The sequence below is a fragment of the Paenibacillus sp. UMB4589-SE434 genome, assembly GCF_030226685.1.
Taxonomy (GTDB): domain Bacteria; phylum Bacillota; class Bacilli; order Paenibacillales; family Paenibacillaceae; genus Paenibacillus_B.
On sequence record NZ_JASOYK010000001.1, the window covers coordinates 230,686 to 346,028 of the forward strand.

Genomic DNA, 115,343 nt, shown 5'->3' on the forward strand with positions numbered 1-115,343 from the left:
GGCACATCGAGAATAATTACAGTTTCTGATGCTTGTATAAGTCTGTGCGAGAAGGCTTTAAGAGAAAGTGAATATGAGAAGAAAAATGGAAACGCAAGTAAAGATATCAAGTCTCCTACTGCTGCCTTAGTTTCCAATGATTTTGTGGTGAAAACTGCCTTTACTCGAACAGAACATTTTCATGAGGCAGAGAAAAACATTGTGCATAGACGACTGTCCGTTATAGGCGAGGAAATCAATGAACCTAATTTTACACCGTTTAATATTTGTTACTCAGGAATGCTTGCATTAGCAAAGGATCTTTTTTTGCAGTCAGGTGAATTAGGTGATCATGAATATGAGGTTGTGTTTAGGCAATTTCAAGAGAAGTCTGATCAGTCCATTTATCGTATTAAAGCCGAATTTCTGAATCTGACTCAATTAAAAGAGTTATATAAAATATCCTAGTTCAAGCTAGGATATTTTATATTGACTATTAAAAATAAAATATGGTAGTATTGTGATTAAAATGGAAATGATATTTAATAACAAGGTGGATGACTTTTTATTGCAAATCATTACATATATGTAGGGGGAAATAAGTTTGGTAAGTGACAGCGAGATTAGCAAACAACAGCGATTTATAGCCTCAATCATGATAATTTGTGGATTGAATAAAAGCGATCCTTTAATTAAGAAGCTACAATTTTTAATTCGAGACGAACAAGATGTTCAACAATGGATTTTACTTTTTAATGGTAATATCGACGATGTCGTATCTACTACTGATGATTTTCGTGATTGGAAGTTAAGAAATGAGATGATTAGCTTAAAGGATTTTTTAGATTTAGCGCAGAATGATTTAAAAAATGCAATGGACGGATTATTTTATGAGGAAAATGAGGAATGGATTATGGAAAAACTTTATATTAAACTTGAAAATAACGAAATCAGTTTAGAAAAAATATACTACTTGCTAAATAATGATGCCTGGTATAACAGTTTGAGGAAAATAGTTAAAGCAAACTGGTTAATTGATATATAAAATATGAATAAATGATCAAATATAGTTTTAAAAAATTATAAGTTTAGTTTAAAACATAACTTTAAATTCGTGGTATGATCAATTTAGAAAATAAAGAATTTAAAGGTGATACATATATGAAGACAGTGGATGACATTTTGAACTATTACAAACAAAACGCAAATACTAAGTCTGAAGCAGAACATGAGGAGCCTAAATACAATATTGAAAAGAGTGATGAAATTGAGTGTACAACTGAAATGCGATATCACTGTAGAAGTAAAGTTTGATTTAGATGATACAATTGTATTGTACGAAATATTAAATAAATGTTTAGAGCATGTATACATGCCAGATTCTGATTTTAACTTAACTTCAGCTGAATATTTATTAATTACTACACTAAGTAATAAAATAAAAAATGAAAAAATAATAAGTTACATATAAATTATAGGAGGGTAACATGTCACAACATAAAATATACACGAAGATCAGAAATGAACAGAATGAGACCATTTTTTTAACTTTTAGAGATGAGAAATCACTTGATCAATATCTTTATAAAAATAAAAAATCAATTATATTATACAAATCTAATAATAGACCGATGAACAAAGATTTAATTCCCTCTTCCTCCTTGTACTTCAGCTTAGTTGATTATGTTGCTGGTCACTATGCTGGAAAGAGAGCATAATTTTTTTGGAATTGACTTGCAAAGTTAAGGTACATATAACTTAGATAATCAAGAGGGGGGATGGTCTTGATTTTTTGTTGACAGGGTGATAATCTCATAAAGTAAGCAATTTAATAGCAATAACTGTACAAACCTTCAGGGCAGGGTGCAATTCCCGACCGGCGGTGTTGAATAAGCATAGCTTATTCTCAGTCCGTGACCCGTAAGAGGATAACCTCAAGCGGTGGATCTGGTGAGACTCCAGAGCCGACAGTATAGTCTGGATGGGAGAAGGGAGTCAGGATGCAGTTTTATAATAGGGGACAGTCGTATTCTCTTCAAGCGAATACATCTGAGCAGCCTTTTATTTAGCTGTGCAACGTGTTTTTTTTCACAAAAAGAATAGAGGATGCTTCCCTATTTCATTTTGTATGGAAGTTTATATTGTTGTAACCTTTGTGTCGCTCTTTGTTAGGGATTAGAGCTTTCTTTTGTTCTATTCTCTAGGAGACAGATAAGGTGACATTAATCCTTATGTCCATGTTTTGAGGCTGGACTTCTTTATTGTGGGAGAGAATACGTGCCTGAGTCTATATATTTCCTATGCGCCCTTCGGAGGTTATCCGGAGGGCTTTTTGTTTTTCATTCTTTCGTGCAGTGTTAACAAGTGGATGGAGAGGGAGGTCGTACATGAATGCCACTGTTCATGGAATCCTAAGAGCTAACGGCTGATGTGGCGAGTTGGCAGATCTTAGTTTAGTGTCAGCTTAGTGTGATTCCATTCCAGATTCAATTCGATGAGCAACTCTAGTCAAGGAGGATGTTATGCACACCGTAATCAACGATGAATTTTATATGAAGCTTGCGATCGAGCTGGCGGAACGGGTAATCGGCCAGACCGGTATCAATCCTGCTGTGGGCTGCGTTATCGTTAATGACGGTCAGATTGTTGGTATGGGAGCGCATCTGAGGCGAGGAGAGGGCCATGCTGAAGTTCATGCCCTGCAGATGGCTGGATCACGTGCGGAGGGTGGTACTGCCTATGTGACACTTGAGCCATGCAGTCATTTCGGCAAGACTCCACCATGCAGCTTGCGTCTAATGGAGGCAGGTGTGAAGCGGGTAGTGGTCGCGTGTACAGATCCCAATCCTGTCGTCGCTGGCAGTGGCTTAACATTGCTGCGCCAACAAGCAATTGAGGTCAAGGTAGGGGTATTAGCACTAGAGGCGTACCGGATTATCGAGAAGTTTGCCAAATACATCACGACAGGATTACCTTATGTCACACTTAAAACGGCGCAGACATTGGACGGCAAGATTGCTACACATGAAGGGCACAGTCAATGGATTACGAATGAGCAGGCAAGGGAAGTAGTGCACACGCTGCGCCATCGCCATCAAGCCATTATGGTAGGCATCGGAACAGTTTTGCAGGATGATCCTTCATTGACGACTCGTTTGTCTGTACAAGGACTGAACCCCATCCGTATGATCGTGGACTCCAAGTTGAGATTGCCACTAAATGCTAAAGTAGTCAGCGACAAGTCGGCCCAGACCTGGGTACTTACCACGATCACAGCAGATCAGGATCGCGCGGCAGCACTTGAACGTAATGGAGTAACGGTTATTCGGATAAATGAAGGAGACCGTGTGGATGTACGTAAGGCGATAGAAGCTTGCGGTCAGCGCGAAATCAGCTCCATCTTATTGGAAGGCGGTGGCCACCTGAATGGTTCTATGTTGGAAGCAGGCTTGATCGATCAAGTGGTTCTTATGATTGCGCCCAAAATAGTAGGGCATAAGGATGCGCCTGGGAGCTTTATTTTCCCAGGACCCGCAAAGATGAGTGATGCTTACTGCTTGGAACAAATAAGCGTGGAGACGCTGGGTGATAATGTTATCATTAGCGGTCTGCCGGTTCGGCAAGAGCAAGAGGGAAGGGAGGAATAGCTGTGTTTACAGGATTGATTGAAGAAATTGGGATGATGCAATCTGTCACAAAGCGTGGAGAGGCGATGGTATTACGTATTAAAGCCTCCAAAGTGCTTGCAGGAATTGGGCTGGGAGATAGCATTGCGGTTAATGGCGTCTGTTTGACAGCTACTTCTTTTGACAACTCGTCGTTCTGCGTTGATGTGATGCCGCAAACTTTTCGACATACGAATCTGAAAGACTTAAGCCCTGGACAGCCCGTTAATTTGGAGCGGGCGATGGCTGCGAATGGGCGGTTCGGGGGTCACATCGTACAAGGACATGTGGATGGGGTTGCAGTCATTACACGACGGACACCGGATGCAAATGCGATTGTGTTTGATTTCCGAACAGAAGAGTCTGATTTGGAGCGGTATTTGATTCCAAAAGGCTCTATTACAATTGATGGCATCAGTCTGACGCTTGTTCGGGCAAACGAGGACGGCTTTGCGGTATCGATTATTCCGCATACATTAGCACAGACTGCTCTAGAGAAAAAGCAGCCTGGTGATACGGTGAATATCGAATGTGACATTCTTGGTAAATATGTGGAGCATCTGCTTCGTTATGGTTCAGGAATAGGGGGTCATAATACTTCTAATACATCTGTCGCCAAGCCATCTACTATTAGTACTGCTTTCTTAGCTGAAAATGGATTTATCTGATTCCATAATGAAAATACACAACACCCGTTATATAGGAAAGGGGCGGCTACTTATGGACGACCAAGTTCGTTTTGATTCCATTGAAGAAGCGATTAACGATTTAATAGAGGGGAAAGTCATCATTGTGGTGGACGATGAGGATCGGGAGAACGAAGGCGACTTTCTTGCATTAGCAGATAAGGCAACACCAGAAGTGATTAATTTTATGATAACCGAAGGTCGCGGACTAGTATGCGTGCCCATTTCACCTGAACGTGCCGATGAGCTCGAGCTGCCCCCTATGGTCACTCACAATACGGATAATCATGGTACGGCATTTACGGTATCGATTGATCATGTAGATACATCTACAGGAATATCTGCCCATGAGCGGTCCCAGACGATTTTGGCTTTAATTGATCCTGCCGCGAAAGCAGCAGATTTCAGAAGACCAGGTCATATTTTCCCATTGATTTCGAAAAAAGGCGGCGTGCTGAGACGCGCAGGTCATACAGAGGCAGCGGTTGATTTAGCTCGGATGTGTGGATCAGCACCTGCAGGTGTGATCTGTGAAATTATGAAAGAAGACGGATCGATGGCGCGCCTCCCAGATCTGGTGGAATTTAAGAAAGAGCACAATATGAAGCTGATCAGTATCCAAGATCTTATTCAATATCGCAACGAAACAGAAAATCTAGTTAAGCAAGAAGTAGAGGTTAACATGCCTACTGATTTTGGTCAATTCCGCGTAGTCGCTTTTACGAATGAGGTAGACAACAAAGAGCATGTTGCATTGGTAAAAGGAGAGATTGATTCCTCTCAGCCGATACTTGTTCGGGTACATTCGGAATGCTTGACAGGTGATGTGTTCCATTCTCATCGTTGTGATTGCGGACCACAGTTTGAAGCTGCGCTTCGTAATATCGAGCAGGAGGGTACAGGTGTCCTACTCTATATGCGTCAAGAAGGGCGCGGCATTGGTCTAATTAACAAGTTAAAAGCTTATAAGCTGCAAGAGCAAGGCTATGACACCGTCGATGCTAATTTGAAATTGGGATTTCCACCTGATCTGCGTGATTATGGAATAGGTGCACAAATGCTCAAACATCTTGGCGTGAGACAAATCAGGCTTATGACAAACAATCCGCGTAAAATTAAAGGACTGGAAGGTTATGGGCTAAAGATCGTGGAGCGAGTTCCTATTCAGATGGCAGCAAATGAAGACAACACAAAATATTTGCATACGAAGCAAGCTAAACTAGGTCACATGTTGACTTTTGATAACGTGGAGCAAGATGAAAGTGCTAACGTATAGATTTTGATTTTCCCATAATATCGAGCTAATTTTGAGGAGGATATAACATGCCACACATATTCGAAGGACATTTAGTATCAGAAGGATTAAAATATGGAATCGTTGCTGGTCGGTTTAATGAATTTATCGTATCGAAGCTTGTATCAGGTGCGTTGGATGCCTTAAAGCGACATGGAGTTAAAGATGAAGAAATTGACGTCGCTTGGGTGCCTGGTGCATTTGAAATACCATTAATTGCTCAAAAGATGGCTGAAAGTGGGAAATACGATGCTGTCATCACGCTGGGAGCGGTTATCCGAGGTGCGACGCCGCATTTTGACTTCGTATGCAACGAGGCAGCCAAGGGAGTTGCACAGATTGGCTTAAAGACAGGCGTGCCTACTGTGTTTGGTGTGTTAACGACGGATACGATCGAACAGGCCATTGAACGTGCTGGAACAAAAGCAGGAAATAAAGGTTGGGAATCTGCAGCGACCGCAATTGAGATGGCAAACTTGACGAAACAGTTAAAATAGTGCTTAGTTAATGTAGTACCCTTTTTAGGGTGCTACATTTGTTTTTTATTTCAGGAGGTTTTATCGGTTGTCCGTTACATATAAATTACAATCGTTCGAAGGGCCGCTCGACTTGCTGCTCCATTTGATCGATAAAGCTGAGATTAATATTCAGGATATCTCGATTAGTGAGATTACAGATCAATATCTCGAATACTTACACAGCATGCATGAGCTTGAGCTAGAGGTTACGAGCGAGTTCCTTGTCATGGCAGCAACGCTATTATCGATGAAGTCGAAGCAGCTGCTGCCCAAGCCTCCAGTCATGGACTGGGAAGACTTCCCTGAGTATGAGGAAGAAGAATATGATCCGCGTGAAGAGCTTATTCGAAAGCTGATTGAATATCGTAAGTACAAAGGAATTGCAGAACATTTGCGCGAAAAAGAGACGGAGCGGAGTTTAATCTTTTCAAAGGAAGCGGAGGACCTAACACCTTTTCTACCGAGCACTCCAAGCAATCCGGTGGAAGGTTTGCATGTGGACGATTTGATACAGGCCTTTCAGCGTGCGCTTCGTAAGGCGGTCAGAAGAACGCAAGTCGCTACTATTCATCGTGATGAGATATCGGTTAAAGATCGCATAAGGGACATCGTTACGATTTTAAAGCCTTCGGGTAAAGGCTCTAAAGTAATGTTTTCCAATTTATTGCATCAGGAGATGTCGCGGCATGAAATTGTAGTGACTTTTTTAGCTCTGTTGGAATTGATGAAGCTGAAACAAATTCGTTGTTACCAAGATCAATTATTTGAAGACATTGTGATTCAATGGCACGGGGAGTTGGAGTCGGATGGAATTTCAGACGTTGAAGTCGATTATTGAGGGCTTGCTATTTATGGTTGGTGAGGAAGGGCTAAGTTTAAAGCACTTGGCCGAAATTACCGAAATTCGCGCAGAAGTGGTTGAAGAGGCGTTGCATGATTTGAAAGGGGATCTGGAGCGTGCCAAGCGCGGGATTCAAGTGGTGGAAATCGCTGGTATGTTCCATTTTACGACTTTGCCTGAGCATGTCCCTTACTTTGAACGAATGGCCTATTCACCGTCTCGCTCGTCGTTGTCACAAGCTGCTCTTGAGACGCTGTCCATTGTGGCCTACCGTCAACCGATTACACGCGTAGAAATTGAAGAAGTGCGGGGTGTAAAATCAGATCGTGCCATTCAAACATTAGTGAATAAGGATCTAATCGAAGAGGTAGGTCGTGCTGAAGCTATAGGGCGGCCGATTCTATATGGAACTACAAAATCTTTCCTTGATTATTTTGGATTGTCTAACTTATCCGAGCTGCCGGAGGCATCTGAATTTGAACGAACGGAAGGTTTGGAGGAGGAAACCCAACTGCTGTTCGAGAAGTTAGAAGGCAGGCAGTTAACAATTGAAGATGTAGGAGGCGAAAAATAATGCGGTGTACATTCCACGGACATGCTTGTTTGGAAATTCAAAGCGACAAGCATCGTTTGATCATCGATCCTTTTTTGACGAGCAATCCATCGGCTACCGTTCAGGCAGTCGATATTAAAGTGGACACTATCCTGCTCACGCACGGACATGGCGATCATATTGAGGATGCCGCAGCAATTGCTAACCATAATGAAGCAACCGTTGTGGCAATTGTGGAATTAGCTGACTTTATGTCTAAGCAGGGTGTTCATTCGACCATCGGAATGAATCTTGGTGGTGGAGCAGAGTTGTCATTTGGCCATATCAAATGGGTTCCCGCGCTGCATAGCTCTTCTTACTCGGTTGATGGTCAAAATGTGTACATGGGCAATCCTGCTGGCATTGTACTGCAGATAGATGGGATGACTATATACCATGCAGGTGATACTGCCTTGTTTAGTGATATGAAGTTAATCGGTGAGCGATACAAGCCGGATATTGCATTTCTCCCAATCGGCAGCTTCTTTACGATGGACCCAATAGATGCGCTGCAAGCGGCTAAATGGGTACAGGCTAAGCATGTGGTACCCGTACATTACAATACGTTTCCACCTATTCAACAAGATGGTCGTGCTTTTGTGGAACAACTGGCTCATTCCTGTATTCAGGGCCACTACATGGCGCCTGGACAGACGTTAAATACGGCAGATTGGTCTGTGGAATAATTATGCCACATTAATGCACTTTATGACTTCATATAGATTTATTATTCCCAATGTATTTGGGGCTCTTAGGCCCTTTTTGCATTGGGTTTTTTGTGCTGTCAGGACACCATTGACGAATGTTGTACGCGATGGAAGGTCATAATACGGTTAGCATGGAAAAGGAAGGTGTTTTCGTGAATATGTGGGTGTTGATCTTGTTATTGTTTGTGTTCGTCCTTGCTTTGCTCGTGATAAGTATTTTGATGTCTAATATAGAAATTAAATTACTAATACATAAATCGGGTCGTTACGAGCGAATATGGATAGGCGTTCGGGTGTGGCATGGCATTATACGTTGGCGTTATGAGATTAAGTCCATCCAATTCAAAGGGATGGAGGAGGGATTTAATTTAGGCGTTCAGCATAAAGATAACTTTGGAACAGGTCATGCTGGCAGTTATCAGGATAATGTCAACAAACAGAAAATAAGACGAGCCGTAGATTGGGTGGAATTGTGGAAGAAGCATATTTACGGAATTTGGCAGTGGCTTAAAGAAACATTTTTCAAAATAAAGGTGACGCAGTTTATATGGGATACTGAGGTGGGAGCGGGACGGGCACCCGATACAGCCATTTTGTCTGGACTGACGTGGAGTGCGACCACAATGATTACGGGGATCATGACACGATATTTTCGATTTACGGACATGCCGCGATTAGAAGTGGTCCCGCATTTTAATATCCCTTATTTTTCCACTAGAGTCGTTTGTATAAGCCGTATTCGTGTGTCACAAGCTATAGGAGCAGTTCTTGTGCTTATATACCGCATGATGCGGGTAGAAGGAGGATTAAGGCCATGGCGGATCATCCAATCGAAGGCCTCATGAGGGCCGCTCTTGAAAATATAAAGGCTATGGTTGATGTTAATGCAATCGTTGGCGATCCCGTGCAGACACCAGACGGAAGCGTTATTCTACCAATAAGCCGTGTTGGAATAGGTTTCGCTGCTGGAGGTAGCGACTTCCGCGTGGAAAGTAAAGGGGATCATCGTGGTGAACATGCAGGCAACCAGAACCATACGAAGCCGTTTGGCGGTGGAAGTGGGGGCGGTGTGTACATTAATCCAATCGCTTTTTTAGTTGTAGGGAAGCACGGCGTACAAGTCGTATCTGTGGACAATCAGACGCATCTGCTAGAAAAATTAATTGACTCTGCACCACATGTCATTGATCGCATTGAAGCCATGTTTAAGCGTCAAAGTAAACAAGAGAAACCCGTATCGGATGATATCATCATTCCATGACGAATTAACAAGTTTAGCGTCAATTGCTGCACACACGCCGCACATGTCCGTTGCATTCAAGCGGGATGCCGCGCAGTGCGAATTGGCGCTTTTTGCCGATTGCTTGACGGAGAATCTGCGTTCAGTTAGAAGTATCACTTAACTGTTGGACATACCTGCCAGTTTGTCTGCATACATATGGAGTAACTTCGTATGGTTGTCTGGAAGATGAAGGAGGATTATATGTTGCGAAGAAATTACAAATGGAACAGTATTCTGCTTAGCTTAACTTTACTAAGCTTGACGATATGCCCTCTGTATATGGGTGAAAAAGTGTATGCAAACTCCTATACGTTAAGTGCTTTGCAGGAGCAGCAAGAGAAGCAGGAGAAGAACCCAGTAGCCAAGCCGGACACAAATGCGCGAGCTGCTGCTCTCATTGACGTAACTACAGGACGAATTCTCCATAGTGAAAACGGTGATATAGAGCTGCCAATGGCTAGTACGACGAAGGTAATGACGGCTATCATAGCGATTGAAGCAGGCAAACTGCAGGCTAAAGTGAAGACGAGCAAACAAGCATATGCTAAAGAGGGATCATCTATATATTTGCGACTAGGTGAGGAAATGTCACTTCATCACATGCTTTACGGATTAATGCTGAGATCTGGCAACGATGCGGCTACAGCAATTGCTGAGCACGTAGGGGGATCAGAGGAAGGTTTTGTTTATTTAATGAATCAAAAGGCAGAGGAATTAGGATTGGAACACACACAATTTCGTAATCCCCATGGTCTGGACGAGCCTGGTCACTACACGACTGCTAATGATTTGGCACGACTGAGCGCGTATGCACTACAAAACGCTACGTTTCGTGAAATCGTGAAGACCAAAGTGAAAGTCGCTCCTAATCCTAATGATCAATGGGATTACAAATGGGCTAACAAAAATAAAATGCTCCGATTGTATGAAGGTGCGGACGGAGTGAAGACAGGCTACACGAAAAAGGCTTTACGCTGCCTCGTAAGTTCTGCAACACGCAATGGCCAGCAGTTGGCTGCCGTGACGTTAAATGATGGATCAGATTGGGTGGATCACGAAAAGATGTTAGATTACGGATTTGCCACCTACCCGTTATATACAGTAGTAGATAAAGGTCAGAAAGTGAAAGGATATCCGCTGCAGACGGTTCGGGACTGGAGGTATCCTTTGTCGGATCAAGAGCGCGCACAGACAACGTTTAAAGTTGACTTGCATAAGCAGCACAGTCTCGATTATCAGCTAGGGTACCGGGGACATTTGAAAGTGTTTTTAGAAAATACAGAAGTAGGCAATGTACCGCTTGTAGACACGAAAAATCCATCACAATCGAGCAATCAGCCAAGTGAGGCGGAGCAAGTGACATCTATAGAACGTTCAAATCAACTGTCTCAAGATGCAGCTGAAATGCAAGGCTGGCTGCAGCAATTTCAAACTGTGGTCGTTGAATTGTTTCGACTGGGAGCATAGATTGAGGAGTTGCTGGGGGAGGAGATATTGATGATCAACGTAATCTGGATCTTTATGCTAGTAGTAGGCTTTGTAGCAGCGGCAGCGCAAGGGCGTGTTGAAGTCGTAACCGAAGCGGTATTTGATGGTGCAAAAACAGGGGTTAGCGTTAGTTTTGGCTTAATTAGCATTATGGTATTTTGGCTGGGAATGATGCGAATAGCTGAGGATGCAGGACTGCTGCAAAGACTGGCGAAGTTACTCGGCCCCATTGTGCGATATTTGTTTCCTGATGTACCCCGCAATCATCCGGCATTGGGTTTTATTATGTCAAACATGAGTGCTAATTTGCTGGGCCTTGGCAATGCAGCGACACCGATGGGCATTCGTGCTATGCAGGAGCTTCAAAAGATTAATCCGGATAAGTCTGTTGCCTCTCCTGCCATGTGCACGCTGCTAGCCATAAATACGTCCAGTATAACGTTAATACCGACAACATTGATTGCCATCAGAATGAATTTTGGTTCTGCTCATCCAGCCGAGATTGTTGGAACGACGTTAATTGCTACGATTATTGCAACGATAGCTGCTATTTTGGCGGATCGCTGGTACAGAAGCAGGCATAAACCGCCAATCATACCTTCACTACCTCAGCAAGATCAGGCAGCGGTTGGTTAGGACATAAGAGCGCCGACGATTTTCAAGAGAGGGAGGATATCCGTGTACGCGTTAATTTCTACGATATCGACGTGGGCGATACCTGCTATCATTGTATTTATTCCTTTATATGCTTACTTTCGAAGAGTTCCGGTATATGAGTCGTTTGTAGAAGGGGCAAAAGACGGGTTCCAGACCTCCATTAATATTATTCCTACTCTCGTTGGCATGATGGTTGCCATCAGTGTATTTCGGGCATCCGGTGCGATGGATTGGATCGTAGGCTTGATGAGACCGCTGCTTGATATGTTTGGGGTTCCTGGAGAAGTCATGCCGCTTGCATTCCTGCGTCCGATCACAGGTGCTGGCTCGCTAGCTTTTACAACGGATCTAATTAAGACATTCGGTGCTGACTCCTTAATTGGTCGCATTGCCTCCACGATACAAGGGAGTACAGATACCACGTTATATGTCTTAACCGTTTATTTTGGTGCCGTAGGCATACGCAAAGGGAGATACGCTTTAAAAGTAGGACTGTTTTCGGATATGGTTGGTTTTGTGGCAGCGATAGTGATATGTATGATTATATTTACATAAAATATAAAGAAGATTGTTTACGCACTTATAAGGTATTTTAGATCGGGCAGACTCCTAGTAAAGCAGGAGTTTGCCCTTTGTTTTGCATTTCGACAAGTTTTTGAACGATTAACTTGTGGTATCGTTCACAAACGGATATCATAGTTGTGAGGTGAATGACACAAATGGAAGAACGTCTACAGAAAATTATGGCAAACGCGGGTGTTGCGTCACGCCGCAAGTGTGAACAATATATTCTTGAAGGAAAGGTGCAGGTTAACGGCGAAACGGTAGAAACGCTTGGTATTAAAGCGAATCCTCGAAAGGATATCATTACCGTTAATGGACGTCCGATCAACAAATTGGCGCAGGCGGACAAAATCGTCGTTGCTCTTCATAAACCTAAGGGAGTTATTACGAGTATGTCAGACCCCGAAGGTCGCAAGACAGTAAAAGACTTTATTAAAGGCATCAAAACTCGTGTGTATCCGATTGGTCGGCTTGATTATGACACAGAGGGATTGCTGCTGTTTACCAATGACGGCGAGCTAGCTAACCGCTTGACGCACCCTCGTCATCACGTGGGCAAGATCTATTGGGCAACGGTCAAAGGTGTTCCCCATGGCGATGCACTTGAGAAGCTTAAACACGGCATTATGCTGGAAGATGGCATGACTCAGCCTGCGGAATTGGAATACCACGATGTAGATATAGAGAAGAATGAAGCCACGATCAGTATCATTATCTATGAAGGACGCAACCGACAGGTCCGCCGAATGTTTGAAGCAATCGGCCATAAAGTTATTCGATTAAGACGGGTTCAGTTTGGGAATATAACGCTGCATGGTTTAGCTCGTGGTAAACATCGCCTGCTGACGAAATCTGAAATAAATGAACTGAAACAGTCGATTAAGACAATATCTGGAGATAAATAGGAAGTTTCGTACAATCTATGACACATAATTTTCATATTGAGGAAGAAATGGCTGACTTGAATTGGATTATAATGGACGTTAATGGTGTAATCAAATTGTTGCAAGTTAACCGCCTAGATGTGAAAAAAGTCATAGAAAGGACGATGTGCTATGGGAAAAAGGAACAAAGTCGTCCAAATCGTCATTCTCGCATTTATACTTGTGCTTGGCGGTTCAGCGATCGGCTCTGCTTTATTCAAGTCTGAAGAAGTTCCTGTAGTTGGAAGTACTGTTCCCGATATTAAGCTTCAGCAGTTAAATGGTGAGGTACGCACCTTGTCGGACCTCAAAGGTAAAGCCGTTGTGCTGAACTTTTGGGGCTCTTGGTGCGAGCCGTGTAAGCGCGAGATGCCAGCTTTGCAGAGTGCTTATGACCAGTGGAAGAACAAAGGTGTAGAAATTATCGGTGTTAACTATGGAGAAGATTCGTTGGTCGTTAACAACTATGCCAGTCAAATGGGGGTTCATTTTCCGATGTGGCTGGACCGTAAGAAGACCGCCTCCAAAGCCTTTGGTATTCGCCCGCTGCCTACCACGTTTTTTGTGAATCCGGATGGTAAAGTTCATGCGATCAAGCTTGGTGAGGTAACCGCTAATGAGTTGGATACTTACATTAAGCAGATGATCGGATCTTAAGTTGCCAGGGAGGAGCGAATTGTGGTTCTTACATCATTTCAAAATACAAAATGTGAATGCGGCCATCAAAATGCGGTTGGTACTGTATTGTGTGAAGCGTGTGGCAAGCCATTGTATGACGATGACGCAAATAATTCGATACTGGAGATGAGGTATGACGGTGTAGCGAGAAAGTCGCAAAAAGCCAGTCCCGGCCTCATCGATTCAGTGTGGAATTTTTTCTCGTCTGTCAAGATTGCTGTTATATTGATTGTGATTACATTAGTTGGATCTTCGCTTGGGACAATTTATCCTCAAGAAAGCCAATTTGTCAATGTGGATGCTTCACAATATTACAAAACAACATACGGTACACTGGGTCATATTTACTATTTGTTAGGTTTGTCGCATACATACGAGTCATGGTGGTTTATTACATTGTTAGTAATGATTGGTTCCTCGCTAGTCATATGCAGTCTTGACAGGGTGCTTCCGCTTTATCGTGCTTTGCACAAGCAGAAAGTCAGGAAGCATGATCAATTTTTGAAACGTCAGCGTATCGTATATGAACACGAGTTAACCATAGATACAAAGCAATGGCTGCATGACACAGAGCAAGCTCTGCGCAAGAAGAGATACCGCATAACCAAAAATGATGGCGCTTTAATGGCTGAGAAAAATCGTTTTAGCCGATGGGGACCTTATATTAACCATATTGGTCTGATTATATTTTTGTTGGCGGTGCTTGCTCGGAGTATTCCTGGGTGGCATATGGAATATTATGCAGCTTTTCCGCAAGGAGAGCCGCGACCGATTCCGGACACACCTTATTATTTGCAAAATGATCAGTTTACAGTGGAATATTACAGCGATAAGGAAATGCCTGAGCAGTTTGTGAAAGAAGGCAGAGTGATGCCGAAGCTGTTTGAGACTAAGGCAACATTGTTTCGCTGCGTGAGCAATTGTGACGACCCTGTACTAGAACCGAAGCTGGAGCAAGTGACTAAATACGATATTCGCGTCAATGACCCACTTGAATATGACGGCATATTGGCGTATCAGTACGACTTCGACCTGACTCCTAAGCTGATTTCCGTCAAGCCAATGCTGAAAGACCAGAAGACCGGAGAAAATTTCGGTTCTTTTGATGTAAAGATGTCCAATACCGACACTCAGTATACAGTTGGTCCTTATACACTGGAATTGAGAGAAAAGTATTTGGATTTTGCGCTTGATGAGAAAGGGACACCGATGACGAAGACTCAAGAACCGAATGCTCCTGCCTTTGTATTTGTCATCAAGGGTCCCAATCTTCCGGAAAGCGGCGAACCGTATATGTACTTCCCGCTGCAGAAAGACAAAGTTCGCTTTCAGGAAGAGGCCATTAACCGCGACATCATGAAGAAGCTTCGTATTGAAGTAGCATCTATGAATGATGTATCCATCTCTGAATCGACCAGTTACTTGAATATTCGTAAAGATACAGCAATGCCGTTTGTCTGGATAGGAGCAACGATCAGCATGATAGGTCTTGTTATGGGCTTCTATTGGCAGCATCGTCGTATTTGGATCAGATTAGAAGATCAGCAGCTGCTCCTTGGAGCGCATACGAATAAGAACTGGTTTGGATTGCGTAATGAAGTAGCTCGGGTTTTGCAGGCTACACAATTGGAAGTGGACGCTAAGGCTATTGACCGTGGGGGGAATAAGGCGTGAAGTTGTTATTGGAAATTAGTCAGGACGCTTATCTAATCGCATTCTTCTTATTCTGTATTGCTTTTATTATGTTTGTATTTGCTATGGCTGGGAACAAGAAGAAATCGAATCCCGCAGTACATGAGCGCAGATGGGGAACGATCTCATTTGTTATTACACTGATTGGACTTGTAGCACAGATCGTATACTTCATAACACGCTGGATTGGCGGAGGACATATTCCGGTAAGTAATATGTACGAGTTTATGTCATTCCTGTCGATGATGATCATTGGTGCGTTTATTGTGATGTACCTTATTTACCGTTCACCTGTTCTAGGGGTATTTGCGGTTCCGCTTGCCTTTATTATTATGGCGTACGCTTCCGTATTTCCGAGTGAAGTACAGCCGTTAATTCCACAACTGGATTCGGTATGGCTCAAAATTCATGTAACGATGGTTGCGCTTGGATACGCTTTTTTTGGGATCGGATTTATTGCCGGCTTAATGCATTTGATCCGCTGCGTGAACTGGGCACCAGATGCACCTAAACGGCCGCAGGTGTGGCTGGAAATGATTATGGTGCTAATCGTTGTCATTATCGGCTTTACAGCAGTAGTATTCAGTTATCGTGGCGCTGGTTATGAAGTGACTATCAATCAACGTGTCGAAGAAGTTGACAAGCAGGGCCAAATTAATAGTAAAATAGAATCAACTGTGTATACAATGCCGCCGCTTATTGCACCACTGAACAGTGAACCAGCAGATATTAAGCCGCTGCTTGGCATCCCGCTGCCGTTAATGGAAGCGCCAGACTGGATGAAAGGTGTGCAAGCTGCCCGTAAGTTAAACACGACTGTCTGGTCTCTTATAGGCGGATTGCTGTTATACGGGATTATACGACTCCTTATTCGTAAGCCAATAGCAGAGAGAATTCAGCCGCTGCTGCGAGGGATGGACCCTGATGATCTTGATGAGATCAGCTATCGATCCAATGCGATTGGTTTTCCAATATTTACACTCGGCGGACTTGTATTTGCGATGATTTGGGCTCAGATTGCCTGGTCCCGATTCTGGGCTTGGGACCCGAAGGAAGTGTGGGCGCTGATTACTTGGTTATGTTATAGTGCTTATTTGCACCTTCGCTTATCTCGCGGTTTCCAAGGCACGAGGTCCTCGTGGTTGTCTGTTATTGGATTTATCATTGTGATGTTTACGCTGTTAGGGGTTAATCTTATTATTTCTGGTTTGCATTCTTATGCAGGTGTATAGAGTGACCTGACTTATACTTAGAAAATACAACAATACACATGTTTTCGATCTGGAAAGGGGAATCGCGCATGTCCGAACAAGTGAACCGCATCCTTGTGGTGGATGATGAGGAACGGATACGGCGTTTGCTAAAAATGTATCTGGAAAAAGAAGGGTTCGATATCGATGAGGCCGAAGATGGTGAGGAAGCGCTGCGTAAAGCAATCGGCGACGATTACGACCTGATACTTCTTGACTTGATGCTGCCTGGTATTGACGGGATGGAAGTATGCACCCGGCTGCGCCAGGTTAAGGCAACGCCAATCATCATGTTGACAGCCAAAGGGGAAGAGATGAACCGGGTTCAAGGATTTGAAGTCGGGGCAGATGACTATGTGGTGAAGCCATTTAGTCCTCGCGAGGTCATTTATCGTGTGAAAGCGGTTCTGCGTCGTTCATCAGCGACGGCTTTCTTGACCAATGATCCGAAGACAAGCAACAACATTGTGTTCCCGCATCTTATTATCGAGCACGATGCTCATCGGGTGTCTGCCGGAGGCCAAGAGATTAGCCTGACACCGAAGGAGTACGAATTGTTGCATTATCTTGCTGTGTCGCCTGATAAAGTCTTCTCGCGTGAGGAGCTGCTTAAAGACGTATGGAATTATGAATTTTTCGGTGACCTCCGTACAGTGGATACCCATGTGAAGCGCTTGCGTGAGAAACTGAACAAAGTATCCCCAGAAGCAGCTTCCATGATTACAACCGTCTGGGGTGTTGGCTACAAATTAGAGGTGCCTAAATAACGTGAAATTTTGGCGCAGTGTTGTTGGAAAGTTGTGGATGACCATCATTGGTCTTGTCGCGTGTATACTGCTTATTTTAGGTTTTTATTTACTGCCGTATATTGACAGTAATTTTACGCATCCGAATGATATTAAGCAGCTATTTGTCTATACGGGCATTATCGGATTTTCGTTAACGACGTTTTTTGCTTTTTTTCTGTTTACGAAAATTACACAACCGCTTCGACAATTGAAGCAAGCTGCGGATACGATCCGTCAAGGCAAGTATTCTTCACGGGTAACGATACGTTCCTCGGATGAGCTCGGCGAGTTGTCCAGCACATTTAATCATATGGCCGAGGAACTTAATTTTTTGATTCAGGATTTGCATCAGGAGAAAGAGCATCTGTTCAGTATTTTAAGAAGTATGACAGATGCTGTCATTACCTTTGATGCAGATGGGAATGTCCTGCTAGCCAATCCGCATGGTCAGGCGAACTTATCAACATGGAACGCAATCGAATGGGATGACTTTGAGGATGATCAGACTGCTTCGGCCGTACCAGGCCCGCTACGCAGGCTCTACCTTAAAGTATTATCCGAAGCAGTTGAAGTAACGGAGCGGGTACATGTCCAGAAGGAAGTCTGGTCTGTCGTGATGGGTCCGTTATACAATGCGAACCGTGTTCGTGGTGTTGTGGCGGTGCTGCGTAATGTGACTGAAGAGGTTCGCTTAGAGAAGCTGCGCAAAGATTTTGTAGCGAATGTGTCTCATGAGATCCGCACGCCGCTCTCTATGCTTCAAGGTTACAGCGAGGCATTGATGGATGATATTGCAGCGACACCGGAAGAACGTCAAGAATTGGTGCAGGTTATCCATGATGAGTCCTTACGAATGGGCAGATTGGTGAAAGATTTGCTTGACCTGGCCCGGATGGAAGCTGGACATATTCATTTGCATTGGGCTGAAGTGGATACAAACGAGCTGGTCCAGCGTGTTGTACGTAAATACGCGGTTATTGCCAAGGAACGTGGAATACCGATATCCGCTTTATGCGAAGCTGAACCTTCCTTTTTGCCTTCAGCAGATGAAGATCGGTTGGAGCAGGTACTCACGAACTTACTGGACAATGCGTTAAGGCACTCACAAGCGGATCAGGCTATTGTGATCCGGACAGTCCGGCTAAGCGAAGGCAAAGAAGAGCGACTTTGGATTCATGTGGAGGATCACGGTCAAGGTATACCACATGAAGATATACCGTACGTATTCGAACGATTTTATAAGGCTGATAAGGCAAGAACGAGGGCAGGGACAACGGGCACTGGTCTCGGCTTAGCTATTGTCAAAAATATCGTTGAAGCTCATGAAGGCACCATTCAGGTGAGTAGTTCATTTGGCTATGGAACGACCTTCTCAATTGGAATACCGGTTAGGCAGAGACCTATGCTGTTGGAACGCGATTAATGGTATTCATCATAATAGTGGCTGGCTGGAAAACGGATTATTCGTTTTCCAGCCAGCCATTTTGTTGTATGGAACGATACAAGGCAACAGGTTACAGAAGATTACGACATAATTATCAGCGCAAGCCATAAAGTGTGGAGGTCTGCGCAAAAGGACTTGTCTTCTGTCGAGGGTTAGATAGTCGGATCAGGTTGAGACGCAAAATGACGTCTGCCGTTGGCAGACGTCATAATATAAGTATAAATCTTGTTGTTCGTGAAACAATTGAGGTTTAGATATCTAAGCTACACAAAAAGTATTTCTTTTGCTTTGTTTATGTCAGCTATGCCTTTTAATTTCGCCATTACATCTTTAGGAACAACACGATCCACGGCCAGTACCATAATCGCCGAGCCGCCGACGATCTTGCGTCCAACCTGCATCGTAGCGATATTAATATCGTTTGTACCGAGCAAAGTTCCTACATAACCAATCATGCCTGGCTTGTCGTTATGTTTGATCAACAGCAGATGTCCTTCTGGCGCAACATCTACTGGGTATTTATCAATCTGAACGATCCGCTCGCCATAACCATTAAGCAGTGTTCCAGCTACAAGGCGTTCTTCCTCATTCGTACGAAGAGTAACGGTAAGCAGATTCGTAAATCCTTTTGCCACATGTGATTTCTGAACAATAATGTTAATATCGCGGACTTTAGCAAGATGCATCGAGTTAACGATATTAACTTCAGAACCAAGATGCTGCTGCAGCACGCCTTTTACAATATATCGTGTCAGAGGCTGTGTATCGACTTCGGCCAAGTCACCTGAGTAATTGACGACAATTTCCAGAAGGGCTCCCTTTGACATTTGAGCTGCAAATTGACCGAGTTTTAAACCGAGATTAAAATAAGGCTGAATTTTGTTCATGACTGTAGCAGGAACGGGCGGCATATTAACCGCATTCTTAAACGGTTGATCACGTAAAATATGCAGGACCTGCTCCGACACGTCAATGGCTACGTTTTCTTGTGCTTCAACAGTAGAAGCACCAAGGTGAGGTGTTACAACCACTTTCGGATGACTTAGGAATGGATGATCTGGTGCTGGTGGCTCTACCTCAAAGACGTCAAATGCCGCCCCAGCTACAATGCCCTCATCAATAGCTTCAACTAGTGCAAGCTCATCTATAATGCCGCCGCGTGCGCAGTTAATAATCCGCATCCCACGTTTCATAACCTCGAATTGCGGACGTGCAATCATGTGCTTGGTCTCAGGCGTGAGCGGTGTATGAACGGTAATAAAATCAGCTTGGCGAATAATCTCGTCGACGCTGCCGAGCTTTACGCCAAGCTTCTCAGCACGTTCGTCTGTCATAAAAGGATCATAACCTATGATTTCCATACCGAATGCTTTAGCTCGTTTAGCGACCTCGCTGCCGATTCTACCCATACCTAGTACCCCAAGCGTCTTATTGCGTAATTCTACACCTAAGAAACTTTTGCGGTCCCAGACTCCGTTGATTGTCTTGACGTAGGCTTGAGGGATATGTCGAGAGAGGGCCATCATCATCGCAAATGCATGCTCACATGTTGTGATCGTATTGCCGTCTGGGGCATTAATGACAATAATTCCGCGCTGTGTTGCCGCCTCCAGATTAATGTTATCTACACCAACGCCTGCACGACCAATGACTTTCAGTTTTTTTCCGGCTTCCATTATCCGCGGAGTTACTTTTGTTTGGCTGCGAACGAGCAGCGCATCGTAGTCGCCGATGATGTTAACCAGTTCATCCTCAGTCAAGCCGGGATTCTTGTCAACCTTGACGTCTGGTGCATCCATGAGCAGCTGAATCCCGAAATCGCTAATTGGGTCCGACACTAATACTTTAAACATGTGAATTCCTCCCTCAATCTCCATTAATAATAATGTTGTCTTTTACAGACAGTTAGATCAATCTCATAACGAGATTATTCACAAACAAAAGACCGCGTTAATGCGTTAAAACCAACGTTTGCAGCAGGTTTTGAGAAGACGACAATCGATGCACTTCTCTTGTGTATTCCTAAAATCTAAACAAAAAAACTCCCATCCACATACTACTGCCGTAGTAAGGGACGAGAGTTGGATTCGTGGTACCACCCTAATTCGCTGCGCATTCGCATGAACAGCCTTGTCATCTCCGGGGAGACGATAAACGTTAACGGGTTCTAACCGACTATGCCTACTACTAAGTTTCAGCATAATAACTCAGGAATGCTGGAACATAACTTTTCGCCGCCGATTCGCACCTAACATCGGCTCTCTGAAGACTCCAAGTCTGTTCTTTTCCTTCAATGTTGTTCGAGTCATGAAATTTTACTTAATGTAACACGGTTCTTAACAACTGTCAATACCTTTAAACACGAATAATATCAATTGGCTGTATGTTAAATGTTCATGTTTTGAGAGATAATGCTTTGGAATTGAGTTCGAACCTTCACAAAATATTAAAAAATACGTTTAATCAAGCTGCTGCATATTTATTAGAAATAGCCCTGAATTGTGGGAAGTCCCATTCGTTACAAGGGGTGTAGTTGAATACTGGTCAAAAGTTTTGTTAGGATAAGATAGGGTGTGCAATCGTCTTTATTCTACAAACATCGGGAGCATCGGGATGCTGTCGACTTTGTATAGAGCACCCTTTACTCGTTTGTAATCCTGTGCATGAACACCATTTGTTGACAGTAATTGCTTAATTATATGATCAACACTTTGGCTATTGACTGCTGTACTGGAACGTCCTGCCTGTCTAGTAATTTCATCTACTCTAGCCGTTAAGTCTTGTGGCAGAAAAGGTTTAATTACTCCTTGATGGAGCAGGTAATCAGCTATGTATTTATTTTTGGCAGAGAATGAACTTGTTTTCCATTGCTCGGTACTTGCTTTGCTTTTAAGACTAGGCTGCTTGATCGTATCATCCTGCGCCCTGCTCCAAACAAGAATCGAAGAATAATACTGCTGCTGACCCTTTAACGCAAACTTCATTGCTTCTTTGATCTGCGTTTGTTGCTGAATGTGGGAAGCATCCAGCTTACTGTCTTGTTGGCGCGCATTTCTTATGATGTGGTTCAGCCCGTCATTGAAACGTGAAAGGCTCGCGGCATAGTTGGCTTGAGAAAGGGTAAGTTCAGAAGCACCCTTTGATAAAGCAACAAGCTTAATTAGCTTGTATTGTTCCTGAGCCATATGCTGCAGCTTAGATAATGATTCGACTGCTTTATGGTTATTTTGAGATAATTTAGCCAGTGTGTCGAACCAACGGATTTCAAATTCACGGTAAGGCCGAAATACGTTATGATAATACGAGACCAGGTCCTGCTGTTGATAACTGCCAGGATGGCTTTCGGCATATATTTGTTGCAGCTGTTTACTGTACTTATCCTCTGTTTGATCGGTACCGTACTTAACACCGTAGAAAAAAGCCGCAATACATAGAATGAGCGTGAACAGAAAGCTCATGCTGAATAAAAATTGTATTTTTGTCGGATTCCGTTCCATTATACCTCTCCTTTTGCACGTTCAGTAGGAACAATGTCTTATTTTTTAAGAAATACTGCTGTGTGAGAACGTCAAACGTTGTATGTACTAGGTATATCGGCTCATTCCTGACATAAGTATAGGGCAAAAGTGAGAGAATTGGAAACAGAATTGAATCGTATTTATGTATTCCAATTACATCAAACATTGGGTAGGGATGAGATGAAAGAGAAATGGAAAGATTTCAAAAAAAGACAGGTTCAAATTGACCAGCTTGATGATAAGACGCTGTTGCTTAATTTGTATTTGACACAAGCCTTAACACTAATTGTAGGCGTAATCTGGATTGTTGTTTCCCGCAGGAACCCGCTTGAATTGCTGTTGTTTCCAAACGGGTATGAAGCGTGGTTGTGGGGGGCTGGACTGGCAGCTGCGGTTATAGTGTTGGATTTAATTATTTCTCGATTCGTTCCTGATGATGTCACAGATGATGGTGGCATTAATGAAAAAATGTTCCGCACGCGGCCATTCTGGCATATTGCCGTTATAGCGCTTGTTGTGAGTATATGCGAGGAAATGCTATTTCGCGGAGCTATTCAGCATACATTTGGTCCTTATTGGACCAGCATTATTTTTGCAGCTATTCATGTCAGATATTTGAGGCATTGGTTACCAACTGCGCTTGTATTCAGCATCAGTTATGGATTAGGCCATATATATATTTGGACAGAATCATTATGGGCGCCGATTGCAGCACACTTTTTAATTGATTTTATTATGGGATTGATATTGCGTTATCGAAGGGAAGAATGAGTAAGATGCAAATGACAAGACACAAAAGGGAACAGCAAGCAGATGCACTCAAGGCTGAATCCCCTTTAGAGCCTTCATTTGTAGAGAGCCGGGCACTTAAAGCACTAAGTCAGCTAAAGCAACAACCTGCTGAAGAGGAAGTGGATGAACAGGCTGCTGCTGATGATGAGGAAATTCACAAAAGTTTATTAGAAGAGGAAGAGGATCGGTCCCTTCCACCGCGTCAAATTTTGTTTCCTTCCAATTATGGTAGGCTGGCGAAATGGTTTTATAATTTATTGTTTTTGTTGTTTATCGGATTGCTTGTGGCATTGTTGTTTTGGGGGCGTCATACGACGATGGAGGGGTACTGACGATGATGGCTCTGGGCATGTGGGCAGCTGCAAGTATGCTGGCAGTACTGCTTATTATACTTATACTGCTTCTGCATATGAGAAGAGTGGCACGATTATTTCAAGTGACAGAAGAGGAAGTATGGTTGACAAAGTTGCCTGTATCTATGGATGGGCTCCGATTGTTTTTTATTAGTGATCTACATCGTAGGAAGCTTACGGAAGAGCATATGACTCATCTTAAGATGCACCAACAAGCGCAGCTTGTTATTATAGGCGGAGATGTAACGGAGCGAGATGCTCCAGTTAAGGAAGCAATTGATAATGCTATGCAGCTGCGTACCCTGGGCGCCACTGTAATGGTGCATGGCAACCATGATCATAAGGGAGATACCCGAAGGTTGGATGCAGAGTTGTCCTCTCTCGGCATAAGGCTGCTCGATAATGAGGCTATGCGCTGTGAGCAGGGAGATGGGACGATGTGGATTGTAGGCGTTGATGATCTGACGACTGGGAATACAAATCTCGATTGGGCGTTAGAGGCGCCGCGAGATGAGCCTCATTGCTGCATTCTAATTTCTCATGACCCAGGCATTATTCGTTCAAGTATTCCCGATATGGTTGAACTTGTGATCTCTGGACATACACATGGTGGGCAAATTATGATTCCTGGATATGGACCGATCAAGACGAGTGCTTTCTACAGAAAGTACTTGGCTGGGTGGTATTCAGTCAAACGTGGTGACAGTGATGCCATACCATTAAAGTTGTTTATTTCTAGAGGGTTCGGAACATCGCATTTGCCGCTGCGCTTAGGATCGGTTCCAGAAGCACATTTTATTACATTAAGAAGCGGTGTCAGGGTTTCCTGAAATTGAAGCGAATGTGAAACGCTTGTGACGCTCACACTACAACTGATCCTAACATGACAAGGAGGGAACAGCGGTGAGAATCACAACATTTATCGCAGGTATGGCTGTCGGTACGTTAGCAGGTATGTACATGGCAGACCGTCGTTCATTATCACAATTGCAGTCCAAACTGCAGATTGCGGGAGACATGATGTCCGATGTTGTAGGAAAAGCAAAAGGCAAAGTGATGGAATCGGCTTTTTCTGTAATGGGTAATACCGGATTAGAAGAGCAGTTGCAGGACAGTTCTGGACATCAGGCAAGCCACACGTCGCATAACGATTCTTTTAACCTTGACCGGGTGAAGGAACTAATTGAGCGTGACCCTGAAGTGAAGCGCCAAGTGGACGCCATTTTACGGGACAGTCAGGGCAGTTCAACAAGTGTAGGTACTGGGGTAACTTCGGTAGGAACAGTATCCAAGACTTCCGATCCTGTGCGGCATAAGCCAGTGGGAGTGCCTAATTCTCATTGAAAGTCAACGCTTCACCGCATGAGACAAAGACGACGGTCTCGCCGTCAGAAGAGCCATCGCAAGAGTGTCTAAGGCATTAATAACAAGCATAGTATATAAGGAAAAGCCGTTGATACCTATCAACGGCTTTTTCAATGGAATAGTCAATTCTATTTTAGTAGGTGCAAAACAATTAAAAAAATGATAACATGAATTACATAGAACCATTTTCAGCACATATTATATGTTGCATCATAATCTGTTATAACCGGAGTTGCAAAGGAGGGTCCTGTCATGAAAATCGAACGTTTAAGTCAAGATAAAATCCGTATTTTCCTTACGTTCGACGACTTATCAGAGCGCGGGATCCAACGTGAAGACTTGTGGCGGGAAATGTCTAAGCTACAGGATTTGTTCGCGGAAATGATGGATCAGGCTTACACAGAACTCGGATTTGACGCGACTGGACCGTTAGCCGTTGAAGTATTTGCAATGCCTGCTCAAGGAATGGTAGTCATCGTCACTCGTACACGCTGGGAAGGCTCACGCGCTTCCGGTATGGATGAGGAAGAGATGGATGATGTATATGAGATGGAAGTAACACTTGAGGAAAGTGATTCCATTGTATTTTCTTTCCGTGATTTTGAGCATTTCATTGAAGCAGCTCATGCGGTGAACGGTCAATTCACCGTTTCCGGCGCGCTATACCAATATAATGGTCAGTGGATATATTATGCTGAGTCGGCGGCTCTGGAGTCATCTAACCGACTACAGGCGTTCATAGCGATATTAGCGGAATTCGGTGAAGCAACGTCAGTTACGACTGCTGTGCTTGAGGAGTACGGTAAGGTGATCATCCCTGATGATGCAATTGCCGTGACGTGTCAACATTTCAAACCGCGCAGCGAATAGTACGGCGTTGGAGGGAGGGAGTGTTCGATCAAGGGGTCGACGCTCCCTTTTTATGTGTAAAGACAATCATATTTTTACTATATGCATGGTTTAGTTAATCGGACACACTGATCTACACATAAAGCCCAGCATCAGGGGCGCGAATTGATATAAGCAAGAGATCTTTCAAGGGGGAGTATATACAAATGAATATGTCGTTCTTGAGCATGCTGACGACGGTTCATGCGGATGCCGTAGGCCAGTCTACGGAATACTCGACTCCGGTTGCGGCAATTTTGACGGCTGCGATCGCGCCTGGAATCGCATTGCTTATTTATTTTTATTTAAAGGATCGTTATGCTGCTGAGCCTATCTCGATGGTTATACGTGTCTTTTTACTTGGTTTCCTAATTGTATTTCCAATTATGGTCATACAGCATGGACTCGTGCTCGGTTTAGGCAGCAATCCATTTATTTCATCATTCTTCATCTCGTCAGGTGTCGAGGAATTTATGAAATGGTTTGTACTCTACCACATGATTTACAATCATGTGGAGTTTGACGAGCACTATGACGGTATTTTATATGCAGTTGCGATCTCACTTGGATTTGCGACAATCGAGAATGTAATGTACGCATGGGTCAACCATAGTTCTTTTAGTTACCTGCTTATTCGTGCGCTCCTTCCTGTTTCAGGACATGCATTGTTTGGCGTAGTGATGGGTTATTATTTAGGGAAAGCCAAGTTTTCTTCTGGGAAAAAGACGAAAAAGTATTTATGGTTTTCACTGGCTATCCCTATATTTTGGCACGGAGTTTACGATATCATTATGCAGACGTTTACCCGTTATTGGATATGGCTTGTCATACCACTTATGGTCTTTTTATGGTACTACGGTATGGCTAAAGTTCGTAGAGCGAATTTACGTTCCCCGTTTCGGATGTTGAATCATGACGATGATTCGAGAGAGATTAAATCTTGACGAATTGGGAAATAATGCTGTGTATATTTGTTGGAGCGGGAATGTCGGCTTCAAGAGAGGGGTACACAGATGCGTATCAAAATTACAATTCGATGCAAACATTGCGGGGAAAAGTTCGTACTTCGTGGCAAGCGGGAAAAAGGGCGGATTGAGACAGGTTTCAAACAATGTCTTTGTGACAATCGAGATGATTTTATTATTGAAGAGTTACCAGTATAAGCGTGATTATTGGATTCCATCATGTATGCATAAAGTCTTACTTTTTCCAGCACAATAGCATTAATGTTTAACAATTGCTGCTGTGAAAGGAGACGCTTGTCGATGTACAAACGACTAAGTGCCGTGATGTTTCCAATTGTCACGCTTTTATGTATCGGCTCTATCGTATGGGGGTATCAGGAGCATCAAGAAAAAAACTCCATTTTGTTAAAAGCTGAGAACCAATACCAACGCGCTTTCCACGATCTGACTTATCATATGGACAAGCTGCATAACGAACTAGGACAGACACTAGCTGTCCATTCTTCCTCGCAGGGCATGCATCGCAAAGGACTTGTGAATGTGTGGCGACTAACAAGTGAAGCACAAAATGAAATTAACCAGCTTCCGCTGACACTGCTTCCATTTAACCAAACAGAAGATTTTCTGTCGCGAATCTCGAACTTCGCGTACAAGACAGCAGTTCGTGATATGACAAAAGAACCCCTTAGTCCAGATGAAATGAAAACGTTAAAGACGTTATATGCCAGCTCCAAGCAGATTTCAAAAGATTTGTTTCATGTCCAAGACAAAGTGATTCAAAACCGACTTCGCTGGATGGATGTGGAATCAGCTTTAGCAACGGAGAAGGAGTCTGCAGATAATACGATCGCGGATGGTTTTAAGACCGTAGATAATAAAGTGAATGAATACCCTGAAATTAATTGGGGTCCTTCCGTTTCAAGTATTTATTCCAAAAGATCCGTTAGAATGCTGCAAGGCCCGCCCGCTACGCCTGAACAGTTAAAGGAGAAGGGGCGTCAATTTATGAAACCCCATCAAGTCAAGGCAGTCAATATAAAGAAAAATGGGAATTCAGCTGATCATGAGACGTATACGGTTAGTGCCAATCATGCCAAGGGTGATGGTGATATTACAATCGACTTCACTAAGCAAGGAATGATGATGTCCTATTTGGATACACGGACCATTAAGAGCACACGACTATCTGGTGATGATGCTGAGAAAAAGGCAAGTGCATTTTTAACTAAGTATGGTTATCCTACTATGAAGGCTGTGCGCTATCAGGACCATAACAACGTAGAGAGCTTTACGTTTGTACCAGTTAAAAACAATGTGTATATGTACCCGCAGCAGATTCAGGTGCGTGTAGCGTTAGACAATGGTGATATTACAGGTGTGCAGGCTAGTGATTACATTTACTCGATGGCAGTTGTAAAATCGGTCAGTCTGAAGCCAAAGCTGACGGTCCAGCAAGCAAAGGAACATGTCAACTCAGATATGAAGGTGGCTTATACACGGCTTGCTGTTATCAAGAACGACGCCTCTAAGGAAGTATTGTGTTACGAATTTGGCGGCACATATGATAAGCAGGGTTATCGAATTTATGTTAATGCAGATACAGGCATGGAAGAGTCCGTAGAATCCGTGTCATCATAGTAGTGAAATAGCCGTTTTGAAAGCGCGACTTGTTGCTTTTGAAGCGGCTATTTTAGTTGTGTGCTTGTGGAATGCATGCATTTGAGATGAATTAATTGTCGACTAAATCTGTTTACAGGGCTTGCGAGATGCTATAATCGACAAGGGAGGGGAATCCTGAATGTCATTACGAGTAAATGATACGGTATATATCTTGCCGAGTTCGGCAGGAACAGATGAACAAGAATATAGGGCGCGCGTCACGGAAATCGATGATTACAGTATATGGATCGAAATACCACTGCAAGAAGGAACAGGCCAATTTGCGCGATTCTCATTAGGCGAACAATTGGACGTTACTTATGTGCAGCTTGATGGTGTCCGTTGTAACTTTATAACAAAGATGGTCGGGAACCGCCATGAGAGCATTCGCATGTTGGCTTTAGTGAAGCCGCAGCCGGATCAAATCACACGGACGCAGCGCCGTTCCTATCTGCGTGTGCAAGCAGCACTTGAAATGGCTGTGCGCACGGCAGAAGGCGTACAAAAAGTAGCACGAACCGAAGATATAAGCGGCGGTGGCGTGTCTTTTATTGCGGAGCTGCAATGGGGACTAGAAGAGGGGCAACTACTCGATTGCTGGCTTGTAATTCCGCCAAAGGCTGGAGATGTAGATCATATTTCATTCACAGCCAGTACAGTCCGGATTGAGCCCCGTGGGGACAAGCATTGTTTGATTATGATGCAATTTGACCGCATCACAGATGTAGAACGACAGAAAATCATCCGTTATTGTTTTGAGCGTCAATTGGAAATGCGTAAGCAATAACTCGAGCAATGCTGACGATCACCATACATAGAAGACGAGGGCAACAGCCACACTACTCATACCAATTATTGGCGTGAGGTGGTAAGTCGTGTCTCATTTAAAATCAATTACAAGTAATAGTGAATCTGAAAGCCCTGATAATGACGAATTTAGAAGTCGTCTATTGAGTCGATGGGACAAAGGTTGTCGGCTGTTGGTCCGAGCGTTTGCTGTTTGCGGTATCTTACTGTTGCTGCTGCAACTGCTGCTGCAGGTTCCGACAGTAAGGCAATTGATATGCCCGGTCGAAGAACTGGAAGGCATTAGAGTGAGATTAGAATAGCACTTCATGATCAAATGGGATGTGCTTGAAATTGCACCGGAATGGTGATTGTGAATTTTGCATACCTTTTTCAGGTGTGGTATAATTTTCACGTCCGCAGGCATCGCCTGCTTTTTTCTTGAATGGATCATATCATTCCATTCGGAGTACAGAAGAGAGGAGACAGACCCGTTGAAAGATTTGCAAGAACAGCATCAGAATCGAATCAACATTGCGATCGACGGGCCTGCTGGAGCGGGCAAGAGCACGGTTGCGAGACATGTTGCGCGTCAGTTAGGATATATTTATATTGATACGGGCGCCATGTACCGCGCAGTCGCTTTACATATGCGTAGATTAGGTATCAAGCCGGAAGAAGCGGATCGTGCGCAACTCGAGATGAACAACGTTGTGATCGAGCTTCAGCCCGGCATAGATGGTCAGCGTGTATTTTTGAATCATGAAGATGTGACGGATCTGATTCGTACACCAGAAGTCAGTCAGTTAGCCTCGTCATTTGCCCAGCTAGAAGGTATTCGTTCCGAACTGGTGCGTATACAACGACTATTGGCAGCTAAGAAGGGAATCGTCATGGACGGAAGAGATATTGGCACATCAGTGCTTCCGCAAGCCGAGATGAAGTGGTTCTTGACTGCTTCGGTGGAGGAGCGAGCCCGACGCCGACATGCCGAATGGCAGGGCAAGGAGACTGTTACGCTGGAACAACTGATGCATGACATTGCAGCGCGCGACAAGCAAGATGAGACGCGAGCTATTTCACCGTTAAAGCAAGCTGCTGATGCGAACTTGTTGGATACCACACATTTAAACGTTGATCAGATCGTACAACAAATGGTGGAACAAGCCCGATTACGGATGGATGGTGAGCAATAACTTTATGTTTTATACGTTTTGCAGTGCGCTTCTGCGAGGAATTTATCGATTATTGTTTCGCTTTGAAGCGAAGAACATCGAATATGTGCCCAACACAGGCGGTGTAGTGCTTTGCTCCAATCATATTAGTCTGCTGGACCCGCCAGCAATTGGTATAATGCTTAACCGGCGCGTACGTTTTATGGCCAAGGAGGAATTGTTTAAGATTCCCTTGCTTGGACCGGCGATTGATGCGTTAGGCGCATTTCCTGTCAAGCGTGGTGGCGTTGGCAAGGAAACGATAAGAACAGCTTTTAAGCTGCTTCAGGATGGCGAGATTATGGGGATATTTCCTGAAGGCACCCGTAATATGGAGGGGGCTGTTGCCGCCAAGAAAGGTGCTGCTATGATTGCACTTAAGAGTGGTGCAGCTGTTGTTCCTGTTGCAGTGTGTGGTAAGTATGGTTTATTCCGTAAGACAAAAGTTGTTTATGGACCACCTATTGATATGAGCGACTTGCTAGAGCGTAAAGAAAGTAATATGCTTGAGCAAGCGACTGAGCGTATCATGGATACGATTAACGCGATTGTGCGTGAAGAGCAGCAAGGTCGTGCATGATTTTTAATCGTTGGTAAGATACTACAGGTATTATTTGTAGGTTGTTCCTTCAATATGCGTTATGGACACTGCACTACGCAGGTTTCTATAAATGGGGTTTTAATCGAGGAGGTTATCACATGTCCGAAGAAACAAAAGTTAACGAGACAGCTGAAACGACAAACCAAGAAGCATTAGAAAATTTCGTTGCTCTTAAAAAAGGAGATACTGTCAAAGGCACGATTGTCAAAATTGACGATGATCAAGCTTATGTAAGCATTGGATATAAATACGACGGTATTATTCCTGTTCGCGAATTGTCATCTGTATCTGTAGACAAAGCTTCTGAAGTCGTACAGATCGGTCAAGAAGTCGAAGCTAAAGTTGTAAGCGTAGACGATAATAAAGAGCGCTTGGTTCTGTCCAAACGTCAAGTAGACAGTGGTTCGGCTTGGGAAACAATGCAGAAGCATTTTGAAGACCAAGATGCGTTCGAAGTTACAGTTGCCGAAGTTGTTAAAGGCGGCATCGTGGCTGATGTAGGCGTACGTGCATTTATCCCTGCTTCTATGGTTGAACGCCATTTTGTAGAAGACTTTAGCGATTATAAAGGCCGCACACTTCGTGTCAAAGTAAAAGAAATCGACCGTGAGAACAACAAGTTGATTCTTTCCCAGAAAGACGTGCTGGATGCCGAGTTTGAAAGCAACAAGCAGCGTGTTATGGAAGGTCTTAAAGAAGGGCAGGAGTTGGAAGGTACTGTTCAACGCTTGACACAATTTGGTGCTTTCGTAGATGTAGGCGGCGTAGACGGACTTGTCCATGTCTCCGAACTGGCTTGGCAACATGTCGAGAAGCCTGCAGATATAGTTCAAGAAGGCCAGCAAGTTAAAGTAAAAGTGCTCAAAGTTGATCCTGCTAACGGTAAGATCAGCTTAAGCTTAAAAGCTACTCAACCGGGTCCTTGGGATCAATCGGCTGAGAAGATTAAAATCGGCGATATTATTACAGGTACGGTCAAACGTCTTGTTAACTTTGGTGCGTTTGTAGAAGTAGCAGCTGGTGTAGAGGGTCTTGTTCATATTTCTCAGATCTCACATCGCCACATTGCCACTCCATTCGAAGTGCTCAAAGAAGGCCAAGAAGTTCAAGTGAAGGTACTTGACTTCAGTCCTGCTGAAAAGCGCGTCAGCTTGAGTATTAAAGAGACTGAGGAAGCTCCTGAGGCTCCAACTCCTTCTCCGAAATCCGACAAGCGCTCGGAAAAGAAATTCAAAGAAGAGCTGAACAACCCGAATGTATCGTTGAGCAACCAAAGCATGAGCTTTACACTTGCTGAACGTTTCGGCGACAAGCTTAACAAATTAAAATAAGTTTTATCATCGGCGGACTCCTTGTGAGTCCGCCGATTATTTTTGCCTTCATTTCAAATACTAACTTGGAATGGGGGAATTATGGTGACTATACTGCCGGGCATCTTATCAACGATAATTGTCATCTGCTTATTAATTCTAATGTTCACAGGATGGAAAGAACTTCTTTTTCCAACCGTTTCTAACTTTGCTGTACTGGGATTTATTCTATTGTGGATGCTGACAGCAGGCAGGACATTAACGTTTGGAATGGTTACAGTTGATCTTGCTTGGCTTCTCTGGATCTTGACGGGCATTGGATGTGTGCTGCATATCATTATTCGGAGCAAAGAAATGTCGCATATCCTGCTGCTGGCCGGACATATTGGAATATTATCGGCATTACTTCTGATGATAAAGCTGAATCTAATGTCTGGATATGGGTTGCTGTTGAAGTTCCCGGATTGGACAATCAGCTTATTTCTAGGCTGTGCTGCAGGATTTACTGGGGCTTCCGTTATCCGACAATGGGCCGTGATTACCCTCAGCCTTGCAATCGGTGAGTATTTGGTAGCCGTGAAAGCGATCGGTGCTGTACAGATTGTTTTAGGAGCTTTGTCTACCTTTGACGAATGGTGGATTGCATTTGTCGTATCACGGATGTGTGTATTGTTATTGGAGGTTTTGCATCGTTTTGTATATGTTCAACGGAGAGAATAGTTAGCCAAGCCGCCTTTTTTTTGATATGATGTTCTACGTGTATATGTTTGAGTAGATGAGGAGTGAACTGCATGGCAAAACCCGTTGTTGCCATAGTCGGGCGACCGAACGTCGGGAAGTCCACCATTTTTAACCGCGTCATCGGTGACCGATTGGCAATTGTGGAAGATAAGCCTGGCGTAACACGAGATCGTATTTACGGTTCGGGCGAATGGAACGGGAAGCCGTTCAGCATTATTGATACGGGCGGAATTGAGATTGATGGCGAGGATGAGATCCTGCGCTCGATTCGTGCTCAAGCTGAACTGGCCATAGAAGAAGCGGATGTTATCGTGTTTATGTGCGATGCGAAAGCTGGTATGACCCAATCGGACGAAGAAGTTGCTCAGATTTTGTTCCGTTCTGGAAAGCCAGTAATCGTTGCTGTCAATAAAGTGGACAATTTGAATCGTATGGATGACATTTATGAGTTTTATGGTTTGGGCTTTGGTGATCCCATTCCGATCTCAGGTTCTCATGGTACAGGTATCGGCGACCTGCTCGATGAGATGGTTAAGAATCTTCCTGAACCAACGGAAGATATGTATGAGGATGACGTTATTAAGGTTGCGCTTATCGGCCGGCCAAACGTTGGGAAGTCGTCGCTCGTTAACGCCATACTTGGTGAGGATCGTGTAATTGTAAGTGACATTGCAGGCACGACACGTGATGCGATTGACACTCCGTTTGAAAAGGATGGCCAGAAGTACGTCATTATCGATACTGCAGGTATGCGTAAGCGCGGTAAAGTGTATGAGACTACAGAGAAGTACAGTGTAATGCGTGCTTTAAAGGCTATTGAACGCGCTGACGTTGTACTGGTCGTAATTAACGGTGAAGAGGGCATCATCGAGCAGGACAAGCATATTGCTGGATATGCGCATGAAGCAGGAAAAGCGGCACTGTTTGTGGTGAATAAGTGGGATGTCGTCGAGAAGGATGATAAGACGATGCATCAGTTTGAGCAAACAATCCGCGATCATTTCTTGTTTATGCCATATGCGCCAGTCGTGTTCCTGTCTGCTAAGACGAAGCAGCGTTTGCAAAAGCTGCTGCCGGTTATTCAACATGTGGCGCAACAGCATGCGAAACGTATTCCTACGCATTTGCTGAATGACGTAATCTCCGATGCGGTGGCATATAATCCACCTCCTACGGATAAGGGCAAGCGTCTGCGTATTAACTATGTAACGCAGGTTACGGTCAAGCCTCCTACAATTGTTGTCTTTGTTAACGACCCTGAGCTAATGCATTTCTCTTATGAGCGGTATATGGAGAATCGAATTCGTGCTTCGTTTGACTTTGAAGGTACACCGATACGTTTGTTCACGCGACGGAAATCAGACGAGAGTTAGGAGCGAGCGGAAGTGGCGATTATCGCAATTCTAGGTAGTTATTTGCTCGGATCTATAAGCTTTAGTGTCTTAATAGCGAAATGGCTGCGCGGCATTGATATACGACATCATGGAAGCGGTAATGCAGGCGCGACCAACACGCTGCGTATTCTTGGCAAGGGGCCGGCCATCGGCGTATTGCTGCTTGACGCGCTTAAGGGGATTACAGCAGTGTTAATCGGACATTTGGTGTCCGATGCCAGTTGGGTAGCCGTGGCTTGCGGGATTGCAGCTATCATAGGGCACAATTGGCCCGTATTTTTCCGCTTCCGTGGGGGAAAAGGGATAGCTACGACGATTGGCGTCCTAGCTATGTTGGCTTTTGTTCCTGCGCTGATCGCTGGAATGATAGCCATTGCGATGATCATCTGGAAGCGCTATGTATCCCTTGGATCGTTAATTTTCACAGGTCTCACACCTGTGTTTATTTTACTGTTCAGAATGGATACCAGTATTTTTATTGGAAGCTTACTATTGTGTGCATTTGCATTCTACCGTCATCGTACCAACATCATAAAGCTGGTGAAGGGAACGGAGAATCGATTAGGTTCGAGTAAGGGAGGATTGCCACGTGTCCGTTAAAGTAGCAGTATTTGTAGCAGGCAGCTGGGGAACGGCATTAAGTCAAGTACTTGCGGATAACGGAAACGAGGTAGTGGTCTGGACTCGTAATGAAGCACAAGCATTGGAAATTAATGAGCGGCATTCAAACGAGAAATACTTGCCTGAAGTTTGCTTGCATGAGGGAATACGTGCGACAACTTCAATGGAAGAGGCAATGAAGGGGGCAGCAGCCTGTGTCATTGTTGCGCCTTCTGCTGCTATGCGGCAGGTAGCGGCTCAGATGAAGCCGTTCTGGACTGATGATATGATTGCGATCCATGCAACCAAAGGTTTTGAGACGGAGACGTTGGAACGCATGTCGCAAGTCATTGAAGAAGAACTGCTATGTGGTGAAGATCGCATTGCTGTGTTATCTGGTCCAAGCCATGCTGAAGAAGTGGTTCGCCAATGTCCAACTACAGTTGTGATTGCTTCTACCTCTATCCAGACTGCAGAGCGTGCTCAGGATTTATTTATGAATGAATCCTACTTCCGTGTATATACCAATACAGATGTGCTTGGGGTCGAACTTGCAGGTGCACTCAAAAATATTATTGCGCTCGGAGCCGGATTATCGGATGGGCTTGGCTTTGGTGATAATGCTAAGGCAGCCTTGCTTACCCGTGGGCTAGCGGAGATTGCGCGTCTTGGTGTGGAGATGGGTGCCAATACAGTCACATTTGCTGGTTTGGCTGGTGTTGGCGACTTGGTCGTCACGTGTACGAGTACACATAGCCGCAACTGGCGCGCAGGTTCAATGATTGGCCAAGGAATGCCAATCCCCGAAGTGCTGGATCGTATGGGAATGGTGGTAGAAGGCATCCGTACAACCAAAGCGGCTTTCAAGCTTTCCGATCAATATAATGTGCAATTGCCAATCACGGAACAGCTGCATCATGTCCTATTTGAAGGGCTTGACCCGAAGACAGCCGTTGAGAGCTTAATGGGTCGTGTTCGAAAAAATGAGATCGAAGATGTAGCTAAATCAAACTGGACGTAACATGCGCCTCACCTCTGTACGATTCCGTTCATACACTATACGGAAGTACAGACCCTAGGGAGGAACGACATGACGAACAACAAAATTCCGAAAGATGCGTTGAATGCCATTAACAAAAAGGCGGGCAAGAACATCACGGAGAGCCAGATTAAAAAGGTGGCTAGCACGGTTAAGCCGTCAACAGTAGAGAGCGAAGCCCAGCTCCGCCAATTGATCAAGCAGGTAGCCAAAATGGCTAATCTGCCTGTGTCAGAATCAACCGTTAACGATATTGTAGCTATGGTGAGGAAGAGCGGTATGAATGCAAATAGCATGGAAGCTCTAATGAAACTGATGATGAAGAAGTAGCCAGCTGCTGTTTCTAAGAAATGACTAAGACGACAAGACATGCATAAAATGCGTGTCTTGTCGTCTTTTGTTTCATGCACCTGAATGGTATAATGGGATGATATTGGAAGAATGGGAGACATGCACATGGACAGTATGACAAAGATGTGGGTATCTTTTATCGGACTCGGCTTAATGGCGTTATCCGCTATTATTGTCATGTTTGCACGTTACAAGACTAAAGGCTGGGTCAAAGGCATTCTCACTTTTGTCGCATTTATCTTATTGCTGGCAGGTATGTTATACGGCTTTATTTCAATTGTCTAAGGAGTGACAGGATGGCAACGCTGCAACTAAAGGGACGTACATTGGAAGCAAGTATGCCGGCTCGGACAGGCATAACATTGCTGCAGGCAGCCATGGAACTAAAGCTTGATTGGAGTTTTAACTGTTCTCGCGGAACCTGTGCACGATGCAGATGCTTGGTGGAAGAGGGGGCCGAGCTGCTGAATGATGTCACGGATGCTGAATGGGACCGTATGGATGAAGCTGAGTTTGAACAGGGATATCGTTTAGGCTGTCAAGCTGTGGTTGAAGTAGAAGGTAACATCCGAGCGTATAATAAGTCCTATTTTTAGAAGCAATTTAATGACAACTTAGAGCATTCATATACTTAATATTGGACGTGTTAGGAGTCTTGCATAATGAATGAGATTAAGCTGCCGCCTTCGATCGCAGGTGCTTTATTATGGTTGAAGGCACAAGAAGTAAACGACATAAGATGGCTGCTCGGCGGAAGCTGCAGCTTGCTTCTGCAGGGCGTAGAATTGGAACAGCCACCGCGTGACATTGACATATATGCGGATTCACAGCAAGCGGAACAACTTCACAAGATATGGCAAGGGGCTTCAATCGATACGCCTGAATGGGACGAATCACCTATTTATCGATCTTTACTTAGTCATTATTCGTGCGACCATAACGCGGTTGAACTTGTGGGGGAGTTCAGCGTACGTACAGATTGGTGTACGTATCAGACCGTAATTAACGAGGGGTTATGGAACCATCGTATTCGGGAGCATACAGACAAGCTCATGCTGGATTTAACACCTTTATCGCATGAGCTTGTATTTAATATGCTGCGCGGTAGACTTGATCGTGTGGAGAAAATTGCCGAAACCATAAACCGTGATCCGGAGCGGCATGTGGATGCGATGAATGCGGTGTTGGGGCAGTGTAAGCCTAGACAGGCGATTGGCAGCAAGTTAACGGTGCATGTACCCACGCTGATGGAATTCGTGAGCAATTGCAGAGCGTTGTATCATAAATAATGTTTGCACCATGAATGCGGAAATGGGGGTATTATGCGACGAGTTACGTTTATGCCTGATAATAGAACGATAGAAGCCAAATCGGGTGTGACACTGCTGGATATGGCAAGATCGACCCGTGTTAGCATACGAACTCGGTGCGAGGGCAAAGCGGGTTGCCTCATGTGTAAGGTGCAAGTTGCAGGTGAAGGTATTTCGCCCCCTACCGCAGCGGAGCGGCAAAAGCTTGGTATTGATTCGTCAACGGGATTAAGGCTAGCATGTCAAGCGAAGATTACTGCTTCAGGTGTGTGTGACCTCGTTGTAACAGTTCCAGAGGATCCATTAAAGGCGGCAGTTCGGCGACAATTGCAGCAGCAGGAGGATGACGAATTGTGGTGAAAGTATGTTTGAATCACCATCGTGTGAAGGTGATACTTATGACCGTATTGTTCAGTATAGTGCTGCAAGGATGCTTGTATCCGAAAGACATGCGCAAAGCAAACCAAGCTCCCGCCAAAGAAGGAGTTATGCTTGTACAGCATGCGGTAGATGAGTACCAGAAGCAGAAAGCCCTGCTGCCACTTCTGAATGCGGACGCAGGAACGCCGCGTTATGAGAAGTTCAAAGTGGATTTTGAAGCTTTACGAGCTAGTCAGCTGTTAAGCACTGTACCTGCCAATGCTTTTGAGAATGGAGGAACAGGTGTTTATCTCATTCTTGATGAGGAGACGACTCCACTTATTCGCATCATGGATCTTAATACTGCACAGCGAGTGAACGATTTGCAGCGGTTGAGTGACAAGTACCAAAGCAGAGCAGGCCAAATACCAAAAGACGAAACGCTGTACCCTGGATTTTACAGTATTAATTTAACGGATATTGGGGCGCGACACGTTGATGTAAGTAGTCCTTACAGTGGGGATCCTTTAGTTTTTATGATTGATGAATCAGGTAAAGTGTATGCTGATTATGCAGCTGACCTGATGCAGGCAGCAGAGCGCGCGGGAGAACAAGCTCAACTGACTGATAAGCAGGACATTCGAACGATCCTAACGGAGCAAGGATTGTATGTTCCAGTAAAGTCAACGAAGTATGTGTGGCGCAACAACAGCCCCGTACCAGTTCTGGAATAATAGTGTAACATGGTGTAGCCTTTTTCATTGCATTATAATGAGGTTAGGGACGTTCAGCTGAAGCTGGACGTCTTTTTTTGTACCTGTAGTGATTTTAAGCGTGTTATGTACAAGCAAAGATTAATAGGTCAGGAACAGAGCATGTTCAACAAATATTCAAAAATGAGAATCCGATTAAAATTTAAAAATGATGAATTTTGCTATTAAAAAATGGCCTGCTGATGTCGATAAAGAAGAGCGTAATATAACGTCATATACACAAATAAAAATAAAGTTTGGATAGGAGAGAATATTCTGCATGAAAAACATGAGTGTCATGGTAAGGCTCATTTTAATGGTTGCAATTTTGGTAGTACTTATGACCAGTATACATACAATCATGAGTTATCAAGATAGCAAAAGTCAGTTTACAAGCAAGATTGAGTCCGTACATCAATCGCTGCTCCAGCAAATATTGATCGAGGATGACAGTATCGTTAAAATAGAAGATCATCTTAATCAGGCGGATGCCAAGCAATACATCAAAGGAGATGAGATGGCTTGGATTCATGAAAACTTAAACAGCATGCTGCGTGTGGACTTTATTAATAACGCCTATCTGCTCTCACCAAAAGGTGAACAAAAGGATGGGGTTGTACAGGTTAAAGTGTTAAATGCCAATCAAACATTTGAAGCGTCAGGCCACACGCCTGGGAAAATGTATGAATTGCCGCCCGCATTGACAAGTGCCTATGAAAAAGTGTTGTTAGCAGGGAATGCATTAAGCACTAGTGATAGGTATACAGAAGGAGACGATACGTGGATAACTATATTAGCTCCCATTAAGGAAAAGGACAAAGTGAAAGCCATATTTGCTGTTGATTTTAATAGTGAATATATTGATAAGGAGCTTAATTATATTTTTTGGAAAAATATCGCTATCGGTGGAGTTATCGGTATCGTATTTGTGGCTATTATGTTATTTGCGGTCCGCAGGGTCATTTTACCTCTTAAAGCATTGGTCAAGGTGACTCAAGCTGCTGCTGGTGGCGACCTGACAGTATCGTTGGACGTGACCCAAAGGGATGAGGTCGGGTTATTGGCGGTAAGCGTGAACACGATGGTAAAGGACATCCAGCGATTAGTGTCAAATGTGAAGGCAACAACGGATGAAGTGACGGACTCTTCTGCACAATTAGTCGATGTAGCGGATGAATCGTCACGTTCTGCGCAACGGATTGCAGAGGCAATGGCACAAGTGTCCCTTGGGGCAACTTCCCAGTTGAAGGGAGCGGAAGAGAGTACAATTGCAATGAATGAAATTGCGATTGGCATTCAGCGAATCGCAGAATCCACTTATCACATTTCAACGTTAAGTGAAAGTGCGTCGTCAGCGGCTCAAGCAGGGGATGAGTATACGCAGGAAACGATGCGCCAGATGGATCAGATCTACTTATCGGTTTCGGAGTCGACTACTTTAAGCCGAGAACTGACCAAGCATACCACTGATATGGAACAAGTTGTTGCTTTGATTGCTAATATTGCAGAACAGACAAACTTGCTTGCGTTGAATGCTTCTATTGAAGCGGCTAGAGCAGGGGAGCATGGACGTGGATTTGGGGTTGTAGCGTCAGAAGTTCGTAAGTTGGCTGAGCAAACGAGAGTGTCTACAGAACAAATATCGAATACGTTGCAAACCTTTGTCCAGGGTATGAAGGCTTTGGCTGGTTCGATGGAAGTAAGCGCCGAGTCAGTGGAGAAAGGCAGTGAAGTGGTTAAGATAGCTAGTGAAAGTTTCCAACAGCTCTTGAACCATGTGAATGAGGTGAATGAGCAGGTACAAGAGGTGTCAGCGGTGTCCCAGCAAATATCAGCGGGGAGTGAGGAGGTAGCTGCTTCCGTTGATAACTTGTCACAGATTGCAGAGACAAGCGCACGTAATGCCGATGAAGTCCAAACTGATTCGATGCAGCAAATGGCCATCGTGCAGCAGCTAACAGATTCTGCGGATAAACTGCGGCAAGACATGACACAACTTCAGGGAGAGCTTCAAAAATTTAAGTTATCATAATCTATATCCAATTAAATAATAGAAAAAACAGCATGGGTGCGCTCATGCTGTTTTTTCTATTACTGGTTTATTAAAGAATACGTGGGCATTTATACGATGTTCAGATTTAAGATGTATAAATACAGTCGTAAGCACATATATCTGTGCAGGAAGGCAATGAATACGTGCCATTTAAGAAACGAGATTGGGAATTGCGTTGGCGGATCTGTAAAAAAAGTTTGTCCAGTCGTCATATTTGGTCCGCTTTCTCAATATGATGATATTAGTCCAAAGCATGTACGAGTTGCGTCGCAATGCATATGTACGACGTTCTAACTCGGCGGCGACACTGGCGACAACGGCAACAGCTCTAATCTAGCAACGGTGCCAATCGTTTCTGAGGGACGTGAGGCGGATGTTGTCTTCATGTCCGTCGGGAATTATTTGAGGAGGGGATATCATTGGAGAAAGTGGACATTTTTAAGGACATTGCCGAGCGTACCGGCGGGGATATTTACCTCGGGGTCGTTGGTGCGGTCCGCACGGGGAAGTCGACATTTATTAAACGCTTTATGGAAACGGTGGTTCTGCCTCACATTACGAACGAGTCTGACAGAATCCGCGCCGTGGATGAGCTTCCGCAAAGCGCAGCCGGCAAGACGATAATGACGACAGAACCGAAGTTCGTTCCGAACAACGCTGTTCAAATCCAAGTAGCAGAAGGTCTTGAGGTGAATGTAAGACTCGTAGACTGTGTCGGCTACGCGGTAGAAGGCGCAAAAGGATACGAAGATGACAACGGTCCGCGTATGATTAATACACCATGGTTTGAAGATCCGATTCCATTTCAGGAAGCAGCGGAAATCGGTACACGCAAAGTTATTCAAGAGCATTCAACACTAGGTGTTGTTGTGACGACAGACGGTACAATTGCTGAAATACCGCGCAGCTCTTACGTTGAATCAGAAGAGCGTGTCATTAACGAGCTAAAAGAAGTAGGTAAGCCATTTGTACTTGTCATCAACTCGACGCGCCCTAAAAGTGAAGAAGTGCAGGCGCTCCGCAGTGAGCTTCAAGAAAAATATGATATACCGGTAATGGCGGTCAGTGCTGCTACGATGGGTGAAGAAGACGTGATGGGGGTTCTGAGAGAGGTATTGTACGAATTCCCGGTTCACGAGGTCAACGTAAATTTGCCAAGCTGGGTTATGGTGTTGAACGATCAACATTGGCTCCGATCCAGTTACGAAAACTCTGTTCGCGATACAGTTAAGGATATTCGTCGCTTGCGAGATGTGGATCGTGTCGTACAGCAGTTTTTAGAATATGAGTTTATCGCGCGAGCGGGTCTCAGCGGTATGAATATGGGGCAAGGTGTTGCAGAGATTGATTTGTATGCACCAGATGAACTCTATGATCAGATATTGATGGAAGTTGTTGGTGTTGAGATTCGCGGCAAAGACCATTTGCTGCAACTGATGCAGGAATTCTCACACGCCAAGCGTGAATATGATCGCTTTGCCGGAGCGCTTGAAATGGTGAAGACGACAGGTTACGGTATCGCTGCGCCAACCTTAACTGAGATGGCGCTGGATGAGCCGGAATTGATTCGACAAGGTTCTCGATTCGGACTGCGCTTGAAGGCAACAGCACCTTCTATTCATATGATACGGGTGGATGTGGAATCGGAATTTGCACCTATCATCGGTACAGAGAAACAGAGCGAAGAACTGATGAGATACTTAATGCAGGACTTTGAGAATGATCCTACGAAGATTTGGGAATCCGATATATTCGGGCGCTCCTTGCATTCGATCGTCCGCGAAGGTATTCAGGGCAAGATTGCGATGATGCCGGACAATGCTCGCTATAAGCTGCAGGAAACGCTAGGCCGCATTATTAATGAAGGCTCAGGCGGGTTGATTGCTATTATCTTGTAGGCACTTGAGATTGTGTACAAAAGCTCGTTCGAGCAGGCCCTTTGGTCTGCAACGAATGAGCTTTTTTGCTGATTTGACCTATCCAGCCTAAAATAAAAAACAGCTAATGTGCAAATGCTCATTTTAGGGTATGATGAATAATGATGAGGCAGGGGTTAACCTTGAGAATGTAAAAAGAGAGGGATAGGCATGAGTTTACACATCGAGCAAGCTGCTTTGAAGCAGATCGCAGAGAATGAATTTACAGGCAACGTCATATTCAAGTTAGAAGGATTTCATTATCCATATGAGATCTCTTTCTTCAGCAAGAACGGTCGTGACTGGGATTATAGCTTGCATTTTACGTCACAATCAGGTGACGAGGACGAATATACGAAGTTGGACGAGCGTCTTGAACAGGACGATGAACTGTTTGATGCGCTGCTGGATGCTGCACTTCAATCTCATGAAGATGCGGAACAACCCAAGTCATAGTAGTGGATACTTCCCTATTCATGTACGTCAATAGTAATGGTGCATAGCCGCTAAGACCACTGAAATAACATAAGAATAATGAAGAGGTTGGGCAGATCCGAACTGTGACCCGTAAGATGGATACTTTGAAAAAAGTGGCCTCTGACGGGTCTTTTTGTGTATTGCTAAAGAATAAAAAATGGTAATTGAAAGCGATTTATAACTGGAGACAAACAGCTTATTTTCGAAAAAAAATAATTATTTTAAATAAACCGATTTACATACTCGGAATTAGCGTATATATTATTTCTTAATGATTCGTGAGGTAAATGATGGATGTCATAAGCAGACAGTACAGGTGACTAGAGGGGGACATGAGGATGAAGGCACAACGGATTGAAAGTACGAAGCGTGGAAAAGGGATCATGATCACAATGCTGCTTGTTATGTCGATGCTGGCGAGCGCATGCGGCGTGAAGACAGCTAGCGAGCACAACGTTGCCAGCAGTTCAACTGAAGGCAGCAGTGGCGCAGCTGAAACGAAGCAGAACGATGCAATTGATCTGAAAGGCAAACGGATCGCACTCGTAATGGAGTTTAACACAGGAACCTTTTCTCAGCAGTATTTAGAAGGCGTCAAGGAAGAGGTAGCCCGTTTTGGTGGTGAACTAACTACTTTTGTAGCAGAGAACGATAAAGCGAAGATGGCATCGCAATTGGATATGGCAGTCAACCAGAAGTTTGATGGTATTTTAACGGATCACGGCAGCCCTGATTCACTCGCTTCAGGTGTTAACAAAGCACTCGCTCAAAAAACACCGGTTGTTGCTTTTGATGCTTTGTTGGACATCCCTGGGGTAACCGTGCTAGAGCAGGGAGATCAAAAGATGGCGGAGATGACGCTGGAACAGCTAGCGCAGGATATTGGCGGAAAAGGTAATATCGTGAAAGTATGGGTGGCTGGTTATGCGCCAATGGAACGGCGTCAATTAGCATATGAGGCCTTTCTGAAGAAGTACCCTGATATTAAGGAAATAGCTGCATTTGGTTCTGTGACAAGCAATACCGCATTGGACACGCAAGCCAAAATGGAAGCAATTCTGAAGCAGTATCCGAGCAAAGGTGAGATCGCTGGGGTATGGGCGGCGTATGATGAGTTCGCTAAAGGGGCAGCACGTGCTATCCAGCAGGCGGGACGTACAGATATTAAGGTTTACGGTATTGATATGAGTGATGAAGATCTGCAAATGATTCAAGATAAGAACAATCCATGGGTTGGCTCGGCAGCCGTAGATCCGAGAGATATCGGTCGCATTCAAGTGCGTTATTTGTATCAGCAGCTGCATGGGGAGAAGCCAGATGAAAAGGTCGTTTTAGAGCCCGTATTTGTGAAACGTGAAGATTTACCAGCAGATAAACAGGTGTCCACCAACGAGCTTAGTCAATATGTAAAAGGCTGGAGCGGCAGTAAACAAGGCGAGCAGGACTGGATGAGTGAATACAAGAAATAAGCAATTGAATTAATAGGGTGACCTATAAATGTAGCAAAGGCGTGAGTGGATGATGAATAAGACAGCAAGAAATAAACTCGCAGCCATACACTCCGAACTTGAGTGTGACGTGAAGACGGGAGACGCTGCTGTGGGCGTGTCCCGTTCCTTGCTTCGCATGAGCGGTATAGGGAAGTCGTTTAACGGTAACCCTGCCTTGCAGCATGTGGAGTTTGTCGCATATGGCGGCGAGATTCAAGCGCTGCTTGGCGCAAATGGTGCGGGTAAAAGCACTTTAATGAAAATATTGTCTGGAGCATACAGCTTGGATGAAGGAATCATTGAATTAAACGGTCAAGCCATTCACATTCATGCACCTGCTGATGCAAAACGGTTAGGCATTCATTGTGTCTACCAGGAGGTTGATACAGCGTTAATACCGCAATTATCGGTTGCGGAAAATGTGATGCTGGACCGTCTGGCATATGGCACTGGTTCTTGGTGGGTGAAGCCGTCCAAGATTCGAATGGAGGCAGAGCGGGCATGTCGAGAACTTGGAGTAGCATTGCCCTTGCACAAAAGAGTGGGCGAGTTGTCGCTCGCAGACAAACAGATGGTTTTAATCGCCAGAACGCTAGTCGAACAAGCCAAAGTTGTAATCTTTGACGAGCCTACTGCACCACTTAGTCAAGAAGAGTCAGAGACACTGTTTAGGGTCATGCGGACGATGCGTGATCGTGGTATCATTGTTATTTTTATTACGCATAGGCTGCCTGAAGTATTTGCAGCATGTGATCGGGTGACAGTGATGCGAGACGGGAAACTCGTATATCAGGAATTAACGAGAAGTAGCACCCAAGCGCACATTGTTAGTGAGATGTTAGGCAGGTCGTTCCAAGAAGAGTTTCCTAAGGCAGATGCAGAAATAGGCAATGTCGTACTGGAAGTCAGCGGCCTTCGGCTAGGCAACAAAGTGCGGGGAGTGGATTTGACGGTTAATGCTGGCGAGATCGTCGGCATCGTGGGCCTGGTAGGCGCCGGCAAGACGGAATGCGCTCGTCTAATAGGTGGTGCAGATCAACCAGAAGCGGGGCAGTTTAAGATCCGAGGCCGCAAAGTTAGCTTCAGAGACCCCGCGCAAGCGTTAGCAATCGGCATTGCCCATATCCCGGAGGAACGGCGCAAGCAAGGAATTTTTGTGAATGAATCCGTGCGGGCCAACCTCAGTCTGCCGATACTGCGTAAGTTTGCTCACTTCGGCTGTATCTCCCGCGCAGGAGAACAAATCTGGAGCAAAGCAGTTGTCGAACGGTTGGGCATCAAGACAGCTTCTGTCGAGAGTGATGTGAAATATTTAAGTGGAGGCAACCAGCAAAAAGTATCAATCGGAAAATGGGTGGAAACTGCAGCAGACCTATACGTGTTTGATGAGCCAACCAAAGGTGTTGATATTGGAGCTAAAGGGGATATTTTTCGTCTCATTGGTCAGCTTGCACAGCAGGGGAAAGGCATCCTTTATTTTACATGCGAGTTTTCCGAAGCAGTTGGCATTGCTGATCGAACCATCGTCATGTGTGACGGAGAATTCGTTAAACATTTCAAGCGGGGCGAAGTAACCCAGGAACAACTGCTATTTTATGCAAGTGCTGGCAGGGAGGAGAACAGCAAGCATGAACACGGACATCAAAGATAAGCTGCTGCTATTTTTGTTTCGTTATGGGGCAATTATCGTGATCATAGGCGTTATCGCTTTTTTCACGATACGATTAGATTATTTTTTTACGGGCTCTAACATCGCTGACATTTTGCGATCTATCTCTATCGTAACGTTCGTGGCGATTGGTGTCACATTTTCACTTATTGTGGATGGCTTTGACCTCTCGGTCGGGTCTACTGTGTCGCTGACAACGGTAGTTACCGCTGCTATGATGATATGGTATGAAATGCCGCTAGCGGTTGTTATTATTGTCCCGATTATTACTGGCGCTGCGATTGGATTATTAAATGCATTGTTTATCGTAAAATTTCGAATTCCGGATCTTCTGGCGACTTTAGCGGTTATGTACATCATTGCGGGTATCCACAAGACGTATACCAAAGGCTATTCTATTTATAACCACATGCAATTTCAGGATGGAACCAAGGCGCCTGGCAGGATGTCAGATGCTTTTCTGACTATCGGGCAGGGTGAATTTTACATCGGAAGTTTCTCGATACCAATTCCAGTGCTGCTGATGATCGCTGCAGTAGTGGCAGCACATGTATTACTTTCTTATTCCCGCTTTGGGAGACAAATGTATATGACAGGGGGCAATGAAGAAGCAGCTCGATTGTCTGGTATCCGAGTTAAGCACATACGTACTTGGGCATACGTATTGTCCGGTATCTGTGCGTCTATTGGTGGAATTTTGTATGCTTCACGTGTTGGTACTGGTCAAATCGATGCAGGAGCTCCGTTATTAATGGAAGCTGTAGCAGCCGTGTTTGTGGGCTTTTCGGTATTCGGCGCGGGCAAGCCGAACATTCTGGGCACTTTTGTCGGCTCTGTGCTTATCGGAGTGCTTGTTAACGGGTTAACGATGATGAATTTGCAATATTACACACATGATATTGTCAAAGGAACGGTGTTAATTCTGGCATTGGCTGTTACATTTTACGTGGTTCAAAGGTCGCGTAGAGCCTAACGGATTGTTAAAAGGGCAGGAATGCCCTTGCAATTGTGAATCGTGTATATTACTATAAATTTGTTCCAATTTGCGGAATATGCAATCAAGAACATGATATCGCATATTCAGATGTATAAATTGTCATAAATCCGTGCACAAAAGGGATATTGGCATACTAGAATCGAGAGGTGAGTTTAAAATGAACAAATCCGAATTAATTAATGAAGTGGCAGAAGCAACTGAGTTGTCCAAGAAAGACGTGACAAAAGCAGTTGATGCGGTATTCGAAGCCATTTCGAACGCACTGCAGAATGGTGACAAGGTTCAACTCGTTGGCTTTGGCAACTTTGAAGTCCGCGAACGTTCCGCTCGTAAAGGGCGTAATCCGCAGACTGGGGAAGAAATTGAAATCCCTGCTAGCAAGATCCCTGCATTCAAACCTGGTAAAGCTTTGAAAGACGGAATCAAGTAACCATCACTTGTCGGTGACTTTTCGTAAGCTTACATAGTATCCATCGATGGCAAGCCGTGACGTTCGTCACGGCTTGCTTGCTTATTACGGCGAGAGATGGAGAACGGAGTGAATATGTGATCCCGGTTGACAAGCTTCCATGTTGCGGGCATCATTACTTATAGGATTAGGTAATTGTGAAAAGGAGGACACAGGTGTGGAACAATCGCAGAATGATTTTATTGTTGTAAAAGCGAAAGAACAGGGCGTTCAGGTTATAGGATTGACTCGTGGTCAAGATACTCGCTTTCACCATATGGAGAAGTTGGACAAGAATGAGGTGCTTGTAGCTCAATTTACAGACCACACTTCTGCAGTGAAAATACGTGGCAAAGCCATCGTGATGACTAAGCATGGCGTCATTCATACGGATACAGATGAATAATGCAGGCATAGCCTGCTTTTTTTCATTGTACAATGAGGTATGGACATCCTTGCATACGTCGAAACTATGATGTAAGCAAGGAGTTGACGATAAGAGGTGAATTGCATTGCAAAAGCTTCGCTTAATAGTCTTGTCTCTCCTCATAACCGTAGGAGGTACGGTTGGATTGGGAATTGTTGCTTCGCTCGGGCAGAAACAGCAGGAAGTACGGAATCATGTGGCGGTGTTTACGCCTTCACAGTCAACGATAACGCTTGATAACGATCATATCGTTGATCAACTGATAAGCAGCGGTTATTCCCTGCCTATCCGCCGCGTTCAGTTTAGTAAGGATGGCATGTTATCAATGGATATCAAAGTTTCCTCGAGTGTGCAGAATGCGAGTATTTTGTACGAAGAACTTCATCACTGGATGTACTACTGCTTTAACGAAACAAGTAATGTCAACCGGTTGCAGCTAAGAATTGTGCTGGAAGATGAACGATTGCGCAAAAAGCATGTTCTCCTTGCGGTGGATACGCTGCGAGACAAGGTTACTTCTGAACGACTACAGGAAATCAAGCATGCATATGACGGAATTTCAGCTGAAACCGTTCGTGCACTGCGTTTGACCTATACCCCGCTTTGGCTTCAGAAATTCTCAACATCAATGCGATAACGAATGGTGGCAGCTGTTGTGAAGTGGATATTTATCCTGACGAATAGGTGATTGCGTCAACCTGCACTTCGGTTTTGATTTGTCAATAAAATATGTCCGATCAAACAAAACATATGCTATAATAATCTAGATCACGACATCCAGAAGGATGACAGCACTCGGAGGCAGTTACATGAAAGGTTATCATATACCGCAACTCGTTCAACGGTATGTCGAGCATGACATGATTCAGGCGCACACAGAGCTGCCGGCATTAGCTAATGCACGCGCGGCGATGCTGTTCGCCTTTTTACAGCGCAATCGAGCTAATACCCATATTAGCGAGCTCGCCTGTGTCGTCACTTCATTGGTTCAGTTGGGGCTCGATACTCATGATTGGGTAGAGATGGCCGCGGATAAAGATGACCGCAATATGCGTTCTAGACAGCTTAAGGTGCTTGCAGGCGATTATTTCAGCAGTCGCTTTTATCATTTGTTAGCCCAAGCGGGACAAGTTGATGCGATCCGCTCGTTGAGTCGAGCGGTATGTGAAGTGAATCGCATGAAGATGACGATGGTGGAGAAGATGAGGCAGTGGAAAATAACAGCTGAGGGTTATTTGCAAGATTGCATTAACTTGAAGCAGTGCTTATTTCATGCCTTTGATGAGCGTTTGTTGGCACAGGATATTTCCTTTTGGGAAACGTTGCTGTATCGATTGTCAGAAGTTGAAGTAATGGAGCAGGAACAGGTCCGTGCCCACGATTATGATGCATTTGAAGGCAGTTGGTCTTTTTGGCATATTATGAATAGTGCTGATGCGGATGAACGTCACATGCTGATGAACAGAAGCTTCGACCAGATCTCGTGGATGCAGTTAATGGACAAATACGATTGCAAACAACAATTATCCAACCTGGTTCATAAAGCACAGCTCAAATATGAGCAAGCGATAGCTTTATGCAGCCCAGACCTGCTTGTTGATTTAGGATATGTGTCAAGCGATGCGCCTTATGTATCGAATCCGACAACTATGCCTTCATTTAGCAGTGCTCCACAGCACGGATAATACACACAATATGACAGCAGGCGATGAAAGGACAAGGTGACGTGAACGTGAATACACATTCGCCAAAGACGGGCAAGTCCAAGGAAGAACACGTACACTCGGTGTTCGAGAGCATCGCGCCGAAGTACGATATTATGAATGATATTTTGAGCTTCCGTCGGCATAAAGCTTGGCGCGGCTACACGATGCGTAAGATGAATGTACAGCCAGGTCAGACCGCATTAGACCTGTGCTGCGGCACAGGAGACTGGACGATCCAACTTGCACAAGCAAGTCAAACAGGAGCTATTACAGGCCTAGATTTTAGTCCACACATGCTGTCCTATGGACAGAAGAAAGTGGACAAACTGGGGCTGCAGAATCAGATAAGGCTTATAGAAGGGAATGCAATGGCGCTCCCTTTTGCAGATGACAGCTTTGATTACGTGACGATTGGTTTTGGATTACGTAACGTACCTGATTTTATGCAAGTGATTCGAGAAATGAGACGTGTAGTTAAGCCGGGGGGCAAGGTGGTATGCTTGGAATTGTCCAAGCCAACTTGGCAGCCGTTTAAAGGGTTATATTATTTTTATTTCCGCAAGATGCTTCCGCTGCTTGGCAAACTAATTGCCAAGCGATACGATCAGTACAAATGGCTTCCTGAATCTTTGACCACATTTCCTGACCATGTACAACTGGCCCAGATGTTTCGTGAAGCAGGTCTTGAGAGCGTTGAGGCCAAGCCATTCACAGGTGGCATCGCGGCATTGCATATAGGAACAAAGGGGAAGGGTCATGCTTAAAAAAATTCGAATATTCCTTGAGATGATCAAGATTGAACATACGTTATTTGCACTTCCATTTGCATTTATGGGAGCATTACTCGGATCTATGGTTGTTCATCAGCATTTACCAAGCTGGTCGCAGATCGGCTGGGTGCTTATGGCGATGGTAGGCGCACGAAGTGCTGCCATGGCGTTGAACCGTGTTATTGATGCGGCTATTGACGCCAAGAATCCGCGAACAGCCAATCGTGCTATTCCTGCCGGTTTGCTTAAGGCGGGGGAAGTCCTATTGTTTACTGGAGTATCGTTTGGACTGTTAATATGGGCAGCAGCTATGCTTGAGCCATTATCCTTTTATTTATTACCAATTGCAGTCTTTATGTTAGTTTTCTACTCCTTTACGAAGCGATTCACTTGGCTTTGTCATGTCGTACTTGGCTTAACGATAGCTTTGGCGCCATTGGGTGGCTGGGTTGCGGTTACCAATGTCATGGACTGGACTGCCATCGTATTTTTCCTGACGGTTTCTTGTTGGACAACAGGCTTTGATATTATTTATGCCTGTCAAGATTATGAGTTCGATAAGAAAGAAGGTTTGCACTCGATTCCCGTACGATTCGGAATAACACGTTCTTTACGTATTGCGCGTTGGTTCCATATTGTGACGGCGATCGGATTTGTCATGCTGGCATTTATGACAAGTCTAAGTTGGTGGTACATTATTGGTATGGTGATTGCGTGCGGACTCCTTATTTATGAACACCTGATTGTGAAGCCGCATGATCTGACCAAACTGAATACGGCATTCTTTACGATGAATGGTGTGCTTAGCATCGTTGTATTCGGATTTACCCTCTTGGATTTGGTGGTGTTGCAGTAGTGGATAAACAAGATCGTTATGTTGTAGGTATCACAGGGGCGAGCGGCGCTATTTATGGCGTTCGCCTCGTTCAAGCTTTGCTTGAAGCAGGGCATTTTGTCCACCTGCTAATATCAGATGCCGGTTGGCGAGTGTTAAAGGAAGAATTGGATTGGGAGGTTACCAAACGGCAGGTTGCGATAGAACATGCCTTTGGTGAACAAATCCATAACATACAGTACCATCCAATTCAAGATATTGGTGCGAGTATTGCAAGTGGATCTTTCCGGGTAAAAGGTATGATTATTATGCCTTGCTCTATGGGGACGTTATCAGCGATTGCACAAGGCGCTTCCGACAATCTAATGGCAAGAGCGGCGGATGTTATGATGAAGGAAGATCGGCCGTTGATCATCGTACCACGGGAGACGCCACTGCATGCGATTCATCTGGAAAATATGCTGAAGCTGTCTCGAATGGGTGTACGCATGATTCCTGCTATGCCTGCATTTTACTATCGACCACAAACGCTGGATGATATCATCAATTTCCTTGTTGGCAAAGTATTAGACAGCTTGCGTATTGAGCATCAACTGTTCACGAGGTGGGGGGAGACCAATGCATAATCATCCGTTTGAATCGAACCATAATGAGGGCTGCATCCGAATAGGACGTATTAATTATACCAATGTATGGCCTATTTTTTATCATTTTAACCCGCAGCATACTAAAGCGGAGATTGAAATGATACCAGCCGTTCCTTCCACTCTTAACAAGGCAATGCGTGAAGGCAGCATTGATATGGGACCTATCTCGGCATTTGCTTATGGGGTCTCTAGCGATCAATATGCTTTGTTTCCTGATTTGTCCGTGAGTGCCCACGGCGCAGTTAATTCAATTTTGTTATTTTTGAACAAGCCGCTTGAGGAAGCGTTAAATGGGACGATTGCATTGACTACAACTTCCGCTACGTCTGTTAATTTGCTGAAGATCATTGCGGAGAAATTTTATCATGCCAAGCCTTCTTACTTGCCTATGGATCCCAATATTGATAAAATGATGTCCCAAGCAGACGGCGCACTTTTGATCGGTGACCATGCTATTCGTGCTTATTGGTCGAACCGGGAGCATGGAAAGTATGAGGTCATTGATCTCGGCGAGCGTTGGAATCATTTTACGAAGCATTGGATGACATTTGCGGTATGGGCGGTCCGTAAGGAAGCAATCAAGCGATATCCGGAAGATATTCGTTGTATCGTTGATTCTTTTGAAGCGAGCAAGCAGCTCAGCATCGCAAATCCAGAACCTCTGGTCCAAGAAGCTGTCGATCAGATTGGCGGAGATGCAGCATACTGGCGTCATTATTTCCATCATCTGAATTATGATTTTGGCCCAGAGCAGCAGAGAGGCTTACAGCTATATTTTGAATATGCTTATGAATTAGGGCTTATTGATCACAAAGTACATTTAGATATTTGGTCGGAAAATACGGTTGGTTAGGTGAAAGCATGAAACTGTGGGACATTTATGCAACGATGAAAAATGACGTCTCCTTTATTGAACGTGAATTGGAACGGACGATCGTATCCGATCACGAACTGCTAAATGAGACGTCGTTGCATCTGTTAAAGTCTGGTGGCAAGCGAATACGGCCTGTATTCGTCTTGCTTGCCGGCAAGTTTGGTACATATGATTTAGAGCAATTAAAGCGGGTGGCTGTTCCCCTCGAGTTGATCCATATGGCTTCGTTGGTACATGATGATGTCATTGACGATGCGGATACAAGACGGGGCAATTTGACGGTGAAGTCAAAATGGGACAACCGAATTGCGATGTATACCGGGGATTATATTTATGCAAAAGCACTGACGATGATTACGGAGCTTGAGAATCCGCATATTCACCGCATCCTGTCCAAAGCAATGGTACAAATGTGTATTGGTGAGATGGAGCAGATTCGCGATTTCTTTAATACAGATCAGTCAGTCCGCCAATATTTGCTGCGCATTCGTCGTAAGACAGCTATTTTAATTGCGATAAGCTGCCAATTGGGCGCTTTGGCGGCAGGCTCGGACTTAAAGACTAGCCATTTGCTGTATCGTTATGGATACAACGTAGGGATGACTTTCCAAATTCGGGACGATGTGCTTGATTTGACGGGTACGGAGGCTCAGATTGGTAAACCACCGGGCAATGATATCAAGCAAGGTAATATTACACTGCCTGTTTTGTTTGCTTTACAAGACAACAATATCCGTCTTCCTTTATTAGAAGAGATTCATCGGATTCGTCAGCATAATGGAGATACCGATGTGTCGGAGGCGTTATCGATTATTCGGAATAGCAAAGGCATATACGAAGCAGAGCAATTGGCTAACCGTTACATGCAGAAAGCTTTAGATGCTCTAGTACAGCTACCTGATCGACGTGCCCGCAAAAGCTTGCGTGACATTGCTCACTTTATTGCCAATCGATCCCATTAAACATTTAACAAAATGATGAACAAAAATAGTGTACATACAAGATATATCTGGTATAATGCGTGTGTTGGACAACTTCACATGTATCGAGGAGTGAACGTATGGAACGCACATTCATCATGGTTAAGCCAGACGGCGTACAACGCGGTCTAATCGGAGAGATTGTAAACCGCTTTGAACGTAAGGGTTTCAAGCTAGTTGCCGGCAAACTAATGATTGTTTCCCGTCAACAGGCGGAGTTTCACTATGCGGAGCACAGCGAGAAACCTTTCTTCGGAGAACTAGTAGATTTTATTACATCCGGTCCGGTGTTCGCCATGGTATGGGAAGGCGATGATATTATTTCCCTCTCACGTCTCATGATCGGCAAGACAAAAGTTGCGGATGCACAACCAGGCACGATTCGTGGAGACTTTGCTTCACACACGAATTTTAACTTGGTTCATGGATCGGATTCGCCTGAAAGCGCTGCCCGCGAGATTGGTAACATGTTTGAAGAATCGGACGCTGTTCAATTTGAGCGTGCGATAGAGCCTTGGATTTAAGTCGAAATTATTATCTTTTTTGTTGCGAATAGATGTAAGAGCTTACATGAAGCAGGAACATCGAAGAACACGGCGAATGTTTAACATTCGACCGTGTTTTTTATTTCATGAAACATTAGCTGAACAGTACAGCTCACGGTAGGCTTGAGTATAAAGATAGCGAAATTTACGGGGTGAACAAAGTATGGACAACAAGAATGTTCGAATAGGTACGGGCCGTCCAGATACGGCTTCTGGTCTAGAAGAGCTGCAGGCACGATCCATCGTCTACACAGACGAAGAAACTAAAGATTATTATCGATTTATTGAGCAGGTTCGCAAGAAGAGCGGCATTGATCTTGCCCTTTACAAGGAAGCACAGATGCGGAGAAGATTAAATACACTGCGTGTGAAGAATGGATATGCAACTTTTGATGCTTTCTTTAGATCAATGGATGCTGATAAACAGTTATTTTATGAGTTTCTGGATCGGATGACAATTAACGTCTCCGAGTTCTGGAGAAATCCGAATCGCTGGCAAACGCTGCGTGAGCGTGTCCTTCCTTATTTGTCAGCACAGAATCGAAGTCTTCGTTGTTGGAGTGCTGCATGTTCGACTGGGGAAGAACCGTATACGCTGGCTATGATCTTAGACGATGCTCGCTTGCTAAACACGACCACGATGATTGCAAGTGATATCGATGATAACGCATTGGCTAAAGCTAAGGAAGCTTTGTATATGGAGCGCGCGCTAAAAGACGTGCCTACGTCTTTTCAAGATACATATTTTCATAAGGAAGAAGAAATGTACCGAGTACAAGACAAGTTGAAGCGTTCAATTACGTTTCGTAAGCAAAATTTATTGTCTGATACATTTGACGGCGGATATGATCTCATCATTTGCCGCAATGTGATGATCTATTTTACCGAAGAAGCCAAGCATGAACTGTATCACAAGTTTTCGAAGGCGCTGCGACCTGGCGGTGTATTGTTCGTAGGCAGCACAGAACAAATTTTTAATCCGGCCCAATATGAATTCGAGACGATGGAGACCTTTTTCTACCGTAAAGCGAAGTCGACCGTATAAGGCAGCGGCTAATATCCGATACTGAAGGTAACTGCTGGGTGAGTAGTTGCAGCTATGGTACTTGATATGGATATTCGGACCACATACGGAGGAACAACTATGGACAAAAGAACAGTCATATCGGCCTATTATCGAGGTGAATTATCTCTTCAAGAATGCGCGCAGATACTAGGCTTGGAGCTGAGCCCCTTACAGAGCTGGCTTCAGCAGGATAAGACTTGGAACTCGATCGCCCACGAAAGCCATGAGCTGCAATTGGGTATAAGTATGGATACCAATAGTGGCGCTGACGCATGGACTGGTGCAAGTGATCAAGTAGCTTCTTCCTTCGGGTTCCTCTTCAAAAAAGTGTAAAGTTCAGATTCATAAGATGAATATAAGCTCTAAGCATACGTACGAGCACGTTCCGGCGCCATACAGGCGATGCGGGACGTGCTTTTGTTTTCTTGTCAAACGTTGCCGCCTATACTATAATGAGCAAAAGAGATTGAGATTTTAGCAATTCAACGCAGCACAGTCAAAGGGGGAATACACGTGAGTTTACGTTATTTAACAGCAGGGGAAACACACGGACCACAATTGACTGCCATCATTGAAGGAATGCCAAGCAATATGGCCGTTGATTTTGAACAATTGAATTTCCAATTGCATCGTCGCCAGAAGGGATACGGTCGCGGTCGTCGCATGCAGATTGAACAGGATACAGCAACAATAGCAGGTGGAGTCCGTCATGGACGCACAACAGGAGCACCAATTGCGCTTATCGTAGAGAATAACGATTGGAAACATTGGATGAAAATTATGAACGTGGAACCAATCGAAGGAACAGATGAGGAGAAGCGTCGTGTTCATCGTCCGCGTCCAGGGCATGCCGATTTGAACGGTGGTTTGAAATATGATCTTAAAGATCTGCGTAATGTGCTTGAGCGTTCCAGTGCACGTGAGACCGCTGCTCGTGTTGCTTGTGGCGCACTTACACGGCAATTGCTTGCTGCGTTTGGCATTAAGGTAGCAGGTCAGGTCATACGGATTGGTGAGATTGAGGCGCCAGCGCATAATCTGCCTATCGATGAGCTAATCGAACGAACGGAGCAATCTTCCGTTCGTGTCGTGGATCAGGAGACAGAGCAAAAGATGGAAGCTTACATCGATCAGATCAAAGAAGACGGCGATTCTATTGGCGGCATTGTGGAATGTATGATCGAGGGTGCTCCTATCGGTCTTGGCAGTCATGTACAATATGATCGTAAGTTGGACGGACGAATCGCACAGGCAGTTATGTCCATCAACGCATTTAAAGGCGTTGAGATCGGCATTGGATTTGAAGCGGGCCGTTTGCGCGGTTCACAAGTACATGACGAGATTGAATACGACGAGAGTCGTGGATTCACACGTGCCACTAACCGTCTGGGAGGCTTCGAAGGCGGCATGACCAATGGAATGCCGATCGTGGTTCGAGGTGTCATGAAGCCGATACCTACTTTGTACAAGCCGCTGCGCAGCGTGGATATTGATACAAAGGAAGCCTTTACAGCGCAAGTTGAACGCTCAGATGCGTGTGCTGTTCCCGCGGCAAGTGTCGTATTGGAAAATGTAGTCGCATGGGAAGTGGCGAAAGCCTTCTTGGAGAAGTTTGGCGGTGACTCGATGGAAGAGATTAGAGCCAATTATGAGAACTATTTAGCGCAGCTTGCGCGCTATTAGGTGATGATGATGAATATAAATGAACAAGTGCAGGCTGCGGAACTATCAGTCGATATTAACGGCCGCTCCTATCCAATCTGGATAGGAGAAGGCCTGCTTGTCCGTTCTGGGCAATTGTTTCAGTTGGCAGCTATCACATCGAAGAGTCCTGTGCTTATTATTACCGACACACATGTGGCGGAGTTTCATTTACACACTGTGAAGACATCGCTTGAGGCGGCTGGTTATCGGGTAGCAGAATATATTGTCCCGTCAGGGGAAACGTCCAAGTCTTTATCCCAATTGGAGCACTGTGTGACGGCAGCGTTGGCAGCTGGTCTTGATCGCAAATCAACCATCGTTGCACTTGGGGGCGGCGTTGTTGGTGATCTGGCGGGGTTTGTGGCGTCGTCCTATATGCGCGGTATTCGTTTTGTGCAAATGCCTACCACAATATTGGCACATGATAGCAGTGTCGGCGGTAAAGTTGCTGTCAATCACCCGCTTGCCAAAAATATCATTGGTGCGTTCCATCAACCAGAGATGGTTATTTATGATACAGAATCGTTGCGTACGTTATCTATTCGTGACATTCGTTCGGGACTTTCGGAGATGGTTAAGCACGGCCTTATCTGGGACGCTGACTTCGCTGCTTGGTGTGGCGAGCATGCTGCCGAATTGCTGCGTCTGGATAAGGAGAGTTTGCAGTACGGATTATACACAGGCTGCAGTGTTAAAGCGCAGGTCGTTTCACAAGATGAGCGGGAAAATGATCTGCGTGCGATACTCAATTTGGGCCATACGATAGGGCACGCTTTGGAGGCAGTCGGCCAATACGGAGAGTTGCTTCATGGCGAAGCGATTGCGATTGGCATGGTGGGATCGGCCATGCTTGCGGCCAGACTAGGGGAAGATCCGACTATCGAGTCTCGTACACGTGAATTGATGGAGGCATTTGGCCTGCCAACGGTTATTCCTGCCCATTATGATACAGATGCTATTATGTCAGCCATGATGCATGACAAGAAGTTCAGCGAGGGACAGATGGTGTTTGTAGTGCCGACTGCTATCGGAGCTGTGGACATCCGGCGTGATGTATCTGTATCTTTAGTGCGGGAAATCGTTGATCAGCTGAAAGGAGAGAGAGAATAAGATGCTCGTGAGGGGAATAAGAGGAGCTACTACTGTAACGACTAACGATGCCGATGAGATTCTACTGGCGACGACAGAGCTATTAAACAAGATTGTGCAAGAGAATAAGATTGATCCCGAGCACATCTCACATGTATGGATTACGATGACACAAGATCTAGATGCAACGTTTCCAGCGCGCGCAGTCAGAACGATTCCAGGTTGGGAACTGGTTCCAATCATGTGTTCATTGGAAATACCCGTGGCAGGCAGTTTGCCGATGTGTATTCGAATTATGTTAAATGTAAATACGGACAAAGCGCAGGCGGAAATTCATCATGTTTATTTAAATGAAGCGGCCAAACTACGACCAGATCTAGTGGACCGTACCCAAACTTTATCCTAATGTTTGACGAATGCGATGCTGTTGTTGTATATTGACAGTAGCAGAGTTGAGCAGAGTATAGTTTAGATGAGATTAGTTGAGCAGAGCAGAGCAGAGCTGAGAATTAGAGCCTATGTTATTGAATTCGTTCAGGCAGATTATATGCAACGTCTTGTATCGAACAAGACTTTATTCTGGCATATTATCTATACCCTGAGCTGTATTCACCTACTCACTAATAATTTCATCGTTATTTACAACAACCTCTACTGTGCGTAGAGGTTTTTTTGTTGCACTCTGTCCATTTTAAATCAGCCTTTTGAGGCTAATGGACTGAAAGGAGTGAAGGACGATGTTTCCCCATATTCATCAAGTTCTTGAGTTATCCAAGCATTATAATGTGATTCCTTTATCCTGCACAATCGTAGCAGATACAGAAACACCAATACGGCTGTTTCAAAGGCTCCAACATGAGAAGTATGCATTCCTGCTTGAAAGTGTAGAGGGGGGCACCCAGTGGGCCCGTTACTCTTTTATAGGTACAGACCCATTCTTGCTTTTCAAAGGAAAGAACGGTGTTAACGTTGTTGTTGAGCAGGGAAGACAGCATTGCATGGAAGATAAGCCGCTAGAAGCACTTCAAAGTCTGCTGCAGCAATACCGCAGCCCGATTATTCCGGGATTGCCGCCTTTGACTGGCGGAGCGATCGGATTTTTCGGTTACGACCTGATGCAGCAATATGAAGCGCGCCTGCCGCGTCATACCAAGGATGATTTGAACATGAACGATATTCAGTTTATGTTTTGTGATCAGTTGATTGCATTTGATCATGTAAAGCAGCAGATGCAGGTGATGGTGAACCTACACGTTCCAGAACATGCTGAAGCCACACAGATCACTCAATTGTATGAAGAAACTAAGATTAAGCTGGAGCGGCTAATCTGCTTACTATCAGCACCGCTAACCAATGCTCTGAGATCTATGCCCCATGAGGAGTTCACAACACAGCAGTCGACTGCCAGCCGTTCATTGCGTAGCAACGAAACCAAGCAATCCTTTATGGATAAAGTGGAACGGGCGAAGGCGTATATTCGAACAGGAGATGTGTTTCAGGTGGTGTTGTCGCAAAGATTTGAACAAACAACGGAGGCGGAGCCACTAGATGTATATCGAATGCTTCGTATTACAAATCCGTCACCCTACATGTACATGCTTAAAATGGGAGATGAGACACTTGTCGGGTCTTCGCCTGAGGCGTTAGTGCGAGTGAAAGAAGATCGCGTCGAGACTCGACCGATCGCAGGAACAAGACCAAGAGGAAACACGGTCGAATGCGACAATGCGCTGGAGCAAGAGCTTCTGGCAGATGAGAAAGAACGCGCCGAACACATCATGCTGGTTGATCTCGGAAGAAATGACATTGGACGTGTATGCGAATATGGTTCGGTTCAATGTGATTCATATATGAATGTTGAACGCTACTCGCACGTCATGCACATTGTGTCTAACGTATCCGGCCAACTTCGCGCAGACAAAAATTTCTTTGATGCTTTTATTTCTTGCCTGCCTGCTGGAACCGTATCAGGTGCGCCGAAAATTAGAGCGATGGAGATTATAGCAGAGCTGGAGCATGAAGCGCGTGGAGCTTATGCAGGTGCAATCGGGTATCTTGGCTTTAATGGCAATCTTGACACTTGTATTACGATCAGAACGATCATTTTTAAGCATGGCAAAGCTTATGTACAGGCAGGAGCCGGTATCGTGTGGGATTCGATCGCAGAAAAAGAATACGAAGAGACCGTAAATAAAGCAAAGGGAATGTTAGTGGCCATTGAACGAGCAGAACTAATATTCAGTCAACAGCTTCATAAGCAGACAGTTGATAGCAGTACAGCGTCCCCTCCAACTACGGGGTGCAGCCAAGTGAATTGGGATTATTACTTACAGGTTGAACCGGGTTCGGAAATGGAAAGGGGGATTCAATGATGAACACAGATGAGCGGGTAAAAGAAGGGTTGCGTCTTGTGCTGGAAGGGAATCATCTATCAAGGGAACAGGCAAGAGCAGTCATGGAAGATATAATGGAAGGGTTGGCTACTTCGGCTCAGATCGGCGCCTTGTTGGCTGGTATGCGGCTAAAAGTCGAGACCGTTGATGAAATTGCTGGCTTTGCGGAAGCGATGCGCAGCCGTGCTCATCAGGTTGTTACAGCAAAAGATCGCCTCCTGGATACGTGTGGTACAGGTGGATCAGGTATTCATAAATTTAATATTTCTACCGCTTCCGCTATTTTAGCAGCATCCTCGGAAGTACGTGTTGCCAAGCATGGTAATCGTTCAGCTTCGAGTAAAGCAGGCAGCGCGGACGTCTTAGAAGCGCTTGGGGTGAACATTCAGCTTAGCAGCGAGCAAGCTGCTGATTGCCTTGACCAGATTGGCATCTGCTTTATGTTTGCACAGGTATTCCACCCTGCAATGAAGCATGCTGCTGCTCCACGTAGAGAATTAGGTGTACGCACCGTATTTAATATGCTTGGGCCGCTAACGAATCCTGCTGGGGCTGATCGTCAGGTGCTAGGCATATATGATCGGACAAAGACGGATACAGTCGCAGCAGTGTTACGTGAACTGGGCCTAAAACGTGCCTTGGTCGTAGCTAGTGCAGACGGTTTGGATGAAATAAGCTTGTCTGCTCCTACACGAATTAGCGAGCTGAGAAATGGTGATATCATTACTTACGATATTACGCCAGAACAAATTGGGTTAGCTACAATGCCGCTGAGCGAAGTACTGGGTGGGGATGCGAATGTGAATGCAGCTCTGATAAATCGAATACTGCACGGTGAGCATGGCGCACACCGCGACATCGTACTTGCCAATGCAGGAGCCTGCATTTATGTATCTGGTCAAGCAGAGTCCATTGCAGAGGGAGTTCATGCAGCATCAGCAGCAATCGACAGCGGTAAGGCATTGCATAAGCTTGAACAATGGATCGAAACGACAGGAGGCTTAAGTCATGTTTCTTAATCGAATCGTAGCAACTAAGCAAGAGGAAGTAGCGAATTTGCGCAAGACGATGAATCGTCATGAAGTAGAGCAAGCGGCGGCGAGTATGCCCGCTGTTCGCTCCCTGAAAGCGGCATTAACCGCACAGCGCAAGCGTGCAATCGGCCTCATAGCAGAAGTGAAGAAAGCTTCGCCATCTAAGGGATTGATCCGGGCTGACTTTGACCCTGTTGCGATAGCGCGCGATTACGTTGGGGCAGGGGCTGATGCGCTATCTGTGCTGACAGACGTATCCTATTTTCAAGGTGGAATTGATATATTTAAAAGGGTGAGAGCGGAAGTACAGGTCCCTTTGCTGCGGAAGGAATTCATTATAAGCGAAGAGCAGTTGTTAGAGGCCCGCGTGATTGGGGCTGATGCAGTTTTGTTGATCGCTGCGATACTGAACGATGATGAGCTTAAGCACCTGCACCAATTTACTCGTGAGCTTGGAATGGAAGCTCTTGTCGAAGTCCATGATGAAGCTGAACTGGCGAGGGTAAATGCTTTGGAGAATGTGGAATTAGTAGGGATTAACAATCGGAACCTCCATACTTTTGTAACTGACCTCAAACAGACGGAGAAGCTGCGCCCTCTTGTGCCAGAAGGACGTGTCTTAATAAGTGAGAGCGGAATTCATTTGCCAGAGCATCTGGCAGCATTGGCAGAACAGCATGTTGACGCAGTCCTGATCGGTGAACATTTTATGCGCCAAGGAGAAGTTGGAGCAGCCGTAAATGACCTTATGAGCGGGGTGGAGAACGCCTCTGAGCAAATTAATAGCTAGGAGGAGAACGATGAAGGTAAAGATTTGCGGATTGAGCGATGTCCGTACTTTATGTGATGTAGCTGTTTTGAAGCCAGATCACATCGGCTTTGTGTTTGCACCGAGCAGGCGCCAGATTACTCCTCTTGAAGGAGAACGACTCATCAGACAGCTACAAGCATCAGTCGCTGATATTCCACACACAGTTGGTGTGTTTGCCAAAGTAGATCGTGATGGATTGCAGCAAGTGCTAGACCATGTTCCCCTGCAGGCTGTGCAATTGCACCACGTTGAGGATACAGACATATATCAATGGATTAAAGAACGTTGGGACGTTCAAATATGGAGTACGATATCGATAACAGAACCTCGTGCTGCTCAAAAAGATCAGATTTCATATACACGGAACGAACAAGCCGAGCGACAGCTGTCTACGTTGGACAGATGCAGCAATTATGTAGATCTGTTACTGCTGGATACACATGATCCTGTGCATGGCGGCGGGTCAGGTATAACTTTTGCATGGGACGTCATTCCGGCATATGCAAAAGTGGCTCATCAAATGCATTTACCGCTTTACGCGGCAGGTGGATTAGATCCTAATAATGTAGGCTCTCTTCTCTCACAATACTCTATTCAGGGAGTAGACGTATCCAGTGGGGTTGAATCTAACGGCATAAAAGACATAACTAAAGTGGCTTCATTTATAGAAAGGGTGAGATCTTATGACAAGCTCAACTGATACGACTAACACGTATACCTATCCGGATCAACAAGGTCGATATGGATCATTTGGAGGCCGCTATGTCCCAGAGACATTAATGAACGCACTCTTGGAACTGGAGGAAGCTTATAAACAGTATGTAGTTGATCCGGATTTTCAGAAAGAATTGATCCATTTGCTGCGAAATTATTCAGGCAGACCAACAGCCTTGTATCACGCAGAACGGCTTAGCGCAGAACTCGGCGGTGCTAAAATATATTTGAAACGCGAAGACCTAAACCACACTGGTGCACACAAAATTAATAATACGATCGGCCAGGCGCTGCTGGCCAAGCGTATGGGTAAACGTAAAGTCATTGCGGAGACGGGAGCGGGCCAACACGGTGTTGCCACGGCAACGGTTGCTGCACTGCTAGGCATGGAATGCAAAGTGTTTATGGGCGAAGAGGACATGAAGCGTCAGCAGCTAAATGTATTTCGCATGCGTCTACTTGGGGCGGAAGTCGTTCCCGTGCTATCTGGCACACGGACGCTCAAAGATGCTGGCAATGAGACGCTGCGCTACTGGGTAAGCCATGTCGAAGATACGTTTTATATATTAGGATCCGTTGTGGGTCCGCATCCTTATCCTATGATCGTAAGAGACTTTCAACGGATCATCGGCGATGAGACACGGAAACAACTACTTGAGATGGAAGGACGACTGCCAGATGCAGTAGTGGCTGCTGTTGGTGGGGGTAGCAATTCGATGGGAATGTTCTATCCTTTTATTGAAGACAACCAGGTCAGACTGATAGGGGTCGAGGCTGCTGGGAAAGGGATCGACACCGAGGAGCATGCGGCAACGATGACGCTCGGCCGTCCTGGTGTGTTTCAAGGATCGCTCAGCTACTTGCTCCAAGATAAGCATGGTCAGGTTCAGCCCGCACATTCTATCTCAGCTGGACTTGACTACCCTGGAGTCGGCCCTGAACATGCCTATCTTAAAGACTGCTCTCGCGCCGAATATGTGCCGATTACAGATGCTGAGGCGATTGAGGCGCTGCAGTTGTTGTGCAGAACAGAGGGCATTTTGCCTGCATTAGAGTCCTCCCATGCGATTGCACATGCAGTAAAGCTTGCGCCACAGATGAGCCCAGATCAACTTCTTGTAATCTGTTTGTCGGGTCGAGGCGATAAAGATGTAGGGACGATTATGCAAGCATTGGAATTAGGAGGCGAGTAGGATGACTAATGTAGGAAATACAGCTGCTCAAATAGAGAATCGAATTGATACTGCATTCGCACAATTAAAGGCGAGAGGCGAGACAGCACTTATCCCTTTTATTACAGTAGGAGACCCAAACAGACATATAACGCTGCAATTGCTGCTTGGTATGGAAGAAGCGGGTGCAGATGCAATTGAGCTCGGAATTCCTTACTCCGATCCCTTAGCGGATGGTCCTGTAATTGAGAAGGCGTCAGCTCGTGCTTTGCTGCACAATATTACAATCAGCGATGGGATTGAGTTGGCTAAGCAAGCACGCTTACAGGGTGCTAAAATTCCATATATTTTATTTACTTATTATAATCCTGTTCTTCAGTATGGCCTTGAGTCATTATTTCAGGCGTTATCAGAGGCAGATATTAGCGGAATAATCATCCCTGATCTCCCAGTAGAAGAAAGTGGGCCGGTACTTGAGATTGCTGATCATTACCAAGTGCATCTTGTACCTCTTGTAGCCCCGACTTCTAAAGAACGGATTCAGCGAATCGTGAACTCAGCTCGAGGCTTTGTTTACTGTGTCTCATCGCTTGGGGTGACCGGGACGCGAGATACGTTTGAAGCGAACGTAGAAGCGTTCTTGGACGAGGTGCGCGCTTCCACGGCATTGCCGATTGGTGTCGGGTTTGGTATCTCCACCGCAGAGCATGTACGCCGATTCAGTCCGCATTGCGACGGGGTTATTGTGGGTAGCGCAATCGTAAGGCAAATTGAAAATGCAATACCGTTGCTGCTGAACCCAGATACTTCCCATGCAGGGGTCTTGCAAATTTGTGAATTTGTGCGACAATTGAAGTCATAAATTTGTAAGCACAATGAGGGATTTGCAGAAAGGGTGGGGCAGCTATGCAGCCTAAGAAATCAGTCGTACATTTGCCTGTATATCAGCCAGGCAAGTCAGTTGAAGATGTGAAGCGTGAGCTAGGACTTGACGAAGTGATTAAATTAGCGTCGAACGAGAATCCATACGGCAGCTCCGAACTGGCTAAGCAAGCCATTGTAAATGAAGTAAACAATACCAGTCTTTACCCTGATGGTGCAGCTTTGCAGACAACAGCGGCTGTTGCTCATCACTTGGGTGTAAACACGAACCAGATTATTTTTGGAGCTGGCTCTGATGAGATTATATTAATGATCTGCCGGGCTTACCTCGTCGCAGGTGATGAGACAATCATGGCGGATCAGACTTTCCCACAGTATAAGCATAACGCGGAGATTGAAGGCGCAAAGTGTATTGAAGTACCGATGAAGCACGGTGCTCATGATCTGGATGCTATGCTTGCTGCTGTTACGGAACGTACCAAGATTGTATGGATCTGCAATCCGAACAATCCGACAGGCACTATTTTATCCCACAATGAGATTGTGGCTTTTATGAATCAGATGCCTAAGCATGTATTAGTCGTGCTGGATGAAGCATATGTTGAATATGTGACAGATGATCAATTTCCGGACACGTTTGCTTTGTTGAAAGAGTTCAACAATTTAATATCATTGCGTACATTTTCAAAAATTTATGGGTTGGCATCCCTCCGCATCGGATATGGGGTTGGCGATCCTGCTGTGATCCACACAATTAATCAAGTACGTGAGCCTTTTAATACGACACGTTTTGCGCAGGCTGCCGCAAAGGCTGCTATTGAAGACCAGGCCTTCATTGAAATGTGCAGGAACAACAACAAACAAGGAAGAGAGTACCTGCAAGAGCAGTTCAATCGTCTTCAATTGCGCAGCTTTCCTGCCCATGGCAACTTTGTCCTCGTAGATGTTGGCATGCCCGCACAAGACATGTTCCTGATGCTAATGCAGAGAGGAATAATTACACGAGCAGGTCATGGGAAGTACCCAACATATTTGCGTGTTTCAATAGGGAAGCCTGAGCACAACGAAGCTTTCGTACAAGCATTGGAGCAGATTCTGCTGGAAGTTAAGGTGACATCATGAGTACAAACATTGCAATTCTGGGCGTAGGGCTCATCGGCGGCTCGCTCGCCCTTTGCTTTAAAGGTAAACCAGGTATTAAAGTGATCGGGTATTCACCAAATCCATCGTCCACAGATAAATACGTAAAACGAGGAGTAGTTGATACGGCAACGACCTCACTTGAGGAAGCCGTAAGCGATGCAGATTACATTTTTGTATGCTCCCCCGTAGGCATGCTCGATAGCATGCTCTTGCGTCTTCGTGCTTTACCGCTTAGACGCGGTTGTGTTGTTACGGATGTGGGCAGTACAAAAGCCTCAGTATCTAAATGCGCGCGTGAACTGAATTGGGAGGACGTACATTTTATTGGCGGTCATCCGATGGCAGGTTCTGAGCGCTCTGGAGTTGAAGCAGCTTCTACATTATTGTTTGAGAATGCATTCTATGTCCTGACACCTGACGAAGAAGTCAATGAGTCTGCTTATCAGCGTCTGGTCGACTTACTGCAGTACACGCGTGCTCATATTATTAGGATGAATCCGGAGGAGCATGATCGCGTTGTAGGTGCAATCAGTCATCTTCCGCACATCGTGGCTGCGGCGCTTGTTAATCAAGTGCGAGAATATAATGAGCAAAATGACATGTATGTTCATTTGGCTGCTGGAGGGTTTCGAGATATTACACGGATTGCTTCCAGCGACCCGACGATATGGAGTGATATCTTAATTAATAATCGGGATGTTATGCTCACGCTGTTGCGTGATTGGAGACATAACGTTGAGGATTGGATTGACATCTTAACGAACAAAGACAGTGATCGAATTCAGCAGGCGTTCAAACAGTCTGGTGAATTCAGGAGCCGGATGCCAGAACGGCGGAAAGGGATTATCCATGCCTTATACGATTTGTACATGGATGTTCCTGATACGCCAGGTATTATTGGTAAGATTGCAACGGTGCTTGGCAGTCATCACATTAACTTGAGCAATCTCCAGATCATTGAAAGTCGGGAGGATGTGCCAGGGGTGCTGCGCCTGTCTTTCCGCCAGCAGGATGATTGGGATAAGGCTAATGCACTGCTGACGTCAATTGGATACACGGTATATGTATAAGGGAGTTAGTGCCAAAACAGTAGATGCAGAGGGCTTGTGAAGGTTCGTAAACAGGGCCCAAACGGAAAAATTTGATAAAATAAGAAATTATTTTTGTAATGTTATTGACATAATGAAAACGTATACAATATAATAACAGTACAGTATGGTTTCTCTCCACTCCTATCCAATATTTGCACAGTGTGCAGCCACTCCTTGATGGAGTGGTTTTTTTTTGTTTTTAAATTTTTTTATGCCGTGTGCAACAAAACAGGAAAGCTATGCGTTAGATATACAGAAGCATAATGAATGGTACCTAATTTTGAATCTTAAGAAAATTTAAGGTTAATTGGCTTTTGACCTATGTTAAAATACGATTGTGCCCAATAGTATGACAAAAGCTAGCATAACTTGACAAAATGGTAGAACATATTAAGAGATTTATAGTTTTGAATCACCGATTCGCAACTTTTTATAACTTCTGGAGTATAAACGTAAGGTAGCGCATCGGGATCGAAATGGAAAGCTAGGAGGATCGCAATCCATGACTGATTCCCAGATCATTCGCGATATTAAAGACGGTGATGTCGAATTATATGCGGATTTGATGAATCGTTATCAACGTAAAGTGTTAGCCTTTATTTATCACATGCTCAAAAGTTCTCAGCTAGAGCTGATGGCGGAAGATTTGTGTGCGGATACTTTCTATAAGGCATTTAGAAGCTTACATACGTTCCGAGAGGCTGAGGCGTCATTTTCAACCTGGCTGTATACGATTGCACGCAATACGGTGCTAAGCGAGCTGCGCAAGCAGCGCAGCATTCAGGTCTCACTTGACGAGGACAACAGTATCGTACCGGAAGCGCCTAAGGAAGTAGTCCCTGAATATGCAGCATTACGAAACGAGAAAGTGAATCTCGTCAGGGAAGCAATTAATAATTTGCCCGAGAAACAAAGATCCGCTATCATCTTACGTGAATACGACCAGCTCGACTATCAAGAGATCGCACATAAGCTGGGGCAGACAGTTAGTTCCGTTAAGTCACTGTTGTTCCGGGCAAGAGCGAGCATCAAATTGCAGCTGGAAGGCTACATTGCTGAGCCTGGGTTGAAGGGATGAACGGATAATGAAATGTGCGGAAGCGCTCGATTGGATATCGGAATACACCGATATGCCGGCTGACGATCCGCGACGTCTTGCGATTGATATCCATTTGCAAGAATGTGAGGGGTGTGCGGAGCAATATCGCATATGGGCAGCAAGTGAAGAATGGAATGAAGACCTCATGGATTGGGAGGCAGAAGATGAGGTGTTCGAAAGAATATCATTCGAGCCCGCCTTGGTGATGGAACGCATTTATAGCGAGGACCAGTGGCTAATGCCGGTTCATCGTCGCGGTCATCGCATGTCACCGCGTACACGCAATGTATTAGCGGGGATCATTTCATTTTGTCTTGCTGTGTTTCTGTGTAGTCTGATCGTGTTAGTTATCCGCCTTGAACCGAGCAAGGCAGAGCCGGTAACAGGTCTTATCCCGGCTGTTATTGCAGGAAGTACAGACGCAACGACGAATGCTATTATCGTCGATATACCTGCAGATAGTGCGATTGAACCACTTCTTCTTGTTCCAACAGTCCCTCATTATTGGATAGCATTATCTTTGTTTGGAGTGACGTTTGCGTTACTGCTTCTGAATTGGTTGACGAGGGTGAAGCAGTAAGTTCATAATATAGTGAGGGGATTCCCCATCGTAATCAACCTAGTAGATTTAAGGTGAACTAAGGAGAATTCATGACTTCACAAATAATCGGACTTGTCCGTCATGGATTGACGGATTGGAATGCGTTAGGCAAGATACAGGGACAGACCGATATTCCGCTGAATGAGGTGGGTCGTTCGCAAGCTTTAATGTTAGCTGACCGGCTTAAGCAAGAATCTTACCGTTTTGATGCTGTCATTTCAAGTGGTTTGATGCGTGCTGAAGAAACGGCCACCATTATTGCGCGTGAACTCGACCTCCCGTTATTAGCACCGCATCTAGGATTGTTAGAGCGTTATTATGGTCAGATAGAAGGTACGACTGCGGAGGAACGAGAAACGATGTGGGGCTTGAACTGGCGCAAGATGGAGCTTGGTCAAGAGACTGACGAAGTGCTTCGTCAACGAGCTCATGATAGTCTGGAGCACATTGCATCCGCCGCAGATGGGAAGAACATTTTAATTGTATCTCATGGCAGCTGGCTGGCCCAGCTGTTTATTGGTTTGTTCGGTGAGTCATGTACAGGACATATTGGCAATTTGTCATTTACAGTTATCGAGCGCAATCACACGGAGTGGCACTCTTTGCTGATGAATTGCTCAGCCCACGTTCAACCCCACTCATTGCAACGCTAATAAAGTCTGTATTAGAGTAAGGTATTCGCATTTGTTTGCGATTAGACACAACGAATAAGCCTGTGGTTTGCATGCTGCTAAGCATGTACCCGCAGGCTTATTTTATTTGTATAAAAAGTTTTTTTAATCTGTTTGTATATAGATCGTATAAATAAGTGCATTTTTCCAATAATGGTTACTGTACAACGAGATTCGGCAAGAAATTAAAAGAATACGGGATGGAGGTGAAACATGAACTTAGCGGATATGCTTAGTTACGCGGATATACAGCAGCTTGCTCGTATTGCCCGTCAATATGATTGTGAATGCAACTCGCATTCCAAACATGACCTGATTCAATCCATTCTGAGCGCTGTGGGCAGCAGAGATATATTCGAGCACCAAGTGAATACGATGTCATTAGAAGAGCTGCGGTTTTTAAATTCTTTGCTTTTCGATGAACGAGCTGCATTTAGTCTGGAAGAGCTCATTTCGCGTGTGCAGCAGACTCGGTTTGATTCACAGGCGGCTGATAACAAGGAAGCAGCAAATCCAAGGGATACCATCGTCAAGTTTAAACATAGTGGCTGGTTATTTAATGGATGCAGTCAGCAAACCAAGTATTTGTTCCAGGTTCCAGATGATCTGAAAAGAAGGTTTCGTGATGTACTGCACAAGCGATTTCAGCATCAGTTGGTTCATGTGCACGAGCCTGAGGCGTATAGGGATGAGGATGGGCGACTAGGAGAAGATCTGATAGAGCTGCTTCGGTTTGTTCATACTGGAGTAGTGCCGCTTAACAACGAAAGTGTGATGTACAAAAAAACACAGCAGCAGTTGTTAGACAGCTTTGCAGTGAAGGAAGCTGTTGTCCAGAAAGGCGAGTGGCGATTTGGATACGGCAGGCGGTTCCATGATTACCCGAATCGGATGTCCTTGATCTATGATTATGCATTTTATCAGGGCTGGTTGGAGGAAATGGAAGGCCACCTGCGCTTAACAGCGACAGGACAAGAACGGTTTATTAATGGGGGCGGATATGAACCGATTCAACCCATCTATCGTTTTTGGTTAAAGTTATACAAAAATGCGGTGCCCAATTTATTGTCGATTGTGCACTGGGTAAACTTGTGCAGCGCTCGCTGGTCAACAATAGAATCGTTAGAATCCATTCTACAGCCATATCTGAAGCCATTTTATTATGATACGCCGCAATCTATTTTCAGAGAGCGCATTATTCGTATGATGGTATATTTGGGGCTGCTGCGATATGGAGAACATTCGCAGCTTGGTCCGCTCGTGCAGGTTACGAAGCGTGGACAAACCTTAATTCAAGGCGTGTATGTCGATCATGATGATAAGATTCCATTAATTGTTGACAAGCAGCAACGGCATTGCTAAGATGATTCCAACTTTTTTCTTGCTGCGCTTGCAGAAATCCATCCGGTATTCTGAAGGAGCAAGAACCTGTTGGAGGCGATCATTTGTTGTACATACCCTATCAAGATAAGATGCCACGTATCGATGAATCAGTATATGTGGCGGATGGAGCCAAACTTATTGGCGACGTTACAATCGGCGCAGGCTCCACTGTGTGGTTTAACGCGGTGCTGCGCGGAGATCTAGCACCTATTCATATTGCTGAACGCGTCAATATTCAGGATGGTGTTATCGGACACGTCAACACGAATCAGCCGCTTCTTGTAAGTGAAGATGTATCTGTCGGGCATGCCGCCATTATACACGGCTGCCGGATAGGCAAGGGTACATTAATCGGCATGGGGGCTATCGTCCTGAACGGTGCGGAACTCGGTGAATATGCTTTAATAGGGGCAGGATCGGTCATTACCGAAAATAAAAAAATACCGGCCTATACTCTTTCTCTCGGTTCACCCGCACGAGTTATCCGCGAGCTGACAGAAGAAGATTTACAGCGCATGAAACGAACAACAGATAGCTATGTGGTGAAAGGAAAGGAATATAGGAGCTCTTAAGCGTTCGGGTTTGGAGGTGCATCCTATGGATAAAATGAAGGTTTCTTACGAAGTGATGTTGGGCTTGACGGCAGAGATGATATGGGACGACGCGATTCGTAAGCATCGTACCCGTCAAATTTACGTAGCAATTGATGAAGCATTGGCTACAGGGGATGAAGCATCCTTTCAAATGCTGACGAACGAGCTGAAAACGTTACAATGAAGAACGCATCATGCGATTCTTCATTTTTTTGTGCAAATCAGTATAATGGAGAGGAAGAAGTAGGAAAAACGGAGGGGACAGCATGAAGTTCAGTGAAATCTCGGAAGCGCAGTGGCAACAATGGAAACCGTATTTAGATACGTGTGTAATTCCTGTAACCGGATTGACAGGGGCTCTGACACCTTATCAAGTGACACAATGCTTGGAGCAATTAAGAGATTGGCTGGAGCATGTCGAAATTCCTTTTCATGGACGTATCGTTACATATCCAGCATACCATTTTGTTGGTCATCCATCTGACATCTCTGTTGCACATGGAGAGTGGACGAAGTTGGATCGATTAGCGGCAGAACTTAAAGCTGCTGGCTTCCGTTATGTTATTGGTATGTCTGCTCAGGTGGATCTGCCGCACGAGAAGCTGTCGAATTGTGATCTCGTATTAACTCCATTTGCTACTCGAGATATTGAGAGCGAGAATAGTCGTCAACGAATCAGTGAGCTTGTCCAAACAATGTGGTCTTCATCACAATACTAGTGTCAAATGTGACAAAATCCCAACATTTAACGAAACACTATTGGTTGATCGTACCAAATTAATTGGTAAATTCTTGACGCTTACATAGGGCTGGGATATTATAGGGATGTCTTAGTTAGAATGTGATAATCGTCATAGTAAGCTGCGAGAACGGTTGGGTAAAGGGGGGTAAGAGACGATGAGCAAACCGCATGAGAACGAGCATAATCCTCACAAACCAGCGGCACGCAAAGAAATGTCGCGTCGACAATTTCTTTCATACACGTTAGGTGGGGCGACTGCTTTTATGGCGGGGGGAGCAGCATTGCCAATGGTTCGGTTTGCGGTAGATCCACTTTTGCAGAAAAAGACAGAGGGAAATTACATCAAGGTTGTAGAAGTAAGCAAGATTACAGATCAGCCGCAAGAATTCAACTTCGAAGTGACGCAAGTTGACGGCTGGTACGAGAGCAAGCCGACATTGACAGCATGGATTCGCAAGGATGATAAAGGAATCTTGGCGTTATCCCCTGTATGCAAGCATTTGGGCTGTACAGTTTCCTGGAACAACAATGCGAAGTATAAAGACCAGTATTTCTGTCCTTGTCACGGCGCGCATTATACACCGGATGGCAAACAGCTAGCTGTTGCCCGTGCACCATTGGATGAATACAAAGTAAAAATCAAAGACGGTTTTGTTTACTTGGGCGATAAGATGCCGAACACACGTGCGAAATAAGGAGGCGTAGCAACAGATGTTAAAGGGTGTTTACAACTGGATTGACGAACGTCTCGATATTACGCCGATGTGGCGGGACGTTGCCGATCACGAAGTACCTGAACATGTCAACCCCGCGCACCATTTCTCCGCATTTGTGTATTGCTTCGGTGGATTGACGTTCTTTATTACTGTTATCCAGATTCTATCTGGAATGTTCCTGACTATGTATTATGTACCGGATATCGTGAATGCCTATTACAGTGTTGAATATTTACAGACAAAAGTTGCATTCGGGCAGATCGTTCGCGGTATGCACCATTGGGGCGCAAGTCTCGTTATTGTTATGATGTTTTTACATACGCTTCGCGTATTCTTTACGGGTTCATATAAGGCTCCGCGTGAAATGAACTGGGTCGTTGGGATGTTAATCTTCTTTGTAATGCTCGGCCTTGGTTTCACAGGATACTTGCTCCCGTGGGATAACAAAGCATACTTTGCTACCAAAGTCGGTATGGAGATTGCGGATACGGTTCCTTACATAGGACCTTATTTAAAAGAATTGATGCAAGGTGGCACGATCGTAGGTGCCCAGACTTTGACGCGATTCTTTGCCATCCACGTCTTCTTCCTGCCGGCAGGACTGTTAGCCTTGTTGGGCGCGCACTTCTTTATGATTCGCCGTCAAGGTATTTCCGGACCGCTATAAGAAAGGAGGAACCAAGATGGCACACGGACATTCATCCAAAGAAAAAGTCGTGTATGTTGGCGACTCCCGCGTAAAGAAAAGAAGTTATAATCCGGAACAACCGGATTACACGACTTATCCTGGCAAGTCGGAAGCATTCATTCCTAACTTCCTGCTAAAGGAATGGATGGTAGGAGTCGTGGCGTTGGTAGCTTTTCTCGTACTAACGATTTCCGAGCCGCCTCCGTTAGGTTATCCAGCAAATCCAAACAACACAGGATTTGTTCCGATTCCAGACTGGTACTTCCTGTTCCTGTATCAATTACTGAAGTATCCATATGCCTCCGGTTCCTACGTTGTGATTGGCACTGTACTGATACCGGCCATTATGTTCGGTGGACTGGTTATGGCTCCTTTCCTCGATTCAGGTAAAGAGCGTCGTTTCTACAGACGCCCAATCGCTTCCTCCTTGATGTTTGTATCTCTGCTCGCGGTTATTTATTTAACCAAGGTTGCTTGGAACGGATATGAACACGAGTTAAAAGAGCTTAACATCATTCCAGAGCATATTGAGCGTGAAGAGAAAGCTCGCGAGGCAGCAGCGGCTGGCAAACCGACCGGTCAAGCCAAGCCTGGAGGCAAGGAGATTGCGATTGTGGACAAAGATGATCCTGCAATGGCATCCTTTAAGAAGGCGACATGTGTGGCGTGCCACGGTGCTGACTTGAAAGGCGCAAGCGCTCCAAGCCTACGTGGAATTGGGGATGCGCTTTCAAAAGATGAGATTTTGAAAATCATCCATGAGGGCAAGGGTGATGGCAAGATGCCAGCAATGTATGATACGGCAATTGGTGCGGGTCTTACAGATCAGGACATCGATCACCTAGCAGAATGGCTTGCGAAACAGAAAGCAGCAGAGTAAACTATAGTTAGGAACAACCTGATCGTTATTGACGGTCAGGTTTTGTTTGTTCATACAGCTGATTTACAGCTTTTTTTGGATGTATGTTGTACCATTTATGTCACTGGTCCAGTAACTTTTTGTTTTATTAATCTGGGAGGCTGTGGTATTCGTTGAAGGTGTCAATGTTATGGAGTCGCTATTTTTTGAAGCAGAGATGGGTGCTATGGTCGTTATTTTTGACCAACTCGTTGGGAACCATTTACGGCTATTACTGGTACAAATATCAATTGGTGGATACTTGGGAGCACTCTCCGAAATGGCAAATTGTATTTGTACCAGACAGTCCGACAGCAAGTTTGTTTTTTTCATTAGCTCTGTTGTTTTTGCTATTTCCGATGAAGAAACAGAAAAGATGGCTGAGTGCGATCCGTGTCGTAATCGAAGCTTTAGCAGTAGTAACTTCTATTAAATATGGGATATGGGCTTGTGCGATGATATTGGCGGGTGCCTATCAGGGTGAGCCGTTGATTTGGCAGGATTGGATGTTAATAAGCTCTCACTTAGCGATGGCCATAGAAGCTGTTTTGTTTGTACGTCTATTTCGCTTTGCTGGCATTAGTCTTTGTCTTGCAGCAGCCTGGACATGGTTGAATGATTATGTGGATTATAAATATGATGTTTACCCCTATTTGCCACAAGCGTTATGGGATGACGTATCTGCAGTATCGACTTTTACAATTATATTAACGGGTGTAAGTGTAGTTACTGCAGGCATAGCTTATTATTATCGTCTGAGACAAGAACGCATGATGAGCGGCAGCTCGAATAAGCTGAATGTGAAATTGTAAAGGTATTCAATCGTTGCTGTAATTCAGCTTTGCTATTTATTGAAGAAATGCGGAATTACACCGTACGAGCTGTTCTAAATTCAGACATCGCCCCATAGGTTAGTCATGGAGGGATGTCCATGCACCGTTACAGGATTGTGAGTGTCCTATTGGCTTTGATCATGCTAATCTTCACCAGCCCACTCCTTCATGCGTTAAATGAAACGGTCGAGGAGTCGAAAGAGCAGAATATGCACCAAGGATGGAGGGAGGTTGACACCTCCACGGAACGTTTATACCGAAAAGTCGCTTCCGGTGATGTATCGGGAGCTTTGCATACGGTAAAAAAATTGGAACTGGTCCTTGCGTCTCCGGGATTGTTTGACAGCATGACTGCTGAGCAAATTAAAGCTATTACGGAAACGTATGTGGATATGAAGCGTGAACTTCATGCTGCTTCCATTAACGAAAAAGAGTTATCACATGCTGCAGCTAAGTTTAAATTGGCAGTAGATGCGATCACACATCCTAACCGATCGATGTGGCTTCAGTATGAACAAGTGCTGCGAGATGATCTGGAACAGATGGTTCAAGCGGGGACTAAGCAGCAGTGGGAACAAGCTAGTCGCCTCTGGTTAGAGCATACGGATCGGATAATGCCCGCAGTGGCTATACAAAGGTCCGTGCAGACAGTTGAGATGTTAAAGTCTATCAATGTACTGGTCATGAAGATTAATGATTCACCAGCATCGAGAGATCAGGCTCGAAGAGCTTTACAAGATTATGAGCCTATGCTGATGAAGGCGTTGTTTGGCCACGCGAAAGATAGCCCTGCATTTGCTAACGTAGCTGAGGATCAAATTCCATTACGGGTTGTGATGTGGTTAGCTTGTATAGTAACAGTGACCTTGGCATATGTTGCCTATCAGAAATACCGTTATCAAGAACATCACATCCATGCAGGCCCATGGAATAAATCGAGTTAGTTAATGAACGAGACAAACGATATTCTCTTATCGTTCTAAAAGAAAAGGTCGGCAGTTCACGTCTAGTGACGAGTACTGCCGACCTTTTCTAATAACCTGCCTGTTATTCTTCTTTAAAGCCTTCACCAAGCACATCATGTACATCTCCGACAACGATAAACGCCCTCGGATCCACAGTCTTCACGATGGACTTTAGTCTTCTCATCTCATGACGGGCAACGACACAATACACCATCTGCTTGTCCTGTCGGGAATAATAGCCTATAGCAGGAATCAAGGTAACGCCGCGTTCCAATTCCGATGTAATTAGCTTGCCAATCTCGTCGGGATGGTCAGTAATAATGGTAAACGACTTGGCTGCGTAAGCACCTTCCTGGATGAAGTCAATCATCTTTGATGCAATAAATACAGCTACAAGTGTATATAATATTTTCTCTTTAGGTATGTAAAACAATGCTGCACCTATGATAAATACGTCTAGTATTAAAATAAATTGACCCATGCTGATATGAAACTTGCGATTGGCAATGCGTGCTAATATGTCTACACCACCAGTTGTGCCCCCAAAACGGAATACGATGCCTAATCCGGTTCCTAGTGTAACGCCAGCATATAATGTAGCCAGAATAAAGTCATGTTCCGTTTGGAAGGGGACGATCCATTGTCTGGATACGGCTAATTCGAACAGCCACAAAAAGAAAGTAAGGGACAGGACACCAAAAATGCTATAAATCATTTGAACTTTGCCAAGTGATCGCCAACCGACTAGAAATAAAGGAATGTTAATAACGAGGGTGGAAAGTGCAGGATTGATCTCTGCGGCATATTTGAGCAGGACGGTTATACCCGTAACGCCGCCTTCCATAAGCTGATTCGGGATAATAAAGTAGAGCAGACCGAAGGCGTAAATGGCAGTTCCAATCATGATCGGAAGGAATGTATGCCATACCCTATTCAGAAACGTGGATGTCATATATCGCTGTTCTCCTTGTGTCAAAATGCTTAACCTTCCTTAGTATATCGAAATGATGTGAGGATAAAAAGCATTTGTTTTCCATGATGCTTTACGATAACATAGAAGCTAAATACAGCCTACATAATTGTACAAGTAGAAGAAGGAGATGGCATGACAGAACAAGAACGCAGAGCCATCTTGGACACGCTGCGCAGCAAGCCTTTAGCCGATATGCAGCATGAGGTGGAACAATATATTTCTCAGTTTAAAGAAGGGTACTTCAGTCCACTGTCCATGCTAGCCAGGCTGCTTGAAGAAGCTGGCGAATTGGCACGTGAAGTAAACCATTTACATGGAGAAAAACCTAAGAAAGCAACAGAAGCCGATAACTCCATTGAGAATGAACTGGGTGATCTTCTGTTTATTTTATTATGCTTTGCAAATTCACTAGGCATTGACTTAACGAAAGCACATGATGAGGTCATGCATAAGTTCAATACACGCGATAAACATCGTTGGACACGTATTGACGGCGAGCAAAGCTCGGAAGGGGAAGATTAATCAGCATGGAACGTATACGAGTAGCAGTAGCCGGAGCAGGCGGACGAATGGGACGAGAAGTGGTTAAGATGGTACTTGAGGATGACTCATTGGAATTGGCGGCAGCAATTGCTACAACAACAGGACCAGTAGATGCAGCATCGTTGGTGGGCCTGCCATCGTGCGGCGTCACGGTAACCAATGATCTTTCCGCTGCACTAGCGGACAGCAAGCCCGATGTGCTCGTTGATTTTACGACGCCAAGTACAGTGATGCAGCATACATCGTTAGCTATTCAGCACGGAGTAAGGCCTGTAATTGGAACGACGGGATTTACCCCAGAGCAGATTGAGGAACTGCAAGCCATGTGCAAAGAAAAGGAACTTGGTGGGTTAATTGCACCTAATTTCTCAATAGGCGCGATATTAATGATGCGTTTTGCCCAACAAGCAGCTAAGTACTTCCCTGATCTGGAAATTATTGAATACCATGGTGATCAGAAGCTGGATGCTCCATCGGGTACAGCTGTGAAGACAGCAGAGCTTGTTGCACAGGTGCGTGCTGAACATAAGCAGGGCAATCCGAACGAAGAAGAGAAGATTGAAGGCGCTCGTGGGGGCTATTATAATGGATTCCGTATCCATAGTGTGCGCCTGCCGGGAATCTTTGCGCAGCAGGAAGTAATATTTGGCGGCAATGGACAGACGTTAAAGATTCGCCATGATTCCTACGAGCGTTCAGGCTACATGCCAGGTGTGAATGTTGCTGTTAAGAAAGTGATGCAATTGGACCAGCTTGTTTATGGTTTTGAGCATCTTTTGGATGACTAATAGACATGATGATATCATCGACCTACGATTTTCAGCAATAGAACATACATTTAACGGGATAGATGATGGAGGGGTAGACTTATGCTGAATATTGCTTTTATTGCACACGATCGTAAAAAATCAGAAATTGTTAACTTTGTAATTGCTTATGAAAAAGTATTTGAGGGTCACAAGTTATTTTCGACAGGAACAACAGGGCTGCGAATTATGGAGCAGACAAGCCTTGATATTACAAGATTTAAATCGGGACCGTTAGGTGGAGATCAGCAGATTGGCGCCTTAGTTGCAGACAATGAAATGGATTTAATCGTCTTCTTGCGTGATCCGTTGATGGCACAGCCTCATGAACCGGACATCATCGCGCTTTTGCGTTTGTGTGATGTACAAGGCATTCCAGTGGCCACCAATATTGCAACAGCTGAAATTCTTGTTAAAGCGTTGGAACGCGGAGATTTTGCATGGCGTGAATTGCAGCACAAATACAAGCCGGGAGTCGATGAATCCTAATGGAACATGTGGACATTCTTGCCTTTGGCGCACATCCTGACGATGTCGAGATCGGGATGGCTGGCACACTCGCCAAACACCAGCTCGCTGGATATCGAACGGTGATCTGTGATCTTACCTATGCGGAGATGTCCTCTAATGGTACCGTAGAGAAACGACAGCAGGAAGCAGGCGTTGCCAGTGAAGTGCTTCAGTTGTTCGCGCGGGAAACGATCGGATTGCCCGACCGTGGTCTTCAACTGGTGGATGAGCATATTCAGGCGGTTGTTCGCATGATACGCCGTTATCGCCCGCGAATTGTATTTGCACCTTATTGGGAAGACCGGCATCCTGATCATGTCATGTGCAGTCGAATTGTACAGGAAGCTGTGTTTAATGCCAAGCTGAGACGTTATATGCCTGATATAGAAGCCCATCTTGTTGACCAGGTTTATTATTATTTTATTAATGATATTGCACCTGCAGATCTAATTGTTGATGTATCGGATGTATACGATCACAAACGCAGTGCACTACTGGCTTATGAGTCACAATTTACGGCACCATCGGCTCAGACTGACATTGTATCTACTCCACTGAATCAAGGATATGTAGAACGAGTGGAAGCTCGTGATTCATTGCTTGGTCAAGGCAGAGGGATGACACAAGCGGAAGCATTTATTCATAAAGGGCCATACGCTGTGCATTTATTCTAATACCGTCAAGTTATGACTTCATATAGGAAGATGACAGCGCTTGAATAGAGGAGGGGAACGGGTTGAGCGAAGGTTTGAAAATTGGAATAACGTGTTATCCGTCCCTCGGCGGGTCTGGAGTTGTTGCGACAGAGCTAGGCAAGTTGTTAGCAGAGCGCGGTCATCAAATCCATTTTATAACACACAATATTCCGTTTCGTTTAGGTTCTAAATTTCAAAAGAATATACAGTATCACGAAGTAGATGTAAATGATTATTATGTATTCCGATACCCGCCATATGATTTGTCATTAGCGAGCAAGATGGCGCAAGTCGCCAACATTCAGCAGCTTGATTTGCTGCATGTTCATTACGCGGTACCACATGCGGTATGTGCCTATCTTGCCAAGCAAATGGCACATCCGGATCTTAAGGTCGTGACGACGTTACATGGCACGGACATCACGGTGCTGGCACAGGATGAGTCGCTGAAAGACATGATACGGTTTGCTATTAACCAGAGTGATGCTGTAACAGCTGTATCACAGGATTTAATTAAGCAGACGAGAGAAATGCTTGATATTAATCGAGATATCGACCTGACTTACAACTTTATTGACAAAAGGGTATATTATCCTCGCGATATTGCGCATTTGCGTTCAGAATTTGCTTATCCCCATGAGAAAATATTGATGCATATCTCCAACTTCCGTCCTGTGAAGCGGGTAAGTGATGTAGTGGAAGTGTTTGCGAAAGTGCATGAGCACGTTCCTTCAAGACTCGTCTTTGTAGGAGAAGGTCCCGATATGCCTAAAGTTCAATGCATGATTCGTAACATGGGCTTGGAGGATCGTGTTCATTTTCTGGGCAAGCAGGATGAGATTGCACAAGTCATCTCATTGGCTGACGTCTTGCTGCTGCCGTCAGAGAAGGAAAGCTTCGGTTTAGTTGCACTTGAGGCGATGGCTTGTGGCGTTCCGACAATTGGCTCAGAAGCTGGGGGCATTCCCGAATTGGTAACCCATGGTGAAACGGGATACTTGGCTCCTGTTGGGGATACAGACAAAATGGCGGAACATGCGGTACAACTGCTAAGCAATGAGTCCCTAGCGGCACAGATGAGAGAAGCTTGCTTGCATCGTGCGCGCCATGTATTCTGTAACGATCTTATAACGTGGGAATATGAAAAAATATATTATCGAGTACTCAATCGCGAAGTGATGAATGCGAAGCCTTCTTGCTAATCCATCGCTTTACGAGGACTGATGGATTAGGAGTTTATATATGAAGCTGCAATTGCAAGGTCCTTTATGGAAAGAAGCACAGGCCGTTATTTGTCGTCTGGATGAGAGTGGATACTCTGCTTATATGGTAGGCGGCTGCGTACGAGATACACTTCTTGGACGTCCGATTCATGATGTAGATATTGCGACCTCTGCCTTGCCGGATGAAGTGGCAGCGTTATTTGATAGAGTCATTCCCACTGGCATCGCACACGGCACGGTGACTGTATTAATGGGGGAACATACATACGAAGTAACAACTTTTCGTAGAGAATCGGCTTATGCTGATTATCGCAGGCCCGAGCATGTGGAGTATATTACAGATTTAACAGAAGATTTGGAGCGACGTGACTTTACAATAAATGCAATGGCACTTGCGGCTGACGGCTCCATCATAGATCCGTTCGGCGGACAACAGGATCTGATAAGTAGAAACATTCGCTGTGTAGGCTCTGCTCGTGAACGTCTCAAGGAAGATGCGCTGCGCATGCTGAGAGGGATTCGTTTTGCGTCTGTGCTAAATATGAGAATGGCAAAAAGTACGTGGCGTGCAATTCGGGAAACTCGTAGTAAGCTGAAGCACATTGCTATGGAGCGAATACGTGATGAACTATGGAAGCTGCTTGCAGGTCCGTACCCAGCTCGAGGATGGGCAATGGTGGTCCGCAGCGGTGTGTTGGCATATGTTAAGGAGCCTGTAGGATACTTAGCTGCGGGGCTATGTGAAGCTCGATCAGACAGCTTTAAGGGTAAAGCTGCTGCAAATGATATCGATCTGACCGTGATCGAGTCAGGGGCTCATGATCAGGCTGCTTCTTTACAGCAGCCGTCTTCTATATGGAACGCGCTCGGGCAAGTCACTACACCCGAGCTGCGTATGGCTGTGCTTGCGCTTTCGCACCGCGCAAGCTTAGAAGAGGCGGCGCAGGTGCTGGCTGCGCTGCGCCTGTCCGGTGCGCAGCAGGACGCCATATTAGGCGTCCTGCACGCGCACGCGCTGCTCGCGCAGGCGGCAATACCGTCTGCCGCCTGCGCGAACGTCTCCGCCGCAGAGGACGGCGCTGCCGCTCTGCGGCGGGCTGTCGCGCAAGCCGTGCTCGCCTATGGCGAGACGGCTGTGCGCGGAGCACTCGCGTGCGGCCGCGCATGGCTTGCGGCAAGCGATTCAATAGCCACGCAGCGCGTGGACGATTGTGCCGCGCCAAAGATTAATGAACTTCCACCGCAGGCTTTGGTGGATGCGGACGTAACGGCACGAATAGGCGGCTCTGCCAACTCAAGCAGCAATAAAGAGCTGACGCTGCCAATGACAAGCGGCAGTTGCTCGGATACTCAGCCGACTGGGTCAGGCATAATGCTGTGGAAGATGCTGCTCAATGAAGGTGACAGATGGATTCACGATTTGCCTGTGCGCCAGCTTAAGGATTTGGCGATAAGCGGCAAAGATGTGTTAAAAAAGATAGATCGGCCGGCCGGACCATGGGTTAGAGCATGTTTGGAAGGCATTTGGCTTGATGTGGCATTGGGCATCGTAGATAACAACGTTTACATGCTGCAACAACATTTAGAAAGAAAGTGGGGGGCATCGTGAACGAACGTTTGTTGGCTTGGTTTCAAGCGCACCCAAATGAGTTTGTATCCGGCGAAGAAATAAGCCGAGAATTAAATATTTCGCGAACTGCCGTCTGGAAGCATATTAATCGGCTTCGTGCGAAGGGATTCGAATTTGAAGCCGTGCCGAAGTTGGGCTATCGACTTTTACAGCAGCCAACACGTCTGGATGAAATCTCACTCCTTACACAATTGAAGACACAAACGTTAGGCCGTCAGATTCGTATTGTGGGCCGGACGGAGTCGACTCAGAACGAGGCGCTGAAATGGGCGGAAAATGGTGCGCGGGAAGGTGCGCTTGTCATTGCTGAAGAGCAGACTGGCGGAAGAGGACGACGAGGCCGTATCTGGCATTCGCCTCCTGGTAAAGGCATATGGATGAGTATGGTGCTGACGCCCCGTATCCCCTTGCATTTTACCCCACACTTAACGTTGTTAACAGCTGTAGCGATATGTAGAGCGATCAAACGGATTGTACCTGTACCGGTCGGCATTAAATGGCCTAACGATTTACTTATTCATGAGCGTAAAGTATGCGGGATATTGCTGGAATCGCAAGCAGAAGATGAGCGCTTAGTTCGTGTTATTGCTGGCATCGGTATTAGTGTGAACTTGGATGAACAAGACTATCCAGATAACTTGCGTCATATTGCTACATCCCTAAAGCGTGAATACGGCCAAGAAATAGACCGAGCTACACTGCTGGCCGAGATTTGTCTGGAATTAGAGCAATTGTACAAGCTTTATGAGGAGCAGGGGTTCGGGCCAATACGTACATTATGGGAAGCGCAAAGTGTCACGATCGGTCGTGAGGTATCGGTAGCAACACCTTATGGGGATGTGACGGGAACTGCACAAGGATTAGATGAATCTGGTGCGCTTGTTCTGCTTGGGCAGGACGGACAGTATCGGAAAGTGTTTTCAGGGGATGTTCATTTCACTAGTGAAGGAACCACTTTCTAATTTGATTAATAAATGTAAGTCATGGGTACACTCGAGGATTTACTTCGATTACATATTTGATTATACTACCTATGTAGGCGATATCCGTTCGGAATCGCACTCGCAAAGCAAAGGAACTGTGCTGACAAGTACATATCCTTGTTGTGCTGCATATTTCTGCTCTGAGCCGAAGGGACCGAGACAGAGAGACGTCGCATGCGACCTCTTTTTTGCTTTGGGACCTTTTTAGTGGAAACGCTAAAAGGTTTTTTTGTTTTGCGCAAACTAAAAAGAGAATCGATAAGGAGATGAGTTAGGATGAAAGTGAAACAACCTCTAAGTATCGTAAAAATGAAACAAATGAAGGTGAATCAGGACCCGATCACCATGATGACGGCGTATGATTATCCCTCTGCAGCCCTCGTAGAAGAAGCCGACATGGATATCATTCTGGTTGGCGACTCTTTGGGCAACGTCGTACTTGGTTACGACTCAACACTTCCCGTGACCATTGACGATATGGTCTATCATACGAGAGCGGTTCGCAGGGGAGCGCCTCATACATTTATTGTGGCAGATATGCCTTTTATGACCTATCACAGCTCGGTTAGTGAGACGATGAAGGACGTGCGGCGCTTAATGCAGGAAGGTCATGCCAATGCAGTTAAGATGGAAGGCGGTTCCGAGATTGCATTGATGGTTGACGCTTGCGTGAAAGCGGGTGTACCTGTGCTTGGTCATATTGGACTGACGCCGCAATCGGTACATCAACTTGGCGGTTATCGTGTTCAGGGCAAGACGCCAGAAGACGCAGCCCGTCTCTTGGACGACGCTTTAACTTTAGAAAGAGCGGGTGCTTTTGCTGTCGTCTTGGAGCTTGTGACGGATCAAGTCGCGGCTTATATTAGTGAACGATTATCGATCCCAACCATCGGCATTGGAGCAGGAGCATCTTGTGATGGACAAGTGCTTGTATTCCACGATGTGTTAAAATATACACCGGCTTATCGGGAAAAACGATTCGTCAAGACTTACGCGGATATTGGTACGACCATTCGGGAGAGCATGAAGACCTATGTTAAGGATGTAAAGCAGCGTTCGTTCCCGGCTGAAGCTCACGCTTTTCATGCGGATGATGTGGTACTTGACAGCTTGTATGGACATGGAAAGGTGGAGTAATCGTTGTTAGTAGTTAGAACGATTGCGGAACTCAGAACCGCAATTAAAGAATATAGGTACAAGCAAAGAAATTGTACAGTCGGATTTGTACCGACAATGGGATATTTGCATAATGGACATGCAAGTTTGATGAGGCGTTCCGCAGCAGAGAACGAGGTATCTGTGCTTAGCATTTTTGTTAACCCGATCCAATTCGGGCCAAATGAAGACCTTGACCGATATCCACGGGATGAGCAGCGTGACTTGGCGTTAGCAGAGTTATGTGGAATCGATATTGTGTTTCTGCCGTCGGTAGAGATGATGTATCCTCAGGAGACCAAGACTAAGGTTGTTGTCGCACAGATGACGGCTTCACTTTGTGGGGCATCCCGACCAGGACACTTTGATGGAGTTACAACAGTCGTTTCGAAGCTGTTCCATATGGTGCAGCCTGACCGAGCTTACTTTGGGATGAAGGATGCCCAACAGATTGCTGTGCTGCAGCAGATGGTATACGACTTGAATATGGACGTTGAACTGGTGCCATGCCCAATCGTAAGAGAAGAAGACGGACTTGCACTTAGCTCGCGTAATGTTTACTTGTCCGAGGATGAGCGAGCGCAGGCGCTTGTGTTATCTCAATCTTTGCGTCTTGTCTCGGAGTGGCTTGCAGTTGAGCCAACGGTGACAGCTGGTGCATTGGCGGACCGTATTCGAACGTATATCAACGGTTCACCACTAGCTGAGATTGAATATGTGGAAGTGGTGGCGTTCCCTTCCTTACAGCCATTAACAGCAGCACTACCGATGAGTGAGCGTACGACAGATGTACTAATTGCATTGGCAGTTCGATTCGGTGCGACCCGATTAATTGATAATCGATTGCTTCAAGCTGCAGAAGAGGAGTGAGCCGTTTGTTTCGCGAAATGATGAAATCTAAAATTCACCGTGCTACGGTGACTGAGGCTAATTTAAATTACGTAGGCAGCATTACAATTGATGAGCAGTTGATGGAACTGGCGGATATTTTGCCGAATGAAAAAGTTCAGATCGTCAATAATAACAATGGTGCGCGTCTGGAAACGTATGTGATTACAGGTGAACGTCATTCTGGCGTTATCTGTCTGAATGGCGCTGCTGCCCGACTCGTTCAACCCGGTGATAATGTCATTATTATTTCTTATGCGGGGATGAATGATGAGGAAGCACGTCAATATCAGCCTAAAGTTGTATTTGTGGATGAACGTAACCAGCCTGTTGAGCTTGCACATGTAGAAGTACACGCTACCATCCGTTAGTATTCAAGCGCAGAACGAGCAAGTACCGGTAAAGCTGTTGGATCGTTGGAGCATCGCATGAAACGTGAACGATTAACACACAATGAACATGAGCCGTACAATCATGCACAGCATCACATTGTAAAGGTGGGATGAAGTTGTGTTGCAGCACATGTTCGCGACGATGAACGAATTGTTGGATGAGATTATCCAGCAGTATCCTTCGGCAGAAGGGACAACCAAGCAGGAACTGGAACACCAGATGTCTCTGCTGCGTTCCATGAGTGACCACATAGTTGAGGAATGGCTCCGTTTTGAAGAAAAGCTGGCTCTCGTTCGAGCTGAACGGAGCGCGGGCAATCAAGTACCTGCCACAGTGTCGAATCAGAATCCGCCAAGCGAGGACTCCGAGCTTCCGGATTACAATGATCCACTGCAGTACGGGCAAGGTTACTTTACGCTTCGTATGTATGAACAAGCCTCCAGACATCTGGAACAAGCGATATCCAGACATCCGGACAAGTTAATTGCACGAGTATATCTGGGCTTATCGTATTTGCATCTTGGTCGCAATCAAGAGGCTTGCCGTCATTTTCATTTTATTATCCCTTTGACGGAAGATGCAAAGCTAAAAGCGTTGGCATATAACGCTCTTGGCTGTATACAAGCGCTTCACCGCAATACCGAAAAGGCGCAGCATTATTTTCAGAAGGCACATTTTGCCGATCCGACAATTCCGGAACCGATTGCCAATTTGAAGGTATGCATCCATAATCACGGCGTACTTCAATATGGAGAGAAGCGGATGGCGCACATGTCGTAACGATGGAATGAAGCGTATAGATGTCCACAAGCATTCGTTCTAGACTGCATCATACACATGGAGAGGGGAACATCTTTTCGTAGATGTTGCCCTCTCCTCATTTTCAAACGACTGAACATCTGTTATTCTTAAAACAGAAATGGTGAGAGGAATTGTTAGGGATGAGATTTGCCGTATTGGATTTTGAGACTACGGGTAATCAACCGGGAGATGAAATTATCCAAATTGGACTCGTTATTCTCGGAGCTAATTTGCAGGTGGAACAGGAATATCATACCCTTGTGAAGCCTACAATCCCGATACCCGAATTTATTACACAATTAACGGGCATTAGCGAAGAGATGGTGAAAGAAGCACCTGATCTGGATGAAGCAATGACTGGGATGGTACCGTTATTAAATGATGTTGTGCTTGTTGGACATCATGTTGCTTTTGATTATCAGTACTTAAGACAAGCGCTAGAACATACAGGTTACCTACCCTTTACGGGTAGAATCCTCGATACGATAGAATTGCTGCGCATTTTATTTCCTTCCTTGACTTCTTATCAGTTAGGATCGGTTGCCCAAGCATTTAATATTACCCATGAACGTCCTCATCAAGCAGACAGTGATGCACTTGCGACCGCGGATATTTTTATTCGTTGCCTACAGGCTGTAGATGATTTACCATTGCTAACGCTTCAGCGGATTGTGGACTTATTTGGCTCTGACGAGAAGGATCTGGGCTGGCTGTTATATACGAAGCTGGTAGAACGCGAGCAAGATGCGGTACGGCTCAGCGAGGAGGGGGATGTATCGGCATATCGCCAGCTTGCATTTAAGCTGGGGGAGTGGACACATGTGCTTCCACCTCGTGAAGGAATGGATCAACCTGCTTTGGAAGGAAGCTCGTTTACACAATTTCTGGACGAAGTGAAATCTAATCTGAAAGAAAGATTAAGTAATTACGAACCGCGCGAAGCTCAAGAACAGATGTTCCAAGAGGTGATGGACAGCCTTGATCATGATCGGCATCTGTTGATTGAAGCAGGAACGGGTACAGGCAAGTCGCTTGGCTACTTGCTGCCTTCCATTTATTATAGCGTTAAGCACGATAAGAAAGTGATTGTTAGCACACACACGATTAATCTGCAGGAGCAGTTAAGACAACGCGATTTGCCGCTTCTGGAGCAGATATTGCCTGTTCCATTTAAAGCCACGATTCTTAAAGGACGCAGCCACTATTTGTGTTTGAGAAAATTTGAACATAAAATAAACTATAAAGAGTTTGTGCACGTCAAGGACGATATTTTGACTGCGGCACAGATGATCGTCTGGTTAAGTCAGACGGAGCATGGCGATGATGAAGAACTGCATCTGATTCAAAAGGGGCCGGAATTCTGGGATACTGTCGCGAGTGACAGCGATTCGTGCTTGAACCGGGCTTGTCCTTGGTTTAGAAGGTGTTTCTATCACCGGGCTAAGAATGATGCCAACATGTCGGATGTTATCATTACGAATCACTCTTTGTTGTTCACTGACGTGATCGCAGAGCATCGACTGCTGCCTGCCTATGAACACCTGGTCATTGATGAAGCGCATCATTTTGAAGAGACAGCAGGGAAGCATCTTGGTCTTCACTTGCAATACTTTTCACTAATTCATCCCCTTATTCGATTGTTTAAGGACAGCAAGAACGGGGCGCTTATTCTTCTACAGATGCGTTTGCGTCTATCAGGCAACGAGAAAGCGATGATTTGGGCTGAGGGCATTGAGAAGCTGCTCACTCAGCTTGCGGATGTACGAGAAGTGTGGGATCGGATGAACGATGCATTGTTCCAACTAATGCCACCGCCTGAAGCGGGTCAGGCGGAAGCAGGGCAATCCGTACTGAGGCTGCAGTCACAATCACGGCCAGAGTCTTGGAGCGGTGTAACTGAGTTGGAAGAAGATGTGCATGTACGTTTAAGTGACATCGTTCGAACGGGTGAGAAGTTGGTCAATGAGTGGAAAGATGTTGATGATGAAGAACTGCAAGCCGTTGTTGTTGATGTTACAGGGCTATTTAAAGATTTAGCTGAAGTCAGAGATGAATTCAGGCAATTTATGAAGGGTACGGAACCTGATACTGTTTATTGGATGGAAGGCAACATGCAGTACCGTCATAAATCAATGCAGATGTACGGCGTGCCAGTTGACGTAAGCGAAGCTTTAAATCGTTATTTCTTCGAACCGAAGAAAAGCATTATTTTAACATCGGCGACATTATCTGTTGACAAGTCGTTCCAGTTCGTGGAAGAACAGATTGGTTTGAAGGAAGCTGCACGGGATGGTAGGCTGCACAGCGTGATTTTACCTTCTCCATTTAATTACCGAGAACAAGCACTGGTTGTTATTCCGCGAGATTTTCCTACTGTTAAAGGTTCAGGTGACCCGCTATTTAACAGCAAGCTGGCTCAATCGATAGGGGATATTGCCAAAGTAACCCGCGGCCGCATGCTCGTACTCTTTACATCTTATCGCATGCTCAAAGATGTTTATGAACAGCTCAAAGATTCGCTAGCGCCGCATGGAATTCAAGTGCTGGGACAAGGGATGGATAGCGGCAACCGGAGTAAGCTGACTCGAAGATTTCAGGAGCAGACGTCTTCTGTGCTGCTGGGTACAAGCAGCTTCTGGGAGGGTGTAGATATTCCTGGTGATGCACTTACTTGCCTCGCTATTGTTCGATTGCCGTTCCAGCCGCCGAATCATCCGCTTGTAGAAGCGAAGTCGGATCGCCTGAAAAGACAGAAGCAAAACCCGTTTCGCAAGCTGTCTATACCGCAAGCCGTCATTCGATTTAAGCAGGGATTTGGACGTTTGGTACGTACAACTCGGGATAAAGGAATCGTCATCATTTATGATACGCGTGTAATTGAGACAAGTTATGGCAAGCATTTCTTATACTCGCTGCCAGGTCCGAAGATGGAACATATGGCGACGGATCAACTAGTGCCTCGGATCGAAACCTGGTTAGAAGATAACGAAACGATAGACAATAACAGCTAAGAACTCTACAACTGTATTTAACTATCGAGAGGGGGCTCTATCGATGAAGACGTTAAAAATATCAGAAGCAGTCGTTCGTCGACTACCGATTTACCTGCGCCATCTGTTGGAATTAAAGCAACGTGAGGTTCTGACTGTATCCTCGCAGGATCTTGGGCAGAAGCTGGATTTGAATCCGGCTCAGATTCGCAAAGATTTGGCTTATTTCGGAGATTTCGGACGCAAAGGGATCGGCTATGACGTGTCGTATTTGATTGAGCAGATCAAGCATATTCTAAAGCTGGATCAGAAAGTGCACGTTGGTTTGGTTGGTGCTGGTAAGCTAGGACATGCCTTATGTAATTACACGGTATATTTGAATGATAACATGAAGATTGTAGCCGTATTTGATGCGCAGCCTTCCAAAATAAATACGACTATTAACAATCTACGCGTTCAACCGATGGAAGAATTACAATCTACCGTGATCGAGAATCGTATCCGTATTGGGATAATTACTGTACCCGCACTGGAAGCACAGCAAGTCGCAGATCAATTCGTTCAGGCGGGAGTTGAGGCGATTTTGAACTTTGCACCTGTTATTTTAAAAGTTCCAGCGCATATCCGTGTGCATACGGCTGACTTTACGACTGATCTGTTCAGCCTGGCGTATTATTTACAAGATGATGAAGAAGGAAAGGACACGGTGACACATGACGACAACATTAATCGTACGTAATGGCTTATTTGCACAATTGCAGCCAGATGCGACTAGTTCGACTCTCAAAGGATATATGGTAGTTGAAAATGGTCGGATCATGCATATTGGTGCAGATTTGCCTGAACAATATCATCAAGCCGATGCGCAAATTATTGATGGGAACGGGCTGTTCTTTATGCCTGGTCTTGTGAACACGCATGGGCATGCTGCCATGACGCTGCTTCGTGGTTATGGCGACGATATGGTGCTTCAAAGATGGCTGGAAGAGAAAATGTGGCCTATGGAAGGAAAGTTTACGGATCAGGATGTATACTGGGGCACTGCATTGGCTGTTCTGGAAATGTTAAAGGGCGGCACGACTACCTTTGTTGATATGTACGATCATATGAATGAAGTAGCAAAGGTAAGCGAGCAGGCGGGTATCCGTGCAGCACTGATGCGTGGTGCAATCGGCTTGTGCAGTGATGAGGTACAGCAGATGAAGCTGAATGAAGCGGTCCAATTCGCGAAAGATTGGAACGGTCAGGCGGAAGGGCGCATTACGACAATGCTAGCCCCTCATGCTCCTTATACGTGTCCACCAGCGTTTATAGAGAAATTCGTACAGGCAGCGCACGATATGGATTTGATGCTGCATACACATATGTCTGAGACACGAGCGGAAGTAGAGCAGAACGTCAAAGATTATGGCCTGCGTCCAGTAGCTCATCTCGAGAAATTGGGCTTCTTTAGCCGACCGTCCTTTGTAGCTCATGGTGTTCATTTGACAGATGAAGAAATTGAAGTGCTTGCACGTCATCATGTAGGTGTATCTCATAATCCAGCTAGCAACTTGAAGCTTGCGAGTGGGATTGCAAGAGTTGTAGATCTTCAACGCGCTGGAGTTAATGTATCCCTGGGAACGGACGGTGCGGCAAGCAACAACAACTTGGATATGTTCCAGGAAATGCGACTGGCAGCAATGATTCATAAAGGGGTATCGGGCGATCCAACGGCTGTTCCTGCCGCAGAGGCGATGCGTATGGCTACGATTAATGGTGCGCGTACAATCGGACTGCAAGATGTCGGACTGCTTGAAGTGGGTATGAAGGCAGATTTTGTTGCTGTGAACATTGACCAGCCTCATTTGCTGCCACATACCGATCTTGTATCGCACATGGTGTATTCAGCTTCAGGCCAAGATGTCAAACATGTATGGATTGACGGAAAACAAGTGGTCAAGGACGGCACATGTACGACGCTTGATGAAGAACAAATTCGCTATGAAGCTTCGCAATGCTTTGAAGGCTTGCTTAGCCGATAGACGGAGGAGGCGAAGATGGCCAGAACTCGAGCGAGGCGGCACAGCCGAATGAGGTTGTGGATATTAGCCGTATCTTTTGTAATCGTTTTGTTGGGATTTCTGACTGTTCGATATTTGATGTCGGTTAACGATATTGAGCATGCGAGGGAAGCAGAGATCATTCAGCGGGCGAATAAAGCAATTGCGCTGAAAGAAATTATTCATGTAGATAAGTCTGTATGGGATACCGTTTATTATATCGTAACAGGTAAAGATCAAGCCGATGCCGAACAAATGGTATGGGTAGGTGCTAAAGATACGGACCCTGTAACTGTGATGAAGGCAGCTGACGGTGTCTCAAAGGCTCAAGTAACCGAATTGCTTCAGACGGAATATGCAGGAATTCATATTGTACGTGTTATTCCAGGTGTGAAAGCTAACGATAAGGGCGAACAGACATTTGTATGGCAGGCGCAGGTACAACGTCCAGATGAAAATGGCATTAAACGATATTTCTATCATTTTTTTGACTTCAAGTCTGGTGCTAAGCTGGATGTATATGCAATGCCTAATCAATAATACCCTAGGGGCATAGCCCCTAGGGTATTATTATTTTGGACGACGTGGTCAGGATAATTAACCTATTTCAGCTGCCACAAAGCGGGCACATTGCTTGGCTCCCAACCAATTAAAGAGGTGTGAGGCTGGCGGCACTCATACACATTGCCATTGTAGCTAACTTTTGTACCGACGGTATATGCCGTGTTAGGTGCCCAAGCCGGAACAGTAGGAGTTGCGGTCGTTGTGGCGCTAATCGCATTGCTGTCTGCGGACACATTGCCCGCTGCGTCGAACGCACGAACAGTAAACGTGTAAGTAGTGCTGGCGCTCAAGCCTGTAACGACGTAACTAGTCGTTGTGCCCGATACGGTCGCGACTAAAGTTGTTCCTTGATATACACGATAACCAGCTACGCCGACATTGTCTGTGGATGCACTCCACATTAACGGTATGCTTGTAGCCGTCGTTGTGCCCATCACATGTAAGCCAGTAGGCACAGTTGGTGCTTGAGTATCTACTGGAACTGGTGGTGTGGTGACAGTGACTGCATTGCTAGCCGCAGATACATTGCCGGCAGCATCGACAGCTTTAACAGAGAATGTATAAGCTGTGTTGGAAGTAAGTCCGTTAACGGTGTAATTTAACGTCGATCCTGACACAACAGCAACAAGATTACTACCGTTATAGACGTTGTATCCTGTGACACCTACATTATCGGTAGACGCGTTCCAAGCCAACGATACAGAGGTAGATGTGCTGCCGGTAGAGTTAAGAGCGGCAGGAGCAGTTGGAGCTTGGGGATCAGTAGGGTTGTTGCCACCAAAGTTCACGTCAATGACATTGTAGAACGCATTTCCTGTATCCGCGATTTCCCATACTGCTAAGATGACATGATATCCCGAACGATCTGTAGGTACGTTGCACGTATCGGAGTAAGTAAATGGAGGACGCGCACCGCCATAATTCACAGAGCAGAATGGTGTAAGGTCAAAGGAAGCGCGAGTAAGGGCCGAATTAGGGTTCCAATTAGGCTTAGTAATGTAGTATTTCCAACTCGTTGTTGCATGCGCAGCTGTTAGCTTCCAATTAAAAGTAGTCTGTCCGCCGCTAATGTTGACTTTTGTCCAACGAGTAGCAGATTGCTCATCCAGCTTAGGGAATGCGCCGTTAGCGCTTGCGATCTTCCCATCCGCAGGGCCAGTGTTAGGGAAACCTTTAGGGGCTTCCAAACTTTGTGGCTCATAAATGATGGCACCGCAATCGGTGTTCTGTCCCAATTTGCATAAAGCGGCTCGGCTGGCAGGCCCCTCTATATAACCGTGTCCAAATGCTTTATCTGAAAAAAGTACCATACATATAGCAGCAATAAACATCACGCCACACGCAACAAAAAGCTTGGTCATCACTTGGTTCGGCAATCGAAGTTGATTCATATCATTAACCTCCTCTTATTTTGGCAAATGACAATCTATTAAATTCGATTCTAAGCTTCTGAAAATAGACGTTATAACCTCCTTTCATACATGTGTTCTTAAAGCGGTAACAAAAGATCTATCAGCAGCAAAGAACCCTCCTTTCTGAAGCTAGATTTATATAAACTCATATGAGCTCATATACGATGTGAGATCGGAAACATGATGTGAGTTGTCGATAAATCAGCTGGGAGTTGACGAGTCGCTAGCTTATAACTGGAGTGGTGTTCGTAAAGGATGTAGGCGGAAGAGGGAAGATGACTTGTCCTTATCATATCTTAAATTGTGAACGTTGTGTGAACTAAAGATTTTAACAAAATTTAATACATCATCATTTTTATTAATTGATACCGTATAAACTTTGCGGCTCTAACTAATTACCACTCTTCATTTGACTGCAATAATACGTATACGCATTGCTGAATAATGATTAGAACTAAAATCTCTATAAATTTTTAGGGGGATAACCGTTTTCATTTTATGGCAGGCATAATTGTTTTATGTATGTTCTGTAAATTAAATATTTGAAGAATTTGTTCAGCTTTGCATGATTAGTTAGCGCCTTACTCCGATCTGGGCAGTAATCCATGCAGTTAGAAGCCTAAAGAGAATAAAAACCTACACGTCAAAGGATTATTGCCCTGTTCGCTGCGGCAGTAACCCTTTGACATCGAATAGGTTGAGACGCCCGACTTAGAATCTTACATCGCTTTAGGCTTGTACGGACCTAATTGCTTATCCGAGAAGCTATGACACGAGTTTTTATCCTTTAGCCACATGTTACCTTTAATAATCAAAATATAGACAGCTATTAAAAAGTATATCGTGCCGAGAATCCAATCCGTCGTACTTACCAACTGTTGTGTCACGATATGATAGATATACCAGCCCCCAATAGGCAAATGAAATACGAGAACTGCAAATAAACCGGGATTATAGAGTGTTTTGGCTTTAATATTGGCGAAGATGCCGTGCCATATGAATTGGAAAAATCCCATAAAGATAGGAGCAAGTGCAAGCCAAATTACGTTTGGAAGCAAGATAGGAAGTAGATAAAATACATAAGCGATAATCAAATTAATAATCATGGCAGATTGTGTATTCAGCGGATAGTGGTCTGGATACTCGCTCTTAAAAATAACGACATTAAACAGTCCACCGAAGTAACCGGGCCATCGATACTCTTCATATTGGTGCACAAGGATAGCTACAAAGCTGAGCCACAAGATGACACTTATTTCGGACATGCTATTCCCATATACACCCAAGCCCACACATACGATAACTCCGATAAGCATACCTAGATCAGACCAGTATTTTCGCAAGAAGTTCATAGTATCGTTCTCCTCTGCATCTAGTGATTGTGGTTGTGAAAATAGCGTTCAAACAACAAATCAATCTGCTGCTCAGTTGGCCCCATGTTGACGCCAGCCCCGCCTTCAAGAATAGGCCTCATTAGAGCCGGCAGGAAAATCGCGCCGAACACTTGCATGAGCATTGTCATTAGCTGATCAGGCTGTTGTTCATCCGTCATTTCAGATAATACATGTTGCACCTTGTGAAAGCCGGTAGCCTGTAGAAACTCGCCATATTCAACCTGTGAGGTAAACATCTTGGTGCCCATGGCAATCGTACGCGCCACAAGTTCCGGATACTGTTGAATAACTTGTACATAATGGAGCAGAAACGACTTGAGTCGCTGCCCTGGAGTCAAAGTCAAGTCGTCCAGTAACACAAAAGACTCTTGAAACCCCGATAATAAATGCTTGATTACTTCATTAATAAGCTTGTCCTTAGAGCCAAAGTAATAATTAACAAGTGAAATGTTGGTATCGGATCTTGCCGCGATCTTGCGGATCGTGATGCTTTCGAAGCCGTCCTCTTTGATCATGTCGAGGGCAGCAGCTAAGATTTTAGCTTTTGTATCGTTGTTAGTGTCTGACTGGACCATAGGATACCTCCTTTTTGTGTATTAAACAATGTTTAAAACGTTGTTTAAATTGAGTTTAGCACTCTTTTTTTAACCCTGCAATAGGAGATTTGTTGTGTCTGTAGAAAATAAAGTATTAGACAGACCCTTGAAATTGAAGAAGCGAAAGCCATGGACAAGAAAATAAAGTCCTAGACTGTCGCTTTTTCATTGAACTAACGTTATCCAATTGTTGAACATCACATTAGTCTTTTGAATAGTAGTATTGTACCGCGCTGCTTGAAAGTGTTCTTCTTAAAGATAAGCGTCCCTACAGATCAAATAAAATTGTGAGCTAATCATTTACATCTTCCTTGCATTTTTCACTAGGTAGCTGCCATAACATGTTGTTTTCTTTATTTTTCTGCCCAAGCCTATTACAATTTCATAATTAAGGCTTTTAGTTCCTGTATTTTTTACATTAATCCTTAATAAATTTTTCAAAGGTGACTAATTATGATGTCGTTTGTTGACTTCAATCGTAATGAACTCCGGTAAATAGCTGGGGGTACATCCTTTTGTTACTATTTCATCTTTGTAAAGTCCCGTTTTCTCTCCAAGTTTAATACAACGTGCACGATTCTTTTCATCATAAACGCCTATCCAGCCTGCGGTGAAATTCATCGCCCATTGTACTTCCGGTTCTTCCTGCGTAATATTGGCTTCTAATGTAGATAGTAAGTCTGCGGTGTTATTAGGCGGTGCTTGTCCAGTCCATCTCAATCGCGCTTGATAATACCAGAAAGCTCGCCTATGAAGAGCAAAAGGGCTATTTTCCCATGACTCCATCAATGCAATTGTCTTCTTGTCTTTGGTGAGCTGATTAGCCATTAACCAATCCATTAAGTTATTTCGCTCATCAAAAGTATGAGTCTGCATATCCTTATCAAGCCTATTTAGCACTTCTAGTGAAAGAAGTTTTTTATCCATAATTAAGATTGCTAAAAGTCTAGGCAAAAACTCTTCGGTTGACCAAAGTTCCATAGCTAGTTCGTGATCTTTTTTAATGTCCTTTGCGATTTTTCGTAAGTCGCCTAGCTTCGTTTTACTATTGATCTGAGGTAGAATGTTTTCTGCCTTTGAAGAACGTTTTATTTCTGTACCTTTATTTTCATTCATTTTATACAACTCCTTTATTAAACCACTGTGTCATAGTATGCCCTCAGATTCGACTGTTCCGAACGAAATTCCTCCTTAATAACAGTATTCTCGTATAATGGGGTTACCCTCATCGCACTTTTAACTGTGTAATCCGCCAAGCAAATACAGCCAAATAAAAAAGATACGAAATCATCTCTGACGAGATCATCCGTATCCTTGTGATTAGCTCTTTTTAGCTCAATTGTATTACCCGCATTCCTCTTCGTTCATACAGTTAAACTGCCATTCAATACCATATTTATCGACCAAGCTGCCGTAGCTTTTACTCCAAAACGTTTCTTGCAGCTCCATGCGTACAGAACCGCCTTCTTTTAATTTGTTGAAGTACGATTTAAGTTGGTCTTCTTCAGGAGAAACAAGTGCAAGACTTATATTGTTTCCTTCAACAAAGGGCATGTCAGGGAATACATCGGAAAACATGACGTTGCTTCCACTGATGGAGAGTCTTGTATGCATGATGAGAGGCTTTGCTGCTTCTGGTAGCGGATATTCTGGATTAGGAGGTGCTTCACCAAAGGTCATGAATTGCGGTTGCTCCGTCTCAAATACATCTGCATAGAATGTTACGGCTTCTCGACAGTTTCCATTAAAATTAATATACACATCTACTGACATCTACATCGCTCCTTTGTTGGTTGCTTTCATTCTGGTAATGAAAGCATGTCCACCTGATATTATGTCATCATACCTGATTAAGTATACTACAAATCATTACGATATAGGGAAGGGTACGGCGTTGAAATATAAAATTTTAAGTATCTGCACACGTGATATTTGTTTTCGTCATTGATAATGAGAACGATTATCATTTATAATGATATGATGGCGCGGTTCTTGCTACACAGCGTCAATGCTAGCTAAGGAGTTGAATCGAAACGATGCGAATAAGCGATCAACTCGTTTTATGGAATCATGCATCCATTACGATATTGGATATTCGTTGTATATCGATGAACATAAACGAGGGGCTTCATTCCTATCGGCTGCCCGCCAGCGGATTCTTGTATGCGGTGCGAGGAAGCGCTGAGTTAGAATTGGATGGGATCAAACATCATGTGAATCGATTTCATATCATGCACGGGGGAAAGGGTTGTCGTGTTGATATTTATCCGATAGGAGAGTCCTTTGACTACTATATTATTTATTATAAGGCGTTAATTCCGCTGCCGATGCGGAATGACATCGCTGTATTAATGGATCGTAACAATCCCTTTCAACTGCAATATGGATTTGCGCCACAATATCCCGCCTCACTACTCAGCAAGGTGCAGGAGATGCATCAGGCTTGGGAAGATCAAGGCTCACTTGAGCGATTTCATGTCAAATCGTTATTTTATCAATTTGTATACGAACTGGTTTGGCAGCTTCAAAATAACCAGATTCCTACGATTAAAGCAGATGTAGTCGCGCAAGCTTGCCACTATTTGCAGCAGCACTATGCAGAGACTATTACACTAGAACTGCTGGCAGAGCTGTTGGATTGCAGCCCGCGACATTTATCCAGGCTGTTTAAGCGTGATGTTGGCACAAGTCCAATTGATTATGTGATTCAGATTCGGATGAATAAAGCAAAAGAACTGCTGCTAATGACGGATGCTAACCTACAAGAGATTGCAGAAAGCGTTGGTTATCCCGAGAGTTATTATTTTGCTAAGATGTTTAAAAAATATGTTGGAACTGCACCAATACGCTATCGCTCGGAACAGAGAGGAAAAACAAGAAGGCCTCATATGACATCGGGTATGTCGCGATATGGTATTGTTGAAAAAAGAGTCTTCCCTTATATTGATGTTAATAATCATTCTCAATTAAAAGGAGAGACAAACGTACTTATGTATTCAAGCGGCAAATCATCTATAGCTATTATGTTGTTGTTGTGCTTGACGTTGTTGCTAAGTGCCTGTTCTACAGGAACAACAGGCGGGGCTGCAAACGGCGGTACACAGAATCAAACCAATCAAGCTCCTTCGACAGCCAGCACGGGCCAAGAAGGAAGCAGCAGTACAAGCAGCAAGCAAGCGGTGGGGACGCAGGCAAAGACCAAGATCGTATCTACTGTCAAAGGTGATGTGGAAATACCCGTCAATCCCAAACGAGTTGTAGTCCTGTATTTGCTTGGTGATGTGCTGGCCTTAGGTATAGAACCTGTAGGGATTTCGGATGTCTATGAAGGGGCTGCGTTCGAAAGCAAATTAGCAGGTATTCAGAAGTTGGGCGAATGGTTTAAACCGAGCCCAGAAGCAGTACTTGCACTTGATCCAGATCTAATTATTGTGCCTTCGGAAGAGACCTATGCAACGTTGAATCAGATTGCACCGACCGTCTATATTCCATACGAAGAGATGAAGCTTGATGACCGTCTGAAGCAGCTTGGCGAGGTACTGGGCAAAGGGGAAGAGTTTCAGGAGCTGCTGAATAATTTCTATGCCAAGGTAGAACAAAGCAAAGAGAAATTAAAGCAAGCTGGCATCTATGATAAGACCGTGTCCATTATGGAAGGCGGCAAGGGTAATATGGGTGTGATCTCGGCAAAGAATTATGGACGTGGTTCGCAAGTGATCTATGAATATTTGGGAATGAAAGCGCCGAGTGTGCTGCAGTCCAAGATAGAATCAGAGCGAAAAGAAGGAACATTAGAAACCGTTTCGTTTGAAGTATTACATAAATACGCTGGTGATTATATATTCCGTTCCGCATACGATGGCATGGTGGATCTATCCGAGAATAAGATCTGGAATAGCATCCCTGCCGTTAAAGAAGGGCGATTAATCGACATTAGCTTTGGCTTGTCCTACTACAATGATATTTATTCGCTGGATAAACAGCTTGATTTTATCGTGGATAGTTTATTAGCTACAGTAAAGTAAAATGTATATTAGGAGAGGCATCTGACCATTAGTCGGGTGCCTCTCCTTTCTGTTCCCCGAGATGCTGGCAGCGAAATAGCCATCTAGGGCGTATCTTGCTGGACCACGCTGCATCGATACGTAAACCAGTACAAGCCGTCTCTCAGGTCCATGGGCCTGAGAGGCGGCTTGTCTTCGAATGTGCTCTTAACCTAACGATCTGTACATGCAGACATTGCTAACGCTTATAAACTTGACGATACCGCGAAGGGGTTATGCGCTCGAACCTTTTAAAAGTTTTAATAAAATAGCTAGGTTCGCTGAATCCCAATTCATTGCTAATTTGAGAAATGGGCAAATCTGTCGACTCCAATATATGTTTGGCCCACTCCATCTTTAACCTCGGCATAAACACCGAAAAATTTTCGCCGGTCTCTTTCGTAAACATGCGGCTGAAATAACTAGCGCTGACATGGCAAAGTGCTGCCATATCTGTCAACTTTACGTTCTCATTTTTGTGCGTATACATATAATCAAACGCCGGCTGCAGCATCACGTTGGTGGACTTCTTCTTATTTAGTGACATTTGGCCAATCTGACTATCAATCAAGGTGTGCTCCAACTCATTTTTGATCGTTACCATACTGCGGTACGAATGTCCAGCAAGTGCATCAGCTGCAGGCGAGTCGTTTACTAACGTATGACGGTACATCTCAATGGTTGAATTTTTCAGAACAGCTTCTTCTACAATGTAATTGCAAAGATGGTACAGCATCTCCGAAATTGTGTTCACTTCTTCATAGGTCAGTACGGGAAGCGAGCTGTATTCTTGTTCCAGACTGAGGAATTTGTGATGAGAATCGGCATTGGATGGTCTGGTTACGATTTGTTCTAATTCCGTAGGATTGTTCTGCAATTTTACTTGCCCTGCCATAATGGCACCCATGTATTGATTGTTGACAATAATCGGGATCGCGATATCAACGATACTAAAATGACAAAGGTAAATATAAGGCTTATTTAAGCGTACAGCCTCTAAGCCGCCTCTGGCATCACACTTTTGGCAGTACTGTGATAGCGTCTCATCTTTACGGACCGCTTGACAGAAGCTTTGACAATGACTATGCCCTGTGACAGGCACACCTTTATAATCGGTTGTAATGATCGCCATTTTGGTAACCAACGACAGCGAATCTTGCAGCTTTTGCCACTTTTCCATATCTATGATATTATCCAGATGAAAATGAGAACTCATGGTGGTTTGCTCCTTTGTTACGCGTTGTGCCATTATAACATAATAATCGGATCAGAGGACAAGATAGTACCATTTTGGCTGAAGAGGATAAAATAATACGATGGAATAACGCTTTATTTTGCAGGAATAGTCCAATGATCTTCTCATGTATCGTCTCTATAATGGAGATACAAGAATACAGAGGAGGATGACGCATATGAGAAAAGCGTTTATAAGTCCAGCCAAATATGTACAAGGTGAAAATGAACTATTTAACCTAGGGTATTTTATTAAGACGTTTGGTGATTCAGCCTTGCTGATTGCGCATGCTGACGATGTACAACGTGTAAAGCAGAAGCTTGAACATACAATGAAGACCTATAATGTTACTATAGTTGAGAGCGGTTTCAATGGGGAGTGCTCACGCCAAGAAGTTAAGCGTTTGCAGCAGCTTGCAATTGAGCATAACTGTTCCTGTACGATTGGTTTAGGTGGAGGGAAAGCGATTGATACGGCAAAATGTGTGGCTGCAGGCGAGGCGTTGATTATCGTACCTACGATTGCGGCGACAGATGCACCGACAAGTCACTCTGCCGTTCTGTACTCTCCAGAAGGTGAATTTGACGACTATGCTTATTTCAAACAAAGTCCAAGCGTCGTTATGATCGATACGACTGTCATTGCAAATGCGCCAACACGCTTTTTGGTTGCGGGTATGGGGGATGCGTTGTCCACGTACTTTGAGGCCCGAGCAACGGCTAATTCTTATTCGAACGTAAATGCCGGGCTGCCGTGTGGTTCGAGCACAGGAGTAGGTCCTGCGAAGGGGACAAAGGCAGCTTTTGCCCTTGCTAAGCTGTGTTATGAGACGCTGCTGGAAGATGGTGCTAAGGCGAAAATAGCCTGTGATGCCAACCTAGTTACACCGGCGCTTGAAAATATTATCGAGACCAATATTCTCTTGTCTGGTCTAGGATTTGAGAGCGGCGGTCTGGCTGCTGCGCATGCGATTCACAATGGTTTAACATCGCTTGAAGGCACCCATTCTTATTATCATGGAGAGAAAGTGGCCTTTACGACATTGGTGCAATTGGTGCTCGAAAATGCGAGCTCAGCCGAGATCAATCAAGTGCTGCAGTTCTGTCTCAGCGTTGGTTTGCCGATCTGTCTGGCAGATATCGGCGTAACGAGTGTGACGGACGATGAACTGCGGGATGTAGCCCGCAAAGCTTGCATACCGGAAGAATCGATTCATTCCATGCCATTCCCGGTTAATGAAGAGCAAGTAGTGGCTGCGATTCGGGTAGCGGATCAGTTGGGACAGCAATTTAAACAAAAAGGGTGAGTACTTTGAAAAAGATCATCAATCAGCCGGAAACACTTGTGCGGGAAATGTGTAGTGGACTTGTGCTTGCACACCCTGAACTGGAGTTTAATAGTAAATATAAAATTGTTCAAAAAAAAGAAATCAATCGTAATAAAGTAACGCTAATTAGCGGTGGAGGCAGTGGGCACGAGCCAGCGCACGCCGGATTTGTTGGAGCAGGGATGCTGGATGTAGCAGTTTGCGGCGATGTATTTGCTTCTCCATCCCAGATTCAGGTGTATCAAGCGATCAAAGCATCTGCCAGCAAACAAGGCACCTTGCTGATCATCAAAAATTACAGCGGCGACATTATGAACTTCAAAAATGCGGCCCATCTTGCAGGTGAAGATGGAATCGTTGTGGATTATGTCAAAGTAGATGATGACATCGCAGTCGAAGACAGCTTGTATACAGTGGGTCGTAGAGGTGTCGCAGGAACCGTACTCGTGCATAAAATTGCCGGTGCGGCAGCTGAAGAGGGTAAATCTTTGGCTGATGTGAAGCAGATTGCCCAGAAGGCTATTGATCATACACGCAGTATCGGATTTGCACTGACTTCGTGTACCGTTCCTGCTAAAGGGACGCCAACATTTGAACTAAACGACAATGAGATCGAATACGGTGTTGGAATTCATGGCGAGCCAGGCATTCGCAGAGAACAAAATGTATCCGCGGATGAATTGGCAAAGAAGATGGTGACCGATCTGTTCCGTGATATGAACATTGGCGACAGCTCTGAGATCGCGGTGCTGGTTAACGGTTTTGGCGGATCACCGCTGCAAGAATTGTATTTGCTGGCTAACGCGGTTGTTAGGGAGATAAACAATCACCAAGTAAGCATTGTAAAAGTGTTTGTTGGTAACTACATGACGAGTATCGATATGGCGGGCGCATCAGTGTCGATTATTCGGCTGGATGAACAGCTGAAACACTATTTGGGAGCTAGCTGTAATACGCCAGCGATTCAAATAGCGGGGCCGTTCAGCCCGCCTCGTGTAGAAGAAGTATATACGGTCACAGTAGAGAAGGAAAACGTATCTTATCGTTGTGAAACGGATCAGAAGTATGCCAAGACGGAGCAGGATACGTTCACGCTGCACAATCTTATCTACCTGACAGACAAGATGAGTGAGATTATTATCGAAAATGAAGTTCCATTCTGTGAATTGGATTCGCACGCAGGCGACGGCGACTTCGGCATGAGTGTCGCTAAAGGATTTAAGCAGCTGAAGCGAGAATGGCATGAGCTGACAGAACATCACGCAGGAAGCATCGGCGACTTCCTGAATGCTTGCTCGCTGATTATTATGGAGCATTGCGGGGGAGCATCAGGCCCGATTTGGGGCTCTGCATTCCGAGCTGCAAGTAAATATGCTGGCGACAAGAACGTCTTGTCCGTTGCTGAATTTGCACACATGATGGCTGCCGTGGTGAAGGGAATTCAAGATACAGGGGAACGTTCATTTGGACGTGGAGCTGTAGTGGGAGATAAGACGTTGATAGATGCTTTGGCTCCATTTGCAGAGGCATGGGAGCGCAGCGCAGTTGACGGCGACAATCTCAAGACTGCAGCGGTAAAAGCTGCAGAAGCAGCCGTACAAGGCGCAAAACATACAGAGTCGATCGTAGCCCGGATGGGCAGAGCTGGGACAGTGGGTGAACGTAGTCTGGGATATCCAGATGCGGGAGCATATGCCTTGGGTGTAATCTTCACGAAGCTTGCGCAAGTGATCGAATAGGTCATTGAGGACGCCAGCAAAGTGATAAATACATTTGTTTGGATCCAATTGATATAAATGATGAAACCGGAGCGTAAGCCTTACAATGGTCATACCACTGTCAAGTAGACAGAATTAAAAAGTCGTCGTCAAGCAGCAACCGTTTCCCGGTATTCAACCGGCGAACGGTTGCTTCATTTTTTTCTGAAGTCGTCTTTGTTATAGGATGAAATATAAGATTGTACCTGCCGCTTTTAAGTCCATCTCAACAGATGTCCTTTTTACATTGTCTCCATAAGAGGGTAATGCCAATGAGCTGACTTTTCGAGGGTACAAACTGCCCATAATTTTTATGTAACTCACTTGGATCAAACCGAGTAGATTTTCCATCCTTAAAGCTTATGTAATTCGACCGAATAAAATCGGTTACGATTCCGTTTCAGCCGTTCAACGATACCGCTGTTTCCCCGGTTAGGAGAGGTCTACAACAAATAAGACCTCATCCTCAGCCTCGGGAATCGATGATGCATGATCAGCCGCTTCCTCGCTGCACAAATGGTATTATTGGAGCCATCTGCAGCAACCAACCAGTATATGCTGGGACCATGTAATTTTTTTCGGTTGGCCTAATCTTGGAGTGTTCCAATCGACGCTCGCTCATGGCATGCGGTAATTTGCTACAATAAGCGTTGGTATATTATTTTTTTCGATTATTTCGATTGACGCTACGAGATCCACTGCCTTGACCATGTTGAGGCCACCACTGCCCATCCTGACCGCCGCCTTGACCATGTTGAGGCCACCACTGCCCCCCCTGACCGCTGCCTTGACCATGTTGAGGCCACCACTGCCCCCCCTGACCGCTGCCTTGACCATGTTGAGGCCACCACTGCCCCCCCTGACCGCTACCTTGACCATGTTGAGGCCAATGCGATCCACCGCCATGACCACCGCCATGACTACCGCTTTGTCCTGCACTAGAAGGCATGCTCGGATAAGGTCCTTGAGCCTGGCTAATTTGAGTAACATCAATAAAAGACTGTGTCCCATTAGGATACAGCACTATCATTGATTTATTAGCGGGATCTACGCTTTTGACGAAAGCAACGATCTGTTGACCATTAACAGTAAATATCCCCCATAAATTAACAAAATTACTAACTTCATTAGTGGTCGCGAAATGTGGTTGTAACGGTCTCATCGAACGATGAGAAGGATGTTTGGACAAGTAAGATCTCTCCTTAAGATTGAGTTTTTTTACATCATATGTGCATACGTACTCGTTGGAATGGGCATTGTTCCTCTAAGATATTTTTCCAATGGTCATACCCCATCGCTATCAAGCTAAGTTTATACAAAGTAAATTTTACGCGAGATAGTTTCTTTTATCTAAAGGGCGAGTGTAGGAGATTGAACATGCACAGTAACACCTTCGATAGCTCTTGGGTGTTTTTCGATAGCTCTTGGGTGTTTATTGAATAGTTTGGAATAGAAGAGGAGAATACTTCATTGAAGGGAGTTCATTAACGTCTCCATATCTATCTGCATATACTCTGTACCATTTGTAATTCTTCCATTTTGAATATAATCAGGGTTAGGATTATTTTGATAAACACATGTATTTGACTTGATAAGAGAGAGATAGTAGGCTTCTTTATCTTGTATATATTGAAGGATTTATATATGAAAATAACCTAAATCTAGGATACATATATTATTCGCTGTCACAGTTGGTGCAGACAGAGAGCCGTAAGTGCGGAGCTCTTATCAGCAATGGGGGCGAATGGGGATAATACCAATATCGCTTCGGTTTTTTAGTATAGGACGAGTATTCGAGATCAAATAAGGTTTACAGTGGATGCGTATAGTAATCCTGTGTATGTACCGCTTGGAAGCCAACGGATTGATATAATCCTAAAGCGTGGTCGTTTTGCGTTTGGACTTCCAAGTGAATCGAATAACCAGCTGCAGCTTGCTCCTTTATAACTCGGCGTAGCACTTTTCTACCAATACCTTTGCCTTGGTGCTCAGGTAATATGGAAAAGCCATAAATCCAAGCTTGTCCATCTTCTTGACTGATGCGTATTTTTCCTACTGTCTTTTCATCTACAACAATCATAAATATTTCACTATCTAAACAGCTATTAACATGACTCTCCATCGTCAAGGCATCTACTTCATCCAGTCCAAAAGCCGTAACCGACAAGTGCACACGCAAATCAAAGTCACTCGGCAGTGCTGGCCGCAGCATAATCCCTTCTACTTCTTCCACACGTCTTATCTGCCATACCATTTGATGTTCTGATAATGCATATTCAGCTCCACTTTTTTGTAAAAATGCTTTGGCAGAATCCGAGCCAGCAGGTGCGTTTAAGAGCATTTTGTTATAACCTAGGTGCCTGGCAGCGGCTACTCCTTGCATGAGTAAATGACGGAAATATCCCTTGCGTCGTTCATCTGGCTTAACCATGCCGCATACTTCAACGGTGGAGCCAAAAGGATATAAAGCTAAAAAGGCTACAAGCTTGTTACTCTCATAGTGAAGAAAATCCATTTGATTATTTCCACGGTCTCTGAGCATCTCCCAATTTAGTTTCAGCTCCACCTGATCAAAAGCTTCGCACTCTTTTTGCAGTAGTTTAATATCTTGTAATTGTTGGGTCGTTAGCATCGTATTCTCCTTTATGATTAAATATTAATAAATGGAAATGAGTTCATTTTATAAATAAGAGAATTCGATAAAATCTAGTTATTATCCTCTCCTTGTCATCATAAATAGACACAGCCTTGAACAAGATGTTCGCAGCTGTGCCTTTATGTTGACGTTATTTATTATATTTAGTAGCGATGAAGTATCATTTGTGTCTTAAGTTCGTCAATGGGAAGGAACCAGCCTTGTTGCATCAGTTCTTGTTGGAGTTGGCTTCTTAATGTCGAGGCTTCAGCATGCGTGTCTGTCTTGAAGGAAGCTTCCACCACGTAGTCATATCCGACGCCGCTTTCTTTGATTATTTTCCATACTTCAATGTACAGCTTGATTCCGTTCCATTTTCCTGTCCATCGCTTGGCATCTACAGGTCCAAATTTGTCTGCGACTGCAAGATGGTTTGTACCCCAGTTGCTTGATGTCCAGTTTTTGAACTTGCCAGGTGCATTACTAATAGTCAACATGCGTGAATCCGCCTTGCTTGGCAGTTCCATGCCGTTGTATCCACTCTTACTCACTTTTTTATCGTTGCTGAAGCTGAGTGTCTGTTTGGAGTATCCCCAATCTACTTGTGCTTCATAGCTATCTTCGTTCGCATCAAAGCCATCTAGAGCAGCTTGGGCGAGTGCACCTTGAATATTACCATTGGTAATCGGATAACGTTTTTTGTAAGTGAGTTCGAACTCCTTATCCTTAGATCCTTCTTTTTTACGAAGCCTTACGTTCCAACCCTGCTCATCAAGCTGAAGCTGATCTGTGTCCATGTATTGCACACTCATTTTTGTCTTGCTGCTGGGCATTGCGAATTTGTTAAGTACGGTGCTGTTCAGGTTGTAATCTGCATTAAGCACGAGACTCGGATCGAGGAACAGCTTCACTTCATAGTTAGGCGTGGCAGGAAGCGGTGAAGCGGTAGTTGCAGAAGTTCCCACGGGGCTAAGGCTCAGGACAAAAAGAGATACGGCAAGAGCAAGCATAAGCAGTGCGGGGCGCTTACGTACTACTTGATTCATTGGGTCATTCCCCTTTCCATAAGGTGGTGTATTGGTGAGGTGTACAGGATGTTGCATGAAGTGGGTGGTCAGCTCCGAGTATGGGGAGACAGAGGAGGTACGACACTATTCTGTCTTGAGAAGCGGTCGGTGCTGAGAGGTATCTCTTTACGTCTAACGTTACCGTATGTATATCAACGGAAGGTCAACGTCATGCAAAGATTTTGTGAATCACTATATTATTAGTCGTGGGGGCTTGTTGATACTTATGCTGCCGGCAAGTGAAAGTCCAGATATCCAAGTCGCGGTCACGGATAGTTCGTTCCGTAATACGGGTCTATTTTTGCAAGAGGGACTGCCTTACTTCTCCGGATTTCCCTCGTTCCCATTCGGATATGCCGCGATAATGGCAGGAGATTGGGTCTTTCATGTAGATCTGAATTCAGCATCGCCTATGGATGTAGTAAAGAAAATGCCAACAAAATCTGTTATGCTGATTCTTGGTACCCGCCTAATACGGAGTATATTGATGCGATAAATCATTATCCGACGGAATATTTCCAACGAGTGGATCGTTTTATGGAGAAGTACATAGGGAATCAATAGAGTTAGCTAAAACAAGCCATTTATGGGGGAACAACTCTGCTATCTACGAATGACGACGTCAGCTTACCTATTTCACATACGCGAAAGGAGAAGTCCAAATGCGAACTCTAAAATGGATAGGGAAATGGCTATTAACTATTTTTTTGACATTATACGGGTTACTGTTAATTCTAGGGATCTTATTTACATTTGGGATATGGTACTTTGAAAACTACTTCAACTGATCGAGTGAAATAGGATAGGAAAACTGTGGACTTCTGTAGTGGTATTATATAAGCAGGAACGTCATTACATGCGCTGCAAGAAATCGTCCAGCGGGTATTATGTTAAGTTATAAATGTAAAGTTAGGATTCGGAAGGATGAGTTGATGTTTTCATATAATGCGCTGCCCGAACCTATTCGGAAACGTATTGCGGATAAGACCGCAGAACTAGTGGATGACTACTTTTTTCAAACCTATCATTTACATGAAGACCCTTATCGTGTGCTGCAATGGTGTGTGGCCTCCTACATGGACTCAAATAAAGGTTATAAAGTCAGTCTGGGTCCTTACTATGTGGGAGTAATCGGTAATGAGAATAAGGAAGCAAGCCTAAGAAGGGTTCTAACAAGACTGTATTATATAACGGAAATGGTGACGAAAGCAGATGAACTGCAGCGATTGGTGCTGTTGGCCAGAATTCACAGTGTTACTGTGGTAGCTGACACTCAGGTTGAGAGCCCATATATTGCATCCATTCGTACTGCTCCGAGATATGATTTTTATAACACGAGAATTGTGGTGAAAGTGGCACGATATGATACGGAGCGTTTGCGTGAGCTAGTGGCAGGAAACTACAGGGGCGAGCTCATACATGGGGTGTTGTATGCTCTGTTGGGCTATAAGGGAAATGAGGAGTATAGATTTACTCGCTGGCTTAGCGGACTTGGTCTCTATACAGGCCCTGAGGCCGTATATGCGATTAATGGCTGGAAGCAGTTCTTTATGGAGGAAACGGTCAACGGTACCCGTTATTTGTTTGGCATTCCACACTCCAGCGTGCCTGCTAATAACAAGTTGTTTACACGCAGAGCGCTTAACCTGAAAAGTGGACAGTTGGTCCGCGAGGGGAGCATGGAGGATATTTGTATTTTTGTTCAAATGCTGAACTTGTACTTGGGAGAAGCTGTGACCACTTGGGCCCTCTCTAATGGGAGAGTAGTGAAGGAAAGGGATTGCTCAGCGCTGTATACGTCAGCAGATGTAAATGGACAGCGGCTGCGAATTGTGCTGCCGGCAGACGTTCATTCGACATGGGTTGTACGGCACAAAGGTGAGACTCGCAGTCTTGAGCTTCCGCACACATTTCCGCAGTTAGGCACAATTCTATTCCTGATCGTGCTGTATGGAAGTGGATTGCTGGATACGACCAAAGGGCTAGGCGAGCAGTTCATCCAAATGAAATGGAAGGTACACCCGGAGAACCTGATGAAGGGCGTAGGCCTGTTTGTAGATAACAACGGAACAAGGCTAGTACAGGCGAGCATCGAGGGCATAACTTATCTGGGGATGGATCGATACAAGTCTACACAATGGTACATTTTGAATCTGTCGGACCGGAAGTTTGTTCCTATAGAGGATGAGCGACACAATCGCATTGTGGGGGTCTTGCAGAATCTCACAGTGAATCGCAGCAACTAATAATATACTAAAAGAGTGAGTGCGAGGAATTAGGCCTACGATGTTTCACTAATCGTCGAAGTGGAATTAACCGGGACAACTCATGTTATTACTTATTCGGGTGACGGTCTCAAAGTGACTGAAGCTCAGGTGAAGAAGCTGATAATAGGAAATCCATAATTCAAATCCTGCACATTTGGAACGTGTACAAAGAGTTTGCTATGAGAAGTTGACCAGAATAGAGAAGACACTGCTGCAAAAGTGTCTTCTCTTTTTTGTTATTTAAGAGATGATCTATCTTTTTATCGACCGGACTAAGCATAAATACTGATGTTTGAACTGCTGCCATACAGGGTTTCAGTAAGTTAATAATGTAGCTTCCCGTTTTGGACTGCTTAAAAATGATATTTATGGATATATATAACCAATCCAACTGTTGTTATACTAGCAGGGTACTCCGACAAGTCTAACAAGTAGAGTTGGTTTTTCAATTTACGTTTCACGTTCAACTCCTATTTTGTGTCCGTAGAAAAAGGAGGATGACGAATATATAAGCTTTGATATTAGACTTTAACTTTGACTAGCCTTCAAATAGGACGTTATTCGGTCAAAGATAATCGATTAGTCACTCTAATACGACGGTGTGCAGAAAAACAAATAAAAATGAGAAATGAGAAGGGAGAAAGGATATGGGGAATTTAATCGAAAAAAATCTCGAAACGGTCAGACGACAGATGGAACTGGCTTGCCAAGTATCAGAACGCAAAATAGAAGAAGTAAAATTGCTGCTGGCCACCAAAACGGTACCGATAGAAAAACTGGGAATGGCCATGCAGGCGGGTGAAACTTTGTTCGGAGAAAATAAAGCTCAGGAGCTGCGGAGCAAGTTTCCGCTTATGCAGCAATACGAACAGGTGGAATGGCATTTTATTGGCCACTTGCAAACGAATAAGGTTAAGGATGTTGTCAAATATGTAACGCTCATCCATTCAGTAGACCGCTTGAAACTGGGCCAGGCATTGCATCAGCAGCTACTGAAAGAGAACAGAGCTATGGATATTTTAATACAAATCAACACGTCATACGAGGAAAGCAAGTTTGGAGCAGCGCCGGAAGCTGCATTGGAACTGGTAGAACAATTGTCTCAATTTGAAACACTGAACATCAAAGGTTTGATGACGATCGGAAAGCTGGGCGCGAACAGTGACGAGACACGGCATTGCTTCCGACTATTAAAGCAAATTCAAATGCAAATACAGGAGAGGCAGATTCCGCGAGTAGACATGGGTATTCTCTCCATGGGGATGTCCGGAGATTTTAGGGTGGCAATTGAAGAAGGGGCGACTATCATTCGTGTGGGGACAAACGTATTTGGACAGCGTTATTTGCCGGACGGGTATTACTGGAATGAACATGCACATGAGGATGATTAGAGGAGAGAAAGGAGAAAACTTATGAACACAACGTCCCCTTCGCTGCGCGGCCGCGATTTTATATCGCCAACAATCGCGGCTTTGATATCAGTCATCGTAAACTATGGCGGTACATTTATTCTTGTGTTTCAGGCGGCAAAAGCTGCGGGATTGAGCCCTGAAATGACTGCTTCATGGATATGGTCGATATCGATTGGGGTAGGAATAACCGGAATATGGCTAAGCTACCGTTACCGAGCGCCGATTATTACAGCATGGTCAACGCCAGGGGTAGCGTTTCTCGTCTCGGCGCTAGCGGTAACTCCATATGCAGAAGCAATTGGCGCTTATATGATCTCCGCGCTGGGCTTTATCGTGTTGGGATTATCCGGAATGTTTGAACGTTTCGTGCGGATGATTCCACCTGGGATTGCTTCCGGATTGCTAGCAGGTATTTTGCTCCAATTTGGTATCTCTGCTTTTGGCGGTGCACAAGTTGACCCTGTGCTGGTCGTGGTATTGTTTGCTGCATATGTGGTGCTGCGGCGTTTTACCTCACGGTATGCGATCGTAGGTATTTTGACAATCGGTCTGGTTTATTTGGTTAGTACAGGGAAAGCCGATTTCAGCAATATCAAGCTGGCCGCTGCTGCACCAATATTTGTTGTTCCAGAATTCTCATTGCATGCGTTATTAGGTGTGGCACTGCCTCTGTTTATCATTACATTGACGGGACAGTATATGCCAGGAATGCTGGTGCTCCGCAACGACGGGTTTCAGACAAGCGCTAATCCCATTTTGGCTATAACGGGTTTGGGATCGCTCCTTGCAGCGCCATTCGGCTCGCATGCTTTTAATGTAGCGGCCATTACAGCAGCGATTTGTACAGGGAAAGACGCGCATGAAGATTCGAAAAAGCGCTACCTTGCAGGAATTGCCTGCGGCCTCTTTTATATACTAGTCGGGATATTTGGGGTTACGCTGGCTTCGCTTTTCCTCATCCTTCCCGCCACATTTATAGCGACATTGGCAGGGTTGGCGCTGCTTGGCACAATAGGCGGCAGCTTGGCCAATGCATTGGCCGAGCCAAAAGGCCGCGAGACTGCACTCATTACTTTTTTGGCGACAGCCGCCAATGTCACCCTGCTTGGAGTCGGCGGCGCATTTTGGGGATTGGTTGCAGGCTTGACAGCCCACGTATTCATACATGGACAATTTCGAAGAGAGCGGTATGCTGCGGACGGTTCTTATCAAGCTGGCCAGAAATCATAAACGGGAACAAGTATGGCATGTGTCCAATCTGTTTCATATCCCGAGCCAGAAGCAACTTGCCGAATAAGCTTGTTGGCATCGGGCTCCTATGAATAGGAGGTGCATGCTTTACAAAAGCATCTCTGAGAGGCGATAAATGCCTTCTTTAATGGTGGCCTCATCCACTTTGGCAAAGCCCAGTACCCATCCCTTACGATTGCTTTCTAGGCAGTACATACTAAGCGGATACACTTTAACCCCGTGTTTGAGCGCTTGAATTGCCACAGCTTCTTCGTCAAATGACGCCTCGGCTTCAAGCAGCATGTGCAGTCCCGTTTCTACGCCGCTTAGCGTAAAGCGTTGGCCCAGACCGGTTGCGCTGATTGCTTTCGTCATCGCTTCATGCCGGCGGCGATATACGTTTCGGACTCTGCGCATATGGCGTATAAAGTAGCCGTGCTCAATAAAATGGGCAAGTGTTACTTGCTCCATAATTGGAAGGTGGCGATACACGAGTTCCTGTACTTGGGCAATTTGGCGAATGGCCGCTTTGGGACCGACAATCGCCGATATTCGGATGCCGGGAGCAACCATCTTGGAAAAACTCATCATATACAACGTGTTTTGCGGCAACTGGCTGAATAAGGTCGGAAGCGGATCGCCACGGTAGCGGTATTCGCTGTCATAATCATCCTCAACAATCCAAAATGGACGTTGAGCGGCCAGATGCAGCAATTGCTGCCTGCGTTGTTCCGATAAAATGACGCCTGTCGCGCATTGATGCGAAGGGGTAACGAAGACAAGCTTGGACTTGGGATCAATGCAATTTACTTGCAGGCCGTGCTCATCGACAGGTACGGGATCTACCTTCATGTGCCGATATTTCATTGCCATCCAGGACGCTGGAAAGCCGGGATCTTCCACCGAAACGGTATCTCCTTGTTGCAAGAGCGCTTGGGCAATCAGATCAAGACTGTGCTGGGCACCAGAAGTTAAGACAATTTGGTCGATCTGTACATGGACGCCCCGCGTAAGCGACAAGTAGCGTTGAATTTGTTCGCGCAGCGGCTCAAAGCCATAGGCGCTGCCATAAGCCCATTGAGTCAAGTCAGACTTTGCTGAGGCTTGTACAAACGATTGACGCCAGAGCTTATGGAAATGGTCATCCAAATAAGGCTCGTGAGGGCTGAAATCGATGTCTGCAAAGGTATTTTCTTTGCCATGGAGCCAATTCTGCAGATGTCTGACAGTTGCATCCAAGGCGGGCAATTCGGGGTGAAGCGGTCCTTGAGGAGAAACGGACGCGGAGGAAGGTGGACGATATGTCCAATCACTCACTCTTGTTCCCCCTCGACGAGAAGTGTTGGTGTATCCGCGGCTGTACAACTCCTCATATACGATCTGGATCGTCGAACGCGACACTCCTACCAGTTGGGCAAGCTCGCGAGTAGGGAGCAGCAGCTCGCCTGGCGGCCATTTTCCAGTCGTAATGTTATGGATCGCTTGATCCAGCAATTGCTGCCAAATGGGACGGTTATCGTCTCGGTTGATTTTTAGCATTGGGCTGACCTCCAATGTATAACATGTCAATTATGGACTGTTTAAATGCTAAATATATGAACATAT

Annotated in this window: 119 protein-coding genes, 1 pseudogene, 1 riboswitch and 1 other annotated feature (1 of these 122 running past the window's edge); of the genes and pseudogenes, 106 read left to right on the forward strand and 14 right to left on the reverse strand. The window is 45.0% G+C overall.

Translation table 11 applies throughout. The features are described from left to right. From QP775_RS01045 to QP775_RS01145, 21 genes are all read left to right on the forward strand, one after another. Nucleotides 1–447, forward strand: the 3' portion of a protein-coding gene (locus tag QP775_RS01045) for a tyrosine-type recombinase/integrase (RefSeq protein ID WP_239327179.1). Its footprint begins 525 nt before the window's first position; the window shows 447 of its 972 coding nt (coding positions 526–972); its start codon lies beyond the left edge, outside the window; it ends in the stop codon at nt 445–447. 136 nt (nt 448–583) lie between these two features. Then, a complete protein-coding gene (locus tag QP775_RS01050) occupies nt 584–1,024 on the forward strand; it encodes a hypothetical protein (RefSeq protein WP_239327180.1) in 441 nt (146 codons plus the stop codon). Nucleotides 1,025–1,466: 442 nt separating this feature from the next. Next, complete coding sequence (locus tag QP775_RS01055; protein ID WP_285102906.1) at nt 1,467–1,697, forward strand: hypothetical protein; 231 nt, start codon at nt 1,467–1,469, stop codon at nt 1,695–1,697. Between the two features lie 127 nt (nt 1,698–1,824). Beyond that, nucleotides 1,825–1,976: riboswitch (FMN riboswitch) on the forward strand. Nucleotides 1,977–2,501: 525 nt separating this feature from the next. After that, nucleotides 2,502–3,626 carry a bifunctional diaminohydroxyphosphoribosylaminopyrimidine deaminase/5-amino-6-(5-phosphoribosylamino)uracil reductase RibD gene (gene ribD, locus QP775_RS01060; protein ID WP_285102908.1) on the forward strand — a complete coding sequence of 375 codons (1,125 nt, stop codon included), beginning with the start codon at nt 2,502–2,504 and terminating at the stop codon, nt 3,624–3,626. Nucleotides 3,627–3,628: 2 nt separating this feature from the next. Continuing rightward, nucleotides 3,629–4,312 carry a riboflavin synthase gene (ribE, locus tag QP775_RS01065; protein WP_285102910.1) on the forward strand — a complete coding sequence of 228 codons (684 nt, stop codon included), beginning with the start codon at nt 3,629–3,631 and terminating at the stop codon, nt 4,310–4,312. A gap of 52 nt (nt 4,313–4,364) precedes the next feature. After that, entirely contained in the window at nt 4,365–5,606 is a 1,242-nt protein-coding gene (locus QP775_RS01070) for a bifunctional 3,4-dihydroxy-2-butanone-4-phosphate synthase/GTP cyclohydrolase II (RefSeq protein ID WP_285102912.1), read from the forward strand. Nucleotides 5,607–5,653: 47 nt separating this feature from the next. Then, nucleotides 5,654–6,121: a 6,7-dimethyl-8-ribityllumazine synthase gene (gene ribH, locus QP775_RS01075; protein WP_239327185.1), complete on the forward strand. Its 468-nt coding sequence runs from the start codon at nt 5,654–5,656 to the stop codon at nt 6,119–6,121. A gap of 67 nt (nt 6,122–6,188) precedes the next feature. Then, a complete protein-coding gene (locus tag QP775_RS01080; protein ID WP_239327186.1) occupies nt 6,189–6,980 on the forward strand; it encodes a segregation and condensation protein A in 792 nt (263 codons plus the stop codon). Then, nucleotides 6,949–7,557: an SMC-Scp complex subunit ScpB gene (scpB, locus tag QP775_RS01085; RefSeq protein ID WP_285102918.1), complete on the forward strand. Its 609-nt coding sequence runs from the start codon at nt 6,949–6,951 to the stop codon at nt 7,555–7,557. Before QP775_RS01080 ends, scpB begins: the two co-directional genes overlap by 32 nt. After that, complete coding sequence (locus QP775_RS01090; protein WP_285102920.1) at nt 7,557–8,261, forward strand: metal-dependent hydrolase; 705 nt, start codon at nt 7,557–7,559, stop codon at nt 8,259–8,261. Before scpB ends, QP775_RS01090 begins: the two co-directional genes overlap by 1 nt. A gap of 179 nt (nt 8,262–8,440) precedes the next feature. Next, the gene (locus QP775_RS01095; RefSeq protein ID WP_285105652.1) at nt 8,441–9,127 is read left to right on the forward strand and encodes a DUF2953 domain-containing protein; all 687 of its coding nucleotides are present in this window, start codon (nt 8,441–8,443) and stop codon (nt 9,125–9,127) included. Next, nucleotides 9,097–9,543: a GerW family sporulation protein gene (ytfJ, locus tag QP775_RS01100; RefSeq protein WP_239327189.1), complete on the forward strand. Its 447-nt coding sequence runs from the start codon at nt 9,097–9,099 to the stop codon at nt 9,541–9,543. Before QP775_RS01095 ends, ytfJ begins: the two co-directional genes overlap by 31 nt. A 222-nt stretch (nt 9,544–9,765) precedes the next feature. Continuing rightward, on the forward strand, nt 9,766–11,031 hold the full coding sequence (locus QP775_RS01105; protein ID WP_481857224.1) for a D-alanyl-D-alanine carboxypeptidase family protein: 1,266 nt from the start codon (nt 9,766–9,768) through the stop codon (nt 11,029–11,031). A gap of 30 nt (nt 11,032–11,061) precedes the next feature. Beyond that, entirely contained in the window at nt 11,062–11,688 is a 627-nt protein-coding gene (locus QP775_RS01110) for a nucleoside recognition domain-containing protein (protein WP_285102923.1), read from the forward strand. A 42-nt stretch (nt 11,689–11,730) separates the two neighbouring features. Beyond that, entirely contained in the window at nt 11,731–12,264 is a 534-nt protein-coding gene (locus QP775_RS01115) for a spore maturation protein (RefSeq protein WP_239327192.1), read from the forward strand. 164 nt (nt 12,265–12,428) lie between these two features. Further along, nucleotides 12,429–13,178 (forward strand): pseudouridine synthase, encoded by a 750-nt coding sequence (locus QP775_RS01120; RefSeq protein WP_285102926.1) that lies wholly within the window; start codon nt 12,429–12,431, stop codon nt 13,176–13,178. 150 nt (nt 13,179–13,328) lie between these two features. After that, nucleotides 13,329–13,853: a thiol-disulfide oxidoreductase ResA gene (gene resA, locus QP775_RS01125; RefSeq protein WP_285102928.1), complete on the forward strand. Its 525-nt coding sequence runs from the start codon at nt 13,329–13,331 to the stop codon at nt 13,851–13,853. 21 nt (nt 13,854–13,874) lie between these two features. Further along, nucleotides 13,875–15,548, forward strand: coding sequence for a cytochrome c biogenesis protein ResB (resB, locus tag QP775_RS01130; RefSeq protein WP_285102930.1), 1,674 nt, complete (start codon nt 13,875–13,877; stop codon nt 15,546–15,548). After that, nucleotides 15,545–16,798, forward strand: a complete 1,254-nt coding sequence (gene ccsB / locus QP775_RS01135) for a c-type cytochrome biogenesis protein CcsB (RefSeq protein ID WP_285102932.1) — start codon at nt 15,545–15,547, stop codon at nt 16,796–16,798. Before resB ends, ccsB begins: the two co-directional genes overlap by 4 nt. A gap of 68 nt (nt 16,799–16,866) precedes the next feature. Continuing rightward, a complete protein-coding gene (locus QP775_RS01140; protein WP_239327195.1) occupies nt 16,867–17,583 on the forward strand; it encodes a response regulator in 717 nt (238 codons plus the stop codon). Between the two features lies 1 nt (nt 17,584). Further along, the gene (locus QP775_RS01145; protein WP_285102935.1) at nt 17,585–19,027 is read left to right on the forward strand and encodes a HAMP domain-containing sensor histidine kinase; all 1,443 of its coding nucleotides are present in this window, start codon (nt 17,585–17,587) and stop codon (nt 19,025–19,027) included. Between the two features lie 284 nt (nt 19,028–19,311). Here QP775_RS01145 and serA read toward each other — a convergent pair whose 3' ends face one another. Together serA and QP775_RS01155 are read right to left on the reverse strand one after the other, a co-directional pair. Continuing rightward, nucleotides 19,312–20,901: a phosphoglycerate dehydrogenase gene (serA, locus tag QP775_RS01150; RefSeq protein WP_285102937.1), complete on the reverse strand. Its 1,590-nt coding sequence runs from the start codon at nt 20,899–20,901 to the stop codon at nt 19,312–19,314. Nucleotides 20,902–21,115: 214 nt separating this feature from the next. Continuing rightward, nucleotides 21,116–21,351 (reverse strand) — a binding site (T-box leader). Between the two features lie 282 nt (nt 21,352–21,633). Next, nucleotides 21,634–22,545 carry a hypothetical protein gene (locus tag QP775_RS01155; RefSeq protein WP_285102939.1) on the reverse strand — a complete coding sequence of 304 codons (912 nt, stop codon included), beginning with the start codon at nt 22,543–22,545 and terminating at the stop codon, nt 21,634–21,636. Nucleotides 22,546–22,746: 201 nt separating this feature from the next. Between QP775_RS01155 and QP775_RS01160 the strand changes: the two genes are divergently transcribed. The 63 genes from QP775_RS01160 to QP775_RS01470 all read left to right on the forward strand — a co-directional run bounded on the left by QP775_RS01160 (nt 22,747) and on the right by QP775_RS01470 (nt 77,147). Next, a complete protein-coding gene (locus tag QP775_RS01160; RefSeq protein ID WP_239327744.1) occupies nt 22,747–23,337 on the forward strand; it encodes a CPBP family intramembrane glutamic endopeptidase in 591 nt (196 codons plus the stop codon). A gap of 11 nt (nt 23,338–23,348) precedes the next feature. Further along, the gene (locus tag QP775_RS01165; protein ID WP_285102941.1) at nt 23,349–23,690 is read left to right on the forward strand and encodes a hypothetical protein; all 342 of its coding nucleotides are present in this window, start codon (nt 23,349–23,351) and stop codon (nt 23,688–23,690) included. Nucleotides 23,691–23,692: 2 nt separating this feature from the next. Further along, nucleotides 23,693–24,541: a metallophosphoesterase gene (locus QP775_RS01170; protein ID WP_285102943.1), complete on the forward strand. Its 849-nt coding sequence runs from the start codon at nt 23,693–23,695 to the stop codon at nt 24,539–24,541. A gap of 73 nt (nt 24,542–24,614) precedes the next feature. After that, nucleotides 24,615–25,055: a DNA-directed RNA polymerase gene (locus tag QP775_RS01175; RefSeq protein WP_285102945.1), complete on the forward strand. Its 441-nt coding sequence runs from the start codon at nt 24,615–24,617 to the stop codon at nt 25,053–25,055. Nucleotides 25,056–25,328: 273 nt separating this feature from the next. Further along, nucleotides 25,329–25,946 (forward strand): genetic competence negative regulator, encoded by a 618-nt coding sequence (locus QP775_RS01180; protein ID WP_239327202.1) that lies wholly within the window; start codon nt 25,329–25,331, stop codon nt 25,944–25,946. Nucleotides 25,947–26,137: 191 nt separating this feature from the next. Beyond that, a complete protein-coding gene (gene prsW / locus QP775_RS01185) occupies nt 26,138–26,908 on the forward strand; it encodes a glutamic-type intramembrane protease PrsW (RefSeq protein ID WP_481857240.1) in 771 nt (256 codons plus the stop codon). A 69-nt stretch (nt 26,909–26,977) separates the two neighbouring features. Continuing rightward, nucleotides 26,978–27,127: a hypothetical protein gene (locus QP775_RS01190; RefSeq protein WP_169450857.1), complete on the forward strand. Its 150-nt coding sequence runs from the start codon at nt 26,978–26,980 to the stop codon at nt 27,125–27,127. Nucleotides 27,128–27,229: 102 nt separating this feature from the next. Beyond that, a complete protein-coding gene (gene ypeB / locus QP775_RS01195) occupies nt 27,230–28,567 on the forward strand; it encodes a germination protein YpeB (protein ID WP_285102950.1) in 1,338 nt (445 codons plus the stop codon). A 160-nt stretch (nt 28,568–28,727) separates the two neighbouring features. Continuing rightward, nucleotides 28,728–29,375, forward strand: a complete 648-nt coding sequence (locus QP775_RS01200; RefSeq protein ID WP_239327204.1) for a flagellar brake protein — start codon at nt 28,728–28,730, stop codon at nt 29,373–29,375. A gap of 493 nt (nt 29,376–29,868) precedes the next feature. Then, nucleotides 29,869–30,570, forward strand: a complete 702-nt coding sequence (gene cmk / locus QP775_RS01205) for a (d)CMP kinase (protein ID WP_239327205.1) — start codon at nt 29,869–29,871, stop codon at nt 30,568–30,570. A gap of 4 nt (nt 30,571–30,574) precedes the next feature. Further along, nucleotides 30,575–31,168 (forward strand): lysophospholipid acyltransferase family protein, encoded by a 594-nt coding sequence (locus QP775_RS01210; RefSeq protein ID WP_285105655.1) that lies wholly within the window; start codon nt 30,575–30,577, stop codon nt 31,166–31,168. Between the two features lie 119 nt (nt 31,169–31,287). Continuing rightward, complete coding sequence (rpsA, locus tag QP775_RS01215) at nt 31,288–32,520, forward strand: 30S ribosomal protein S1 (protein ID WP_285102953.1); 1,233 nt, start codon at nt 31,288–31,290, stop codon at nt 32,518–32,520. A gap of 84 nt (nt 32,521–32,604) precedes the next feature. Then, nucleotides 32,605–33,219 (forward strand): hypothetical protein, encoded by a 615-nt coding sequence (locus tag QP775_RS01220; RefSeq protein ID WP_285102955.1) that lies wholly within the window; start codon nt 32,605–32,607, stop codon nt 33,217–33,219. Between the two features lie 71 nt (nt 33,220–33,290). Next, nucleotides 33,291–34,613: a ribosome biogenesis GTPase Der gene (gene der, locus QP775_RS01225; protein WP_239327208.1), complete on the forward strand. Its 1,323-nt coding sequence runs from the start codon at nt 33,291–33,293 to the stop codon at nt 34,611–34,613. Nucleotides 34,614–34,625: 12 nt separating this feature from the next. After that, nucleotides 34,626–35,234, forward strand: a complete 609-nt coding sequence (gene plsY, locus QP775_RS01230; protein WP_285102958.1) for a glycerol-3-phosphate 1-O-acyltransferase PlsY — start codon at nt 34,626–34,628, stop codon at nt 35,232–35,234. Then, nucleotides 35,224–36,255, forward strand: coding sequence for an NAD(P)H-dependent glycerol-3-phosphate dehydrogenase (locus tag QP775_RS01235; RefSeq protein ID WP_239327210.1), 1,032 nt, complete (start codon nt 35,224–35,226; stop codon nt 36,253–36,255). Before plsY ends, QP775_RS01235 begins: the two co-directional genes overlap by 11 nt. A gap of 69 nt (nt 36,256–36,324) precedes the next feature. Beyond that, nucleotides 36,325–36,603: a stage VI sporulation protein F gene (locus tag QP775_RS01240; protein WP_239327211.1), complete on the forward strand. Its 279-nt coding sequence runs from the start codon at nt 36,325–36,327 to the stop codon at nt 36,601–36,603. A gap of 126 nt (nt 36,604–36,729) precedes the next feature. Continuing rightward, nucleotides 36,730–36,909: a DUF2768 family protein gene (locus QP775_RS01245; protein ID WP_239327212.1), complete on the forward strand. Its 180-nt coding sequence runs from the start codon at nt 36,730–36,732 to the stop codon at nt 36,907–36,909. 11 nt (nt 36,910–36,920) lie between these two features. Further along, nucleotides 36,921–37,220 carry a 2Fe-2S iron-sulfur cluster-binding protein gene (locus QP775_RS01250; protein WP_239327213.1) on the forward strand — a complete coding sequence of 100 codons (300 nt, stop codon included), beginning with the start codon at nt 36,921–36,923 and terminating at the stop codon, nt 37,218–37,220. Between the two features lie 66 nt (nt 37,221–37,286). Continuing rightward, nucleotides 37,287–37,913 carry a hypothetical protein gene (locus tag QP775_RS01255; protein WP_239327214.1) on the forward strand — a complete coding sequence of 209 codons (627 nt, stop codon included), beginning with the start codon at nt 37,287–37,289 and terminating at the stop codon, nt 37,911–37,913. Between the two features lie 33 nt (nt 37,914–37,946). Next, the gene (locus QP775_RS01260; protein WP_285102966.1) at nt 37,947–38,294 is read left to right on the forward strand and encodes a 2Fe-2S iron-sulfur cluster-binding protein; all 348 of its coding nucleotides are present in this window, start codon (nt 37,947–37,949) and stop codon (nt 38,292–38,294) included. After that, nucleotides 38,288–39,028: a hypothetical protein gene (locus tag QP775_RS01265; protein WP_285102968.1), complete on the forward strand. Its 741-nt coding sequence runs from the start codon at nt 38,288–38,290 to the stop codon at nt 39,026–39,028. Before QP775_RS01260 ends, QP775_RS01265 begins: the two co-directional genes overlap by 7 nt. A gap of 298 nt (nt 39,029–39,326) precedes the next feature. Further along, on the forward strand, nt 39,327–41,078 hold the full coding sequence (locus QP775_RS01270) for a methyl-accepting chemotaxis protein (RefSeq protein WP_285102970.1): 1,752 nt from the start codon (nt 39,327–39,329) through the stop codon (nt 41,076–41,078). Nucleotides 41,079–41,518: 440 nt separating this feature from the next. Further along, on the forward strand, nt 41,519–42,997 hold the full coding sequence (gene spoIVA / locus QP775_RS01275) for a stage IV sporulation protein A (protein WP_239327218.1): 1,479 nt from the start codon (nt 41,519–41,521) through the stop codon (nt 42,995–42,997). A gap of 189 nt (nt 42,998–43,186) precedes the next feature. Then, the gene (locus QP775_RS01280) at nt 43,187–43,471 is read left to right on the forward strand and encodes a hypothetical protein (RefSeq protein ID WP_028544244.1); all 285 of its coding nucleotides are present in this window, start codon (nt 43,187–43,189) and stop codon (nt 43,469–43,471) included. 359 nt (nt 43,472–43,830) lie between these two features. Continuing rightward, on the forward strand, nt 43,831–44,961 hold the full coding sequence (locus QP775_RS01285) for a sugar ABC transporter substrate-binding protein (protein ID WP_285102974.1): 1,131 nt from the start codon (nt 43,831–43,833) through the stop codon (nt 44,959–44,961). A gap of 157 nt (nt 44,962–45,118) precedes the next feature. Beyond that, nucleotides 45,119–46,633 (forward strand): sugar ABC transporter ATP-binding protein, encoded by a 1,515-nt coding sequence (locus QP775_RS01290; protein WP_483311999.1) that lies wholly within the window; start codon nt 45,119–45,121, stop codon nt 46,631–46,633. Continuing rightward, nucleotides 46,623–47,624 (forward strand): ABC transporter permease, encoded by a 1,002-nt coding sequence (locus QP775_RS01295; protein ID WP_285105657.1) that lies wholly within the window; start codon nt 46,623–46,625, stop codon nt 47,622–47,624. Before QP775_RS01290 ends, QP775_RS01295 begins: the two co-directional genes overlap by 11 nt. A gap of 181 nt (nt 47,625–47,805) precedes the next feature. Further along, nucleotides 47,806–48,078 (forward strand): HU family DNA-binding protein, encoded by a 273-nt coding sequence (locus QP775_RS01300; protein WP_028544248.1) that lies wholly within the window; start codon nt 47,806–47,808, stop codon nt 48,076–48,078. A gap of 196 nt (nt 48,079–48,274) precedes the next feature. After that, on the forward strand, nt 48,275–48,502 hold the full coding sequence (gene mtrB, locus QP775_RS01305) for a trp RNA-binding attenuation protein MtrB (RefSeq protein ID WP_239327221.1): 228 nt from the start codon (nt 48,275–48,277) through the stop codon (nt 48,500–48,502). Nucleotides 48,503–48,668: 166 nt separating this feature from the next. Next, nucleotides 48,669–49,160 carry a hypothetical protein gene (locus tag QP775_RS01310; RefSeq protein ID WP_239327222.1) on the forward strand — a complete coding sequence of 164 codons (492 nt, stop codon included), beginning with the start codon at nt 48,669–48,671 and terminating at the stop codon, nt 49,158–49,160. A gap of 172 nt (nt 49,161–49,332) precedes the next feature. Beyond that, complete coding sequence (locus QP775_RS01315; RefSeq protein ID WP_239327223.1) at nt 49,333–50,208, forward strand: heptaprenyl diphosphate synthase component 1; 876 nt, start codon at nt 49,333–49,335, stop codon at nt 50,206–50,208. A 23-nt stretch (nt 50,209–50,231) separates the two neighbouring features. Next, nucleotides 50,232–50,993, forward strand: a complete 762-nt coding sequence (locus tag QP775_RS01320) for a demethylmenaquinone methyltransferase (RefSeq protein WP_285102976.1) — start codon at nt 50,232–50,234, stop codon at nt 50,991–50,993. Further along, nucleotides 50,986–51,855, forward strand: coding sequence for a UbiA-like polyprenyltransferase (locus QP775_RS01325; protein WP_239327225.1), 870 nt, complete (start codon nt 50,986–50,988; stop codon nt 51,853–51,855). The genes QP775_RS01320 and QP775_RS01325 overlap by 8 nt, the downstream gene beginning before the upstream one ends. Continuing rightward, nucleotides 51,855–52,460, forward strand: coding sequence for a UbiX family flavin prenyltransferase (locus tag QP775_RS01330; protein WP_285102977.1), 606 nt, complete (start codon nt 51,855–51,857; stop codon nt 52,458–52,460). The genes QP775_RS01325 and QP775_RS01330 overlap by 1 nt, the downstream gene beginning before the upstream one ends. After that, nucleotides 52,453–53,334 (forward strand): menaquinone biosynthetic enzyme MqnA/MqnD family protein, encoded by an 882-nt coding sequence (locus QP775_RS01335; protein ID WP_239327227.1) that lies wholly within the window; start codon nt 52,453–52,455, stop codon nt 53,332–53,334. The genes QP775_RS01330 and QP775_RS01335 overlap by 8 nt, the downstream gene beginning before the upstream one ends. Nucleotides 53,335–53,342: 8 nt before the next feature. Beyond that, nucleotides 53,343–54,317 (forward strand): heptaprenyl diphosphate synthase component II, encoded by a 975-nt coding sequence (gene hepT / locus QP775_RS01340; RefSeq protein WP_285102978.1) that lies wholly within the window; start codon nt 53,343–53,345, stop codon nt 54,315–54,317. A gap of 98 nt (nt 54,318–54,415) precedes the next feature. Beyond that, nucleotides 54,416–54,859, forward strand: coding sequence for a nucleoside-diphosphate kinase (gene ndk / locus QP775_RS01345; protein ID WP_239327229.1), 444 nt, complete (start codon nt 54,416–54,418; stop codon nt 54,857–54,859). A gap of 184 nt (nt 54,860–55,043) precedes the next feature. Beyond that, entirely contained in the window at nt 55,044–55,925 is an 882-nt protein-coding gene (locus tag QP775_RS01350; protein ID WP_239327230.1) for a CheR family methyltransferase, read from the forward strand. A gap of 99 nt (nt 55,926–56,024) precedes the next feature. Further along, nucleotides 56,025–56,279 carry a hypothetical protein gene (locus QP775_RS01355; protein WP_285102979.1) on the forward strand — a complete coding sequence of 85 codons (255 nt, stop codon included), beginning with the start codon at nt 56,025–56,027 and terminating at the stop codon, nt 56,277–56,279. A 180-nt stretch (nt 56,280–56,459) separates the two neighbouring features. Further along, nucleotides 56,460–57,629, forward strand: coding sequence for a chorismate synthase (gene aroC, locus QP775_RS01360; protein WP_285102980.1), 1,170 nt, complete (start codon nt 56,460–56,462; stop codon nt 57,627–57,629). Nucleotides 57,630–57,638: 9 nt separating this feature from the next. Beyond that, entirely contained in the window at nt 57,639–58,760 is a 1,122-nt protein-coding gene (gene aroB / locus QP775_RS01365; protein ID WP_239327233.1) for a 3-dehydroquinate synthase, read from the forward strand. A 1-nt stretch (nt 58,761) separates the two neighbouring features. Further along, a complete protein-coding gene (gene aroH / locus QP775_RS01370) occupies nt 58,762–59,145 on the forward strand; it encodes a chorismate mutase (RefSeq protein WP_239327234.1) in 384 nt (127 codons plus the stop codon). 331 nt (nt 59,146–59,476) lie between these two features. Beyond that, nucleotides 59,477–61,111: an anthranilate synthase component I gene (gene trpE / locus QP775_RS01375; RefSeq protein WP_285102981.1), complete on the forward strand. Its 1,635-nt coding sequence runs from the start codon at nt 59,477–59,479 to the stop codon at nt 61,109–61,111. Continuing rightward, the gene (trpD, locus tag QP775_RS01380; protein ID WP_285102982.1) at nt 61,111–62,151 is read left to right on the forward strand and encodes an anthranilate phosphoribosyltransferase; all 1,041 of its coding nucleotides are present in this window, start codon (nt 61,111–61,113) and stop codon (nt 62,149–62,151) included. The genes trpE and trpD overlap by 1 nt, the downstream gene beginning before the upstream one ends. Beyond that, entirely contained in the window at nt 62,141–62,956 is an 816-nt protein-coding gene (gene trpC, locus QP775_RS01385) for an indole-3-glycerol phosphate synthase TrpC (RefSeq protein ID WP_285102983.1), read from the forward strand. Before trpD ends, trpC begins: the two co-directional genes overlap by 11 nt. A gap of 10 nt (nt 62,957–62,966) precedes the next feature. After that, a complete protein-coding gene (locus QP775_RS01390) occupies nt 62,967–63,677 on the forward strand; it encodes a phosphoribosylanthranilate isomerase (RefSeq protein WP_285102984.1) in 711 nt (236 codons plus the stop codon). Next, nucleotides 63,661–64,884 (forward strand): tryptophan synthase subunit beta, encoded by a 1,224-nt coding sequence (gene trpB / locus QP775_RS01395; protein WP_239327239.1) that lies wholly within the window; start codon nt 63,661–63,663, stop codon nt 64,882–64,884. Before QP775_RS01390 ends, trpB begins: the two co-directional genes overlap by 17 nt. A 1-nt stretch (nt 64,885) precedes the next feature. Further along, the gene (trpA, locus tag QP775_RS01400; protein WP_285102985.1) at nt 64,886–65,725 is read left to right on the forward strand and encodes a tryptophan synthase subunit alpha; all 840 of its coding nucleotides are present in this window, start codon (nt 64,886–64,888) and stop codon (nt 65,723–65,725) included. 44 nt (nt 65,726–65,769) lie between these two features. Further along, nucleotides 65,770–66,867 (forward strand): histidinol-phosphate transaminase, encoded by a 1,098-nt coding sequence (gene hisC / locus QP775_RS01405; protein WP_285102987.1) that lies wholly within the window; start codon nt 65,770–65,772, stop codon nt 66,865–66,867. Beyond that, on the forward strand, nt 66,864–67,958 hold the full coding sequence (locus QP775_RS01410) for a prephenate dehydrogenase (protein ID WP_239327242.1): 1,095 nt from the start codon (nt 66,864–66,866) through the stop codon (nt 67,956–67,958). The genes hisC and QP775_RS01410 overlap by 4 nt, the downstream gene beginning before the upstream one ends. A 523-nt stretch (nt 67,959–68,481) precedes the next feature. Then, nucleotides 68,482–69,057, forward strand: a complete 576-nt coding sequence (locus QP775_RS01415) for an RNA polymerase sigma factor (protein ID WP_028544268.1) — start codon at nt 68,482–68,484, stop codon at nt 69,055–69,057. Between the two features lie 7 nt (nt 69,058–69,064). Beyond that, nucleotides 69,065–69,658: a zf-HC2 domain-containing protein gene (locus QP775_RS01420; RefSeq protein WP_239327243.1), complete on the forward strand. Its 594-nt coding sequence runs from the start codon at nt 69,065–69,067 to the stop codon at nt 69,656–69,658. A gap of 71 nt (nt 69,659–69,729) precedes the next feature. Further along, nucleotides 69,730–70,332 (forward strand): histidine phosphatase family protein, encoded by a 603-nt coding sequence (locus tag QP775_RS01425; RefSeq protein ID WP_239327244.1) that lies wholly within the window; start codon nt 69,730–69,732, stop codon nt 70,330–70,332. A gap of 231 nt (nt 70,333–70,563) precedes the next feature. Beyond that, nucleotides 70,564–71,712: a hypothetical protein gene (locus QP775_RS01430; protein WP_239327245.1), complete on the forward strand. Its 1,149-nt coding sequence runs from the start codon at nt 70,564–70,566 to the stop codon at nt 71,710–71,712. Between the two features lie 110 nt (nt 71,713–71,822). After that, the gene (locus QP775_RS01435; protein ID WP_239327748.1) at nt 71,823–72,305 is read left to right on the forward strand and encodes a gamma carbonic anhydrase family protein; all 483 of its coding nucleotides are present in this window, start codon (nt 71,823–71,825) and stop codon (nt 72,303–72,305) included. Between the two features lie 25 nt (nt 72,306–72,330). After that, the gene (locus QP775_RS01440; protein WP_028544273.1) at nt 72,331–72,510 is read left to right on the forward strand and encodes an IDEAL domain-containing protein; all 180 of its coding nucleotides are present in this window, start codon (nt 72,331–72,333) and stop codon (nt 72,508–72,510) included. 82 nt (nt 72,511–72,592) lie between these two features. After that, entirely contained in the window at nt 72,593–73,045 is a 453-nt protein-coding gene (locus QP775_RS01445; RefSeq protein ID WP_285102994.1) for a DUF2487 family protein, read from the forward strand. 178 nt (nt 73,046–73,223) lie between these two features. Beyond that, the gene (locus QP775_RS01450) at nt 73,224–73,763 is read left to right on the forward strand and encodes a Rieske (2Fe-2S) protein (RefSeq protein ID WP_239327247.1); all 540 of its coding nucleotides are present in this window, start codon (nt 73,224–73,226) and stop codon (nt 73,761–73,763) included. A 16-nt stretch (nt 73,764–73,779) separates the two neighbouring features. Then, complete coding sequence (gene qcrB / locus QP775_RS01455) at nt 73,780–74,451, forward strand: menaquinol-cytochrome c reductase cytochrome b subunit (RefSeq protein ID WP_239327248.1); 672 nt, start codon at nt 73,780–73,782, stop codon at nt 74,449–74,451. A 16-nt stretch (nt 74,452–74,467) separates the two neighbouring features. Further along, nucleotides 74,468–75,352 carry a c-type cytochrome gene (locus tag QP775_RS01460; protein WP_239327249.1) on the forward strand — a complete coding sequence of 295 codons (885 nt, stop codon included), beginning with the start codon at nt 74,468–74,470 and terminating at the stop codon, nt 75,350–75,352. 152 nt (nt 75,353–75,504) lie between these two features. After that, on the forward strand, nt 75,505–76,182 hold the full coding sequence (locus tag QP775_RS01465) for a DUF1405 domain-containing protein (protein ID WP_285102998.1): 678 nt from the start codon (nt 75,505–75,507) through the stop codon (nt 76,180–76,182). Nucleotides 76,183–76,301: 119 nt separating this feature from the next. Continuing rightward, entirely contained in the window at nt 76,302–77,147 is an 846-nt protein-coding gene (locus QP775_RS01470; protein ID WP_285103000.1) for a sporulation protein YpjB, read from the forward strand. Between the two features lie 103 nt (nt 77,148–77,250). Here QP775_RS01470 and QP775_RS01475 read toward each other — a convergent pair whose 3' ends face one another. Further along, entirely contained in the window at nt 77,251–78,120 is an 870-nt protein-coding gene (locus QP775_RS01475) for a YitT family protein (protein WP_239327252.1), read from the reverse strand. 153 nt (nt 78,121–78,273) lie between these two features. Between QP775_RS01475 and QP775_RS01480 the strand changes: the two genes are divergently transcribed. From QP775_RS01480 to QP775_RS01550, 15 genes are all read left to right on the forward strand, one after another. Further along, nucleotides 78,274–78,663, forward strand: coding sequence for a nucleotide pyrophosphohydrolase (locus QP775_RS01480; RefSeq protein ID WP_285103003.1), 390 nt, complete (start codon nt 78,274–78,276; stop codon nt 78,661–78,663). A gap of 5 nt (nt 78,664–78,668) precedes the next feature. After that, a complete protein-coding gene (gene dapB, locus QP775_RS01485) occupies nt 78,669–79,472 on the forward strand; it encodes a 4-hydroxy-tetrahydrodipicolinate reductase (RefSeq protein WP_285103005.1) in 804 nt (267 codons plus the stop codon). A gap of 81 nt (nt 79,473–79,553) precedes the next feature. Further along, nucleotides 79,554–79,979: a methylglyoxal synthase gene (locus tag QP775_RS01490; protein ID WP_239327255.1), complete on the forward strand. Its 426-nt coding sequence runs from the start codon at nt 79,554–79,556 to the stop codon at nt 79,977–79,979. Further along, nucleotides 79,979–80,674 carry a bacillithiol biosynthesis deacetylase BshB1 gene (bshB1, locus tag QP775_RS01495; RefSeq protein WP_239327256.1) on the forward strand — a complete coding sequence of 232 codons (696 nt, stop codon included), beginning with the start codon at nt 79,979–79,981 and terminating at the stop codon, nt 80,672–80,674. Before QP775_RS01490 ends, bshB1 begins: the two co-directional genes overlap by 1 nt. 62 nt (nt 80,675–80,736) lie before the next feature. Beyond that, nucleotides 80,737–81,897, forward strand: a complete 1,161-nt coding sequence (gene bshA, locus QP775_RS01500; protein WP_239327257.1) for an N-acetyl-alpha-D-glucosaminyl L-malate synthase BshA — start codon at nt 80,737–80,739, stop codon at nt 81,895–81,897. A gap of 40 nt (nt 81,898–81,937) precedes the next feature. After that, entirely contained in the window at nt 81,938–83,527 is a 1,590-nt protein-coding gene (locus tag QP775_RS01505) for a CCA tRNA nucleotidyltransferase (protein ID WP_285103008.1), read from the forward strand. Then, entirely contained in the window at nt 83,524–84,510 is a 987-nt protein-coding gene (locus QP775_RS01510) for a biotin--[acetyl-CoA-carboxylase] ligase (protein WP_285103010.1), read from the forward strand. Before QP775_RS01505 ends, QP775_RS01510 begins: the two co-directional genes overlap by 4 nt. Before the next feature lie 297 nt (nt 84,511–84,807). Then, nucleotides 84,808–85,668 carry a 3-methyl-2-oxobutanoate hydroxymethyltransferase gene (gene panB, locus QP775_RS01515; RefSeq protein WP_239327260.1) on the forward strand — a complete coding sequence of 287 codons (861 nt, stop codon included), beginning with the start codon at nt 84,808–84,810 and terminating at the stop codon, nt 85,666–85,668. 3 nt (nt 85,669–85,671) lie between these two features. Then, nucleotides 85,672–86,556 (forward strand): pantoate--beta-alanine ligase, encoded by an 885-nt coding sequence (gene panC / locus QP775_RS01520; protein WP_285103012.1) that lies wholly within the window; start codon nt 85,672–85,674, stop codon nt 86,554–86,556. Nucleotides 86,557–86,561: 5 nt separating this feature from the next. Continuing rightward, nucleotides 86,562–86,945 (forward strand): aspartate 1-decarboxylase, encoded by a 384-nt coding sequence (gene panD, locus QP775_RS01525; RefSeq protein WP_239327262.1) that lies wholly within the window; start codon nt 86,562–86,564, stop codon nt 86,943–86,945. Nucleotides 86,946–87,084: 139 nt separating this feature from the next. Then, entirely contained in the window at nt 87,085–87,747 is a 663-nt protein-coding gene (locus QP775_RS01530) for a tetratricopeptide repeat protein (protein WP_239327263.1), read from the forward strand. A gap of 161 nt (nt 87,748–87,908) precedes the next feature. Then, nucleotides 87,909–90,779 (forward strand): ATP-dependent DNA helicase DinG, encoded by a 2,871-nt coding sequence (gene dinG, locus QP775_RS01535; protein WP_239327264.1) that lies wholly within the window; start codon nt 87,909–87,911, stop codon nt 90,777–90,779. 43 nt (nt 90,780–90,822) lie between these two features. Continuing rightward, entirely contained in the window at nt 90,823–91,497 is a 675-nt protein-coding gene (locus QP775_RS01540; RefSeq protein WP_285103015.1) for a redox-sensing transcriptional repressor Rex, read from the forward strand. Continuing rightward, complete coding sequence (locus tag QP775_RS01545; RefSeq protein WP_239327266.1) at nt 91,472–92,782, forward strand: amidohydrolase; 1,311 nt, start codon at nt 91,472–91,474, stop codon at nt 92,780–92,782. Before QP775_RS01540 ends, QP775_RS01545 begins: the two co-directional genes overlap by 26 nt. A 15-nt stretch (nt 92,783–92,797) precedes the next feature. Further along, nucleotides 92,798–93,340 carry a cell wall elongation regulator TseB-like domain-containing protein gene (locus QP775_RS01550; protein ID WP_239327267.1) on the forward strand — a complete coding sequence of 181 codons (543 nt, stop codon included), beginning with the start codon at nt 92,798–92,800 and terminating at the stop codon, nt 93,338–93,340. A gap of 62 nt (nt 93,341–93,402) precedes the next feature. Here QP775_RS01550 and QP775_RS01555 read toward each other — a convergent pair whose 3' ends face one another. From QP775_RS01555 to QP775_RS01575, 5 genes are all read right to left on the reverse strand, one after another. Continuing rightward, nucleotides 93,403–94,755: a lytic polysaccharide monooxygenase gene (locus tag QP775_RS01555; RefSeq protein WP_285103018.1), complete on the reverse strand. Its 1,353-nt coding sequence runs from the start codon at nt 94,753–94,755 to the stop codon at nt 93,403–93,405. 740 nt (nt 94,756–95,495) lie between these two features. Then, entirely contained in the window at nt 95,496–96,128 is a 633-nt protein-coding gene (locus QP775_RS01560) for an HXXEE domain-containing protein (RefSeq protein ID WP_239327269.1), read from the reverse strand. A gap of 20 nt (nt 96,129–96,148) precedes the next feature. Then, nucleotides 96,149–96,745, reverse strand: coding sequence for a TetR/AcrR family transcriptional regulator (locus tag QP775_RS01565; protein ID WP_285103020.1), 597 nt, complete (start codon nt 96,743–96,745; stop codon nt 96,149–96,151). A 468-nt stretch (nt 96,746–97,213) separates the two neighbouring features. Continuing rightward, nucleotides 97,214–97,882, reverse strand: coding sequence for a DNA alkylation repair protein (locus QP775_RS01570; protein ID WP_285103022.1), 669 nt, complete (start codon nt 97,880–97,882; stop codon nt 97,214–97,216). Nucleotides 97,883–98,110: 228 nt separating this feature from the next. Then, nucleotides 98,111–98,539: a VOC family protein gene (locus tag QP775_RS01575; protein ID WP_285103024.1), complete on the reverse strand. Its 429-nt coding sequence runs from the start codon at nt 98,537–98,539 to the stop codon at nt 98,111–98,113. Between the two features lie 263 nt (nt 98,540–98,802). On the opposite strand from QP775_RS01575, the gene QP775_RS01580 reads away from it, so the two are divergent. After that, the gene (locus QP775_RS01580; protein WP_285103026.1) at nt 98,803–100,791 is read left to right on the forward strand and encodes an AraC family transcriptional regulator; all 1,989 of its coding nucleotides are present in this window, start codon (nt 98,803–98,805) and stop codon (nt 100,789–100,791) included. A gap of 217 nt (nt 100,792–101,008) precedes the next feature. Here the strand turns inward: QP775_RS01580 and QP775_RS01585 are convergent, their stop codons facing one another. Continuing rightward, a complete protein-coding gene (locus QP775_RS01585; protein WP_239327274.1) occupies nt 101,009–102,025 on the reverse strand; it encodes a PocR ligand-binding domain-containing protein in 1,017 nt (338 codons plus the stop codon). A 196-nt stretch (nt 102,026–102,221) separates the two neighbouring features. Between QP775_RS01585 and QP775_RS01590 the strand changes: the two genes are divergently transcribed. After that, nucleotides 102,222–103,349 carry a glycerol dehydrogenase gene (locus QP775_RS01590; RefSeq protein WP_239327275.1) on the forward strand — a complete coding sequence of 376 codons (1,128 nt, stop codon included), beginning with the start codon at nt 102,222–102,224 and terminating at the stop codon, nt 103,347–103,349. A gap of 5 nt (nt 103,350–103,354) precedes the next feature. Next, entirely contained in the window at nt 103,355–105,109 is a 1,755-nt protein-coding gene (dhaK, locus tag QP775_RS01595; protein ID WP_285103030.1) for a dihydroxyacetone kinase subunit DhaK, read from the forward strand. A 676-nt stretch (nt 105,110–105,785) separates the two neighbouring features. Here dhaK and QP775_RS01600 read toward each other — a convergent pair. The 4 genes and pseudogenes from QP775_RS01600 to QP775_RS01615 all read right to left on the reverse strand — a co-directional run bounded on the left by QP775_RS01600 (nt 105,786) and on the right by QP775_RS01615 (nt 108,808). Then, complete coding sequence (locus QP775_RS01600) at nt 105,786–106,316, reverse strand: hypothetical protein (protein WP_285103032.1); 531 nt, start codon at nt 106,314–106,316, stop codon at nt 105,786–105,788. A 281-nt stretch (nt 106,317–106,597) separates the two neighbouring features. Then, nucleotides 106,598–106,846, reverse strand: a pseudogene (locus QP775_RS01605) (IS4 family transposase); the annotation flags it as partial. Nucleotides 106,847–106,937: 91 nt separating this feature from the next. Further along, the gene (locus tag QP775_RS01610; RefSeq protein ID WP_285103033.1) at nt 106,938–107,759 is read right to left on the reverse strand and encodes a GNAT family N-acetyltransferase; all 822 of its coding nucleotides are present in this window, start codon (nt 107,757–107,759) and stop codon (nt 106,938–106,940) included. 167 nt (nt 107,760–107,926) lie between these two features. After that, nucleotides 107,927–108,808, reverse strand: coding sequence for a hypothetical protein (locus QP775_RS01615; protein ID WP_285103035.1), 882 nt, complete (start codon nt 108,806–108,808; stop codon nt 107,927–107,929). A gap of 205 nt (nt 108,809–109,013) precedes the next feature. On the opposite strand from QP775_RS01615, the gene QP775_RS01620 reads away from it, so the two are divergent. From QP775_RS01620 to QP775_RS01635, 4 genes are all read left to right on the forward strand, one after another. After that, the gene (locus tag QP775_RS01620; protein WP_285103037.1) at nt 109,014–109,325 is read left to right on the forward strand and encodes a hypothetical protein; all 312 of its coding nucleotides are present in this window, start codon (nt 109,014–109,016) and stop codon (nt 109,323–109,325) included. Between the two features lie 436 nt (nt 109,326–109,761). After that, the gene (locus QP775_RS01625) at nt 109,762–111,075 is read left to right on the forward strand and encodes a hypothetical protein (protein ID WP_285103039.1); all 1,314 of its coding nucleotides are present in this window, start codon (nt 109,762–109,764) and stop codon (nt 111,073–111,075) included. Between the two features lie 668 nt (nt 111,076–111,743). Continuing rightward, the gene (locus QP775_RS01630; protein ID WP_285103041.1) at nt 111,744–112,487 is read left to right on the forward strand and encodes a YggS family pyridoxal phosphate-dependent enzyme; all 744 of its coding nucleotides are present in this window, start codon (nt 111,744–111,746) and stop codon (nt 112,485–112,487) included. 21 nt (nt 112,488–112,508) lie between these two features. Then, nucleotides 112,509–113,738 carry a benzoate/H(+) symporter BenE family transporter gene (locus QP775_RS01635; RefSeq protein WP_285103043.1) on the forward strand — a complete coding sequence of 410 codons (1,230 nt, stop codon included), beginning with the start codon at nt 112,509–112,511 and terminating at the stop codon, nt 113,736–113,738. Between the two features lie 108 nt (nt 113,739–113,846). On the opposite strand, the gene pdxR is transcribed toward QP775_RS01635, so the two are convergent. Next, nucleotides 113,847–115,277: a MocR-like pyridoxine biosynthesis transcription factor PdxR gene (gene pdxR, locus QP775_RS01640; RefSeq protein WP_285103060.1), complete on the reverse strand. Its 1,431-nt coding sequence runs from the start codon at nt 115,275–115,277 to the stop codon at nt 113,847–113,849. Nucleotides 115,278–115,343 lie beyond the last annotated feature (66 nt).

Excerpts from the sequence above, each read along its gene's own strand:
- QP775_RS01350 (WP_239327230.1), top strand. The coding sequence starts at position 55,044 with ATGGACAACAAGAATGTTCGAATAGGTACGGGCCGTCCAGATACGGCT.
- QP775_RS01055 (WP_285102906.1), top strand. The coding sequence starts at position 1,467 with ATGTCACAACATAAAATATACACGAAGATCAGAAATGAACAGAATGAG.
- ypeB (WP_285102950.1), top strand. The coding sequence starts at position 27,230 with ATGTACAAACGACTAAGTGCCGTGATGTTTCCAATTGTCACGCTTTTA.
- QP775_RS01545 (WP_239327266.1), top strand. The coding sequence starts at position 91,472 with ATGACGACAACATTAATCGTACGTAATGGCTTATTTGCACAATTGCAG.
- QP775_RS01430 (WP_239327245.1), top strand. The coding sequence starts at position 70,564 with ATGAACTTAGCGGATATGCTTAGTTACGCGGATATACAGCAGCTTGCT.
- QP775_RS01505 (WP_285103008.1), top strand. The coding sequence starts at position 81,938 with ATGAAGCTGCAATTGCAAGGTCCTTTATGGAAAGAAGCACAGGCCGTT.
- QP775_RS01300 (WP_028544248.1), top strand. The coding sequence starts at position 47,806 with ATGAACAAATCCGAATTAATTAATGAAGTGGCAGAAGCAACTGAGTTG.
- trpE (WP_285102981.1), top strand. The coding sequence starts at position 59,477 with ATGTTTCCCCATATTCATCAAGTTCTTGAGTTATCCAAGCATTATAAT.
- QP775_RS01270 (WP_285102970.1), top strand. The coding sequence starts at position 39,327 with ATGAAAAACATGAGTGTCATGGTAAGGCTCATTTTAATGGTTGCAATT.
- QP775_RS01335 (WP_239327227.1), top strand. The coding sequence starts at position 52,453 with ATGCATAATCATCCGTTTGAATCGAACCATAATGAGGGCTGCATCCGA.
- QP775_RS01255 (WP_239327214.1), top strand. The coding sequence starts at position 37,287 with ATGAATGAGATTAAGCTGCCGCCTTCGATCGCAGGTGCTTTATTATGG.
- QP775_RS01540 (WP_285103015.1), top strand. The coding sequence starts at position 90,823 with ATGAAGACGTTAAAAATATCAGAAGCAGTCGTTCGTCGACTACCGATT.
- ribH (WP_239327185.1), top strand. The coding sequence starts at position 5,654 with ATGCCACACATATTCGAAGGACATTTAGTATCAGAAGGATTAAAATAT.
- scpB (WP_285102918.1), top strand. The coding sequence starts at position 6,949 with ATGGAATTTCAGACGTTGAAGTCGATTATTGAGGGCTTGCTATTTATG.
- ndk (WP_239327229.1), top strand. The coding sequence starts at position 54,416 with ATGGAACGCACATTCATCATGGTTAAGCCAGACGGCGTACAACGCGGT.
- QP775_RS01425 (WP_239327244.1), top strand. The coding sequence starts at position 69,730 with ATGACTTCACAAATAATCGGACTTGTCCGTCATGGATTGACGGATTGG.
- QP775_RS01615 (WP_285103035.1), bottom strand. The coding sequence starts at position 108,808 with ATGAATCAAGTAGTACGTAAGCGCCCCGCACTGCTTATGCTTGCTCTT.
- ytfJ (WP_239327189.1), top strand. The coding sequence starts at position 9,097 with ATGGCGGATCATCCAATCGAAGGCCTCATGAGGGCCGCTCTTGAAAAT.
- prsW (WP_481857240.1), top strand. The coding sequence starts at position 26,138 with ATGTCGTTCTTGAGCATGCTGACGACGGTTCATGCGGATGCCGTAGGC.
- der (WP_239327208.1), top strand. The coding sequence starts at position 33,291 with ATGGCAAAACCCGTTGTTGCCATAGTCGGGCGACCGAACGTCGGGAAG.
- QP775_RS01240 (WP_239327211.1), top strand. The coding sequence starts at position 36,325 with ATGACGAACAACAAAATTCCGAAAGATGCGTTGAATGCCATTAACAAA.
- QP775_RS01580 (WP_285103026.1), top strand. The coding sequence starts at position 98,803 with ATGCGAATAAGCGATCAACTCGTTTTATGGAATCATGCATCCATTACG.
- QP775_RS01250 (WP_239327213.1), top strand. The coding sequence starts at position 36,921 with ATGGCAACGCTGCAACTAAAGGGACGTACATTGGAAGCAAGTATGCCG.
- QP775_RS01590 (WP_239327275.1), top strand. The coding sequence starts at position 102,222 with ATGAGAAAAGCGTTTATAAGTCCAGCCAAATATGTACAAGGTGAAAAT.
- QP775_RS01420 (WP_239327243.1), top strand. The coding sequence starts at position 69,065 with ATGAAATGTGCGGAAGCGCTCGATTGGATATCGGAATACACCGATATG.
- QP775_RS01565 (WP_285103020.1), bottom strand. The coding sequence starts at position 96,745 with ATGGTCCAGTCAGACACTAACAACGATACAAAAGCTAAAATCTTAGCT.
- QP775_RS01090 (WP_285102920.1), top strand. The coding sequence starts at position 7,557 with ATGCGGTGTACATTCCACGGACATGCTTGTTTGGAAATTCAAAGCGAC.
- QP775_RS01155 (WP_285102939.1), bottom strand. The coding sequence starts at position 22,545 with ATGGAACGGAATCCGACAAAAATACAATTTTTATTCAGCATGAGCTTT.
- QP775_RS01070 (WP_285102912.1), top strand. The coding sequence starts at position 4,365 with ATGGACGACCAAGTTCGTTTTGATTCCATTGAAGAAGCGATTAACGAT.
- QP775_RS01450 (WP_239327247.1), top strand. The coding sequence starts at position 73,224 with ATGAGCAAACCGCATGAGAACGAGCATAATCCTCACAAACCAGCGGCA.
- QP775_RS01280 (WP_028544244.1), top strand. The coding sequence starts at position 43,187 with ATGAGTTTACACATCGAGCAAGCTGCTTTGAAGCAGATCGCAGAGAAT.
- QP775_RS01320 (WP_285102976.1), top strand. The coding sequence starts at position 50,232 with ATGAAAGGACAAGGTGACGTGAACGTGAATACACATTCGCCAAAGACG.
- trpA (WP_285102985.1), top strand. The coding sequence starts at position 64,886 with ATGACTAATGTAGGAAATACAGCTGCTCAAATAGAGAATCGAATTGAT.
- QP775_RS01625 (WP_285103039.1), top strand. The coding sequence starts at position 109,762 with ATGTTTTCATATAATGCGCTGCCCGAACCTATTCGGAAACGTATTGCG.
- hepT (WP_285102978.1), top strand. The coding sequence starts at position 53,343 with ATGAAACTGTGGGACATTTATGCAACGATGAAAAATGACGTCTCCTTT.
- ribD (WP_285102908.1), top strand. The coding sequence starts at position 2,502 with ATGCACACCGTAATCAACGATGAATTTTATATGAAGCTTGCGATCGAG.
- aroB (WP_239327233.1), top strand. The coding sequence starts at position 57,639 with ATGAATATAAATGAACAAGTGCAGGCTGCGGAACTATCAGTCGATATT.
- QP775_RS01170 (WP_285102943.1), top strand. The coding sequence starts at position 23,693 with ATGATGGCTCTGGGCATGTGGGCAGCTGCAAGTATGCTGGCAGTACTG.
- QP775_RS01200 (WP_239327204.1), top strand. The coding sequence starts at position 28,728 with ATGTCATTACGAGTAAATGATACGGTATATATCTTGCCGAGTTCGGCA.
- QP775_RS01120 (WP_285102926.1), top strand. The coding sequence starts at position 12,429 with ATGGAAGAACGTCTACAGAAAATTATGGCAAACGCGGGTGTTGCGTCA.
- QP775_RS01095 (WP_285105652.1), top strand. The coding sequence starts at position 8,441 with ATGTGGGTGTTGATCTTGTTATTGTTTGTGTTCGTCCTTGCTTTGCTC.
- QP775_RS01140 (WP_239327195.1), top strand. The coding sequence starts at position 16,867 with ATGTCCGAACAAGTGAACCGCATCCTTGTGGTGGATGATGAGGAACGG.
- QP775_RS01190 (WP_169450857.1), top strand. The coding sequence starts at position 26,978 with ATGCGTATCAAAATTACAATTCGATGCAAACATTGCGGGGAAAAGTTC.
- trpD (WP_285102982.1), top strand. The coding sequence starts at position 61,111 with ATGAACACAGATGAGCGGGTAAAAGAAGGGTTGCGTCTTGTGCTGGAA.
- dinG (WP_239327264.1), top strand. The coding sequence starts at position 87,909 with ATGAGATTTGCCGTATTGGATTTTGAGACTACGGGTAATCAACCGGGA.
- QP775_RS01245 (WP_239327212.1), top strand. The coding sequence starts at position 36,730 with ATGGACAGTATGACAAAGATGTGGGTATCTTTTATCGGACTCGGCTTA.
- aroH (WP_239327234.1), top strand. The coding sequence starts at position 58,762 with ATGCTCGTGAGGGGAATAAGAGGAGCTACTACTGTAACGACTAACGAT.
- QP775_RS01570 (WP_285103022.1), bottom strand. The coding sequence starts at position 97,882 with ATGAATGAAAATAAAGGTACAGAAATAAAACGTTCTTCAAAGGCAGAA.
- QP775_RS01325 (WP_239327225.1), top strand. The coding sequence starts at position 50,986 with ATGCTTAAAAAAATTCGAATATTCCTTGAGATGATCAAGATTGAACAT.
- QP775_RS01160 (WP_239327744.1), top strand. The coding sequence starts at position 22,747 with ATGAAAGAGAAATGGAAAGATTTCAAAAAAAGACAGGTTCAAATTGAC.
- QP775_RS01435 (WP_239327748.1), top strand. The coding sequence starts at position 71,823 with ATGCCACGTATCGATGAATCAGTATATGTGGCGGATGGAGCCAAACTT.
- hisC (WP_285102987.1), top strand. The coding sequence starts at position 65,770 with ATGCAGCCTAAGAAATCAGTCGTACATTTGCCTGTATATCAGCCAGGC.
- QP775_RS01445 (WP_285102994.1), top strand. The coding sequence starts at position 72,593 with ATGAAGTTCAGTGAAATCTCGGAAGCGCAGTGGCAACAATGGAAACCG.
- QP775_RS01110 (WP_285102923.1), top strand. The coding sequence starts at position 11,062 with ATGATCAACGTAATCTGGATCTTTATGCTAGTAGTAGGCTTTGTAGCA.
- panB (WP_239327260.1), top strand. The coding sequence starts at position 84,808 with ATGAAAGTGAAACAACCTCTAAGTATCGTAAAAATGAAACAAATGAAG.
- bshB1 (WP_239327256.1), top strand. The coding sequence starts at position 79,979 with ATGGAACATGTGGACATTCTTGCCTTTGGCGCACATCCTGACGATGTC.
- QP775_RS01355 (WP_285102979.1), top strand. The coding sequence starts at position 56,025 with ATGGACAAAAGAACAGTCATATCGGCCTATTATCGAGGTGAATTATCT.
- QP775_RS01105 (WP_481857224.1), top strand. The coding sequence starts at position 9,766 with ATGTTGCGAAGAAATTACAAATGGAACAGTATTCTGCTTAGCTTAACT.
- QP775_RS01165 (WP_285102941.1), top strand. The coding sequence starts at position 23,349 with ATGACAAGACACAAAAGGGAACAGCAAGCAGATGCACTCAAGGCTGAA.
- QP775_RS01460 (WP_239327249.1), top strand. The coding sequence starts at position 74,468 with ATGGCACACGGACATTCATCCAAAGAAAAAGTCGTGTATGTTGGCGAC.
- trpC (WP_285102983.1), top strand. The coding sequence starts at position 62,141 with ATGTTTCTTAATCGAATCGTAGCAACTAAGCAAGAGGAAGTAGCGAAT.
- QP775_RS01180 (WP_239327202.1), top strand. The coding sequence starts at position 25,329 with ATGAAAATCGAACGTTTAAGTCAAGATAAAATCCGTATTTTCCTTACG.
- QP775_RS01490 (WP_239327255.1), top strand. The coding sequence starts at position 79,554 with ATGCTGAATATTGCTTTTATTGCACACGATCGTAAAAAATCAGAAATT.
- QP775_RS01260 (WP_285102966.1), top strand. The coding sequence starts at position 37,947 with ATGCGACGAGTTACGTTTATGCCTGATAATAGAACGATAGAAGCCAAA.
- QP775_RS01480 (WP_285103003.1), top strand. The coding sequence starts at position 78,274 with ATGACAGAACAAGAACGCAGAGCCATCTTGGACACGCTGCGCAGCAAG.
- QP775_RS01585 (WP_239327274.1), bottom strand. The coding sequence starts at position 102,025 with ATGAGTTCTCATTTTCATCTGGATAATATCATAGATATGGAAAAGTGG.
- QP775_RS01610 (WP_285103033.1), bottom strand. The coding sequence starts at position 107,759 with ATGCTAACGACCCAACAATTACAAGATATTAAACTACTGCAAAAAGAG.
- QP775_RS01290 (WP_483311999.1), top strand. The coding sequence starts at position 45,119 with ATGAGCGGTATAGGGAAGTCGTTTAACGGTAACCCTGCCTTGCAGCAT.
- QP775_RS01550 (WP_239327267.1), top strand. The coding sequence starts at position 92,798 with ATGGCCAGAACTCGAGCGAGGCGGCACAGCCGAATGAGGTTGTGGATA.
- QP775_RS01410 (WP_239327242.1), top strand. The coding sequence starts at position 66,864 with ATGAGTACAAACATTGCAATTCTGGGCGTAGGGCTCATCGGCGGCTCG.
- QP775_RS01415 (WP_028544268.1), top strand. The coding sequence starts at position 68,482 with ATGACTGATTCCCAGATCATTCGCGATATTAAAGACGGTGATGTCGAA.
- QP775_RS01560 (WP_239327269.1), bottom strand. The coding sequence starts at position 96,128 with ATGAACTTCTTGCGAAAATACTGGTCTGATCTAGGTATGCTTATCGGA.
- QP775_RS01630 (WP_285103041.1), top strand. The coding sequence starts at position 111,744 with ATGGGGAATTTAATCGAAAAAAATCTCGAAACGGTCAGACGACAGATG.
- serA (WP_285102937.1), bottom strand. The coding sequence starts at position 20,901 with ATGTTTAAAGTATTAGTGTCGGACCCAATTAGCGATTTCGGGATTCAG.
- QP775_RS01210 (WP_285105655.1), top strand. The coding sequence starts at position 30,575 with ATGTTTTATACGTTTTGCAGTGCGCTTCTGCGAGGAATTTATCGATTA.
- rpsA (WP_285102953.1), top strand. The coding sequence starts at position 31,288 with ATGTCCGAAGAAACAAAAGTTAACGAGACAGCTGAAACGACAAACCAA.
- QP775_RS01470 (WP_285103000.1), top strand. The coding sequence starts at position 76,302 with ATGCACCGTTACAGGATTGTGAGTGTCCTATTGGCTTTGATCATGCTA.
- QP775_RS01315 (WP_239327223.1), top strand. The coding sequence starts at position 49,333 with ATGAAAGGTTATCATATACCGCAACTCGTTCAACGGTATGTCGAGCAT.
- qcrB (WP_239327248.1), top strand. The coding sequence starts at position 73,780 with ATGTTAAAGGGTGTTTACAACTGGATTGACGAACGTCTCGATATTACG.
- QP775_RS01440 (WP_028544273.1), top strand. The coding sequence starts at position 72,331 with ATGGATAAAATGAAGGTTTCTTACGAAGTGATGTTGGGCTTGACGGCA.
- resA (WP_285102928.1), top strand. The coding sequence starts at position 13,329 with ATGGGAAAAAGGAACAAAGTCGTCCAAATCGTCATTCTCGCATTTATA.
- pdxR (WP_285103060.1), bottom strand. The coding sequence starts at position 115,277 with ATGCTAAAAATCAACCGAGACGATAACCGTCCCATTTGGCAGCAATTG.
- QP775_RS01555 (WP_285103018.1), bottom strand. The coding sequence starts at position 94,755 with ATGAATCAACTTCGATTGCCGAACCAAGTGATGACCAAGCTTTTTGTT.
- trpB (WP_239327239.1), top strand. The coding sequence starts at position 63,661 with ATGACAAGCTCAACTGATACGACTAACACGTATACCTATCCGGATCAA.
- dapB (WP_285103005.1), top strand. The coding sequence starts at position 78,669 with ATGGAACGTATACGAGTAGCAGTAGCCGGAGCAGGCGGACGAATGGGA.
- QP775_RS01390 (WP_285102984.1), top strand. The coding sequence starts at position 62,967 with ATGAAGGTAAAGATTTGCGGATTGAGCGATGTCCGTACTTTATGTGAT.
- QP775_RS01475 (WP_239327252.1), bottom strand. The coding sequence starts at position 78,120 with ATGACATCCACGTTTCTGAATAGGGTATGGCATACATTCCTTCCGATC.
- QP775_RS01635 (WP_285103043.1), top strand. The coding sequence starts at position 112,509 with ATGAACACAACGTCCCCTTCGCTGCGCGGCCGCGATTTTATATCGCCA.
- QP775_RS01285 (WP_285102974.1), top strand. The coding sequence starts at position 43,831 with ATGAAGGCACAACGGATTGAAAGTACGAAGCGTGGAAAAGGGATCATG.
- QP775_RS01575 (WP_285103024.1), bottom strand. The coding sequence starts at position 98,539 with ATGTCAGTAGATGTGTATATTAATTTTAATGGAAACTGTCGAGAAGCC.